108 protein-coding genes and 6 pseudogenes (2 of these 114 only partly in view) are annotated in these 113134 nt (G+C 62.6%); 53 read left to right on the top strand and 61 right to left on the bottom strand.

Features of this window, described 5'->3' with window-relative positions; genetic code table 11:
• Positions 1-696, bottom strand: the beginning of a protein-coding gene (locus tag U0023_RS30385) for an FdhF/YdeP family oxidoreductase (protein WP_009762825.1). The gene continues 1602 nt to the left of window position 1, outside the view; 696 of the gene's 2298 nt are visible here — the first part of the coding sequence; it begins with the start codon at positions 694-696; the stop codon falls past the left edge of the window.
• 234 nt (positions 697-930) lie between these two features.
• Between U0023_RS30385 and U0023_RS30380 the strand changes: the two genes are divergently transcribed.
• The 5 genes and pseudogenes from U0023_RS30380 to U0023_RS30360 form a co-directional block, all read left to right on the top strand.
• A complete protein-coding gene (locus tag U0023_RS30380) occupies positions 931-1362 on the top strand; it encodes a DUF2231 domain-containing protein (RefSeq protein WP_009762824.1) in 432 nt (143 codons plus the stop codon).
• The gene (locus U0023_RS30375) at positions 1359-2642 is read left to right on the top strand and encodes a PQQ-dependent sugar dehydrogenase (protein WP_009762823.1); all 1284 of its coding nucleotides are present in this window, start codon (positions 1359-1361) and stop codon (positions 2640-2642) included. The genes U0023_RS30380 and U0023_RS30375 overlap by 4 nt, the downstream gene beginning before the upstream one ends.
• 57 nt (positions 2643-2699) lie before the next feature.
• Positions 2700-3512: a phosphate ABC transporter substrate-binding protein PstS gene (gene pstS / locus U0023_RS30370; protein ID WP_009762822.1), complete on the top strand. Its 813-nt coding sequence runs from the start codon at positions 2700-2702 to the stop codon at positions 3510-3512.
• A gap of 99 nt (positions 3513-3611) precedes the next feature.
• Entirely contained in the window at positions 3612-4790 is a 1179-nt protein-coding gene (locus U0023_RS30365) for an AI-2E family transporter (RefSeq protein ID WP_009762821.1), read from the top strand.
• A 135-nt stretch (positions 4791-4925) separates the two neighbouring features.
• Positions 4926-4994, top strand: a pseudogene (locus U0023_RS30360) (ACP phosphodiesterase); the annotation flags it as partial.
• Positions 4995-5040: 46 nt separating this feature from the next.
• Here the strand turns inward: U0023_RS30360 and U0023_RS30355 are convergent.
• Entirely contained in the window at positions 5041-5598 is a 558-nt protein-coding gene (locus U0023_RS30355; RefSeq protein WP_009762820.1) for a transposase, read from the bottom strand.
• A gap of 14 nt (positions 5599-5612) precedes the next feature.
• On the bottom strand, positions 5613-6155 hold the full coding sequence (locus tag U0023_RS30350; RefSeq protein ID WP_009762819.1) for a helix-turn-helix domain-containing protein: 543 nt from the start codon (positions 6153-6155) through the stop codon (positions 5613-5615).
• Positions 6156-6228: 73 nt separating this feature from the next.
• Between U0023_RS30350 and U0023_RS30345 the strand changes: the two are divergent.
• From U0023_RS30345 to U0023_RS30335, 3 genes and pseudogenes are all read left to right on the top strand, one after another.
• A pseudogene (locus U0023_RS30345) lies at positions 6229-6702 on the top strand (NADPH-dependent FMN reductase); the annotation flags it as partial.
• A 295-nt stretch (positions 6703-6997) separates the two neighbouring features.
• A pseudogene (locus U0023_RS30340) lies at positions 6998-7620 on the top strand (tyrosine-type recombinase/integrase).
• Between the two features lie 1168 nt (positions 7621-8788).
• A complete protein-coding gene (locus tag U0023_RS30335) occupies positions 8789-9004 on the top strand; it encodes a hypothetical protein (RefSeq protein ID WP_009762814.1) in 216 nt (71 codons plus the stop codon).
• A gap of 208 nt (positions 9005-9212) precedes the next feature.
• Here U0023_RS30335 and U0023_RS30330 read toward each other — a convergent pair whose 3' ends face one another.
• The 8 genes from U0023_RS30330 to U0023_RS30295 form a co-directional block, all read right to left on the bottom strand.
• Positions 9213-9593 (bottom strand): response regulator, encoded by a 381-nt coding sequence (locus U0023_RS30330; protein ID WP_009762813.1) that lies wholly within the window; start codon positions 9591-9593, stop codon positions 9213-9215.
• A gap of 159 nt (positions 9594-9752) precedes the next feature.
• Complete coding sequence (locus U0023_RS30325) at positions 9753-10136, bottom strand: hypothetical protein (protein WP_009762812.1); 384 nt, start codon at positions 10134-10136, stop codon at positions 9753-9755.
• Positions 10137-10377: 241 nt separating this feature from the next.
• A complete protein-coding gene (locus tag U0023_RS30320) occupies positions 10378-11340 on the bottom strand; it encodes an IS481 family transposase (protein ID WP_009762811.1) in 963 nt (320 codons plus the stop codon).
• Positions 11341-11602: 262 nt separating this feature from the next.
• Positions 11603-13462, bottom strand: coding sequence for a PAS domain S-box protein (locus U0023_RS30315; RefSeq protein ID WP_009762810.1), 1860 nt, complete (start codon positions 13460-13462; stop codon positions 11603-11605).
• A 307-nt stretch (positions 13463-13769) separates the two neighbouring features.
• A complete protein-coding gene (locus tag U0023_RS30310; protein WP_009762809.1) occupies positions 13770-15572 on the bottom strand; it encodes a hybrid sensor histidine kinase/response regulator in 1803 nt (600 codons plus the stop codon).
• A gap of 99 nt (positions 15573-15671) precedes the next feature.
• Positions 15672-15902, bottom strand: a complete 231-nt coding sequence (locus U0023_RS30305) for a hypothetical protein (RefSeq protein WP_009762808.1) — start codon at positions 15900-15902, stop codon at positions 15672-15674.
• Between the two features lie 217 nt (positions 15903-16119).
• The gene (locus tag U0023_RS30300; RefSeq protein WP_322883899.1) at positions 16120-16539 is read right to left on the bottom strand and encodes a response regulator; all 420 of its coding nucleotides are present in this window, start codon (positions 16537-16539) and stop codon (positions 16120-16122) included.
• Between the two features lie 229 nt (positions 16540-16768).
• A complete protein-coding gene (locus tag U0023_RS30295) occupies positions 16769-17005 on the bottom strand; it encodes a hypothetical protein (protein ID WP_009762806.1) in 237 nt (78 codons plus the stop codon).
• Between U0023_RS30295 and U0023_RS30290 the strand changes: the two genes are divergently transcribed.
• Positions 17004-17507 carry a hypothetical protein gene (locus tag U0023_RS30290; protein WP_154661094.1) on the top strand — a complete coding sequence of 168 codons (504 nt, stop codon included), beginning with the start codon at positions 17004-17006 and terminating at the stop codon, positions 17505-17507. The two genes, U0023_RS30295 and U0023_RS30290, sit on opposite strands and share 2 nt — an antisense overlap.
• Positions 17508-18475: 968 nt before the next feature.
• Here U0023_RS30290 and U0023_RS30285 read toward each other — a convergent pair.
• Positions 18476-20131, bottom strand: coding sequence for an MFS transporter (locus tag U0023_RS30285; RefSeq protein ID WP_009762803.1), 1656 nt, complete (start codon positions 20129-20131; stop codon positions 18476-18478).
• Positions 20132-20232: 101 nt separating this feature from the next.
• Positions 20233-21243, bottom strand: coding sequence for a Gfo/Idh/MocA family protein (locus U0023_RS30280; RefSeq protein WP_009762802.1), 1011 nt, complete (start codon positions 21241-21243; stop codon positions 20233-20235).
• A 622-nt stretch (positions 21244-21865) separates the two neighbouring features.
• On the opposite strand from U0023_RS30280, the gene U0023_RS30275 reads away from it, so the two are divergent.
• From U0023_RS30275 to U0023_RS30260, 4 genes are all read left to right on the top strand, one after another.
• The gene (locus U0023_RS30275; protein ID WP_040638619.1) at positions 21866-22624 is read left to right on the top strand and encodes a vWA domain-containing protein; all 759 of its coding nucleotides are present in this window, start codon (positions 21866-21868) and stop codon (positions 22622-22624) included.
• A 32-nt stretch (positions 22625-22656) separates the two neighbouring features.
• Complete coding sequence (locus U0023_RS30270; protein WP_009762800.1) at positions 22657-23958, top strand: protein kinase domain-containing protein; 1302 nt, start codon at positions 22657-22659, stop codon at positions 23956-23958.
• A gap of 77 nt (positions 23959-24035) precedes the next feature.
• Positions 24036-25331, top strand: a complete 1296-nt coding sequence (locus tag U0023_RS30265; RefSeq protein WP_154661093.1) for a metallophosphoesterase — start codon at positions 24036-24038, stop codon at positions 25329-25331.
• Positions 25332-25714: 383 nt separating this feature from the next.
• A complete protein-coding gene (locus U0023_RS30260; RefSeq protein ID WP_040638617.1) occupies positions 25715-25918 on the top strand; it encodes a hypothetical protein in 204 nt (67 codons plus the stop codon).
• A gap of 400 nt (positions 25919-26318) precedes the next feature.
• Here the strand turns inward: U0023_RS30260 and U0023_RS30255 are convergent, their stop codons facing one another.
• Complete coding sequence (locus U0023_RS30255) at positions 26319-26834, bottom strand: YsnF/AvaK domain-containing protein (protein WP_009762797.1); 516 nt, start codon at positions 26832-26834, stop codon at positions 26319-26321.
• Between the two features lie 155 nt (positions 26835-26989).
• On the opposite strand from U0023_RS30255, the gene U0023_RS30250 reads away from it, so the two are divergent.
• On the top strand, positions 26990-27328 hold the full coding sequence (locus U0023_RS30250) for a PepSY domain-containing protein (protein WP_009762796.1): 339 nt from the start codon (positions 26990-26992) through the stop codon (positions 27326-27328).
• Positions 27329-27409: 81 nt separating this feature from the next.
• Positions 27410-28465, top strand: a complete 1056-nt coding sequence (locus U0023_RS30245) for a YsnF/AvaK domain-containing protein (RefSeq protein ID WP_322883898.1) — start codon at positions 27410-27412, stop codon at positions 28463-28465.
• Between the two features lie 559 nt (positions 28466-29024).
• Here U0023_RS30245 and U0023_RS30240 read toward each other — a convergent pair.
• The gene (locus U0023_RS30240) at positions 29025-29252 is read right to left on the bottom strand and encodes a DUF6894 family protein (protein WP_009762793.1); all 228 of its coding nucleotides are present in this window, start codon (positions 29250-29252) and stop codon (positions 29025-29027) included.
• Between the two features lie 959 nt (positions 29253-30211).
• On the opposite strand from U0023_RS30240, the gene U0023_RS30235 reads away from it, so the two are divergent.
• Together U0023_RS30235 and U0023_RS30230 are read left to right on the top strand one after the other, a co-directional pair.
• Positions 30212-30622 (top strand): response regulator, encoded by a 411-nt coding sequence (locus tag U0023_RS30235; RefSeq protein ID WP_052600568.1) that lies wholly within the window; start codon positions 30212-30214, stop codon positions 30620-30622.
• 689 nt (positions 30623-31311) lie between these two features.
• Entirely contained in the window at positions 31312-34116 is a 2805-nt protein-coding gene (locus U0023_RS30230; RefSeq protein ID WP_009762789.1) for a bifunctional diguanylate cyclase/phosphodiesterase, read from the top strand.
• 82 nt (positions 34117-34198) lie between these two features.
• Here the strand turns inward: U0023_RS30230 and U0023_RS30225 are convergent, their stop codons facing one another.
• Complete coding sequence (locus U0023_RS30225) at positions 34199-34429, bottom strand: hypothetical protein (protein WP_009762788.1); 231 nt, start codon at positions 34427-34429, stop codon at positions 34199-34201.
• 705 nt (positions 34430-35134) lie between these two features.
• On the opposite strand from U0023_RS30225, the gene U0023_RS30220 reads away from it, so the two are divergent.
• From U0023_RS30220 to U0023_RS30210, 3 genes are all read left to right on the top strand, one after another.
• Positions 35135-35695, top strand: coding sequence for a transglutaminase-like cysteine peptidase (locus tag U0023_RS30220; RefSeq protein WP_052600566.1), 561 nt, complete (start codon positions 35135-35137; stop codon positions 35693-35695).
• Positions 35696-36041: 346 nt separating this feature from the next.
• Positions 36042-36893, top strand: coding sequence for a hypothetical protein (locus tag U0023_RS30215; RefSeq protein WP_009762786.1), 852 nt, complete (start codon positions 36042-36044; stop codon positions 36891-36893).
• Between the two features lie 909 nt (positions 36894-37802).
• A complete protein-coding gene (locus U0023_RS30210) occupies positions 37803-38618 on the top strand; it encodes a glucose 1-dehydrogenase (RefSeq protein WP_009762785.1) in 816 nt (271 codons plus the stop codon).
• A 461-nt stretch (positions 38619-39079) separates the two neighbouring features.
• On the opposite strand, the gene U0023_RS30205 is transcribed toward U0023_RS30210, so the two are convergent.
• Positions 39080-39973 (bottom strand): LysR family transcriptional regulator, encoded by an 894-nt coding sequence (locus tag U0023_RS30205; protein WP_009762784.1) that lies wholly within the window; start codon positions 39971-39973, stop codon positions 39080-39082.
• Between the two features lie 99 nt (positions 39974-40072).
• Here U0023_RS30205 and U0023_RS30200 point away from each other — a divergent pair, with 99 nt between their 5' ends.
• The 4 genes from U0023_RS30200 (at position 40073) to U0023_RS30185 (ending at position 43823) form a co-directional block, all read left to right on the top strand.
• On the top strand, positions 40073-41272 hold the full coding sequence (locus U0023_RS30200; RefSeq protein ID WP_009762783.1) for an MFS transporter: 1200 nt from the start codon (positions 40073-40075) through the stop codon (positions 41270-41272).
• 73 nt (positions 41273-41345) lie between these two features.
• The gene (locus U0023_RS30195; protein ID WP_009762782.1) at positions 41346-42134 is read left to right on the top strand and encodes a carboxymuconolactone decarboxylase family protein; all 789 of its coding nucleotides are present in this window, start codon (positions 41346-41348) and stop codon (positions 42132-42134) included.
• A 68-nt stretch (positions 42135-42202) separates the two neighbouring features.
• Positions 42203-42646 carry a (R)-mandelonitrile lyase gene (locus U0023_RS30190; RefSeq protein WP_040638888.1) on the top strand — a complete coding sequence of 148 codons (444 nt, stop codon included), beginning with the start codon at positions 42203-42205 and terminating at the stop codon, positions 42644-42646.
• A gap of 127 nt (positions 42647-42773) precedes the next feature.
• On the top strand, positions 42774-43823 hold the full coding sequence (locus tag U0023_RS30185) for an NAD(P)-dependent alcohol dehydrogenase (RefSeq protein ID WP_009762780.1): 1050 nt from the start codon (positions 42774-42776) through the stop codon (positions 43821-43823).
• Positions 43824-43937: 114 nt separating this feature from the next.
• Here the strand turns inward: U0023_RS30185 and U0023_RS30180 are convergent.
• Positions 43938-45043, bottom strand: a protein-coding gene (locus tag U0023_RS30180; protein ID WP_085985159.1) for an IS630 family transposase whose coding sequence is annotated in 2 segments (ribosomal slippage) — positions 43938-44623 and positions 44623-45043 — 1107 coding nt in all. Because the reading frame shifts where the segments join, the coding sequence is not laid out codon by codon here.
• 240 nt (positions 45044-45283) lie between these two features.
• On the opposite strand from U0023_RS30180, the gene U0023_RS30175 reads away from it, so the two are divergent.
• The gene (locus U0023_RS30175) at positions 45284-45754 is read left to right on the top strand and encodes a cyclophilin-like fold protein (protein WP_009762777.1); all 471 of its coding nucleotides are present in this window, start codon (positions 45284-45286) and stop codon (positions 45752-45754) included.
• Between the two features lie 160 nt (positions 45755-45914).
• Positions 45915-47366 carry an adenylate/guanylate cyclase domain-containing protein gene (locus tag U0023_RS30170; RefSeq protein WP_009762776.1) on the top strand — a complete coding sequence of 484 codons (1452 nt, stop codon included), beginning with the start codon at positions 45915-45917 and terminating at the stop codon, positions 47364-47366.
• A gap of 95 nt (positions 47367-47461) precedes the next feature.
• Here the strand turns inward: U0023_RS30170 and U0023_RS30165 are convergent, their stop codons facing one another.
• From U0023_RS30165 to U0023_RS30155, 3 genes are all read right to left on the bottom strand, one after another.
• Positions 47462-48226: an SDR family NAD(P)-dependent oxidoreductase gene (locus U0023_RS30165; protein WP_009762775.1), complete on the bottom strand. Its 765-nt coding sequence runs from the start codon at positions 48224-48226 to the stop codon at positions 47462-47464.
• A gap of 130 nt (positions 48227-48356) precedes the next feature.
• A complete protein-coding gene (locus U0023_RS30160) occupies positions 48357-49430 on the bottom strand; it encodes a PQQ-dependent sugar dehydrogenase (protein WP_009762774.1) in 1074 nt (357 codons plus the stop codon).
• Positions 49431-49456: 26 nt separating this feature from the next.
• Positions 49457-50479 (bottom strand): alpha/beta hydrolase, encoded by a 1023-nt coding sequence (locus U0023_RS30155; RefSeq protein ID WP_009762773.1) that lies wholly within the window; start codon positions 50477-50479, stop codon positions 49457-49459.
• A gap of 237 nt (positions 50480-50716) precedes the next feature.
• On the opposite strand from U0023_RS30155, the gene U0023_RS30150 reads away from it, so the two are divergent.
• Both U0023_RS30150 and U0023_RS30145 read left to right on the top strand, forming a co-directional pair.
• Positions 50717-51610, top strand: coding sequence for a LysR family transcriptional regulator (locus U0023_RS30150; RefSeq protein WP_009762772.1), 894 nt, complete (start codon positions 50717-50719; stop codon positions 51608-51610).
• Positions 51611-51626: 16 nt separating this feature from the next.
• Positions 51627-52520, top strand: a complete 894-nt coding sequence (locus U0023_RS30145) for a LysR family transcriptional regulator (RefSeq protein WP_009762771.1) — start codon at positions 51627-51629, stop codon at positions 52518-52520.
• Between the two features lie 209 nt (positions 52521-52729).
• On the opposite strand, the gene U0023_RS30140 is transcribed toward U0023_RS30145, so the two are convergent.
• Positions 52730-53623 carry a LysR family transcriptional regulator gene (locus U0023_RS30140; RefSeq protein ID WP_009762770.1) on the bottom strand — a complete coding sequence of 298 codons (894 nt, stop codon included), beginning with the start codon at positions 53621-53623 and terminating at the stop codon, positions 52730-52732.
• A gap of 95 nt (positions 53624-53718) precedes the next feature.
• Between U0023_RS30140 and U0023_RS30135 the strand changes: the two genes are divergently transcribed.
• Complete coding sequence (locus U0023_RS30135) at positions 53719-54918, top strand: arabinose transporter (protein WP_009762769.1); 1200 nt, start codon at positions 53719-53721, stop codon at positions 54916-54918.
• A gap of 246 nt (positions 54919-55164) precedes the next feature.
• The gene (locus U0023_RS30130; RefSeq protein WP_040638616.1) at positions 55165-56337 is read left to right on the top strand and encodes a sensor histidine kinase; all 1173 of its coding nucleotides are present in this window, start codon (positions 55165-55167) and stop codon (positions 56335-56337) included.
• Positions 56338-56791: 454 nt separating this feature from the next.
• Here U0023_RS30130 and U0023_RS30125 read toward each other — a convergent pair whose 3' ends face one another.
• The 3 genes from U0023_RS30125 to U0023_RS30115 are packed head-to-tail and all read right to left on the bottom strand — an operon-like array spanning position 56792 to position 59719.
• Positions 56792-57880 (bottom strand): sensor histidine kinase, encoded by a 1089-nt coding sequence (locus U0023_RS30125; protein ID WP_009762767.1) that lies wholly within the window; start codon positions 57878-57880, stop codon positions 56792-56794.
• A gap of 2 nt (positions 57881-57882) precedes the next feature.
• The gene (locus U0023_RS30120) at positions 57883-59379 is read right to left on the bottom strand and encodes an ATPase domain-containing protein (RefSeq protein WP_009762766.1); all 1497 of its coding nucleotides are present in this window, start codon (positions 59377-59379) and stop codon (positions 57883-57885) included.
• Positions 59369-59719, bottom strand: coding sequence for a HigA family addiction module antitoxin (locus U0023_RS30115; RefSeq protein WP_009762765.1), 351 nt, complete (start codon positions 59717-59719; stop codon positions 59369-59371). Before U0023_RS30115 ends, U0023_RS30120 begins: the two co-directional genes overlap by 11 nt.
• Positions 59720-60951: 1232 nt before the next feature.
• Here U0023_RS30115 and U0023_RS30110 point away from each other — a divergent pair.
• Positions 60952-61089, top strand: coding sequence for a hypothetical protein (locus tag U0023_RS30110; protein ID WP_154661092.1), 138 nt, complete (start codon positions 60952-60954; stop codon positions 61087-61089).
• Positions 61090-61253: 164 nt separating this feature from the next.
• Positions 61254-62138, top strand: coding sequence for an SDR family oxidoreductase (locus U0023_RS30105; RefSeq protein ID WP_009762762.1), 885 nt, complete (start codon positions 61254-61256; stop codon positions 62136-62138).
• Positions 62139-62148: 10 nt separating this feature from the next.
• On the opposite strand, the gene U0023_RS30100 is transcribed toward U0023_RS30105, so the two are convergent.
• The 12 genes from U0023_RS30100 to U0023_RS35790 all read right to left on the bottom strand — a co-directional run bounded on the left by U0023_RS30100 (position 62149) and on the right by U0023_RS35790 (position 76736).
• A complete protein-coding gene (locus tag U0023_RS30100) occupies positions 62149-62949 on the bottom strand; it encodes a uroporphyrinogen-III synthase (RefSeq protein ID WP_009762761.1) in 801 nt (266 codons plus the stop codon).
• 2 nt (positions 62950-62951) lie between these two features.
• Positions 62952-64427: a siroheme synthase CysG gene (gene cysG, locus U0023_RS30095; protein WP_009762760.1), complete on the bottom strand. Its 1476-nt coding sequence runs from the start codon at positions 64425-64427 to the stop codon at positions 62952-62954.
• Entirely contained in the window at positions 64399-67059 is a 2661-nt protein-coding gene (locus tag U0023_RS30090) for a nitrate reductase (protein WP_009762759.1), read from the bottom strand. The genes cysG and U0023_RS30090 overlap by 29 nt, the downstream gene beginning before the upstream one ends.
• A gap of 9 nt (positions 67060-67068) precedes the next feature.
• Positions 67069-67401: a nitrite reductase small subunit NirD gene (gene nirD, locus U0023_RS30085; protein ID WP_009762758.1), complete on the bottom strand. Its 333-nt coding sequence runs from the start codon at positions 67399-67401 to the stop codon at positions 67069-67071.
• Positions 67398-69848, bottom strand: coding sequence for a nitrite reductase large subunit NirB (gene nirB, locus U0023_RS30080; RefSeq protein WP_009762757.1), 2451 nt, complete (start codon positions 69846-69848; stop codon positions 67398-67400). Before nirB ends, nirD begins: the two co-directional genes overlap by 4 nt.
• A gap of 11 nt (positions 69849-69859) precedes the next feature.
• Positions 69860-70654: an ABC transporter ATP-binding protein gene (locus U0023_RS30075; protein WP_009762756.1), complete on the bottom strand. Its 795-nt coding sequence runs from the start codon at positions 70652-70654 to the stop codon at positions 69860-69862.
• Between the two features lie 13 nt (positions 70655-70667).
• Positions 70668-71570 (bottom strand): nitrate ABC transporter permease, encoded by a 903-nt coding sequence (ntrB, locus tag U0023_RS30070; protein WP_009762755.1) that lies wholly within the window; start codon positions 71568-71570, stop codon positions 70668-70670.
• Positions 71571-71588: 18 nt separating this feature from the next.
• Positions 71589-72881, bottom strand: coding sequence for a CmpA/NrtA family ABC transporter substrate-binding protein (locus U0023_RS30065; protein WP_009762754.1), 1293 nt, complete (start codon positions 72879-72881; stop codon positions 71589-71591).
• Between the two features lie 383 nt (positions 72882-73264).
• Positions 73265-74557 carry a CmpA/NrtA family ABC transporter substrate-binding protein gene (locus U0023_RS30060; RefSeq protein WP_009762753.1) on the bottom strand — a complete coding sequence of 431 codons (1293 nt, stop codon included), beginning with the start codon at positions 74555-74557 and terminating at the stop codon, positions 73265-73267.
• A 4-nt stretch (positions 74558-74561) separates the two neighbouring features.
• Positions 74562-75170, bottom strand: a complete 609-nt coding sequence (locus tag U0023_RS30055; RefSeq protein WP_009762752.1) for an ANTAR domain-containing response regulator — start codon at positions 75168-75170, stop codon at positions 74562-74564.
• A gap of 524 nt (positions 75171-75694) precedes the next feature.
• Positions 75695-75850, bottom strand: a complete 156-nt coding sequence (locus U0023_RS30050; RefSeq protein ID WP_154661091.1) for a hypothetical protein — start codon at positions 75848-75850, stop codon at positions 75695-75697.
• A 511-nt stretch (positions 75851-76361) separates the two neighbouring features.
• Positions 76362-76736, bottom strand: coding sequence for a response regulator (locus U0023_RS35790; protein WP_052600562.1), 375 nt, complete (start codon positions 76734-76736; stop codon positions 76362-76364).
• A gap of 721 nt (positions 76737-77457) precedes the next feature.
• Here U0023_RS35790 and U0023_RS30045 point away from each other — a divergent pair.
• Both U0023_RS30045 and U0023_RS30040 read left to right on the top strand, forming a co-directional pair.
• Positions 77458-77829, top strand: coding sequence for a response regulator (locus U0023_RS30045; protein ID WP_009762749.1), 372 nt, complete (start codon positions 77458-77460; stop codon positions 77827-77829).
• A gap of 112 nt (positions 77830-77941) precedes the next feature.
• Positions 77942-78166: a hypothetical protein gene (locus U0023_RS30040; protein ID WP_009762748.1), complete on the top strand. Its 225-nt coding sequence runs from the start codon at positions 77942-77944 to the stop codon at positions 78164-78166.
• Positions 78167-78204: 38 nt separating this feature from the next.
• Here U0023_RS30040 and U0023_RS30035 read toward each other — a convergent pair whose 3' ends face one another.
• From U0023_RS30035 to U0023_RS30005, 7 genes are all read right to left on the bottom strand, one after another.
• A complete protein-coding gene (locus tag U0023_RS30035) occupies positions 78205-78363 on the bottom strand; it encodes a hypothetical protein (RefSeq protein WP_009762747.1) in 159 nt (52 codons plus the stop codon).
• Between the two features lie 354 nt (positions 78364-78717).
• On the bottom strand, positions 78718-78855 hold the full coding sequence (locus U0023_RS30030; RefSeq protein ID WP_009762745.1) for a hypothetical protein: 138 nt from the start codon (positions 78853-78855) through the stop codon (positions 78718-78720).
• Positions 78856-79578: 723 nt separating this feature from the next.
• Positions 79579-79965, bottom strand: coding sequence for a hypothetical protein (locus U0023_RS30025; protein ID WP_009762743.1), 387 nt, complete (start codon positions 79963-79965; stop codon positions 79579-79581).
• Positions 79966-79969: 4 nt separating this feature from the next.
• Complete coding sequence (locus U0023_RS30020) at positions 79970-80266, bottom strand: helix-turn-helix domain-containing protein (RefSeq protein ID WP_009762742.1); 297 nt, start codon at positions 80264-80266, stop codon at positions 79970-79972.
• A gap of 44 nt (positions 80267-80310) precedes the next feature.
• Entirely contained in the window at positions 80311-80454 is a 144-nt protein-coding gene (locus U0023_RS30015; protein WP_245272969.1) for a hypothetical protein, read from the bottom strand.
• A gap of 372 nt (positions 80455-80826) precedes the next feature.
• Complete coding sequence (locus U0023_RS30010) at positions 80827-81105, bottom strand: hypothetical protein (protein ID WP_195904234.1); 279 nt, start codon at positions 81103-81105, stop codon at positions 80827-80829.
• A gap of 253 nt (positions 81106-81358) precedes the next feature.
• Entirely contained in the window at positions 81359-81637 is a 279-nt protein-coding gene (locus U0023_RS30005; protein ID WP_040638611.1) for a helix-turn-helix domain-containing protein, read from the bottom strand.
• Between the two features lie 140 nt (positions 81638-81777).
• On the opposite strand from U0023_RS30005, the gene U0023_RS30000 reads away from it, so the two are divergent.
• The 4 genes from U0023_RS30000 to U0023_RS29985 all read left to right on the top strand — a co-directional run bounded on the left by U0023_RS30000 (position 81778) and on the right by U0023_RS29985 (position 83167).
• A complete protein-coding gene (locus U0023_RS30000; protein ID WP_052600564.1) occupies positions 81778-82062 on the top strand; it encodes a hypothetical protein in 285 nt (94 codons plus the stop codon).
• Positions 82063-82266: 204 nt separating this feature from the next.
• On the top strand, positions 82267-82782 hold the full coding sequence (locus tag U0023_RS29995; RefSeq protein ID WP_322883897.1) for a hypothetical protein: 516 nt from the start codon (positions 82267-82269) through the stop codon (positions 82780-82782).
• Positions 82783-82793: 11 nt separating this feature from the next.
• Entirely contained in the window at positions 82794-82997 is a 204-nt protein-coding gene (locus U0023_RS29990) for a hypothetical protein (RefSeq protein WP_154661084.1), read from the top strand.
• A complete protein-coding gene (locus U0023_RS29985; RefSeq protein ID WP_009762677.1) occupies positions 82994-83167 on the top strand; it encodes a hypothetical protein in 174 nt (57 codons plus the stop codon). The genes U0023_RS29990 and U0023_RS29985 overlap by 4 nt, the downstream gene beginning before the upstream one ends.
• A 240-nt stretch (positions 83168-83407) precedes the next feature.
• On the opposite strand, the pseudogene U0023_RS29980 reads toward U0023_RS29985, so the two are convergent.
• Positions 83408-84112 (bottom strand): annotated as a pseudogene (locus tag U0023_RS29980) (IS6 family transposase).
• A gap of 123 nt (positions 84113-84235) precedes the next feature.
• Here U0023_RS29980 and U0023_RS29975 point away from each other — a divergent pair.
• The 4 genes from U0023_RS29975 (at position 84236) to U0023_RS29960 (ending at position 87744) form a co-directional block, all read left to right on the top strand.
• Positions 84236-85318, top strand: coding sequence for an IS110 family RNA-guided transposase (locus tag U0023_RS29975; RefSeq protein WP_322883896.1), 1083 nt, complete (start codon positions 84236-84238; stop codon positions 85316-85318).
• Positions 85319-85662: 344 nt separating this feature from the next.
• Positions 85663-86043, top strand: a complete 381-nt coding sequence (locus tag U0023_RS29970) for a hypothetical protein (protein ID WP_040638056.1) — start codon at positions 85663-85665, stop codon at positions 86041-86043.
• A gap of 508 nt (positions 86044-86551) precedes the next feature.
• The gene (locus U0023_RS29965) at positions 86552-87286 is read left to right on the top strand and encodes a Crp/Fnr family transcriptional regulator (protein WP_009489614.1); all 735 of its coding nucleotides are present in this window, start codon (positions 86552-86554) and stop codon (positions 87284-87286) included.
• 197 nt (positions 87287-87483) lie between these two features.
• Positions 87484-87744, top strand: coding sequence for a DUF6894 family protein (locus U0023_RS29960; protein WP_009489615.1), 261 nt, complete (start codon positions 87484-87486; stop codon positions 87742-87744).
• 215 nt (positions 87745-87959) lie between these two features.
• Here U0023_RS29960 and U0023_RS29955 read toward each other — a convergent pair whose 3' ends face one another.
• Entirely contained in the window at positions 87960-88262 is a 303-nt protein-coding gene (locus U0023_RS29955; protein ID WP_009489616.1) for a helix-turn-helix domain-containing protein, read from the bottom strand.
• Between the two features lie 282 nt (positions 88263-88544).
• Between U0023_RS29955 and U0023_RS29950 the strand changes: the two genes are divergently transcribed.
• Both U0023_RS29950 and U0023_RS29945 read left to right on the top strand, forming a co-directional pair.
• Positions 88545-88736 carry a hypothetical protein gene (locus tag U0023_RS29950; protein WP_009489617.1) on the top strand — a complete coding sequence of 64 codons (192 nt, stop codon included), beginning with the start codon at positions 88545-88547 and terminating at the stop codon, positions 88734-88736.
• 134 nt (positions 88737-88870) lie between these two features.
• Complete coding sequence (locus tag U0023_RS29945; RefSeq protein ID WP_322883916.1) at positions 88871-89593, top strand: Crp/Fnr family transcriptional regulator; 723 nt, start codon at positions 88871-88873, stop codon at positions 89591-89593.
• A 466-nt stretch (positions 89594-90059) separates the two neighbouring features.
• Here U0023_RS29945 and U0023_RS29940 read toward each other — a convergent pair whose 3' ends face one another.
• The 3 genes from U0023_RS29940 to U0023_RS29930 are packed head-to-tail and all read right to left on the bottom strand — an operon-like array spanning position 90060 to position 93666.
• Entirely contained in the window at positions 90060-90872 is an 813-nt protein-coding gene (locus tag U0023_RS29940; RefSeq protein WP_009489619.1) for an ABC transporter ATP-binding protein, read from the bottom strand.
• Entirely contained in the window at positions 90869-92878 is a 2010-nt protein-coding gene (fhuB, locus tag U0023_RS29935) for a Fe(3+)-hydroxamate ABC transporter permease FhuB (RefSeq protein ID WP_009489620.1), read from the bottom strand. Before fhuB ends, U0023_RS29940 begins: the two co-directional genes overlap by 4 nt.
• Positions 92875-93666: an ABC transporter substrate-binding protein gene (locus U0023_RS29930; RefSeq protein ID WP_195904162.1), complete on the bottom strand. Its 792-nt coding sequence runs from the start codon at positions 93664-93666 to the stop codon at positions 92875-92877. The genes fhuB and U0023_RS29930 overlap by 4 nt, the downstream gene beginning before the upstream one ends.
• A 596-nt stretch (positions 93667-94262) precedes the next feature.
• Here U0023_RS29930 and U0023_RS29925 point away from each other — a divergent pair.
• Together U0023_RS29925 and U0023_RS29920 are read left to right on the top strand one after the other, a co-directional pair.
• Positions 94263-96407 carry a TonB-dependent siderophore receptor gene (locus tag U0023_RS29925; RefSeq protein WP_009489622.1) on the top strand — a complete coding sequence of 715 codons (2145 nt, stop codon included), beginning with the start codon at positions 94263-94265 and terminating at the stop codon, positions 96405-96407.
• A 59-nt stretch (positions 96408-96466) separates the two neighbouring features.
• Entirely contained in the window at positions 96467-97357 is an 891-nt protein-coding gene (locus tag U0023_RS29920; RefSeq protein ID WP_009489623.1) for an alpha/beta hydrolase, read from the top strand.
• Between the two features lie 269 nt (positions 97358-97626).
• Here U0023_RS29920 and U0023_RS29915 read toward each other — a convergent pair whose 3' ends face one another.
• Positions 97627-97866, bottom strand: a complete 240-nt coding sequence (locus U0023_RS29915; protein WP_009489624.1) for a hypothetical protein — start codon at positions 97864-97866, stop codon at positions 97627-97629.
• A 39-nt stretch (positions 97867-97905) separates the two neighbouring features.
• Positions 97906-99621 carry a recombinase family protein gene (locus U0023_RS29910; RefSeq protein ID WP_009489626.1) on the bottom strand — a complete coding sequence of 572 codons (1716 nt, stop codon included), beginning with the start codon at positions 99619-99621 and terminating at the stop codon, positions 97906-97908.
• 369 nt (positions 99622-99990) lie between these two features.
• On the opposite strand from U0023_RS29910, the pseudogene U0023_RS29905 reads away from it, so the two are divergent.
• Positions 99991-100092, top strand: a pseudogene (locus tag U0023_RS29905) (IS110 family transposase); the annotation flags it as partial.
• 26 nt (positions 100093-100118) lie between these two features.
• Here U0023_RS29905 and U0023_RS29900 read toward each other — a convergent pair.
• The 4 genes from U0023_RS29900 to U0023_RS29885 all read right to left on the bottom strand — a co-directional run bounded on the left by U0023_RS29900 (position 100119) and on the right by U0023_RS29885 (position 105260).
• Positions 100119-101099: an ABC transporter substrate-binding protein gene (locus U0023_RS29900; protein WP_040638074.1), complete on the bottom strand. Its 981-nt coding sequence runs from the start codon at positions 101097-101099 to the stop codon at positions 100119-100121.
• 169 nt (positions 101100-101268) lie between these two features.
• Positions 101269-103020: an adenylate/guanylate cyclase domain-containing protein gene (locus U0023_RS29895; protein ID WP_009489632.1), complete on the bottom strand. Its 1752-nt coding sequence runs from the start codon at positions 103018-103020 to the stop codon at positions 101269-101271.
• A gap of 211 nt (positions 103021-103231) precedes the next feature.
• Positions 103232-104215, bottom strand: coding sequence for an ABC transporter substrate-binding protein (locus tag U0023_RS29890; RefSeq protein ID WP_009489634.1), 984 nt, complete (start codon positions 104213-104215; stop codon positions 103232-103234).
• 673 nt (positions 104216-104888) lie between these two features.
• Positions 104889-105260, bottom strand: a complete 372-nt coding sequence (locus U0023_RS29885; RefSeq protein WP_009489636.1) for a GatB/YqeY domain-containing protein — start codon at positions 105258-105260, stop codon at positions 104889-104891.
• A gap of 75 nt (positions 105261-105335) precedes the next feature.
• Between U0023_RS29885 and U0023_RS29880 the strand changes: the two genes are divergently transcribed.
• Together U0023_RS29880 and U0023_RS29875 are read left to right on the top strand one after the other, a co-directional pair.
• Positions 105336-105749 carry a helix-turn-helix domain-containing protein gene (locus tag U0023_RS29880; RefSeq protein WP_040638077.1) on the top strand — a complete coding sequence of 138 codons (414 nt, stop codon included), beginning with the start codon at positions 105336-105338 and terminating at the stop codon, positions 105747-105749.
• Positions 105746-106660: an alpha/beta fold hydrolase gene (locus tag U0023_RS29875; RefSeq protein WP_009489640.1), complete on the top strand. Its 915-nt coding sequence runs from the start codon at positions 105746-105748 to the stop codon at positions 106658-106660. Before U0023_RS29880 ends, U0023_RS29875 begins: the two co-directional genes overlap by 4 nt.
• Before the next feature lie 305 nt (positions 106661-106965).
• On the opposite strand, the gene U0023_RS29870 is transcribed toward U0023_RS29875, so the two are convergent.
• On the bottom strand, positions 106966-107343 hold the full coding sequence (locus U0023_RS29870; RefSeq protein WP_009489642.1) for a MerR family transcriptional regulator: 378 nt from the start codon (positions 107341-107343) through the stop codon (positions 106966-106968).
• A gap of 130 nt (positions 107344-107473) precedes the next feature.
• Between U0023_RS29870 and U0023_RS29865 the strand changes: the two are divergent.
• Together U0023_RS29865 and U0023_RS29860 are read left to right on the top strand one after the other, a co-directional pair.
• Positions 107474-108237, top strand: a pseudogene (locus tag U0023_RS29865) (oxidoreductase).
• 120 nt (positions 108238-108357) lie between these two features.
• Positions 108358-108597 (top strand): hypothetical protein, encoded by a 240-nt coding sequence (locus tag U0023_RS29860; protein ID WP_009489646.1) that lies wholly within the window; start codon positions 108358-108360, stop codon positions 108595-108597.
• 1 nt (position 108598) lies between these two features.
• On the opposite strand, the gene U0023_RS29855 is transcribed toward U0023_RS29860, so the two are convergent.
• Positions 108599-108991 (bottom strand): GNAT family N-acetyltransferase, encoded by a 393-nt coding sequence (locus tag U0023_RS29855; RefSeq protein WP_009489648.1) that lies wholly within the window; start codon positions 108989-108991, stop codon positions 108599-108601.
• A 289-nt stretch (positions 108992-109280) separates the two neighbouring features.
• Positions 109281-109892 carry a TetR-like C-terminal domain-containing protein gene (locus tag U0023_RS29850; RefSeq protein WP_009489652.1) on the bottom strand — a complete coding sequence of 204 codons (612 nt, stop codon included), beginning with the start codon at positions 109890-109892 and terminating at the stop codon, positions 109281-109283.
• A gap of 59 nt (positions 109893-109951) precedes the next feature.
• On the opposite strand from U0023_RS29850, the gene U0023_RS29845 reads away from it, so the two are divergent.
• A complete protein-coding gene (locus U0023_RS29845) occupies positions 109952-110419 on the top strand; it encodes a nuclear transport factor 2 family protein (RefSeq protein WP_009489653.1) in 468 nt (155 codons plus the stop codon).
• Complete coding sequence (locus U0023_RS29840; RefSeq protein WP_009489654.1) at positions 110409-111248, top strand: ergot alkaloid biosynthesis protein; 840 nt, start codon at positions 110409-110411, stop codon at positions 111246-111248. Before U0023_RS29845 ends, U0023_RS29840 begins: the two co-directional genes overlap by 11 nt.
• A gap of 173 nt (positions 111249-111421) precedes the next feature.
• On the opposite strand, the gene U0023_RS29835 is transcribed toward U0023_RS29840, so the two are convergent.
• The 3 genes from U0023_RS29835 to U0023_RS29820 all read right to left on the bottom strand — a co-directional run.
• On the bottom strand, positions 111422-111874 hold the full coding sequence (locus U0023_RS29835; protein WP_009489655.1) for a PPC domain-containing DNA-binding protein: 453 nt from the start codon (positions 111872-111874) through the stop codon (positions 111422-111424).
• A 233-nt stretch (positions 111875-112107) separates the two neighbouring features.
• Positions 112108-112440, bottom strand: a complete 333-nt coding sequence (locus U0023_RS29825) for a MoaF-related domain-containing protein (RefSeq protein ID WP_009489656.1) — start codon at positions 112438-112440, stop codon at positions 112108-112110.
• An 88-nt stretch (positions 112441-112528) separates the two neighbouring features.
• A protein-coding gene (locus tag U0023_RS29820; RefSeq protein ID WP_009489657.1) for an aldo/keto reductase crosses the window boundary here: on the bottom strand, positions 112529-113134 show its 3' portion. It continues 228 nt past the right edge of the window; only the last 606 of its 834 coding nucleotides appear in the window; its start codon lies beyond the right edge, outside the window; its stop codon occupies positions 112529-112531.

Raw genomic sequence — 113134 nt, 5'->3', positions numbered from 1 at the left:
GCGGGGCGAGTTGGTCCCGGTGTTCTGCCCGAAGAAGAGGATCAGGTCGCAATGATCGAAGTCCGACAGGATGCAGGTGCCCACCCCGACCCCGATCACCTTCTCGAGCCCCACGCTCGTGGTCTCGTGGCACATGTTGGAGCTGTCGGGCAGGTTGTTGTGCCCATAGAGCCGCGCGAAGAGCGCATAGAGGTAGGCGGTCTCGAGACTGGCCTTGCCGGACATGTAGAAGACGGTCGACTTCGGGTCGAGCTGCCTGAGCTTGGCCCCGATTCCGGCGAAGGCCTCGTCCCAGGTCGTCTCGACGTAGCGGTCTGAGGCGGCGTCGTAGCGCATGGGATGGGTGAGCCGCCCCATCTCCTCCAGCTCGTGGTCCGACAGGCTGCGCAGCTCGGTCACGCTGTGCGCGGCGAGGACGTCGGGGGTGCAGCGGTCACGTGTGAGATCCCAGATGGTTGCCTTGGCACCATTCTCGCAGAACTCGAAGAGGTGCGGCTGCGCCGGCTTGGTCCAGGCGCAGGAGGTGCACATGTGCCCGCCCGGCTTGTTCTGGCGCATCAGCGTGCGGAAGGCGCCGAAGGTCGGCCTCTGGTCGGCCAGGACGCGGGCGACGCCCTTGAGCGATCCCCAGCCGCCGGTGGCGCTCTCGTAATGAGGGGTGTCGGGACGCTGTCCGGCTTCGTCGGGCTTGCTCATCTGGTCCTCCCTGGGCGGGAACGGTCATGCCAACGGACTGACGTGGCTGTGCTCGGAACAAGCCCGGGGGCCGGAAGTTCCATCTGCTTGGCTTCGGCGCAGGGCAACGGGTCACATGAACGTCATCGGGCGGCCCGGCCTGTGTTCGAACCGACTTTCCCCTGCTGCATTGACCCAGCGACGCCCGCGCCGGACGCGGGTCGCGCACCGGATCCAGGAACGAGAGGAGGCGATGTGGTTGCCGTATCCAGCCCAGGTTCCCTGAGGTCGCTCCACCCCCTTCACGCGATCCTGCTGGCCTTTCCGCTTCCCCTGTTCCTCGGCGCGCTGGCGAGCGATCTCGCCTACCGATCGAGCCTCCACGTGCAGTGGGCGAACTTCTCGTCCTGGCTCATCGCGGGCGGGCTGGTCGGCGGCGGCTTCGCCCTGCTTTGGGCGCTGGTCAATCTCTTCCGCCGGGGAACAGCTCGCAAGGGGCGGCTGGTCGCCTACTTCCTCGTGCTGCTCGTCATGTGGGTGCTCGGCCTCGCCAACGCCTTTGTCCACGCGAAGGATGCCTGGGCGACCATGCCGGAGGGACTCTACCTGTCGGCGGTCACGACGCTCCTGGCCCTCGTCGCGGCCTGGATCGGCTATTCCGGGTTCCGAACCGGAGAGCTGCCATGATCCGCCCATTCCTCCTGATCGGTGCCTTGGGCATCGCCCTCGCTGCCTGCAACGACGAACCCGGTCCGGTGCAATACGGCCCCAACCCGAACCTGCCCGAACCGCAGCGCGGGCTGTTGCCCTCCATGAAGATTCCGAGGCCGGCCAACTGGGGCAACGATCTCCCGAAGGTGCCGCAGGGCTACAAGATCCAAGCCATCGCCACCGACCTCAAGATCCCGCGCCAGACCCTGGTCCTCCCCAACAGCGACATCCTGGTGGCCGAGGGATCGGGGGGCTACGCGCCGACGCTGCGCCCGAAGGACGTGATCGCGGGCTTCATCAAGAGCCTCGGCAAGAGTTCCGTGAAGGGCGGTGATCGCCTGACGCTGTTGCGCGACGCCAATGGCGACGGCACCTACGAGATGCAGGGCGTCTTCGCCGACAATCTCAACGCGCCTTACGGCCTCGCACTGGTCAACGGCGCGATCTACGTCGCCAACCAGGATGCGGTGGTGCGCTTCGATTACCGTGACGGGCAGACCCAGGCGAGCGGTCCGCCGACGAAGGTCACGGACCTGCCCGCGGTGATCAACCACCACTGGACCAAGGCGATGACCGCCAGCGCCGACGGGCGCTTCCTCTACGTCGGCATCGGCTCCAACAGCAACATCACCGAGCGCGGGATGGACGCCGAGGAGGACCGGGCGATGATCTGGCAGATCGACGTCCAGACGGGAATGCACAGACCCTACGCCGCCGGCCTCCGCAACCCCACGGCCCTCACCATCCAGCCAGGAACGGGCCAGCTCTGGGCCGTCGTCAACGAACGGGACGAGATCGGCCCCAACCTCGTACCGGACTACCTAACCTCCGTGCGTGAGGGTGCCTTCTACGGCTGGCCCTACAGCTATTGGGGCCAGAACGTCGATCCGCGCGCGCAGCCGCAGGATCCGGAGATGGTGGCCGCAGCGATCCGCCCGGATTACAGCCTGGGGTCGCACGTGGCGGCGCTCGGCGTGGCGTTCTCGAACCCGGTCATGGGGGCGGAGTTCGCCAACGGGGTGTTCGTGGGCATGCACGGCAGTTGGAACCGCAGCGTTCCGGTCGGCTACAAGGTGATCTTCGTGCCATTCCGCGACGGGAAGCCCGCCGGCGACCCGGTCGACTTCGTATCCGGTTTCCTGGTCGACGACGGCAACACGCGGGGGCGGCCGGTCGGGGTGACGGTGGATCCGCGCGGCGCCCTGATCGTCGCCGACGACCTGTCGAACACGGTCTGGAGGGTCACGAGGAACTGAGCGTCGGCCGGGGGCTGGGTCGTCGCGACTGGCGACGGATTCTTCCAAGGGAGCGGCATGTTCAAGCGCTTCATCATCAACCCGCCGGTCTTTTACGGCGCCATCGCCGTCATCGGCGGGATCGTTCCGGTCTATAACATCGAGGGCGTTCCGGAGAGGCAACTGAAGCTGACGGGCGAGATCCTCGCCGACATCTTCAATGCCAGGATCACGCGGTGGAACGATGCAGCGCTCGTCCAGGTCAACCAAGGGACGACGCTGCCCGACGCGGCGATCACCCCGGTCTATCGCGCCGATGGCTCCGGCACGACCGACGTGTTCACCACCTACCTGTCGCAGGTGTCCGAGGCGTGGAAGGGCGGCCCCGGTGCCGGCGCTTCGGTGCGATGGCCGATCGGCCAGGGCGGCAAGGGCAACGAGGGCGTCGCCGCGCTGGTCAAGCAGGTGCCGAACTCCATCGGCTACGTGGAATACGCCTACGCCAAGCAGACCCGGATCCCGGTCGCCCAGCTTCAGAACCGGAACGGCAAGTTCATCGTGCCCAGCGCACAGACGTTCCAGGCCGCGGCGGCCGGAGCCGACTGGAAGCCGGCCTCCGGCTTCGGCATCTCGCTGACCAACCAGCCCGGCGACGAGGCCTGGCCGATCACGTCGCCGACCTTCATCCGGGTCCACCGGACCCCGGAGAAGCCGGAGCAGGTGCTCGAGGTGCTGAGGTTCTTTGACTGGGCCTTCAGCAAAGGCGATCCGATGGCGGTCGAGCTTGATTACGTCCCCCTGCCTGACCAGGTGAAGGACCTTGTCCGCGCCACCTGGCAAAGCGAGGTCAAGGACAAGTCGGGCCAGCCGTTGCTCAAGAAGCCATCCTGACGCGTCTACCGGAAGCGGCCGGAGAGGGATCATCCGCTGGCGCAATGAAACCGCAGTTTCGGACCACGCTGGCGGGACGTACCCGTCGGCGAGGCCGAGATGGAATTCGAAAACCCGCCTCCTGAACCCATCCGCCTGCACCCGCACCGGGCCGTGCGGAGACACCGGCCCCGCAAGCCGACCCCGATTCGGATCTCCACCACCACGTGGCGCCTCATCCTGTTCGGATTGACGGCCCTGCTGCTGCTGATCCTGTGGGCGGTACCCATCGTGCCCGCGGTGGCCCTTGCCGGATTCGCGGTGGCGCTGGTGCTGTCGTTCCCGGTCCACCTGTTCGCGCAGGTCGTCCCGCGTGGCTTGGCCATCCTGTTCTCGTTCATGATCCTGTTGGCCGTGCTCCTGCTGCTGGCCTACATCCTGCTGCCGCTGATCGTGTCCCAGGCCGGGGCCCTCGTCACCGCCCTACCCGACCTGGTGCAGAACCTGGAGCAGTACCTGGTGCGGGCGCTCAGGGCGCTGCATGCCCGTGACCTGCTGCCCGACACGCCGGAGGCGGTCGCGGGGCGCCTGATCACGGACATCAAGGACAGCCTCGGCGTGCTCGCGAACAACGTCCTCGGCCACACGCTCGGCATTCTCTTCGGCACGTTCAGTTGGGCGCTGACGCTGTTTGCGGTGATCTTCATCGCCGCGTCGCTGCTCGCCAACGTGCGCTCGTTCAAGGCGGCGTATCTCACCAGCGTGCCGAGTCATTATCGCCATGATGCGCTGGAGTTCTGGGATGCGCTCGGCCATGCCCTCTCGCGCTATCTCGGCGGCCTCGCGCTGGTGCTGGCCATCCAGGGCGGGCTGTCCGCGGCGGCGCTATTCCTGATCGGGGTGCCCTATTCCCTGGCGCTCGGCGCGTGGGTGTCGATCACGGCCGTCATTCCCTACCTTGGCGCCTGGATCGGGGCGATCCCGGCGCTGCTGGTGGCCTTCTCCATCTCGCCGACCGCAGCGGTCCTGACGGGCATTCTCTTCTTGGCCATTCAGCAGTTGGAGGGCAATGTCCTGACGCCCCGCATCCAGGCGCAGACGATCAAGGTGCCGTCGGTGCTCGTTTTCCTCGGCGTCCTGGCGGGCGGCTCCCTGGCCGGGATCACGGGCATCCTCCTTGCCGTGCCGATGCTGGCAACGATCCGCGTGGTCTTCGACTTCTTCCGCGTGAGGCTCAGGGTGGCCGAAGCACCCGGAGGCGAAGGCTCTGCGACGCGGGCTCCCTCCGGCCATCGATGAGGTGACCCATGACGATGGATCCCATCGAAGGATGCGACGGGACGTGCCGGGTGGAACGATCGGCCGGGAGCACGCGATGTCCTGCATCCAAGGGATGGCCTCCGCAGGTCGCCACCCCATGCGAAGGAGAGCGCCATGACCACGTTCAAGGTCGGCTACCTCATCGGCAGCCTCGCCAAGGAATCGATCAACCGCACGCTCGCCTAGGCGTTGATCCGCTTGACCCCCCCTAAGTGGTGCATCCGGGAAGTCATGCCGCCCTCGGCAGGAGAGCAATACCTGGGGAGCGACGCGGTCGGTGTCGGCGGCGCTTGCCCCAGACAAAGGGATGGCGATGCGCATTCCAATAGATCGTGGCGCGGTCGATCGCATCGATGATCTCGTCCCAGCTCTCGAAGCGCCGGCCTGCTAACGCGAGCGAGCGCAGGATCTTCCACCAGGGCTCGATCAGGTTGAGATAAGCCGCGTACTTGGGCTGGAACACCATCTCCCAGCGCGGATGGGCGAGCAGAAACAGCAACACGTCGGTCGTGCGATGCGAACTCAGATTATCCATGATCGCATAGATCCGCTGGGTCGTGCGCGGGATCCAGGCCTCAACGTGCTCCAGGAAGTCGACCCAGTGCGCGCCACCCCGTCCGGGATAGGGATGCGTGAACACTGCGCCGGTCGCGGGACAGAAGGCCCCGAAGATGTAGCCCTTGGCGCGCCGGCCGTAGTCGATCTCCCGCTTCGCGCGCTCGGCTGGTCGCGTCTTTGTTTGCACCAGCGCACGACCCGCGTCGCTCTTCGCGCTCACCGGTCCCATTTCGTCGAGACAGACTACCCAACTGCCTGCAGGCGGTGCGGTGTAGAGCGTTTCGATCGCCCCCTTTTTGTGGCGAAGGCCGGATCGACCCGCTCGCCGAACCAGGTCTCATGCTTGTGCCAGCGCAAGCCCTCCTGGAGCAGGATCTCGTCGATGCGGCTGCGCTGCATCGCAATGCCTTTGACCTCGTGCAGGTAGGCGGCCAGTCGGTCGAGCGTCCAGGCGGCAAACGGCAGCCCGAGCGTCTCTGGCTTGATCAGCGCCGTGGCGATCACGGTGGCGGCTTGCTCAGGCGGATAGGTGGGCGGGCGTCCGGAGCGATGCCGATCCTTCAGGGCCTCCACTCCTTCTGCATTGAAGCGGTGGATGCGCTTGCGCACCGTCTCGACATCCAGGCCCAGGCGAGAGGCAATGGCGGATGGGCTCTCGCCGTGACGCGCGCGCCAGATGATTTGAGCCCGTTGCACCATCTGAGCCGGAGCGGTGCGCGCGTGAGCCAACGTCTGGACCCGTGCACACTCCTCAACGGTCAAATCCCGTAAGCAGATCGGTGTCATGGGTCACCTCCCGCCCGCAGGCCAGCAAGCCGCGATTATACCCCCTGAACATACCGGATGCACCACTTAGCACCTCACATTCACCGAGATCCCGATCAGGGACTTGCCGCTCTACAGCTCCGACTACGCCGCCGCCTACCCTCAGGTTGCGAAAGAGTCCAAGGACGCCATCGCTGCGGCGGATGCAGTGTTGTTCGTGACGCCGGAATACAACCGGTCGATCGCCGGCGCGCTCAAGAACGCCCTTGACTGGGCCAGTCGGCCGTACGGGAAGAACTCGTTCACGCGCAAGCCCTCGGCCGTGATCGGCACCTCGCCGGGCGCCATCGGCACCGCAGTGGGGCAGCAGCACCTGCGCAGCGTGCTCGGCTTCTGCAACTCACCGCAGATGAACGCACCGGAGGTCTACATCCGGTTCACGCCCGGCCTGATCACCGATGAGGGCGAGGTCAACAACGAGTCCACCGCCGAGTTCCTGAGGAACTACATGGCCGAGTTCCACCAGTTCATCGTGCGGGTGTACACCGCCCTCCCGCGTGATGCCTAAGAGCCACTCCCTAGGCATCAGTACTCGGCCCAGCTCGCGGCAAAGTCCAATGACGTAGCCCGCGATGCCTACCTGGTAATACCCTGGAGACAGGCAGGAGGAACCTGCGCCGCAGGAAGCAGGAAGGACTGCTCAGGGTCACGAGGAGGAGATCGACGCCAAGTAACGAACGTCCGGGTTACCTTGGTGAGCTGACGAAGGCTTTGAACGGAATGCTCAGCCTGGGTTTCCTGTCGGCATAAACGGCCAAGGTTCATTGCGGGGGCTTCACTTCGGGAGCACTGCAATGCAAGACATGATCGCTAACCATCCCTGCCGAACCACCGCACCTTGGAACCGGGGCAAGCTGATCGGTCCCAAACCGCCTCTTAAGGCGAAGAGATCTGGTCCATTCGGGTCAGGCTCCAAGTGGCGCATCGCATCCGGGATTTGGCTCTGTTCAATCTCGCCCTCGACAGCAAGCTGCGAGCTTGTGACCTCGTCGCGCTCCGCGTCGACGATGTGGCCCTTAATGGGCGGGTGCGCTCCCGAGCTACGGTCATGCAGCGGAAGACGGGCCGGCCTGTTCAGTTCGAGATCACAGAGCAAACCCGGGAGGCTGTGGGCCGCTGGCTGGAGAAGAAGGATCTGCACAAGGGGGAGCCGCTGTTCCCGAGCAGGGTCAATCGGCGAAAGGCAATGACGACGCGCCAGTACGCCCGCCTGCTGGCATCCTGGCTTCGCGCGATTGGGCTGGATCCCCTCGCCTACGGTACCCATTCCTTGCGGCGTACCAAAGCGTCGATGATCTATCGGAGAACCGGCAATCTCCGAGCCGTCCAACTTCTGCTCGGCCACACCAAGATCGAGAGCACTGTTCGGTATCTTGGGATCGACGTCGGCGATGCCCTTCTGATTGCGGAGCAGATTGAAATCTGAACTCTAAGGCGGCTCCCCGACGAGCCACCTTAGAGTTCACCAAGCATCACGAATGCAACGCCCGGACTTGAGGCTTAAGCAGCCACGGAACAAACGACCGGCATGTGCCATTTTGAGATCTTCCGAGTGTGCAGGCCGCTACGTGCAGTACCCGCCAGTGGCTTACTTCAAGGATTTTGGGTAAGGTCGTTTGCGGAATGAAGTCTCACCGGAGAACCATCAGCTCCGCAAGCCCCAAGAGATGCGCCAGGAGCAGGGCGAGCATCACGGCAATTACGACCACCAGAATGGATATGGTCATGCGATCCTTTCTCGCGTGGCGGGCGAGTTCGGCATCCAGTGCAGCAATCTTTTGCTCTCTCTCCTGCCTTGGCTCGTAGTGCATAGGTCCTTTCCTGACAGCGGCGATCTAAGGTTCAGTTGACCGAATGGGACGAGAACCTCCCTCAGGAGGAGTTGAAGCCTTTCTGTGACGCAGATTAGGTCTCCGATCAATCCGTGGAGTAGATTGATCCTACGGGACAATGATCCGGAGGGTTCAATGCCTCAGACAGAGAATCAAAGATCCAGATGGGCGCAATCAGAGGCGAGACAGTCGCGACCTGTGAGGCCCTCGTCCTGAACATCCCGTGTTGGCAAAAAGAAAGCGCCCTCTCTTCCCAAGGGGGCGCTTTGAAGGTTCGGCCCGTAGGGGCAAAAGTAACGGTGCCGATGCCGCCTCAGTATCCAATCCGATCCCATATGTCAGCTCGGGAAATCCCTACGTACATCCCCGCTTCTTTCACTCTCATGTTCCATCATATCTAACTTGTACGGAGTAAAGGCTAAGGTAAAACATAAGACGTTGTGCCGGATAGGTGAAAATATGCTTTGTCGTCAAGGAAAAAAGATGACCAGCAGGTGGCGGGCAAACCGGATGACTGACCGAAGGCCATCTGATCGCCTGGTTGTCGCCGAAACCTTGATTGCGGAGGCGCAGGCCGCACGGGTCAAGGCTCATGTTCAAGCCATGCTCTTCCAGTTGAAAGCTCGCCGCCAAATCCAAACCAAGCAGGCGGCTTAATCTCGCATAACGCGCAGTAAGGAATGCTGAATTCAGACTAAGAGGCTGTTGTCGTCCCGCCCGCGCGCGTCATAAAAGGCTCCGCTTCATAAGACGGGTTGAGACATGAAAACCGCAGCAGAGTACAGAAAGCACGCTGACGAATGCCGGGTGCTTGCCAAGCAGGTGCCTGAGGGCGAGCAGCGCACTCAGCTTCTGGAGATGGCTCGAACCTGGGACAACCTGGCCGTGGATCGGGAGAAGCTGGTCCGCAACCATCCCGAACTCGACACGGCGAAAAAGCCGAACAAGGCTCAAGGCCCCTCAAGCAGCCAGTCATAGAACGGGCCCATGCTGTTTCCGAGCTAAGCCTTTAGGAATATCTGCTTGACCCGTTTGCTCCGTTGTCGAGCAGCCGGAACCGTTTAGCCTCCGGACTGTGGCGAGGTCCCTACCAGCCACAGATGCCCTGGCCAGAGGTATAGGACACCCTCTGGCTGGGGCGTTTTCGTGCCCAGCGATGTCGCAAAGGTGCATTTCGGCAAGCGGCTCAGGATCGATGGATGAGAGCCGGAAGGGACTGCACGAGCGCTTCGAATTGATAGGGCTTTTCCCACCGCGGCACGTGCCGGTAGCGGTCTGGGAGCATGGCGGCAGAATAGCCCGTCGCGAACACGAACGGCACACCGCGCCCCTCCAGGGCGTCGGCCACGGGGTAAGCCGCTTGGCCGCGCAGATTGATGTCGATCACGGCGCCGTCGATCCGCTCTGAAGCCTCCACCAGCGCGAGTGCCTTCTCGAGGGTCGGCACGGCTCCGAGCAGGATGGCTCCGTGGGCGCTCAGGTGCTTCCCAAGCTCGTCGGCGATGAGATACTCATCTTCGACGAGGAGAACGCGGCAGCCGGCCAAGTTCTGCAAAGGCGTGTCCATAGGCTCTGCTCCGTTTCTCCCACTCAGACTGCGCGGTTTATCGATCAGCAGCAACCTCGCGCGCATGCATCGCAAAAGCGGGCAGCGAAATTCGCATAATCCCCAGTGTTGAACGGCTGGCGCTTGCCGTGCCCTCAGGATAGCCGAGGGAGTAGGTCTTCAGACCTTCATCTCGATGCGGATGCCGTGGAGGGTCTGGTCGGAGCCGTTGAGCACACGACCCGCCGGCTGTGGGGCCATGTGGACGACAAGGCACCCCTGACCGTCCCAGGACTGAATGGCCTGGATCACATCACGGTTCGGCGGCAGTTGCGTGCCGTCCGGCGCGAAATCGTGTACAGGCGGCTTTATCGCGTCGAACACGAACACGGAGGGCCAGCGATGGTGATGGACGGGTTCCTCGTCGTTCGGTTCGAGGGTGACCTCAAGAACACGGACACGGTCGTTCTCGAACAAGACCTTGTGGTGGTCCGGAGCGGCGATCACAGCGTCCAGTGCAGGATCCCAGGTTGATGGCTCGAGACTTCCGTGGTCGTTTGCCATGGCGTTCTCCCTCGTGGAGCCCCCAAGCCAAGCAGCCCTAGTGTATCAGCATTCTCAAGCTTTGGGAGTGTTGGTGCTACGCGGCGTGATCCGAGGGAGAGTCTGTATGGATAGGCGCGCAAAGCGGCTGCGAGTTTCGCAATGCGCCATAGGGAATGGAGCAGGCGAATATTCCGGAATGTGTCATCCTCTGCCGATCTCTCGACCTCCAGGAACGCCCGATGTGTAGGGTCTGGGGACATCATTTCAGCTGAGCCAGGGCGGTATCTAGCCGGTAATCGGCAATCCTGATGCGCTCGCGGCTGCCGTCGTAGGCCGCCTCGACAGCTTCGCCGAGCGGCGTCTTGTCGAGGAGTTCACAGACACGGTCGATCGGAGACTGCCCGCCCAGAGCGGTGTGCGGCCGATGCCAATTCCAGTGGTGCTGCCACTCAGACAACTTCGCCTCAATCTCCGGATCCTTCGGATCAACCGTGTCCCAGAATTCCTCCCGATCCGCGCGGTGGGTCCGCTCGACCTTGCCGTTCAGATGGGGCGACCGGGGCGGGATCGGCCGAAACTTGATCGCCCAATCCATCAACCGCTGCTGAACCGCTTCGGCGAAGAACTCGCGCCCGCGATCGGTTTGGAGGCGCTGGATCGGGAACGGCATCTCCTCAATCAGCCGCTCCAGAAAGTCGAGGGTGTTGGCGCCCGTGGCGCGGCCGTAGACGGCGAGCAGCTTGTAGCGGCTGCAATCGTGGATCGCGGTGTACTGATAGACGCCAGGCCTGATCTTGCAGACATCCATCTGAACGCGATCCCCGGGAATCGGGCGGCTGTAGCGGCGTGTTCCCTTGCGCCACCGGCGCGGCCGCTTCAGCACCTGCACGCCATGGCGGATGAGGGTCCGATGGATGGTGTCGAGCGACAGCGTCAGATCGTGCTGCCGGATTAGCTCGTTGCGCAGTTGCTTGACCCCGAGACGCCGCTCCCGGCGCAGAGCCAGGATGAGCGTCTCCTGATCGGCGAAGACCTTCTGGGCGGCCAGACGGTGCGGACGGCGGCTGTGCTCCACCAAGCCGGCCTCGCCATCCGCCTGATAGCGGCGCCACCACTTGCGCAGGGTGGGCCGGGAGATGCCGCAGCGGCGGCACACAAGCCCAGCATCCCCGGTCTTGGCGTAGAGCTCGACCCAGGCAAGACGCGCCTTCGTCAGATCCATGGCTGTTCCCCGCCCTTCGGCTGTGGATCTGATGGACAGCGCTCCTGCGCTGCCCACAGGCCCACAGCAGCAACAGGGTCAGCATCGCATCTCAGAGGCTCATCTGACGATCAGAAAATTGAAACGATGTCGTCGGACCTCACACCCGATGTTCCTGGCGAGAGCAGACCTTGGATCAACTTCCGAGAGGTGCCAGATCCTGACGTTCCCATCGGGCCAGCTCCTGAGACTGTTTTATTGAGCCGCCCTGCTCCGACTTGGATTACAGCGCTGGAAGCCCTGCGCTGATCCGGACTTGAAGACCATCCGGAGCAAAGGTCGTCTCGACCTCACCCCCCAACTGACGCCCGAGGGCGCGGTGCAACAGCACCGAGCCAAAGCCTTGCCGCTTTGGTTCTTCGACAGTAGGTCCGCCCTGCTCCTGCCAAGCCAAATTGAGCCTGCGTCTGCCAGCCTGCGCCTCAAGGCTCCAGGTCACCTCAATGCGGCCGCTGGGCAGGGACAACCCGCCGTACTTGGCCGCATTGGTGGTCAGCTCATGTACGGCCATCCCGAATGCCACCGCCATCTCGGTGGGCAGCCGGACGTCGGGCCCTGTGAGCCTGACCCGCCCGCCGGTGCCGTCGTCGTATGGCGCCAGCTCCGCGTTCAGGATGTCCTGGATCGAGGCCCCGCCATGCTCCTTCTCGATCAGCAGCGTGTGGGTTTTCGCCAGCGAGGTGATCCGCTCCGTCACGGCCTGCTGGAACTCGGCAATGGTCTGAGCGCGCCGCGCCGTCGAGGCGACCACCGCCTGAACCGTCGCCAGCGTGTTCTTGACCCGGTGATGGAGCTCGCGGTTGACCAGCAGGAGTTGCTCCTCCAGCCGCTTGCGCTCAGCGATGTCGCGAGCAATCTTCGAGGCACCAATGATCCGGCCCTGCTGGTTCCGGATGGGGGAGATCGTCAGCGAGATCTCGACCGGACTGCCATCCTTGCGCTGGCGAACCGTCTCGAAGTGATCGACGTGCTCCCCTCGGCGCAGGCGCTCAAGGATCTTCGGCTCCTCGTCCTGCCGGTCCTCGGGGATTAGGATCGTGATCGGCCTGCCGATCACCTCTTCGGCCTGATAGCCGAACAGCCGTTCCGCGCCCCGGTTCCAGCTCGTGATCACGCCGTCGAGGTCCTTGCTGATGATGGCGTCGTCCGACGACTCGATGATCGCGGCAAGCCGCTGCTCGGCCTGCTCGGCTTCCTTGCGGGCGCTGATGTCGACGGCGAACTCGACGATGGTGCCGTCGCCCAGATCCCGCCCGGCAAAGAGCATCCAGGAGCGGCGACCATCCTTGTACAGGTATTCCTTCTCGTACGGGCCGAGATGGCCCGTCTGCCGCAGCACGTCCATTTGCGCCTCGCTGACGGCGACCCACTCGGCCGGGGTCATGCGGCGCCAGTCGAGATGGCCGCTCTCGATGTCCTCGCGCGCCCAGCCGGTCTTTCTCAAAAAGACCTCGTTGGCGTCGATAAGCGTTCCCTCGTGGTTGAACAACAGCACGCCCACGGCATCGGTCTCCAGCACCCGCCGCAGCCGCTCCTCGCTCATTTGCAGCGCTCCTGCCGCCTCATCGCGCTGGCGCTGGGCCACATGCCGGGCCGTGGTCTCGAACAGGGTGACGAGCACGCCGGCGATGACGCCGCTGTCATCCCGCAGCGGGCTGTAGGACAAGGTGAACCAGACATCCTCCAGAACACCGCTGCGGCTCAGCGGATAGAGGGCATCGTCGAAGGTGACGGTCTCGCCAGCCCGGACGCGCTCGTAGATCGGCTCGTTGATATGCCACACCTCGGGCCAGCAGTCGCGGGTGGGCTGGCCCAGCCCGGCCGGATGCTTGAGGCCCATGATCCGGGCATAGCCCTCGTTGTAGATCTGGATGAGCTCCGGTCCCCAGAGGACGATCATGGGGAGGCCGTTCGGGAGGATCAGGTCGACGGCGCTCCTCAGGCTCTGCGGCCACGTCTCCAGCGGCCCGAGCGGCGTTGCCGCCCAGTCATGGGTCCGGATGCGCCCGGCCATCTCGCCCGTGCCGGGGGGCGAATCCGTTCGGTCGATGTCGGCCAGGATCGTGGTGCGGGCTCGGTTCAAAGATGGCTCCATACCCTGGAGTACACAGTCCCTTGCCCCGATAGCAAGGAGCGCGTGCAGCCGTCGTGTCTGTGCCACACGGCTGTTTGGATCCATGAGACGATGGAAGAATGCCGTCTCTGATCAGGGACGGCCTGAGAACGTAACTATATTAAAACTTGTTCATGCCATCGGTAATGACGTTCGGATTCCCCAGGAGATGTCTTGCCGGACATCCTGCAATGGTTTCCTGCTGAATCGTCCGGCCCAGCCAACAATGGCCGGCCACGGAATTGCGGTATCCTCGACTTACCCCAGATGTGGCAGCTCAAGACCTGCGCAAAGGCACCACGTTGATGGGCTCACAGGCGGGCGTGACGACTGTTGCGATGGCATGCTCCAGCTCATCCTGCCGGAATGGCTTCGTCAGCCGTGGAACGGCAAGTCCGCGCCGCTCGGGCAACTCGGCATGGCCGCTGGCGAGCAGGATCGGCAGGGCCGGCCATTCCGTACGAATCCTCTCGGCCAATTCTAGTCCCGTCATGCCTGGCATCGCATGGTCGGTGACCACCAAGTCAATCGATGCATCCTCCCGCAGGATGCGAAGAGCCTGCTCGCCCGACGAGGCCTCCACCACCCTGTGGTCGAGATCCTCCAGCATGGCGGCGGTCCCGGTCATCACCAGGGGATCATCCTCCACCAGCAGGACAGTGCACCTGCGATGCTCGGGACGGTCTGTCTTGTTGCTGACCGGCGCCACCACCACGGCTTGGCCTTGGGGCAGCCAGATCTCGGCAGTTGTGCCCTTCCCTAACTCGCTCCTCAGCTTCAAGGTGCCGCCCGACTGAACCGCCAAGCCGTGGATCATCGACAGACCCAGACCTGTGCCCTTGCCGACTCCCTTGGTCGTGAAGAAGGGCTCGACAGCACGGGCCAGAGTGGCGTCATCCATGCCCATGCCGGTATCGCTCACGGACACGCAGACGTATGCGCCCGGGCTCAGACCATGCCCGTTGCCCTCAGCCATATCTTCCTGATGCGCCGAGATGGTGATCGTGCCGCTGGTCGGCATGGCGTCACGGGCGTTCACCGCCAGGTTCAGCAGCGCCATCTCGAGCTGGTTCGGATCGACCCGGACCGGCGGCAAGTCCACGGGACACCGGGTGACGATCTGGATGCTCGGGCCAAGGGCCCGGGCCAACAGGTCCATCATGCTGGACACGAGCTCCGGTACATCAACGGCTTGTGGCGTGAGGTCCTGACGACGCGAGAAGGCGAGAAGCCGCTGAGTCAGGGCTGCCCCGCGCTGGGCACCCTGGAACGCGCCTTCCAGCAGCCGCCTGGCACGATCATCATCCTTGATGCGCTTGCGCAGCAGTTCGAGGTTACCAACGATCACCGCCAGCAGGTTGTTGAAGTCGTGGGCGATACCGCCGGTGAGCTGACCGATGCTCTCCATCTTCTGCGCCTGGAGAAGGCGCTGCTCGGCCGCAAGGCGCTGCTCGCTTTCATGCTGTAGCTGCACCAGCGCCTTCTGCTCGGCCTCAGCCCGCCGCAGGGCGAGCCAAGAGACCAGAAACAGCGTCAAGGCGGACAAGAGAGCTACGGCCCCGTAAAGTTCAAGGTTGCGGTACCATCGTCCTAAAGCGACATCAGCATCGATACCGAACGCGACATAGACCGGGTAGGAGCCCACGTGCCGGTAGGCATAGTAGCGCTCGCGCTGGTCAGTCGAGGAAACGCCGAAGAGGACGCCCCCATCCGGCTCGTCTGCGATGCTGCGCATGAGGATGTTGTCGGATCCCAGACGGCTGTAGGGGGCCGGCGCAGGGGATCGGGCCAGGATGACACCATCGTCTCGGATTAGGCCGGCAACGCTCGGTCCGGGCGGCGCTGCCTCGAGGAAGAAGCGCCTGAAGTACTCGGGACTGAGCGCCACATGGATGATGCCGTCGAAGTGCCCTTCCGGAGTTGAGCGTCGGCGGCTGACCGCAAAGGAGGCTGCACGGGTGGCCTTGCCCTGGAAGGGAGCGCTGATGTAGGTGCCGGCATCCTGCCCGCGCTGTGCCAGGAACCACTCGCGCTCACCGATGGTGACATTGGTGTCCCAGGGCTGGCTTCCAGCCCGCACATGTCCGGTGGCATCCGTGATCCAGATCGAGACCGCCTGCTCCAGGGGAGCCTTGAGCCGCTGGAGGAAGGCGCTGGTCTCCGGGGCTGCGATCTCCTCCTACGACATTTTGTCCGTGCGGTCCTCGACCCGCCCGATCAGCAGATCGACGGTATCGAACACCTTGTGGGCATGCTCGTGCAGGATCGCAGCCGTGCGGGAGATCGCCTCGTCATTTTCGCGCAGCACCTCTGACCGGTTCCAGGCCGCGGCGGCGATGAACACGAGGGCCGGAACGAGCAACGAGGCCACCAGCAGCAGGCGATGCAGTCGGATCGAGGATATCGACACCAGGGTTCCGCAAACGGGAGTGGAGCAATTGGGCAGGACAATGCCCCGGCAGATAGTGCAAGGGCGTTGCAGTGGAGTACATTAGAACGCGACCGCCGCAGAGCAAGCCCTCGTTGGCGCTATGATCTTGGCCCTGGCCTCAGCAGGAAGAGGGTCGAGACAGCTCTTGACCTGACATGAGGCGCCAACAGCAGATAGTTGGTTCTGCCGCACGCGCTCAACCGGACTGCGCTCCGAGCAGCGTGTGGAGAAGGTGAACAAGGGATCCGGGATGCACCGGCTTCCCGATGAACACGGCACCCTCGGGCAGATCTCCCGGCTGCGGGGCAGCTCGTCCGGATGCGATCAGGACACCGATTTCTTTCCGCTCCTGGCGCACCTTCCGCGCCAGCTCGAAGCCATTGAGGCTGCCCCTTGGCATCTCCACGTCCGTGACGATCGCATTGATGCGCGGAACAGCCTGCAAGTGCTGCAAGGCTTCATCGGCATGGGCCGCTTCAAGAACCTTGAAGCCGGCATCCTCCAGAACATCGACCAGTGTCATGCGAACAAGGGCCTCGTCCTCAACGACAAGAACCAGGGCGGGCGGGGTAGAAGTTGGCTCGGGCATGCCAGCGGAAAGAACGATCAAAGCCATTCGTTCCAAGGGCAAAGGTTCATCCCTGTTGATGATGGAAAGTTCAGGCTGGAGAACTTCCGATAGTCTTGAGGTCTGTCACGGACCCTGGTCGATCAGCCTGTGACCAATCCTGCATTGCTGGACGACCTCCGTCCTGAAGGATGAAGACCTTGAGTTCGGGCTTAAGCCCGGTCGAGCATCTGCCTCACCTTGGCGACGAGATCCGCATAGGTGATTGGCAAGGGTTTCAGCCTCGGGCGAGGGCGTCCAAGATCAATTGTCGATGGATGTAAAACTGCTCCAGGACCGCCTCGAAGTCCCGCAGCATCCTCTTGGCTTCCGCGGTGCCCTGCCCTTTCTCGGCCATTTGCTCGACGAGATGACGCTGTTTGGCAAGCCGCTCCTCGCCCTCGGCAATGTGACGGTTGGCCAAGGCGAGCTGTTCGCATTCGTAGTGTGGGTCGGGCATGGTCGCGAGGAGCATGCGCCTTGGCCCGGGAAAGAGCCACGAATTTCCGATGACCCATTTATGGAACACTGTTAAAAGAGCGTCGTTGCTACATTGTATGCCTATTCCAACAAAGGCCAAGACCATGCCCGGGTATGACAAGGCGGCTGATTACCGTCGACAAGCCCAGGGCACCCGCGCCACCGCCACCGCCAAGTGGATCTCTCTCAAGGATGATCGCCAGAGGCTCCTTGACGACGCAGATCGGCTGGATGCTCTGGCGGTGATTGCGGAGCATCAAGGGCGCCAACATGGAAGCTTTGTCTTGGCCTTTCAACCTCACGAAGATGTTCTGCTCAGGCGCGCTGACGTGGCTATAGCGGAGGCGTCCAAGCTCCAGGAGGCCAGTCGGCAAATCCATATGCAGGCTGAGCGACAGATTGCTCGGATGAAGCAGATCGGGGCGGTACTCGACCCGCTGCTGCCGCACCCGCCTTGGGAGCTTGGGGTAGTGAGGGCAATCCTCGCGGACGCGTAAGACAATCGTTCGCGAATTGCGCATAAGGCTCTGGATGGAATGTAAGTAGAAGACTCATGCAGAAAAGAAAAAACGCCCGTCCGAAGAGGGCGCTTTAAGTTTTCGGACTCGTAGGGGCAAACGAACAAATCCGGTAAAGGTCAACTGCTCACATAAAATCCATTACGTCTTTAACATTGTATAGTTGAAGCATGCGGCATTTTGGTAAGGATTGGCGAAATGGAGTTTGTACTTATTGCACATCCCTTTTGATGTGGATATACCCACCGCACCGTAGGGGCAAATACGGTGCAAAGGGTCGCGAACACGGTCATAAGACCGGGCGCGGCCCTTTCTCATGGGCGCTCCGGCTCGGTCCCATGCACGCGCGAAAGTGGCTGCTCAATTTCACATAACCCACATTACGAAACGCGATTTGACGTGTTCGGAAAATTTTGCTGGCGGCTTATGGAGCGCCACCGAACCTATTCAGTAAAACTGACACCTATGAGCGTTTCGAGGCGCTCGCGAATACTCAAACAACCGACTATTCAGCCGATCAAAATCTCCTGCTCCGTTTAACCCTAGTTAGTGAGAACCTTAGAGAAACACCATAGGCTGTGCGTGTTCCTCCAGATGGATACCCTCCCCTGGATCCCTGCTCCCTCCCGGCTCAACCCTCTCGCCGGCGAGGGAGTTTTTCGTGATATGCTCGCCGCCTCGGACGCAAGACGCCGAGCCGCGTTTGAGCGAAACCAGCGGTCCGCGCGAGCGGAAACCGGATCGGCCTTTTACTGATGCGGCCCTCCATGTCCGCACTGCACTAGCCAGCCGAGCCATCCCCATCTACCGGATTCGAAGGGCTCCTTCGGGTCAAAGGGTAACGAACAGCCGATGAATTGAAGGTCGGCTTATCGCGCATCAGTAGACCAGAGCGCTCCTCCCGCGTCGTGCCAGGATGAGACGTTTTGAACTTTAGGTCGAGCTTGTCACGATGGACCGGCCGTGTCCGCGAGAGGTCCTGCGGTGTCGCGGACCGACGATGCTGCATCTGGGGTGAGCCAACCTGTGGGGCGCTCGATCATGCGATGGACGCGTGGCTCTTCGGGGCCCTGATGCAAGGCCAGCAATCTCTCCCCGATCGCGGCGTCTGCTTGGGTTCTGCGCTGATTGTGGCGCACATACTCCAGCCAGGTGGGGGTGTGATACCGCTCGAGCCACAGCTTGGGGTTTTCAAGATCGCGCAGCAGGGTCCAGTGGCGGGCGCCGTCGCGGCGCCTGACACGCCTGCGCTGGGCCATCACGGCCAAGAAGGCGGCAACGTCCTGCTCGCGGATGAGGTACTCGATCGTCACGACGATCGGGCCGCTTCGGGGACGAATATCGAGCGCAACTGCGGGCTCCTTCCATCGGCTGAGCGGGTCGAGATTGAGCGATTTCAACTCCGGCAAGGCATAACGCAGACCGAAAGCGGCACCGGCAATGAGGACGCCTCCTGCAATCCACAGAGCCTCGCTCACGCCATACCGCTCAGCAAGCATTCCCCAGATCCAACTGCCGCAGGCCATGCCGCCGAAGGTGGCCATCTGGTAAAGCGCGAGCGCCCGGCCAACGACCCAGCGCGGCGCCGAGAGCTGCACGGTCACGTTGAAGCTCGACAGGCTCACTACCCAGCTCGCGCCTCCGAAGACCATGGCAACCATCGTGAGAACGGCGGATGAGCTCAGGCCCGCCCCGATCACGCAAACGGCAAAGCCGATGAAGCCTACGCGCACAATGGCCTCGATCGACAAGGATCGTCGGAGCCGGGCGGCGAGCAGGGCACCGCAGACAGCTCCTGCGCCGAAGGCCCCCAGCAAAAGGCCGAAGGTCAGCGGCCCACCGTGAACCAGGTCCCGCGCGATGAGCGGCATCAGGGCCTGGACGGCGATCGCGGCCAGGCCGAACAGGGCCCCGCGGACCAGGACGAGGCTGATGCTCGGCGACATGGCGACATAGCGCAGACCGGCCGCCATGGCGGTCCCAAGCGACTCCGGCGGCAGCACCCTGGGAGGCGTCTCAGGCCGCCAGCGGGCCAGCACCGCAATGAGACCAACGTAGCTTACGGCATTGACAGCGAAGGCCCCGAAGGCCCCGGCCGCGGCGACAATCGCGCCGCCGATTGCCGGCCCAACGCTGCGGGCGATGTTGTAGCCCATGCTGTTGAGGACGATGGCACCGGGAAGATCAGAGCGTGGCACCATCTCCCCGACCAGGGATTGCCATGCCGGACCATTCAAGGCGGTGCCACAGCCGATCAGAAAGGTGAAGAGGAGCAGGAGCCAAGGTGTCACGAGGCCGAGATAGGCACAGAGGGTGAGGCCGATCGAGACGACCAGCAGGAAAACCTGGGCCGTGAGCATGAGCTCGCGCCGGTCGAAATTGTCGGCAATGGCGCCGGCTGCCAGGGAGAACAGCATAATCGGCAATGTGGTGGATGCCTGCACCAGGGCGATCATGGCCGCCGACGCCCCGAGGGAGGTCATCAACCAGGCAGCGCCGACCGACTCGATCAAACTGCCGAAATTCGACGCAAGACTGGCAAACCACACTGCCCGAAAGATGTGATGCCGGAATGGTGACAGTGCAGACGGCTGGTGTTCCAATGGATTGTTTCCTTCCCCGCACCGTGGTTTGACACGAGCAGCGTGTGCGATGTCAACGCGGCTCCTCTACTTTGGACGAACCATGGAGACTATTGGACGTGTCAATGCTGTACACCTTTCCCGCCAGCGAGCACTGCCGAGACCAGGCGCTGGCTCGCCAAGGCTTCCTCGCCTGACACGCTAGGCTGGCGACGGTCATCAATTGCCTCCACGAAATCAGCGATGAGGGCCCGGTGTGCATCATGAGGAAAGTCCATGATGCCTGCTCCGCTCCCCGTTGAACCTTCGGCCTCAATGATTTCCTCCCGCCCATCCAGGAAGGTCAGGCGCAGCGTCCCGCCTATGAGCGATGCAAAACCCTTCGTGCCAATGACTTCAATGCGCTCAGGATACCCGGGATAGGCTGCCGTCGTCGCCATCAGAGTTCCCGGCGATCCGTTGCCCAGTCGCAGAAGTGCCGCGACGTAGTCCTCGGTCTCCATGCGATGAAGATCGGTCGTCCGCACATCGGCGGCGATGACGCGGGAGACACCAACCAGCGATCGGAACAAGTCGAGAGAGTGGATGGCCTGGGTCAGGAGAACGCCGCCGCCATCCCGGGCCAGGGTGCCACGTCCGGGCTCGTCATAGTAGCTCTGCGGGCGCCACCACGGCACAGACAGGAAACCCGCCTGAACCGTGCCGATCTCTCCCCCGAGCAGCGCCTGCCGCAGTCTGAGGCTGCCGGGCCTGAACCGCTGCTGGAGGACGACCCCGAACGTGACGCCCGCCGCCTGCGCCGCAGCAACGAGACGCTCGGCTCGATCGAGGGTCAGTTCCAGAGGTTTCTCCACCAGAACATGCTTTCCGGCCGCAAAGCAGCGTTCCGACACCTCGAGGTGGCTACTCGGGGGTGTGAGGACCAGGACCCCGTCGACGGCCGGATCCTGGATGGCGGCATCGAGATCGGTCGTCGTACGAAAGGGAAACTGGTGCTGATAGGCCTGAACGCGCTCGGGCGTGCGGCTGGCTGCCCAGTGAACGTCGATCCGGTCCGAGAGATCGAGGAGGCTTTTCGAATGTGGTTGCGATGCGGGGCCAAGGCCGATGATGGCTAAACCGATCTTCTTCACGAATGTGGATCCTTCTGTCTGCGTGTCGTCCGGTCCGGGAAGGCGCTCGGTGTTCGCCTGAACCTAAAGCGCGAGGCTGCCTGCCGAAAAGAGGTGGGCTTGCCTCATGGCGTTGGGCGGCCAATGAGGCACCGTTAACGGGTACCACCGGACTGCGGACAGTCGGACATCCTAGGTGACCCTTATGGGTCACGCACTGAACATCCAGGCTCCTTCGGAACGTCCGGTTACGTGAGGATTGCCGCCATCGGGTTAAGGTCTCCGGAGTGCCAGAAGGCGACATTCGTATCATTGGCTGACCCAACAATTTACCTTCTTCGAGAAAGCCAACGGCTCACCTGGGCAGGCTTCCATCTCTGAGCGCCCTATGTGTAGCCGGGAACTTCGGTCTGGCCGCTCTGTTGTCGGATAGCTCGGCTCATTGAACCGAGACCAAGATTACGCCAACTGGAGCTGACGCATGAGTGATATGGAGCATTCCGACCAACCGCCTCCGGTGACACCTGGGAACCCGCCTTCGACGGAAACCACAACTTCCGCGGAAGCGGCGGTCGGAACGCCCACGGATCCGGCTGGATCCACGCAGGACGTCTCAACGGAGACGGCTCCAAACGAAAGTGCGATGGCCGAGGTCGCCGCTCCGCCGAATGTGCAGGAGCGACCGAAAACGAAGGGTGTGGCCGATATCGTGTTCCTCGTTGACGTCAGTGGCAGCATGTCGCCCTGCATCGATGCGCTCCGCCGAAACATTGAGGCCTTCATCGACTCCTTGAGCCAGGGCGATGCCAACAACGCTGCCCCTGTGAGGGATTGGCGCGGCAAAGTCGTCGGCTATCGTGACATCGAAGCGGCCCAAGGCGAGGGGCTGCCGTGGATCGTCGATCATCCCTTCGTGCGCGATGCCGGAGCACTCAAGACACAGCTCGGCACCTTGCAGGCGAACGGCGGCGGCGATGAGCCGGAATCGCTTCTCGATGCTCTCTACAAGGTTGCTTCTATGGAGGCCGTCCCGAAGGGTTCGCAGACGGAAGATCCGGCTAAATGGCGCTACAGGAGCGATGCGGCTCGCGTAGTCATCGTCTTTACCGATGCATCGTTCAAGGAAACCATGAGTCTCCCCGAGGCGAAGGGCGGCTCGCTCCAGGATGTGGCAAACCTTGTCATGGCCAATCGCATCATCCTCAGCCTCTTCGCCCCTAATTTCGAGGGCTATGATCGTCTGAGCCAGATCGACAAGTCGGAATGGGAGGTCGTGGAGTACGAAGGTTTGAACCCGCAGGAGGCCTTGCAGAAATTCACGTCCGATCCCGTCAATTTCCGCAACACCCTGAAGCAACTGGCCGCCAGTGTCTCGCGCTCGGCCGCGACCGTGGCGCTGTAAACACACCGCCCCTGTCACAGTGAGCGTAAGCCATGGCCAAGAAGCTGAAGGTCGGTGATCGGATCCGGCAGTACCGCGTCACGAAGGTCTTCGGACCTGGTATGATGGCGATCTCTTATGGAGCTGAGGCACCAACAGGAGTGAAGATCTTTCTGAAGCAGTACAAGTCTCCTGCTCCGACAGTCGTCTGGTACAAGGCGTTTGTCGCCTACCAGAACGAACTCGGAGCCCGCGTCCGGAACGGGCGGGCGGCTCAGTTCGCAGTGCGCCAGGTGGACGCGTTCGAAGAGGTCTGGGGCGGCCCCTGCTACTTCCAGGCCTTCGAGTTCGTCGAGAACGGCGCCGACCTCCAGCAAATGCTCGATGAGGAGCGGGAGCAGCATCGCCGGACCAAGGTGCCTGCCACCAACAACCCCGCGGTTTGGGCCCGTCATGTCACCTGGGCCAAGGTCTTCATGACCGGAATGGCGGCGCTGCACGAATCCAAGGTCGTCCACGCCGATCTGAAGCCGGCGAATGCGTATCTCATCGAGGATCCGACGATCAGCTCGGGCTACCAGCTCAAGCTGATCGACATGGACTTTTCGCTCCTGGCTGACCGCCGCGCACCCTGGCATGGCCACCAGGGCTATGTCGGTACCGACAACTATCGCTCTCCGGAGCACATGACCCGAGGGGGCGTGCCGGGGCTTGCCTCGGATGTCTTCACCTGTGGGCTGATGCTTTACGAGCTTCTAGCGGGCTATCATCCCTACTGGGTCGAAGACCAGGCGGAGTATGCACAGCTCATCCAGAACTACGCCGCCAAACCTCCGGCACTGGCCGGGGTGATGCCGGCACCAGCGAGCAATGCCGAAGTCAGCTCCTTCCTGCATCGCTGCCTTGCGCCGGACCCGGTTGCAAGACCGACGGCTGCGGAACTGCGGGCTGTTTTGAGCGGGCGCGGCGCAGGGTCGTCCGCCACCAAAGTAGGTTCGGCAGCGGGCGCCAGCGCTCCGCGAGCTGCCGCCGAGTTGATCCTGTCCGACAGGATCGAGCTGCTGGGCCCGGACGGACGCTCGCTCCAGATTGGGGTCAGGACGGAACTTGGAAAAACCCTGGTGCGGCAGTTCGGGCCGGACAGCGAGTTCTGGGACAACCGCCAATGTGTCCTGGAACGCCATTCAGGACGGCAATGGGTGATCTCGCCTGTGGCCGGTTCAACCAATGAAACCCTCGTGAACGGTGCAGCGCTCACAGCGCCTCGTCCGCTCAGGCAAGGAGATCGGATCGCCGTCGGACGTCAGGCCAAAGGCATTGAGAAGATGCCGCTCACAGCGTGGGCACTCACATGAGCCTGCCTGGCGGACCTGAAGCGCCTGAGCCCGTTTCTCCGGACGAGAAGCCGGAGGAGCGGGAAGCGGCTTCAACGATGGCGGATGTGCCCAGAGACCAACCTGCGGCACAGGATCCTGCACAACCACCGCCAGATACCACTGCGTCGGATGCTCCTGGCACGGGTACTGAACCAGGATCGGACGCTGCGGCACCACCGGTGAGCGGTGTGCCGCCGCAGAACATCGGCAGCCTGCCTTCCGATGCAGCGCCGACTGCTGTCATGGCGCCCCCTCCTCTCCAGATTGTAGAGGTGGAACAACTGGATTGGCAGGCTGTCCGCGATGCAGCCAACCCGTCCTCCATCCGCTCCAACATGCGAGCGACGGTGGAGCGGATGGAGGCGCTGCTCGACAAAGCCGATGGACCTGGCCTGTTGTTCGACAAGGACCGTACCGATCCCGCCGACAAGGTGATCCAGGTCTCCAAACTGGATACCGGAAGTCCGTTGTGGATCGTCGGTGATCTGCACGGCGATCTTCTGGCGCTCGAGGCTGCACTGACGGTAATGCACGATCCGGCGCTGCCATCTGATGGAGCCCTGCCCCGGATTCTGTTTCTCGGTGATCTCTTCGACGATGAAGGTTTTGGGCTTGAAGTTCTTCTTCGCGTGTTCGAGCTGATCGTGGACGCGCCGGATCGCGTGTGCCTGATCGCAGGCAACCACGACGAGGCGCTCTCCTACGATGGCGTACGGTTTGCGTCGAGCGTGACCCCGTCGGACTTCGCGGATTTCCTGAACGCCAATCTCGCACACGAATGGATCGAGCGGGCCGGCAAGGTGGCCGTGCGCCTGTTCGCGCGTGCTCCCCGTGCACTCTTTCTTCCCGACGGTCTCCTGGTAGCCCATGGAGGCTTTCCGCTAGTGGATCTGCACGCGCGGCTCGCCGAAACGGGAGATTGGAACGATCCGATGTGCCTGTCGGATTTCGTGTGGACCAGAGTGCATCCGAAAGCCCGTAAGAAACTCCCGAACCGTTTTTCGCGGGGGAGCCAGTTCGGGTATGAGGACTTCGCAGCTTTCTGTTCCCTGAGCTCCGGTTTGGGGCGCCCCGTAACGCGCATGGTGCGCGGCCACGATCATGTGGAGGAGAGATACGCCGCCTATCCGGCCTATCGGGCACATCCGGTGCTGACGACCGTGGCCCTCTCCCGCCGATTAAGCCGTGAGAGCTTCGGCCCCTACGAGCGCGTTCCTACCATAGCGCAATTTGTCGAGGGAACGCTCCCCCGGGTGTACCGGCTGCACATTCCTGCGGACATGATCCGCGACGTCTACCCGGAGCTCGCCCCCGGCAGCCCTGAGAGTGAAACGATCCAGGAACCTCATTGATGACCGGCGTAATCCTGCGTTGCCCGAACTGCGGTACTTCAAAGACGACACCTGGCGAATGTGAAGCCTGTCACGAGGCGCAGGTCCGCTACTACTGCACGAACCATAAGCCAGGGCGTTGGCTCGATGCCTCCGTATGCCCGGAATGCGGCGCGACATTCGGCGATCCGGTCCGTCCCGTGGCAAGGCCCGTTGCGCCTGCCGCTGCACCTCGTCCACGGACCACGATCTCGCCTGCTGCACCGCCGCGCGCCGCTCCTCCGCCATCGCATCCGAGAACCGGCGCCACACCCTGGGGCCGCAGAGAACGGGAGAGATCTCCGGGACCGGATCGAGGTGCAAGCGACGAGAGCGCCTCCGTGCGCGACCTCCGAGCGGCAAGAATGCTGGAGATCCTCAGGGCCGCTTCACGTGCCGGCCACATGTCCCGGGGAGCAACCTACACCACTCCGGAGGCACCACCTGTTGGCGCGGCGCTGGGCGGCTGCCTAATGCGTTTCGTGATCCTCGCAATGTTCCTGCTCATCAGCTTTTTTCTGATGCTGTCGCTTGTAGGTGGATCTCTGTTTGGAGGTTATTACTTCTGAAGCAGCGACGCACCGGGCAGCGGATTTTCAAGGAGTGCTCAGACTTGGAACTGCGGCATCAGACGACCTCGTGAGTGACACCAATCGAAGGTACGTGTTGGGTCACGAACTGAGATTCCCTGCGTTTTCGAAAGCTCCGTTTCAATGAGAGTTGCTGCTTTCGAGCTCGGCTCACGAGCGTGCCAGAATCCGACCTTCCCGAGCCACCGCGGGTCAGATAGTCCGGGAAGCCGCTAGTTGGCAGCTCATGCGTGCGGAGCTCCTTGGCGTTTGTCTTCCACCCGTTGGAGCCTAGTCGATAAGGAGACCAGGAAGTGGGAGAACAGGGTGAGGACAGCACATTGCCTCGCGGGAACCAATGCATTCTCCTGACCTCACGGTCGTGAACTGCAACGGTTTGTCAACGCGGAGGCGGATCGTCGTTTTCAGGCTCTGCCTCGTCGTCGACGGTCGCGCCCTCCGAATCCTCGCGCTCTATGATCGCCCGCTGCTTACGCAGGGTCACCGGCACCTCGACGGCTTCGGTCTTGGTGTGGCGCCGGATGTGCAGTTCCTCCTTGAGGACGAGGCGCTTCTCGACCACGAGCACCTCCTCCAGCACCGGCACGATCGTGACATCTCCGTCGGTCCTGATCTCGGGCCCGGTCTCGACCACCCGGTCGATGGGAACGCGGGTGACCGCTACCTCCTCCCGCTGCACAGACGCGTGGGCCAACTCCTCGACGGTATCGGTAACCGTTCGCACCCGCACATGCCCGGTCACAACCTGCCGCTTGTCGATAATGGCTCTCTCCGCGACGACAGGGATGGCCTCCTCCGCCACGGTTTGAGGATCGCTCCTCAGCGCGTCATCAAGGACAGGTACCTGCTCCTGGCCATCCAGGGGCGCGTTCGGGTTTGGGACGGGGTCGGCCATCGATCCTCTCAAGGCAAGCGACAATCAACGGGTGCTGGAAACGGGAGTTCCCCGCTCCTCCGCAGGAATGCCCTCATGCCGCAAACTTGGCAGTCGGAACAGCCACCGTGGTCGCACATTGAGCCCCTACGTGTTTAAAAAAGAGGAGATGCACCTTGAGACGCCTCGGCATTGCAACTCTGGCCGTCCTGTCGACCCTGACCACGGCGGCGATGGCCCAAACCTCAACGACCCAGCCGACGAACAACAGTGGCTCGTCAAATCCTGCCGTCACCCACAAGCCCACCGGCAGTCCGCAGACCACCGGCGCGGTCGAGCCGGGCGCCAACAGCTTCACCGAGGCGCAGGCGCGCTCCCGCCTGGAGGCGCAGGGCTTCAGCAACGTCACTGAACTGCGCAAGGACGATCAGGGCATCTGGCGCGGCAAGGCCCAGCGCGACGGCAAGTCCATCAGTGTGGGGATCGACTACAAGGGCACCGTGCAGACCCAGTAGGACTACGGCCCCGCACGCATTTGAGTAAAAACCTGGGTTGCCGCTGCGCGGACGAACCCTTTCCGAGAAAGTGGAACAGACATGACCAACAAGACCCTCACATCGTTCTTTGACAGCTACGAGGACGCCTCGGAGGCCGTCCGCCGCCTGGAGGCCGCCGGCGTTCCCCGCAGCGACATCAGCCTGATCGCCAACAACGAGGGCGACCGCTACTCATCGCAGGCCAGCCGCACCTTCGACGGCACGAACCATCATGATGGCGATGTCAGTGATGGCGCCGGCACGGGCGCGACTGTCGGGACGCTCGCTGGCGGCGGCGCCGGCCTGCTTGCCGGCCTCGGCATGCTCGCCATCCCGGGACTCGGTCCTGTGGTGGCGGCGGGATGGTTGGTGTCCACTCTGGTCGGCGCCGGGGCCGGTGCGGCCATCGGCGGACTGACGGGTGCGCTCGTTGACGCCGGCGTGGACGAGAATGACGCCCATGCCTATGCCGAAGGCGTCCGCCGCGGTGGTGCCCTGGTGACGGTGCGTGCCTCCGACGCCGAGGTCGACCGGATTGTCGACATCCTTGACGACGAAGGCACGGTCGACTTCGACGAGCGCGAGACCACCTGGCGCTCCGAGGGCTGGGCGGGAGCCAACGCCGCAACGGCGGGCACAACCTCCCCTTCGGCCACCACTGGGCTGACGAACCGTGCCTCATCCGCCTCTCGTGGTACGGACGAGGTGATCCCGGTCGCCGAGGAGGAACTGCATGTTGGCAAGCGCGAGGTCAACCGCGGGCGCGTGCGCCTGCACTCGCGCGTGATCGAGCAGCCCGTCCAGGAGCAGGTCACCCTGCGCGAGGAGCGCGTCGACGTGGAGCGCCGTCCAGTCTCGGGGGCGACACAGGCTGGTGCCATCGCCGGCGATCCCTTCCAGGAGCGCACCATCGAGGTCGAGGAGCGCGGCGAGGAGGCGGTGGTCTCCAAGGAAGCGCGCGTGGTCGAGGAAGTGGTCGTGCGCAAGCAAGCCGACCAGCGCACCGAGACGATCTCGGATACCGTGCGCAAGACCGAGGTCGACGTCGAGGACGAGCGTGGCGACACCGTCCCGCGGACGGGCACCATGGGTAACCCAAGCGGCCGCACCCGCTGACGACATTGGGAAGCCCGGCTCAGCCGGGCTTCCGATCTGGACTATGACATTGAGTCGTAACACGGCGCGTACCAATGTGTACGATACCGACAGCCGTAAGTAGATGGCGCCCCGGCGTCATCTCGTGTGCTCAACTGCTACGGTTGACGACCATGGAATCGGGACGTTGGTTTCTGGAAGGCTATGTCCCCTGGTGGACTACCCGACCCAAGTCTAGGAATAGCAACCCTGACTTTCCGATGAGCCTTGTGTGGACGGTGTCTGTCCGGAGCGGGTGATGCCTCCGCTGCTGGGATCGTGCTGTATCGAATTCGTAGGATCTCGAATCGTCGACAGTCAGCTCCGGGTTCAAGCAGCGAAATTCCTGAAGCTTGAGATGAGGTGTGGCTATGAGGGAATTGCTGCCCTCAGGAGTGCTATGATCGGACGGCAACGAGAACCGAGGACATAGCGGAAGGATGCCTGCCCAAAATCCGAAATCCCGGAGCGATAACGGGTTGCACGTACGTCGCCTTCGCACTCGAGCGGACTGGCTGGGGCTACCGGTACACTTGCAGCATCAATGCAACGTCTTCGCCAGAGGGAAGGAATAGAGAAGAGTCCCCTCCGGGCAGACGATGTGGAGATGCCATCCATTCCAATCCTCAATAATTCCACCGTACTCCCGCTGTAACTCGCTAACGGCTGCCAGAGCCTGAACCTTGGCGCTCTCAAGGTCCGTGACCTCGATGCCCTCATCGTCGATCAACTCCTCATGGCTGCTCACGAGGTGGAAATAGCAACGCATCCGTGTCTCCAGCTTGAAGGAACTGGCAGGAGACGGTTAGCCCACCTGTAATGAATTGAGAATGAATTGATCAGACTAGGGATTTATGCCTCTGGGGGTGTTCTTCCGGGGGCATCGACTGGAGAGTGTCCAGCACAACCCATCCAATATCGGGCTTTGCGCAGGGGACTAGATGGGCACGCCCCTCCTCCAGCTTCTCAATGCGGCACGGCATTGCCCGCCGATCCCGAGGGGGACGATACACAACGATAGACCCGATCTGGAAGGTAGCGGGAGCGGGTAGCGCTTGAGCCGTGTTGGCTTGGCCCGCTTCTGAGGCATGAGGTTGTGGGGCACTAGAGTCCTGTGCTCCTTGCCTCAGCCGCTCCAAGGCGGCAATCGCCGCTCTCGCCTGATCCCTGTAGCGGTCACTGACAGCCCGCAGAAGCTCCCCCTTGGTACGCCCAGGATACCACGACAAGCCTCCCACGTTGGCGAGTTCTTCAGCCACAACCTCGACTTCCTCGTCGGTCACTGGGCGTCTCCTAGCCTTTGGTTCCTAACCACGGGGATGGTCCCATGACGCAACACAGCAGCAAATGGCAATTAGGTGGCAATGTTATTCCAATGAGATAATTGCCTCCTCAACGCAGGTGGTTCAACAGGATCCAAACAGAGAACCCCAGGCGTGGGATGCCTGGGGTTCCTAGTTCCGATACACAGAGGTTACTCAGAGACAGGAAGAGTACCCTCACGGGCCTCAGTTCAACGCCGCCTTAGAGCCATAGGTCCGTTAAACTTTGGACGGTATGTACGTTCTATTGCGTTCCGAAGCTTTCCCTGTCCCAGCGCTAAACGATCAGGCTCGGCTCCAGATGAAGCCGCTCCAGATGAAGCCTCCGAGCTCTACCTGAGTGGTAGGAACGCCCCATATCCGCTGCCGTTGCCACCAGACCAATCCTTGATGATGAACCTCATCCATGTCCCTTTCCGAACCCCGCATGGTCGTCCTTATCGTTGAAGATGAACCTCTGGTCCGGATGTTCATGGCTGATTTCCTCGACGAGGCGGGGTTCAAGGTCCTTGAGGCCGTGGACGCGGACGAGGCCCTGACCGTCCTCAAGGCCCGCCCCGATATTCAGGCCATTGTCAGCGATGTCGAGATGCCGCGAGGCTCGATGAATGGCTTTGAACTCGCCCGAGCCGTCCACGAGCAATGGCCAGGAATTGGAATGGTCATCACCTCCGGACGGAAGCGGCCTGGCCCTGATGAACTACCTGAGGCCGTGGCGTTCCTTTCCAAGCCGTATCTGCCCGATACGGTCATCGAGGTGATCCGTCAGATGGCGCTGCCGCAGGTGGTTGAACCACAGATGGCCAACAGAGCCTGACCGTCGGAACACACGGACGCGCGCCGATCCACAGCAATCGTGAGGTGGGCTGCGGTGCTTGTTGTAACTGTTAAAGCTTCGTTTTCGGTTTGCCCTTAGAACGGTCGGACGCCCGTGACGAGCGGTTCATCCGTTCGACGTGCGATGCGCAACAAAATACAAGAACAGCGTCCAGCATTCGGGACTTCGATGTCAGATCTCTCACGAGTACAGGAGCTTGTGGCCCTTCGAACGGCTCTGGGCTTCTCGCAAAGCACGATGGCTTTCCATCTTGAACTTGGCGTTCGAGAATATCAGTCCTTCGAGTGGGGGGAGGCGGAGATCCCGAACCTCTACATGCTGGCCGCAGAGCGGATTGCGATAATCCAAGCCGTCCGGCAACGGGCTCCACTAATGGTACCTCCGGCCATCAGGGAGGAAGCACTCACCCTCGCAACCCTGATGAACGCCTCCTAGGCCCCGCAGGGGGTGCCTCTAATCGGGAGAAAGAGCGTACTGGAGAATGGATATCCCGCTCGCCTTGCATGATACACCAGTGCATAGGAGTTCTTTCGCAACTTGTGCCGCGGCGCCACGTTGCAACTACAAGGCGCCATTGCGTAGAAGCATGGCGGCGGGTCGCTGGCCACCAGGGGTTACCCTTTGTCCCCAGTGCTTGCTGACTTTGGTGAGATGAAGAAGGCGTGCGGGTGATCGCCGAAGATTTGCTCAGCAGCATTCTTGAAAGCAGCATCGACTGGATCGAAGTGCTCGATCCGGATGCCCGTCTGCTCCTGATGAACAGGGCTGGTCTTCGGGCGATGGACATTACAAGTCCTCGGGTCCTTGTCGGCCAATCCTGGGTCCACTGCTGGGCTCAACCGGGCCAGGAGGCAGCGCGTCGAGCTGTCCAGGATGCCCTGGCAGGGCGAGCCGGACGGTTCCAGGGATCCCGCGCCACGGTCAACGGAACACCTAGACGGTGGGATGTCGTCCTCACCCTGGTACGAGCGTTCGGCGGTCGCCCGGACCGCCTGCTGTCAATCGCACGCGACGTGACAGGACAGGTCGACCTCGCGCAGGAACTCAGCAGGACCGGGCGGCGGCACAGAGCCCTGGCGGAGGCGAGCGCGGCCATCATCTGGCGGGTCACCCCGGACGGTTGCTCCCTCGAAGGCGAAGGCTGGGACGCCTTCTGCGGCGTGGCCGTGGAAAAGGGCCAACGCGGCTGGTGGCTGCAATTGGTCCATCCGGCCGACCGCGAGCGTGTGTCGGCCGCCTGGCATGCGGCCCTGCGCGACGGGGAGCCTTATGCCTGCGAGTTCCGCGTTCGCCATGTCGGCGGCGCGTACCGGTGGGTCGCTGATCGCGGTGTGCCTCTCAGGGACGAGGACGGGATCATCGAGGAATGGGTCGGCACGATCTCCGACATTCACGAGCGCAAGCAAGCCGAGGAGGCGCTTCGGGACAGCGAGGAGCGCCTGCGACTTGCCCTTGAGACGACGTCAACCGGAATTTGGGACGCCGATCTCGTCACCGGCGGCCGACAATGGACGCCCGAGACACGGCGCATCCTCGGCATCTCGGCCGAGGCGCCGGTGACACGCGACAGTTTCCTCGACTGCGTTCACCCGGATCATCGAGCCGAGGTGGAGAGCACGTTCTTTGTCGACTGGCCGGCCGAAGGCCCAGGCTACAGCGGCACCTACCGCATCATCCGCGCGGACAACGGCGAGGAGCGGTGGGTGGCCGCCACTGGTCGAACGCTGCTCGACGAGAACGAGCGGCCGGTGCGCAAGATCGGTACGCTCCAGGACATCACCCCACACAAGCGGGCGGAGGAGGCTCTCAAGGCCAGCGAGGAGCGTCTGCGCCTCGCCCTGCATGCCGGGCGCATGGTGGCCTGGGAGCGTGATCTTGCAACCGAGCATGTCACTCGGTCCCCCAATGCACTTGGGTTGCTCGGCCTCGGGTCGGGCCCGTTCCCGGACTTCCTCGAGCGGGTTCACCCTGAAGATCGACCACAGGCCGAAGCACTCATCCGCCAAGCGGACGATGAAGCACCTGAGACCGTCGAGTTCCGCTACAAGCTGCCGGGGGGAGGAACGCTGTGCCTGGGTGCCCGCGCCGAAAGGGTCGGACCCAATCGTCTGATCGGCATCACGTTCGACATTACGGATCGTAAGATCGCCGAGGAACAGGCGTGGCGGTCCTCGAACCACGATCCTCTCACGGGTCTTCCCAACCGCGCCCTGTTCCAGCAGCGGCTGGAGCAGGCTCTCGGATGCGCCGGCCATAGCGGTACAAATGCGAGTCTTCTGCTGATCGACCTGGACCACTTTCAGGCGATCAACGACACCCTGGGCCATGATGCAGGCGATGCCCTGCTGAAGGAAACCGCAGCCCGCTTGTCGGCGATGATCCGCGCCTGCGATACCGTCGCGCGATTTGCCGGGGACCAGTTCATGGTGCTGATCGTGGAACCGCTGACGCTGGAGCATGCGGTTCGTTTTGCTCAATGCGTTACGGAGACCTTGCGCCAGCCCTTCTCCTACGCCGGGCGGCGGCTGACGGGCCGCGCGAGCATTGGGATTGCGGCCTTTCCCGATCATGCGTCCCGGTCAACGGAATTGATGCAGGATGCCGAGTTTGCCCTGCGCCATGCCAAGGAGCAGGGTCGGGATCGTGCTGTAACCTATTCACCCGCGCTGCGCCTCGCCAGCGAGCAGCGGGTTGGTCTCGGGCGAGATGTACACGCGGCCCTCGCCAGGGATGAGTTCATTCCGCATTACCAGCCGAAAGTGTGTCTCGCGACAGGGAGCATTGTCGGGTTCGAGGCCTTGGCCCGGTGGCACCATCCAACACAAGGGCTTCTAACGCCGGGGTACTTCGGAACTGCTTTTGCCGATCCCGAACTGGCGACCGCGATCGGGCGACAGATTAACGCCAAGGTCGCGTCAGATATGCGGGGCTGGCTCGATGCGGGTCTCCCCTTCGGTCGTGTGGCGGTCAACCTGTCGCCATCGGCCTTCAATGAACCGGGGCTTGCCGATGAGCTCCTCATGATTTTGGAGCACACGGGTGTTCCGGCACGACACTTCGAGGTCGAGGTGACCGAGACCGTTTTTCTCGGTAGAAGCTCGGACCATGCCTCATCCATCCTGATGCAGCTTCATCAGCAGGGTGTCCGGATCGCGCTGGATGATTTTGGAACCGGCTATGCCTCCCTGACGCATCTCAAGCAGTTTCCCGTCGATCATGTGAAGATCGATCAGAGCTTTGTCCGGGAACTGGAGCGGGACGAGGGTGACGAGGCCATCGTTTCGGCCATTATCGGACTATGCCGGAAGCTCAGCATCGAAGTGACAGCCGAGGGGGTGGAGACCCCGGGCCAAGCCCAGCGCCTCCGCGGGTTGGGCTGCCACCGTGCACAGGGCTATCTCTATGCAAAGCCCGTCGCCTGCACACAGGTGCCGTCGCTCCTGACAAGCTGGAAGGCAAAGGAAGCCATTTAGGTTTGAGCGAGCGATGCTGTCTGCGACTCAGGCGCGGGCAGCTTGTGATAAGCAGCAAGGTACCCTGCTCGGTTCTGTTTGATCAGACCAGTGCTCCCGTAGTGCCGACCCGCCGTTCGGCGATGGCCTCCTTCAACGCGACAAGAAGGACGCCAATGTCTTCATCCAGCAGCGTGATTGCATTGCGGGCACATTGCCGGAAGTGCTCTCTGCGAATCGAAGGCTCGGTTTCCCATGAACATACCTGGTGCTCAGCCTCATGAATGGCCTGCGCAACCAGCTCGACCGTATGTTCAGATATTTTCCCATCCATGATTTCACCTCGCGCAGCCGCTCCAAGGGAACGTCAATGCGCCCCACGTGTCAGAGGCTGGCCAGCAGAAGGCTAGCTCCGATGAAGGAGCCAAGAGAGGCAACGAAAAGGATCGACGCACGCTGAAACGAGGGGCTGGCATCAGTGCCATTCTCTGGTTCAGGTGAGATGTCGTGTGAGGATCGATCGTGAGGCATGAGCTTATCCTGACTTCAGATGATATGGCATGGTCGCCAAACGGGGGCAGGTGGCGCTCTATTCCCTCACGAATTCTATCAAAGTGTTTCAAGTACGTCGCAACGCAGCGCCTGTCTCACACGGCAGGTACAAGTGAACGTGAGAGTTCATGCCGAAACTGATATTGAATCTGACTGTCACGCTTTGGATGAGCCCCTCGAAATGGAGAACGGCGATGACAAACTTCTCGTGGCCGGGAGAACGGCACCCGCCACGGACAAGTTGTCTCGCGTGCTCCACCGGATTGTCCCTCGCGGCGAGTTGGGAACACTCATCGTTACGAAGTGCAGTGCGGCAATCGTGTATCCCGATCAACCTTCATGTTGACTGCGGGGCAGGCAAACCACGATGTCGCTGCCGAGCCGCCTCATTCTAGGCTTAGAGTCATAGTTAATGCGCTCCTAACAAAACAAACAGGTCGGCCGCCGCAAGTATCGGCCAGAACCAATGCAGTTTGGGGGCAATCCTATGATGTCGATCTCTCGCGGCTTGGCCGGTGGCCTTGCACTCACTCTGGCGATGGCTGTTCATGCCGTTCCGGTCGCGGCCAAGCCTACGGCTCATTTCATTCTTACGCCCGAGCGGATGGCCGAGCTGCGGCAGATCAACAGCCATGTGAACAACACCATCGTCGAAGTGTCCGACATGGAGCAGTACGGGCGCGAGGACGTCTGGACATTGCCGACGAGTGGCAAGGGGGATTGTGAAGATTTCGCGCTACTGAAGCGCAAGCTGCTCGTGCAGCGTGGCTGGCCAGCCTCGGCGCTGTCGATCTCGGTCGGCACGACCTCATCCGGTGAGCCGCATGCGGTGCTGGTCGTGACAACGGGCAGCGGCGAGTACGTCCTCGACAACCTGACCTCGTCCATCCTGCCGCCAGCCCAGACAGGCCACACGTTCCTTTCACGCCAATCAGGGCGTGGGTGGGTTTCGGCGTCGGGCGCAAGAACCAGCGAGCCGACGGTGGACCTGCCTGTCGCCCGCAGCCTGCCCGTGGCGCAGACCGGGTTCCGCCAGCCGCGCGGCTGACCCGCTCCCTTCCCAGGTAAGCGGTGGAACTGAGCCGGCAATAACATCGTTGCCCGATTGTGGCCCCTTGGCCAGAGAAGCACCATCCATCGAGTATTGCTTGCCCCTGATAGTTCAAGACTATCAGGGGCTTTCGTTTGGGCCGCCGTCAACGGCCAGGCTAAAACCCAGGTGCAGCCAGGTATAAAGGTTGCCTATCTGTTAACAGGCGCAGATATATTCACGTATCTTCTGAAAAATATTTCTAAGAATGCGCCGGAACCATGGTCCCAGCTGGGCGTCATCTAGCAACCTGAGCCGCTCTTCTGCGATCAGCCCTCATCAGTACTCTCTTGTAAGGTGAACCATGAAGCGTTCGCACGCTCTCGCTTTGTCTGCGATGACCCTGTTTCTTGCCGCGTCGGCTTCCGCCCAGGCCCAGATGCCCAGGTCAGGCCAGCAGTGCCAGCCCGCCGTTGCCAATGCATCCCTATACGGCAACTGCCGCCTGCGCATCGTCCAGGGCCAGGAAGTCTGCCGCTGCGCGATCCTTCCGCAGGCGCGACGTGCGGTCAACCAAGGGGCTAGAGCCGAGACGACTGGATCCATCGGGGTTCCCGGAGCATCGTTCCTGGATCGTCTCTTCGGCGCCGGCACGAACTCGGTCGCAGTCGGTACGTCAGCGCGATCCGCGGTAGGTTCTTCTGCGATTGCTGGTTCCACGAGGGGCAGCAGCGCGACTTCCTCCGGCAGCACCATGGCAGGCGCAGCCGCAACCTCGGGTTCCGGTAGCGCGGGCGGACGATCCGCAGGCGGAGGCCTCGCCGGAGCCGCTTCAGGCGATGCATCGGCTGGCGCTTCCCTTGGCGGGAACTCTGCGAGTGGCGGTGGCCCGGCCGGCAGCACCGGCGGCCTTGGAGGCTCGAGCGGTGGTGGCAGCCGCGGGTCGGCAGGGTCGGGCGGCAATGGCAATAGTGCCGGGACGGGCCATGGCAACGGACCGGGGAATGGAAACGGTCAGGGACCCGGCAACAACAACGGCCTAGGCAACGGATCGGAGCCGGCCGACAACTCCAGCACCGATGTGAAGGGCACCGATCCCTCCAACCCAGGCGGCGGCAACGGCAACGCCGGAGGTGGCGGTCGCGGAGGCAACGGTGGCGCTAGCGGCAACGGCCATGGTGGCGGGAACGGCGGTGGTAATGGTGGGAGGCGGTGATCTTCGGCTCCTGCCGTCGGCTTGATGCTCCAGCCTAACCGTCCTTCTGGGCTACAGGTCAACATAGGATCTAGCCGAGGCCCTTGGCTTCTTGAACAGCCAAGGGCCAACCGGGCGCTTCTACCCGCCAGCCGGGCATTGCCTGTACCCTGATGCAAGCTCGACACGCCGTCTGAGACAATTGTTGCGGTTTGTGTGAAAAGTCTGCTTGGAGTCATCTTCTGCCGATCTCTCGACCTCCAGGAACATCCGATGTTCCTGACAAGAGCAGACCTTGGATCAACTTCCGAGAGGTGCCAGAAAGCGACGTTTGGTGCTCTGCCTATACGTCCCCTCTGGCATTCGCGCGTCCATGCGGGCCACCGGGGATGCGTTCCAAGGCCGAGAGTGATGGCCAACAGGGCTGGTGTTATGCTGCCTGGCTGCCTGTGGTAAGTCAGTAGATCCAGGTCCGGGACATGCCGGGCCCTGTCCGTGCGCCCGCACCGGATCCCTGCCCTCGAGGTAGTCATCCTGTGCCGCATGCTGCTCGGCGACATGCGGCAGGCACAATCAGCAGCATCACAGGCCCGATTCGCCGATGCCAGGGAAGGCGATCTGGCCTGATTGATCCCTGATCAAATCCAGCCTGGATCGATGAGATTGAGCACGCCGTTCGGGATGCCTTGAGAAACGGCCAGCACGGATAAGCCGAGGCACCGGTGCGCGCTCGACGACCTCGCGTGGGTTCCGCCCCAGTCGCGCTCTCTGGGCTTTTGTCGGCGGGTGCGAGCGGCCGAGATCTGCGGGGTTGATCCAATCGGCAGCCTGGCACACCCTCACGTGGAGGGATGGTCCATACAAGTAAGCCAAACTGGGGAATCCGGTGCCCTTTCCAATGCCACCCGAGCATTCCAGAGGAACGACATCATGACAACGACTGGCCGGCTTGCAGGGCGCTATGCCCTGATCACAGGAGCGTCACGTGGGATTGGTCGGGCGATTGCCATCCGCTTCGCCCAGGAAGGCGCCACGGTCGCCATCAACTTCAGCGGCTCGCGAGGCGCCGCCGAAGAGACGCTCCGTCAGGCTCAGGAGGCCTCCCGCGGCGCCGGCGGCTCCGACAAGCCTCACATGATCGTCAAGGCCGACGTCGGCGATGAGCATGCCATATCACGCATGTTCGATGAGGTGCTCGGGATTTGGGGGCATCTCGATATCCTGGTGAACAACGCGGGCATCCAGTCTCAAGCGGAAAGCCACATCTACCCCCTCGAGGAGTATCGGCGCATCCTGGACGTCAATCTGACCGGGGCCCTGGTCTGCTCGCAGGCCGCGATCAGGCATTATCTCTCGCGGCCCGGTGGAGGAACGATCCTGAACTGCTCGAGCGTTCATGAGATGGTTCCCAAACCCGGCTTCATCGCCTACTCGATCAGCAAGGGCGGCCTAAGGAACATGACGCGAACACTGGCCCTGGAATACGCAGATCGCGGCATCCGGGTGAATGCGGTTGCTCCCGGAGCCATTGTGACCGACATCAACGCGGCCTGGAAGGATGATCCGGAGGCGCGCTCGAACGTCGAGAGCCATATCCCGATGGGCCGAGCAGGCACGCCGGAGGAGATGGCAGCCGTGTTCGCGTTCCTGGCCTCCGATGATGCCTCGTACGTGACAGGCCAGACGCTCTATGCCTGCGGCGGACTGACATTATTCGGCGAGTTCAAAGAGAACTGGTCGTCCTAAGCGGGAGTATAGGCGCTTCCTGTATTGGGTCGAGTGTCGGCTTTGGGTCTTGGTTGTGTAGAAACGCTGACGTGTCGCTCGCTAAAGCAATTCTATGTCTCGCGAGGCCGATTGGACCAGAGAATCCACGGCATACAAGGCCAATGTTGTCCAAATAGTTCGTCGAGAACGGACCCGTTCGTGTTTTGATACAACCTGGGTCAAAGAGTAACGTTGGGCGGACCAATTGAAGGTCGGCTCGTCGTGCCTGTGCAGAAGTTCGGCTTCCGTCTGCCTCGTGCCAGGAGCAGCCGTTGGCGGTCATTGCGATATGGAGCCTGAACCGAACGCCCCGGGCTCCAAATCACTGCTCACGTGGAGAGGTGCTGACCGAAGAACGACTGGAGCTTGTCGAATGGAATCGCGTCGCTGAGCTCAGCTCATCACTCTCACGGGATTTTTGAGGATCAGCCCTCCTTGTTTCAGCCCTGTTGGCGCAGAGCCTCGACAACGAGGTTGAAGGCCGGGGAGGACTGCCGTCGGCTCGGATAGTACAGGTGGTACCCTGTCCACGACGGGCACCAATCCTCGAGGACTCGCTGGAGGCGGCCGGAGGCGATGTGCGGCAGCGCGATGTCCTCCGGGACGTGGGCGAGCCCGAAGCCGTCCACCGCGGCATTGAGGACCTGAAAGATACCGTTGAACACGAGTTGGCCGTCGACCCGGACGGCCAGTTCCTGTCCATCCCGTTCGAACTCCCAGGCGTAAAGCCCGCCATAGGTGGGCAGGCGCAGGTTGATGCAGGTATGGCCGAGGAGGTTCTGAGGGGTGATGGGCCGTGATCTGCCCGCGAAGTAGGATGGTGCCCCGATCACCGCAAAACGAACATCGGGGCTGATGCGCATCGCGATCATGTCCTTGGCAACCTGCTCGCCAAGGCGCACGCCCGCATCGAACCGCTGCTCGACGATGTTGGTCAGGCCCTCTTCAAGGGCAATTTCCACCTTGATGTCGGGGTAGTCGGGAAGAAACGTCCTGAGCTTCGGCCAGAGGATCGTCTCAGTGACATGGTAGCCCGCCGTGATCCTGATCGTGCCGGCAGGCTTCTCTCTGAACTCGCTCAATCCATCCAACTCGGCCTCGATCTCGGCCAGCCTGGGGCCCGCGGTCCGGAGGAGGCGCTCCCCGGCCTGAGTGGGCGCCACAGAGCGCGTGGTCCGGGTCAGGAGCCGCACGCCCAATCGTTCCTCAAGGCCGCGCACCGTGTGGCTCAGGGCCGATTGCGAGACGCCGAGCTGTGCGGCGGCCTTCGTGAAGCTCCGCTCCCGCGCAACCGCCAGGAAGGCGATCAGGTCGTTGATGTTCTCGCGGGCCATTCATGAGCTCCACTCATAGGTTCATGCAGGTCTTAGCACCTAATCGATCCAATGAGGACGCCCTAACTTCCGGCTTCCATTCGGTATCGTGAGACATTGATGACAGTCGGAACCGCCTCCACCTACGACGTAATTCCTGATCGCTCTCCGGCATGGGGTGCGGTCCTTGCCATGTCGCTGTGCTGCATGGTGCTCGTCGCCTCGGAGTTCATGCCGGTCAGCCTGCTGACCCCGATTGCCGCCGATCTCCACATGACCGAGGGCCAAGCCGGCCAGGCGATCTCCGTCTCGGGCATCTTCGCGGTGCTCACGAGCCTGTCCATCTCGGGCCTGACGTCCCGATGGGATCGGCGCACCGTCCTGCTCGTGTTGGCCCTCTCGCTGATCGTCTCCGGAACGGTCGTGGCCCTTGCACCGAACTACACGATCCTCATGGCCGGTCGGGCGGTGCTCGGCATCGCCATCGGGGGATTCTGGTCGATGTCGGCCGCGGCGGTGATGCGCCTGGTGCCGGAGGACCGCGTGCCTCGCGCCCTGGCGCTCCTGCAAGGCGGGACGGCGTTGTCCTCCATCGTCGCGGCGCCACTGGGCAGCTTCCTCGGCGGCTACATCGGATGGCGCGGAGCCTTCTTCTGCGTGGTGCCCCTGGCGGCCATCGCGCTGGTCTGGCTGCTGGCAAAGCTGCCCTCCATGCACGCGGGGCAGTCGACCGGCTCGGGCAACGTGTTCAAGCTGCTCCGCCGGCCCGTGGTGGCCTCCGGCATGGTGGCGATCACTCTCTTCTTCATGGGTCAGTTCGCGCTGTTCACCTACCTGCGGCCGTTCCTCGAGATCGTGACCCATGTCGATGTTCCGACCCTGTCGCTGATCCTGCTGCTCTTGGGCATCACCGGCCTCGCCGGAACCACCCTCATCGAAACGTTCCTGAAGAATGGGATGTATGGCGTGATGATCGCCATCCCGCTTGCGATGGCGGCAATTGCCATCGCCCTGATCGCCTTCGGAAGCTGGCTCGCTGGAACGGCATTCCTGCTCGGCGCATGGGGCTTGCTCGGCGCTCCGGCCCCCGTGGCCTGGAACACCTGGCTGACCCGGACCTTGCCCGAGGACGCCGAAGCCGGCGGCGGGCTGATGGTGGCCGCCATCCAACTGGCGATCACACTAGGCGCGACCGTGGGTGGCCTGCTGTTCGACATGAGCGGCTATCAGAGCACCTTCGGTGCGAGCGCAGCCATGCTGGCGGCTGCGGGGCTCATGGCGTTCGTGACGAAGCGTGCGGGATCATCGGCACGCACGTGAGCACCGCACCGGCTGCCGCGATCATCGCGCCACCCCCCTCGCCCGTCGATCACCATGCAAAGGATCATCGTCCATGAAGTTTCTGGCCGCCACTCTCGCATCCCTCGTATTGGCAACCCCCGTCGTTGCACAAGGAAGCGCTCCCATGTCCACACCTCTCGAAAACACCTCGACGCTCTCGATCTCTGACATCCAGTCGGTCTCCCCGGCCCTCGGCCGATACGCCAAGGAAGACGTCGCCGGCCTGTGGCAGCGTCCGCAGCTTTCCCGTCGCGACCGCAGCCTCGTCACGGTGGCGATCCTGATCGCACGCAACCAGACATTGGACCTGCCGCACTACATCAACCTTGCCCTCGACAGCGGGGTAACGCCGCGCGAGCTCTCCGAGGCGATCACCAATCTCGCCTTCTACGCGGGCTGGCCGAACGCCATGGCGGCGGTTGCCGTCACCAAGGATATCTTTGCCCAGCGGCGGATCGGGCCGGATCAGTTGCCGGCCGCATCGCCGCAGCTCCTGCCGCAGAACGAGCAGGCGGAGGCAATCCGGGTCGCGAGCGTGCAGCGCCTTCTCGGAACCGCGGCTCCCGGCCTTGGCCAGTACACCACCGATCCGCTCTTCAAGGACGTGTGGCTGCGTCCCGACCTGTCGCCGCGCGACCGCAGCCTCGTGACCATCACGTCGCTGATGGCGAACGGGCAGGTGGCCCAGCTCGGGGGCCATCTGAACAGGGCCCTGGACAACGGCCTGACGCAGGAACAGGCCGGTGAGGTGGTCACGCAGATCGCCTTCTATGCCGGCTGGCCCAATGCCTTCTCCGCCGGCCCGGTCGTCGCAGAAGTCTTCAAGGGTCGGTCCAACTGACCAAAGCCGTCGCGCCATCTCCTCCCCTGAAAGGATTCAACGTGAAGAACACCTTCATCGCCGCCACCATGACCGCTGCCGCCCTCGTCGGTGAGCCGGCCAATGCACAGGAGATCCAGGTTTTTCCGAGCGGCTCCTCGCCCTCCGTGATCGCCGATCCGAAGAACTTCTCGGGTCAGGTGGTGGTCGATCTGCTCACACCGCCATCCGTCGAGACCCCGGCCTCCTCGGGCTTGGTGACCTTCGCTCCACGCGCCCGCACCGCCTGGCACAGCCATCCGGCCGGTCAGACGCTTATCGTCACGGCCGGCAAGGGCTGGGTCCAGCGGGAAGGCCAGGCTCGTCAGGAGATCAAGCCCGGCGACGCCGTGTGGATTCCGGCCGGGATCAAGCACTGGCATGGCGCGACCGACACCAACGGCATGAGCCACATTGCAATCACCTACATCCAAAACGGCAAGAACGCAGATTGGATGGAGTTGGTCACCGACCAGGAATACGCCATCCGATAGCGGCGCATTCAAGCGAGATGGGAGCCATGAACACGGCTCGTCATGGCAGGTTCGGCTGAACTCTGCTCGCCTGACCACCCTTCAACAGACGTTCACCTAATTATCTAATCAACGAAAGTACGCTTCCATGACTGTAAAGGCCTTTGGCGCCTACGCCGGAGACAAGCCGCTCGAACCGATGGATATCAACCGCCGGTCGGTCGGGCCTCATGATGTCGGTATCGAGATTGCCTTCTGTGGCGTGTGCCACTCGGACATCCATCAGGTGCGCTCAGAATGGGCAGGCACCCTGTATCCTTGCGTGCCGGGGCACGAGATCGTCGGACGCGTGTCGGCGGTCGGTGCGCATGTGTCGAGCCACAAGGTCGGCGATCTGGTCGGCGTCGGGTGCATCGTTGACAGTTGCAAGCGCTGCGACGATTGCAGCGACGGATTGGAAAACTACTGCGACCACATGGTGGGCACCTACAATGGTCCCACGCCCGATGCACCGGGTCACACGCTGGGAGGCTACTCGCAGCAGATCGTGGTGCATGAGCGTTATGTGCTGCGCATCAGCCACCCCGAGGAGCAACTGGCTGCCGTTGCGCCGCTGCTATGCGCCGGCATCACCACGTATTCGCCGCTGCGCCATTGGGACGTCGGCCCCGGCCACAAGGTGGGCGTGGTCGGCATCGGCGGCCTGGGCCACATGGGCATCAAGCTCGCAAACGCGATGGGTGCGCACGTGGTGGCGTTCACCACCTCCGAGTCGAAGCGCGAGGCCGCAACGGCATTGGGCGCGCATGAGGTCGTCGTCTCCCGCAACGCCGACGAGATGGCAGCGCACGCCGGGAGCCTCGACTTCATCCTCAACACGGTGGCAGCGGCGCATGACCTCGACGCCTTCTTCGCACTGCTCAAGCGCGACGGAACCATGACGCTCGTCGGCGCACCGGCAACGCCGCATCCGTCGCCGGAGGTGTTCAGCCTGATCATGAAGCGCCGCAGCCTGGCCGGCTCGATGATCGGCGGCATCCCCGAGACGCAGGAGATGCTGGACTTCTGTGCCAAGCACGGGATCGTTGCCGACATCGAGCTGATCCGGGCGGACGGGATCAACGAGGCCTACGAGCGGATGCTCAAGGGCGACGTGAAGTATCGCTTCGTGATCGACACCGCATCCCTGGCATCCTGACCTCTATCGAGGGTGCCATTGGCCATCCGACGGCCAGGATCATGAAGCTGTCGTCGGCCCGGGGAGCATTCGGTTCTCCGGGCCGGTACCCGTACTAGTCCTTTTCCACAGGGATCATGCAGGATAGAGCCGCCGTAGTTTGGAGCGGGCCTGCATGGTCGTGAAATGCCAATGTGCCTTGGCTCTGATGCAATTGCGCTCGGCCTCCCAGGCGTCGATCTCGCGCTGGAGCACTGTTGGGTTCGGCAGACGCCGGCGCAAGCATTGGCGGCTGAGGATCGCGACCTCCAACTCCGCCATGTTGAGCCAGCTCCCGTGTTTGGGCGTGTAGTGAAACTCCAGCCGTTTCACGAGGCGGCGCGCCTCCGCAGGCGGGAAGGTCTGGTACAGAGCCGAAGGGCTGTGGGTGCTGAGATTGTCCAGCACCACTGCAATGACCGAGGCATCAGGATAATGATCATCCGCGAGCGCCCGCATCTGCTCGGCAAAATCCTTGTTCGTGCGATGGGCGGTCACCGCCACGTGGCGCCAGCCGGCCAGCGGCTCAAAGCACAGGAACAGGTTGGCCGTACCCTGCCGTCGATACTCATAGTCCACCCGGGTTGGGCGACCGGGAGCCACCGGTTGGGGAGAGCGCTTGTCGGCGAGCAGCTGGAACGGCAACTCGTCAAAGCAGACCACCGGCCGGTCAGCGCTGTAGGGCTTGGCATACAGATCGAGCACGTCCTCCATGCGCCAGACAAAGTCCGCTCCCACAGAGGCAATGCACCACTGCTTGCGCTGCCAGGGCTTCAGTGTGTTTTTTTGAGTGCCCGCCGCACCGTCTCGTCGCTGATGGTTTCCACCACCCCGAGCTCCACCAGGCGGTCGGCCAGCAGCTGCATGGTCCAGTGCCCTCGACCTGAGGGCGCGTTGCTGCAGGCCAGCGCCACCAGAAAGGCCTCCTGCTTGCGATCGAGCTTGGGCCGGCCGCCGGGCCTCGGCTTCTCATGGAGCGCACGGACGGCACGGCCCTCGACGAAGCGCCGCCGGGTGCGCTCGACCGTGGCAGGATGGACATGCAGGCTGGCCGCGATCTGGGCATCGGTCTTGTGCTCGTCAGCAGCCAGCAGAATCCGGGCGCGGGTGAGCGTACGGGCCGGGGCGATGCCCTTGTTGAGCAGGCTCAGGAGGTCAGTGCGCTCGCGGCGGGTGAGATCGACAAGGTAGCGCTTGAGCATGGGAGAGCCCTCCCTCAGATCAGCCCAGTCTACACCCGCTCTAACCATCCCGCAGCTCCCCTGTGGCAAGGGACTAGCCGGCCGAAGCCTGCTGTCCATGTTTCCTGTCCCATGAGGAGAGCCCGAATAGCCTGACACCATGACGGGTCTACCCAAATCCATTGCCGGCAGCTACGGGTTAGCCCAGATAGGAAAGCCGGCAGTCGAGAAGCCTCGTCCCGCACAATCCGGAGCATGTCCATGGCGATGGGGCCACCGACGATCAGCCGCCGCGCGATGCTGGGCGCCACGCTCGCAGCCGCCGTTCCGCATCTGGCACACGGTCAGAGCGGTAGGGATCCGGCAAGCCAGAAGCCGACCGACGTGAGGATCAGGCTGACCTTCGATGGTCGAACCATGACGGCCACGCTCTACGACAACCCGTCGGCCCGCGATTTGGCCATGCTACTCCCCCTGGATCTCACGATCGAGGATTACGGCGGCAACGAGAAGATCGCCTACCTCCCGCGCAAGCTCACGGAGGATGGCAGCGGCCCGTTCGGCGACGAGCGGCCGGGTGATCTCTGCTACTTCAAGCCCTGGGGCAACCTGGCCATGTTCTACGCCGATTACCGTTGGGACGGCCTGATCCGGCTCGGCCGCTTCGACGGCAGTTTCGAGCCGCTCCGCGTGCGCGGCAAGTTCCCGTTGCACATCGAGCGCATCCGATAGGAACCAAGACCCCTGCGTTTTCGGAACGTCCGGTCCGAAAAGTGTTCGAGGGTCCGGATTGAAGGCTTGCCGGTGCCATGTCCGCTCGCACCGTGCAAGGCCCTCGTCGGAATGCTACAAGGTTCAGAATCAAAGCTTCTGGGATTGGCAGAGCGAGCATATGTCTGACTTGGCAACCCGGAGCGTCGGCTTGGTATCCAGGACCTTGGAGGGGCTGCGATCGTTCCGATCCCTCAAGATCTCGCAGGTTCGTCTTCAGGCGAGCATTCGACAGGCAGAGCTCGAAGGCCTCCGGTTCGCCTTCTACGCCCGGCTGACCGCGATCATCGTTGTTTCGGTCTGGCTGATCTGGCTCGTCCCGTGGCCACGCGATCTCTATTACGGAGCCTACGCCCTCGGGTTCTTCCTCCTGGGCTACATCCCATACCGCCTGCGTCACCATCGTTATGGCGAGGCGATCAAGCTTGGCTTCATCGTCCTCGACGTGGCCTTGGTGACGGCCGCGATCCTGGTCCCGCCGCCGGCCAGTCTCGGCGGCGAGTGGCCGATCCAGACCCGTCTGCGCGGGCAGGAATTCCTCTACGTTCTCCTTCTCCTCGGTGAGGCCGCGCTCACCTACTCCCCGAGGAGGGTGCTATGGACGGGTGTATCGATCCTCGGCATTTGGTCGATCGGCGTCTTCACGATCTACTCCCAGCCGGACACGCTGCGCTTCAACGATGCAGCCGCGGAGGGCGCGCTTACGTCAGCCGCCGTCCTGGATCTCTCCTTCAAGCCCGCCTTTGTCAGTCTGACCGCATGGTACACCCAGCTTGTGGCAACCTCGCTGTTCACCCTGCTCCTGACGCTGACCGTCTGGCGCGGCCGCCGGACCTTGTTGAACCAGGTCGAGGCCGAGGTCGTGCGCGCGGATCTCGCGCGCTACGTCTCTCCGGACGTGGCTGAGGCCCTCTCCAGCCGCGGCGCGACCGCGTTCGGAGAGCCGGCGACACGAACGGTAGCCATCCTGTTCGCAGACATCGTCGGCTTCACCAAACTCACCGAAACCCTCTCACCCGAGCGCACGTTTGCCTTGCTGCGGAGTTTCCAGGAGCGGAGCAGTGCCATCGTGTTCAAGCATGGCGGCACCCTCGACAAGTACCTGGGCGACGGCTTCATGGCGACCTTCGGCTCCATCGGTCCGCAACCGGATGCGCCGGCCCGCGCGCTCGCGTGCGCCTTCGAACTTCAGGAGGAGATCGAGCGCTGGAGCCGAAAACGGTCCGGCCGCGGCGCCGATCCGCTGCATGTCTCGGTCGGAGTCCATTGCGGTCCGGTGACCGTCGGCAATCTCGGTGGCAGGGAGCGCGTCGAGTTTACCGTCGTGGGCGACGTGGTGAACGTGGCGAGCAGGCTCGAGGAGGTGACGCGCGAGATCGGGGGCTCGATCATCGCCTCCGAGGATTGCGTCCGCGCCGCGGGAGATCAGGAGTGGCTCACGAGGTTCCAGTCCTCTCGCCAGGTTCAGCTCCGTGGCAGGCAGCAGGGCCTCCTGGTTCACATCGCCACGTGGCAGATGCGCCCTGCCGACGAGCCCCCACATCGCAAGCAGGGGCTCACGAACCTTGAATGATCGCGCAGGGTCAGGGTAGACCGCCGCGCCATCGGCTTGAACACCCGCGGACGAACGCTTGCCAGTGTGGCAAACGTTCGTCCGCGGAGGCACGATCAGCGCATGATGAGCCCGCCGTCCACCGAGATGGATTGCCCGGTCACGTAGCTGGAAGCCGAACTGCACAGCCACAGCACGGCGTCGGCGATCTCGTCGGCCCGGCCGTGCCGACGCATGGGGATGCCCTCGACCATGGCATCCAGTGCCTCCTTCTGGCCAGAGGCAACCATCTGTTCCACCATCGGGGTCCAGATCAGGCCGGGGCACACGGCGTTGACGCGGATGTTCCGCGTGGCGTATTCCAGCGCCGCGCTCTTGGTCAGGCCGAGAACGCCATGCTTGGCCGCGTGATAGGTGCCGCGCTGGGCCCCGCCCACCAGCCCGCCGAGTGACGAGCAGTTGACGATGGCTCCGCGTCCCTGCTGCCGCATGTGCTGCAACTCGTACTTCATGCAGGCCCAAATGCCACGCAGGTTGACCGAGGTCACGCGATCGAAGTCCTCGGGCGTGGCGTCGGCGGTCTCCGCGAGGACGTTCTGAATCCCGGCGTTGTTGAAGGCCACATCCAGGCGACCGAACGTGGCGACGGTCTCCTTGACCATGGCCTCGACTTCGCCCAGATCGGCCACGTCGCAGCGGATGCCGATGGCCGTGTGCCCGGCCGCGACCAGGTCATCGGCGGCGGCGCGGGCGCCGTCGCCGTTCACGTCCGCCAGCGCAACGGCCGCGCCCGCCTGCGCGAATGCCTTTGCGGTTGCCAGACCCAGGCCCGACGCGGCGCCGGTCACCAGCGCAACTTGGTTCTCGAAGGAGATATTCATGATGTCATTTCCTGTGTTGACTCAGATTTCCGGATGACGATGTCGTGGCTCCTGGACGTCATCCCTTCCTGGGAGCCATGCCCGTAGGCCTCTGGGGCCGTTGCCTCAAAAGCCTCCAAGGCAGGTCGTGTCATTGCCTCGGGGACAGTCGCAGCAGTCGGTCCTTCGAGGGACCTTCCCCCCTCGGCGACCGGTTCGTCGTGATCACGTAGAGGTCGCGCGCCACCGGCAGCACGTCCCGGATGCGGTCACCGGAACTGAACACGCGCTTGAGCGCTCTGGCGCCTTCGTCCATGGCCAGCAGTTCGCGTGAGCCGAGCGCCGCGATCACCAGTTCATCTCCGGCGAACGCGGCGCCTGCGGGCGCCCACGTGCTGCGGCCGGATTCGATCCAGGCCGGCTCCATGCCATCGCGCCGCTCGGCGCCTTGGGCCAGCGGCCATCCGTAATTCACGCCTGGCCTGATCCGGTTGATCTCGTCGTGGCCGGACTCGCCATGCTCGACCACGAACAGCTCGCCGGCCGGATTCCAGGCCATCCCCTGCGGATTGCGATGGCCGTAAGAGTAGATCAGGGAGCCCGGGAATGGGTTGTCCGGCGGTGCCTGACCACTCAGTGTCATGCGCAGCACCTTCCCGGCCAGGCTGGCCCGATCCTGCGGACGCTCGCGGTTGCCGGTCCAGCCGGTGGTCACGTAAAGGTGCCCGTCCGGCGCGATGGCGATGGCCCCGCCGTTGTAGAGCCGATGACCGGGGATCCCGACCAGCAGCACGCGGGTTTCTCGCCAGGCATCGCCGTCGAACCGCGCCTCGATGATCTTGTTGGCGAGGTCCGCATCGGAGCGGTACGAGTGGTAGAAGTAGGCGACGCCGCTTTGCGCGAAGTCCCGGGACAGCGCCATGCCGAGCAGGCCGGCGCCGCCTTCGTCCACGATCGGATCGGAGGTCTGGAGCGCATGGCGCCGCTGCCGGCCGTTCTCGATCACGACGATGTTGCCGGCCTTCTCGGTGAGCAGAAACCGATCCCCGGCACGCGCGATGTCCCAGGGATAGTCGAGGCCGTCGCTGACCACCTGCATCGACCAGTCGCTGGGCGCGGTGGCCTGGATGCGGGCGTTGCCAGCCGCATCCTGTGCCAAGGCCGCCGGGACGGCGCAGACCGTCGCTAGCGCGTAGATGGAGAGGGCGATGAGCGATGGCTTCATGTCCGTGCCTCCCTGCCGTCACGGCCTCACAGGTGCTTGCCGAAGAATTCGGCCATCTTGTCCACGGCGGGCGTCACGTACTGCGGCTTGTCGTAGAGGTCGAAGTGCGAGGCGCCGGGGATGACCAGCAGTTCCTTGGGCTGCTGGGCCTTGGCGTACGCCGCTTCGCTGAACTTGCGCGTCTCTGCGCGCTCGCCAGCGATCAGCAGCACAGGCCGGGGCGAGACCCGCTCCATGTGTTCCAGCGGGTAGTACGCCATGTGCAGGCCGGGGCTGGTCACGGTGAAGCGGTTGCGAGCGTTCGGATGAGCGCCGCGCGGGGTCAGGTAGTAATCCACCGCCTCACGGATGAAGTTGTCGCTATCGGCACTGACCTGGTCACGTGATGGAAGCAGTTGCTGCACCAACACGGGTGCGCCAGCCGCTTCCTTGTTCAGTTGCTCGGCGACGCCCTGGAGCAGCTTCTGCTGGTCCTCGGCCGTGACCGAGGCGCCCTGGATGCCGGTGCGAGTCGCATCCCCGATGTCGTAGGCGACCACGCCGGCCACCGCTTTCACGCGCAGGTCGGTCTGGGCCTCGTGCAGCGTATAGCCGCCACCGGCACAGACACCGACCGCGCCGATGCGGTTAGCATCCACCTGCGGCAGGCTGGCCAAGTAGCCCACCGCGCTCCGGATGTCCTGCACGCGGTCGGCCGGATCTTCCAGGTCGCGCGGCTCGCCGCCGCTTTCGCCGTAGTGGGAGGCGTCGTAGGCCAGCGTGATGAAGCCCTTGCGCGCCAGTTCCCGGGCGTACAGGCCAGAGGTCTGTTCCTTCACGCCGCCCCAGGGATGGGCCACGACGATTGCCGGATACTTCCTGCTACTGTCGTAGTTGGCGGGAAGGTAGAGATTGCCGGCCATGCGCACGCCGCCGTTGTCAAACGTGACCTTCTGCGAACCGACGACATTGGTACCCTGTGCCACGGTGAAGGGGTTCGTGGATTGCGCGAACGCCGGGATTGCGAACAGGATCGCGGCAGACATCAAAGAGTTTCTCAGGATGGACATTTCAGTTCCTCACTCACACGGTCGTGCGCCTCTGCGGCGCCTTAAGGCTCACTTCCAGGGCTTAGCCTTCCCTGGCTGAGACGGAAGTTAGATGGCGCATCCGACATCGGATAGACGGCATAATTCGCATAGTGCCATAAATGCTGTTCATGAATGGCCGCATCCGATAGGGTCGGTTCCTGGCCAGATTTCGGACGAGGGCCATGGAATGGATAGGTCCCATGAAGGGGTTCATCGATGTCGCGTGACAGCTTCGGCGACCTTCTCGCATTCGTCACGGTTGCCCGCGCGCGCAGCTTCACCCGCGCAGCGGCCCAGCTTCGGGTGACGCAACCAGCCTTGAGCACCACCATCCGAGCGTTGGAGGCAAAGCTGGGCGTTCGTCTTCTCGTGCGCAGCCCGCGCGGCGTGGCGCCCACCGAGGCCGGTCAGCGGCTGCTGGATCGTCTCGCTCCCGAATTCGATGGGATCCAGGCCGAGATCGCGTCGCTCGGCGAACTTCGGGACGAGCCCATGGGAACGATCCGGATCACCGCCATCGACTACGCCATCCGGAGCACGCTTTGGCCCAAGCTGGCGACGTTCCTCCCGCAATACCCCAAGATCAAGGTCGAGCTGAACAACGAGTATGAGAGCGTCGATATCGTCGCGCGCGGGTACGACGCCGGCGTGCGGTTCGGCCAGGAACTGGCACAGGACATGATCTCGGTGCGGATCGGCCCCGACGTCCGCAACATGGTTGTGGGCTCGAAGTCCTACTTCGCAGGGCGGGCGCCGCCACAAACGCCCCGCGACCTCACCGAGCACGTTTGCATCAACCTGCGCGCCTCCACCTACGGCGGCCTCTACGAATGGGAGTTCGCCAAGGGCAAGCGCAGCGTGAATGCCCGGGTCGATGGAACGGTCACCTTCAACAACGCCTACGACATCTTCGAGGCGGCCAAGGCCGGCTTCGGGCTGGCCTACCTGCCCGAGGATATGGTTCGCCCCTGCGTCTCAGCGGGACAGCTCATCTCGGTGCTGGAGGACTGGTGCCCGGTGTGGCCCGGATTCCATCTCTATTACCCGAACCGGCGCCAACCGTCGCGCGCGATGACCTTGCTGGTCGAAGCCTTGCGCCACAGGCCGTAGCAGCGGAGAACCGTGCATGTCCGGTGAGAACTTCCGCGACCTCCAGGCCTTTCTCGCGGTTGCCCGGGAGCGAAGCTTCACCCGCGCGGCAGCGCAGTTGGGAGTATCTCAATCGGCGCTCAGCCACACCATTCGAGGCTTGGAGGCGCGGCTGGGGCTGCGTTTGCTGACGCGCACGACCCGTAGCGTATCGCCAACGGAGGCGGGTGAGCGCCTGATCCAGAGAGTAGCCCCTCGCTTCGAGGCGATCGCCGAAGAACTGGCCGCCTTCGAGGAGCTTCGCGACAAGCCTGTCGGGACCGTGCGCATCACGGCTTCCGATTTTGCGGCGAACACGATCCTCTGGCCCAAGCTGTCCAAGCTCCAGCCAAAGCATCCCCACCTCAAGATCGAGGTCGCCATCGAGCCGGGACTGACCGACATCGTCGCGGAGCGCTTCGATGCGGGTGTACGTTTCGGCGACCAGATTTCCAAGGACATGACGGCCGTTCGGATCTCGCGGGACATCCGCATGGTGATCGTCGGTGCGCCCTCCTACCTGGAAGGGCATCCGCTGCCCAAGTCTCCGTCGGACCTGACCGGGCACGAGTGCATCAACATGCGCTTCTCGATGCGTGGCGGCGTGTACGCATGGGAACTCAGGAAGGGCAAGCGGAACATGCAGGTGCGGGTTGAAGGATCCTGGACATTCAACTCCATCTACCCGGTTGTGGAGGCCGCACTCGCGGGGTTTGGCTTGGCCTACATGCCGGAGGAATTGGCGCGTCCTCATATCGACAGCGGCCGACTTCAATCCGTGCTCACGGACTGGTGCCCGACCTTCCCCGGGCTCCACATCTTCTTCGCCAGTCGACGCCAGTCGTCGCGGGCCCTGTCGCTGATCGTTGAGACACTCCGCTACCGGCGCTAGGCCGGACTCGGGCGGCTCATGAGCGGCATCTATAGCTGCCCACAGGAAGGGCCGCTTCGGGTCAGGCAGTGAAGTCCATTCACTTTTCGGAATGTCTGGTTACGTGAGGATTACGGCCCTCGGGCTAGCGTCCCAGATGTGCCATCGCGTACATTACCCTTTGCGGACCAAAGAGGGCTTTCAGCCCTCAGGCCGCCGCTGCCGACGTTTCACCCTCGATGACGCAAGGCGTCGACCAGCAGCGCGAAAGCTGGGGACGCCTGGCGCCGGCTCGGGTAGTACAAGTGGTATCCCGGCCAAGCCGGACACCAGTCGGCAAGCACCCGGGTCAGGCGCCCCTTTGCGATATAGGGCTGCGCCAAGCCTTCCGGCACGTAGGCGAGACCGAACCCGGCCACCGCCGCATTGAGGATCTGCTGGATGCCATTGAAGATGAGCTGACCGTCCACCCGCACCCTCAGCTCCTGGCCATCCTTCTCGAACTCCCAGGCATACAGCCCGCCATGGGTGGGCAGGCGCAGGTTGATGCAGGTATGGTCGATCAGGTCCTGCGGTGCCTCCGGTGGGGCATGCTTGGCAAAGTACGATTTCGAGCCGACCACCGCAAAGCGGAGGTCTGGCCCGATGCGCACGGAGATCATGTCCTTCGCGACCTGCTCTCCGAGACGAACGCCGGCGTCGTAAGCCTGCGCGGCGATGTCTGTCAGGCCGTAATCGATGCCCAGTTCGACCTTGATGTCCGGATACTTCGGCAGGAATCTTTCCAGCTTCGGCCAGAGGATCTGATCGATGGCATAGTCGGTGGCCGTGATCCGGATGGTCCCAGCGGGTTTCTCCCGGAGTTCGCTCAAGGATTCGAGCTCGGCCTCGATCTCATCCAGCCGCGGACCGATGCTTCGGATCAGGCGCTCACCTGCTTCCGTCGGCGAGACGCTGCGCGTGGTGCGGGTGAGCAAGCGAAGCCCGAGCCGCGCCTCGAGCTGACGGATGGTCTGGCTCAGCGCCGACTGCGAGACCCCGAGCTTCGCCGCAGCTCGGGTAAAGCTCCGCTCCCGCGCAACGGCCAGAAACGCGGAGAGGTCGTTGAGGCTCTCTCCCGGCATTCATAATGCCTCCCTTATAGGCCCATGCGGACAATGCCATCTAATCGCATGCCGCGGCATCGGCTAGATGTCCTGCTTCATTTCCGCGAGAGCCCATGATTGTTGCTCCCTCCCCATCGCGAGCCGCGGCCGCTCCATCCGTCCTCATGACCCTGCTGCCGATCATGGCCGTGGTCCTGTTCGGCTTCCTGATCATCGGCCTCGCGCTGCCGGTGCTCCCGCTCCATGTGCATCAGGGACTGGGCCTCAGTACCTTTGTGGTCGGGCTCATCACCGGCAGCCAGTTCGCCGCCTCGCTCATCTCACGCCTGTGGTCGGGCCATTATTCCGACAGCCGCGGCGCCAAGCGCGCGGTCGTCGCCGGCCTGCTCGGGGCCGCAGCGGCCGGGTTGCTCTATCTCGCCTCGCTCTCCTTCGTCGCTACCCCTGAGATCTCGGCTGCCATCCTGCTGCTGGGCCGGGCCCTGCTCGGCGGGGCAGAGAGCTTCATCATCACGGGAGCCTTCGGCTGGGCTCTGGCGCAGGTCGACGCTCGGCACGCCGGCAAGGTCATCGCCTGGGTGGGCACCGCGATGTGGGCCGCCTTCGCTTTCGGCGCTCCGCTCGGCAGCGCCCTGTACGCGAGCTACGGCTTTGTGGCGATCGCGCTGGCGACGACCCTGATCCCGCTCGCCACCCTGCTGCTCGTGCTGCCGTTGCGCTCCGTCGTGCCGCCGACGGAGATCCGTCCCGCCTTCACCCGGGTGCTCGGTGCCGTCTGGGTGCCCGGGATCGGTATGGCCCTGAGCAGCGTCGGCTTCGGGGCGATCACCGCGTTCATCGCGCTGCGCTTCGTCGACCAGGGTTGGTCCCCGGTCTGGCTCGCCTTCAGCGCCTTTGCGGGCGCCTTCATCGTGGCGCGCGTGGTCGGCGGCCATTTGCCGGACAAGTTCGGCGGCGCCAGGGTCGCATTGGCCAGCGTGCTGATCGAGGCGGCCGGCCAGGCGCTGATCTGGCTGGCCCCTGGGCCTGCGCTGGCCCTGGTTGGGGCGGCGCTCACCGGGATTGGCTGGTCGCTCGTCTATCCCAGCTTCGGCATCGAGGCGGTGCACCGCGCGCCGCCGGAAAGCCGCGGCCTCGCGATGGGTGCTTACACCGCCTTCCTCGACCTGGCGATCGGCTTAGCCAGCCCCGTCCTGGGGGCGATCGCGGGCGGGACGGGCTTGGGCACGGTGTTCCTCGTCAGCACGCTGGTGGTACTCGGCGGCGCCTTCGTCGCGGTGCGACTCCTGAATAATTCGGCAACTGCTCAATGACGCGGGAGCTCAACGGATCCAGCTCTGCTGGGTGCGAGCCCCAGCGGGTCCGAGAGACCCGGATACGGCTATCGGCTGTGGTCGACCCTTGAGGGTTCCGCTGAGACAACTTAGCCACCGCTTCCTCTTGGAACCAGGAGGCGACAGTTGTCACGTCAGCTATCGCATTTCTTGGAACCAGACCCAGCCGCCAGGCTTTTCCAGCCTTGCAGTAAGACAGCCCCGACGGGCATCTGAGCAGGAGGCATGATGCCCAAGAGGAGCGAAGGGCCCGGCCCGGAACTGAAGCGCATGCACGAGTACCAGCGTGCGCTGGCCGCCTTCGGCCGGGTGGCGTCTGAGATGCTGCCACATGACAGGCTGTTGCACTACGTCACCGCCCAGGTCTCCCGTGTCACCCACATCAGGCACGTGAAGGTGCTGTGTTACCGCCCGGACCACGGCGACCTGCTGGTGGTGGCGGGCGTGGGCTGGAAGCCCGGCGTGGTGGGCCAGACGACCTTTGCCCTCGACAACGCGTCGGTGGCAGGACGAGCCATGCAGACGGCCTCGCCCGTGATTGTCGAGGATCTGCCGAACGACCCTGAGTTCCGGATGCACCCGAGCCTGCGCGACCATGGCATCGTCTCGCTCGTGAACGTGCCGGTGCGGATCGACGGGCGCACCTGGGGCGTGCTGGAGGTCGATGCGGAGGAGCCACGCACCTTCGACGAAGGCGACGTGACCTTCCTGTCCACCATGGCCAACATCCTGGGCATCGCCCTGCTGCGGCTGGAGACCGAGGCCAAGGCAGCCGAGGCGGCCGCAGGATATGCGCGGGAGAGGTCCTTTGCCGAGGTGGTTCTGCGCGAGTTCCAGCACCGGGTGAAGAACAACCTCCAGACCATCATCTCCTTCCTGGCCCTGCAACGGCGGCACGCCTCGACGCAGGAGGACCGCGACCGCTTCGTGAGCGTCATGGATCGGGTGCATGCCATTGCCCTGGCCCAGGATCAGCTCTCGTTCGAGAGCGGCGTCAGCAACGTGGAGTTCGGCGACTACCTGCGCGCCCTGTGCGCCAACATCGATCCGCAGCGTGAGACGGTGAACATCGAGGTCGAAACCGAGAAAGGAGCCCTGCTTCCTCTGGATCGGGCGGTGGCGGCCGGGCTGATCGTCAACGAGCTTGTCACCAACTCGCTCAAGTATGCCTTCGATGACGACGGCGGCACAATCCGGGTCGGCTTCACGACACGGTCCGAGCTCGGTGAGGCTCGCCTTGTGGTCGAGGACAACGGGCGCGGCATGGGGCCTCCCCGCAAGGGCGGGCTTGGCCTTCAGCTCATCGACGCCTTCGCCAACCAGCTCGATGGCCAGGTGGAGCGAGAGTCGGTCGAGAAGGGCACGCGTACCTGCGTCAGATTCCCCCTGCCGCTGTGACGGCGTTCAGCCTTTGGGGCGCCCCCGACTTTGAGAACCCGGCGCTTCCTGGCCTGAACCTGCCGACGGAGGGCTGTCATCCAGCAGGTCCAAGCCATCCCGATCCAGACTGAGACCGTCAGGGCCACCTCTGAGATGAAAGAAAAACAGGGGCATGGCGCCTTCATCTCCTTCGGTGGACCAGACGCTCCTCCAGCCGCTGCCGGGCAGCCTCCAGATCGGGGAAGTCGGGGTAGCTTGGTCCCTCCACATCCTCCGAAGCCTGCTTCCAGATACAAACGCCCGGGGGCGAGCTCGTTCCCAGGCGACAGATGAACCAGCACGGCCAGGAGCCGCCGCTCCTGATCGAGGACTCGCACGCTGTCCCTCGTTGCAATTTCTTCAGAGGGGCCTTTGTCGACAACCTGCGCGCGGAACCGAATCCTTGCACACGGTCCAGATCGTCGCCTGAGATCTACGCCACAGGGGCTTCGACAGTGCACACGATGCCTGTGGGAGGAAAGGCAATCGCCACCTGACCATCCAGATCCTGCGCCAGGGTGCGCTCGATGAGACGCGAGCCGAAGCCCCGCCGGCTCGGAGCGGCCACGGGCGGCCCCCCGGCCTCCATCCAGCGTAGGGTCAGCCGCGGTGGCGCGGTTCCGTTTTGCAGCTCCCACGATACTTGGATGGTGCCGGTCTTGTTGGACAAAGCGCCGTACTTCACCGCGTTGGTCGCCAGCTCATGCAGCGCCATTGCCAGCGCCAGCGACATGCGCGGCGTGACCCGCACATGCGGCCCCTTGATGCGAAAGCGGCTCTCCCCTGAGCTCTCGTAGGGCTTGAGGGCGTTTGAAACCACTTCGACCAGATCGGCGCCCTCCCAGCTCTCACGGGTGAGCACGTCGTGAGCGCGCGAGAGAGCCAGCAGGCGCATCTCCAACGCCTCACGCGCGTCTGCCTGCGTCTCTGCCGTGCGCAAGGTCTGGGCCGAGATCGACTGCACGGTGGCGAGCGTGTTCTTCACGCGATGGTTCAGCTCGTTGATGAGCACCCTCTGATGCTCGGCCGCACGCCTTTCCTTGTCGAGCGCCGCTTTCAGCCGCTCCTCACCTTCGTGCAGATCCTCCAGGCGGGCTCGCGCCTCGTATTGCCGAAGTCGTCCCCGCAAGGCGGAACGGGCGACGCTCACCAGCGTGCCGGCATGAAAAGGGCGTTCGAGAAAGATAACGTTGCCGAGAAGCTCGGACAGACGCGCCAGAGCCGGATTGCGCTCAACCCCGCCACCGCGGCGCGTGAGGAGCACGAAGGCGAAGTCCGACCACGGCGGTTGGTCCGAGAGCCAGCGGGAAACCTCCTTCAGATCAGCGGTGCGGAAGGCCTCGTCCGTGACCAGGGCAAAGCCGGCACCATGCTCGATCTCCCGCACCAGTGCCGGCAGGTCGGGGCAGATCTCGGTCGCGATCCGCGCCGCGTGCAGGATGTCTGCTGCAACAGCCGCATCCCGCCCATGCGGCGCAAGGACGAGCACCCGCTCCGAGTACGAGTGGAGTGTGTGGCTCATGCTCAACGGTCTTCGAGCAGCCGGTCACGGTCGCCTTCAGCAAACGCTGGCGTGCCGCGCAGAACGCCTTGGAAGCCTGCTATGGGCTTTCCGATGGCGATGCCCCGGCTATCGATCCGGATCTCGCGGATGGTGTTCTCGTGCGTGCCGAACCGCTTCTTGATGATCGAAATTGCCCGGCGAACCTGGCCGAAGGCCTCGAAATAGCGCAGCAGGATCACGGTGTCGGCCAAGTAGGTGATGTCGACAGGAGACTTCATGTCGCCGACAAGCCCGTGCTGAGCCACGGTGAGGAAGGTCGAAGCGCCCTGCCGGTTGAGGTATTGCAGCAGCTCATGGATATGCAGGATCAGGAACTGCTCCTCCGGCATGGCGGCTTGATAGCCGTTGAGGCCGTCAATCACAACCGTCTTCACTCCAAAGCGGTCAACCCTGGAGCGTACCCGATCAGTGAACTCACCGGGCGAGAGCTCGGCGGCATCGACCTGCTCGATGAACAGGTTGCCGCTGGCGCACAACGCGTTCAGATCCATCCCCATCAGCCTGGTCCGGTCGATCAGGAGACTGAGCTCTTCGTCGAAGATGAACAGCGCTGCCTTCTCCCCACGTGAGGCAGCGGAGACCGCGAACTGCACGGCGAGGAGGGATTTGCCTGCTCCGGCAGGTCCCATGAGCAGCGTGCTGGAGCCCTGCTCGATGCCGCCGCCGAGGAGGGAATCAAGCTCGCCGATGCCGCTGGCGAGTACGGTGCGGGCAAAGCCGGTCTTGTGCTCGCCGGAAACCAGGCGAGGAAAGACCTGGATGCCTCCTTCCGCAATGATGAAGTCGTGGAAGCCGCCTCGGAACGACTGACCGCGGTACTTGATCACCCGCAGGCGGCGACGCTCGGCTCCGTAGCCCGGCGTGAGCTCCTCCAGACGAATGACGCCATGGGCCAGGCTGTGAACGGTCTTGTCGTTGGTGTCGGTGGTCAGGTCGTCCAGCATCAGCACGGTGGCGCCCTGCTTGGCGAAGTAGTGCTTCATGGCCAGGATCTGGCGGCGGTAGCGCAGGGAGCTTTGCGCCAGAAGGCGGATCTCGGACAGGCTGTCGATCACGATCCGAACTGGACGGGCTCGCTCGATAGCCTCGAACACCGCCTTGGTGGTCTCGCCGAGTTCGAGATCGGACGAGTAGAGCAGGCTCTGCTGGTGCGCGTCATCGAGCAGGTTCTCCGGCGGCACGAGTTCGAACACCTGAACGCCATCGCCGAGGACCCAGCCATGCGACGCCGCACCATCCCGCAGCTCCTGCTCGGTCTCCGACATGGTGATGTAGAGCCCGGTCTCTCCGGCCCTGGCGCCCTCCAGCAGGAACTGGAGCGCGATGGTGGTTTTGCCGGTGCCGGGGCTGCCCTCCAGCAGATAGACGTGTCCGGGGGACAAACCTCCGACGAGGATGTCGTCCAGGCCAGCAACCCCGGTCCGCGCTTTTGGGGAGGGTTGAGGCTTAGTGGTCATGATGAAGTCCAATCTCGTTCTGAAGAGCGGCCGGAAGGGTGTGGGTTGGGATCAGCCCGAGAACGCCCGCCAGCGCCTGCTCGGCGTGCCAGAGGTCGTACTGTTGCTGGCGGTCAAGCCAGAAGTGCGGTGTCGTGCCCGAGAGACGGGCCAGACGCGTGGCCATTTCGGGACTGACCGCGGCCGTGCCGGCGAGAACCCGGTGGAGCGTCTGGCGTGCGATGCGAAGCTCGCGGGCGGCTTGGCTGACGGAGAGGCCGAGGCCGGGCAGGACCTGATCCCGTAGGATCCCGCCTGGATGAGCCGGAACCGCCGGGAGGTCGCCTCGGGAGGCTTTCATGATCGATCCTTGATGCTACACCTGTAGCGTTATGGGCGACAGGCCACAGAAAACAAGAGCTGCCGCTGATTTGAATATGATTGCTTCATCAAATCCTTCAGGAACGTCCGCTCTTCCCTCATCATGCGCGCCTCATCATGCGCGGTGGAAAGGTCGGCTTGGGGTCAACCTGAGCCCTCAAGCTAGCTCGCGTGAAGGTCGCTTCGCAGCCCCATTGCGGAAATACGGCTAAGGTCAGCCCCGTGTCATGAGACGATATGCCGGGTTCCAAGTGGATGTCGCTGAAGGCTCCGTTTGGAACTCCTTAGTCAGCCTGAAGGGGCTTCTTACTTGGACCTCGAACAGCGGGCCAGTGCCGCTCTTGTTCGGCGGCGGCCTTGGTTTCTTCCAGCAGCTCGCGTGAGCGCTTCACCGCCTCCTTTGAGGTTCGGATCAACAACGAGTCAGATGGATCGCTGACGGATTTGGGTGGAGCGTGCGTCTCAGGCATGGCGGCCATCCTTGTGGGCGTTAAGGCTCAGACCCTTCCTGGCGCGCGATCTCGTTCAAGATGAGCTGTCGATGAACGTAAAACTGCTCCAGTGTTTCCTCGAAGCTCCGAGCCAGTTTCTCGGCTTCCGCTGAATCCTGACCATTCTCGGTCATCTGCCCGATCAGACGCCGCTGCTCTGCAAGGCGCGCCTCACCCTCAGCGATATGTTGGTCAGCTTGGGCAAGGTCCTCGCGCTCTTTCGAAGCCTGGGGCATGGTGTCGATTATGCATCAGACTGCCTCGATTAACATAGATTAAAAAGGGCAGGCCGCTCTGGGCGCGCAGGAAAGAGGCTCCGTAAGCCACCGAACGGGCGCCCTGAAAGTCAACGCTAACCGCATCCCGATTTCCGGCCAGGCACATGCCCGACCACGCGATGGTCCGGACTGGGTCAACCTGAGCCGTTGGACTTGGCCTTATGAAGGTCAGCTCACCCTATGAATACGGAAGTTCGGCCATCGTCTGCCTCGTGCCAGTTCCAGACATTCCCGTAATCATTCTGCAATCGTTCTGTCGGTGTACGGCCGTTGGCGGAACCTGAGTGCCTGCGCTTCGGCATTGCGGCCGAAGCCTAGGACTGGGCGCCTCCTTAATTGGGTGGTAGCGTTGGCCAATGCTCTTGGCCTCGGACACTATTGCCCAATCGGTCGGAAGAATCGCTGCCGGCAACGTAGGCGCTGTCTGTGTTCTGGGACGGATCGTGGACGATCCGTTCACCGGCGCTACGATCCTCTTAGACATCGAGAGCATCGGGCTACGAGGTGAAGAGATCTGGCTGCTTTATAGCGATGGGCACGCCATGGACCTGGACAGGTTCATCGAGGAGGTGAAGGTTTAGGCCAGTCAAGCCCGTCGCTTCGGAGCTTGGCCGTGAGCGTCACGGCGCACTCTCCGAATGTTCGATAAGACTCTCTCCGGAAATAAATCGCTTAGCGGCTCCCCTTTTCCGCGCGATGCGCTAGGGTCCCCGGCGCACCTGCACAAATCAGCGACTGACATTTCATGAACCTGTTCGTCTTCGGTCTCGGCTATTCCGCCCGGCAATTAATCGGTCTCCATCGCGAGCGATTCACGGCGGTTAGCGGCACGGTGCGCTCGCCCGAGAAGGCCCGGGCGATGGAAGCAGAAGGCCTGCAGGCCTGTGTGTTCGATGATGTCACATATGATCCCGGTATCCTCAACCGGATTGCCCGTGCGGACGCAATTCTCGTCTCCGTCCCTCCCATGCGCGAAGCCGACCCGGTGCTCGCGCATTTTTCTCAAGCCATCAGGTCAGCGCCCAACCTGCGCTGGGTCGGCTACCTGTCGACCGTGGGCGTCTATGGCAATGCGGGAGGAAAGTGGGTCGACGAGACGACGCCGCCCAATCCGGCGACGCTCCGTTCGCGCCAGCGCATCGCGGCAGAGCAGGAATGGCTCGCCCTCGGCGAGAGCGCTCCCCTCGCCGTGCAGATCTTCAGGCTGGCCGGAATCTACGGCCCCGGTCGCAATGCCCTGGTGAAGGTCGCGGACGGAACCGCCAAGCGCATCGTCAAGCCGGGCCAAGTGTTCAACCGGATCCACACGGCCGATATCGCGCAGGTTCTGATGAGGTCGATCGAGCGTCCGAGCCGGAATGCCGTCTACAACGTCGCGGACGACCAGCCTGGCCCGCCGCAGGATGTGATCGCCTATGCGGCCGAGCTGCTGGGCCGAGAGCCTCCCCCGGAGGTCCCTTTCGACGAGGCCGACCAGACGCCGATGGCGCGTTCCTTCTACTCCGACGACAAGCGGGTGCGGAACACGCGCATCAAGACGGAACTCGGCGTGGCGCTTCGTTACCCGACCTATCGCGAGGGATTGCGGGCGCTTCTCGAATCCGATGAGAGTCTCAAAGGGGAGCGCTGACGACCGGCTCTCAGGACAAGATCCTTCCGAAGGCCGTCACGAGCGGCTTGAGATGATAACTGTCGTGCGGCATCGCGCCGACGGGCCACCCCGCTTTCGCGACGGCCTCGGCCGTGACGGGTCCGACGGCGGCAATCGGGGTCCGCCCCATGGCGGCATTCAAATCCGCATCCATGCCGAACCGCCGCGCGACATCCTGCAGCCGCCGGACTTGGGCCGTGCTGGTGAAGGCTATGATGTCGATGCTCCCGGATGCGAGCTCCCGGATGAGCCCGAGGACCCGTTCATCCTCCTCATCCGACGCATAGCGATAACTCAGCACGGGATCGACCTGCGCGCCTGCCGCTTGGAGAAATTGCGGCAAGGCCTCCTCGCCGCCCGGATAGAGCAGCACACCGACTCGTTTATCCGCGACGGAAAGACCGGACAGGGTCCGCATCAACCCGGCTGTGGTCGGTTCCTCGGCCATCACGTCCGCCGCAAGACCGATGCCGCGCAGGACCTTGGCCGGTTTGGGACCGCGCGCGACCTTGAGGATTCTGCCCAGCGTGGCGATCGCATCCGCCTCGACTCCGTTTCGCCGCGCGAAGCCCAGAAGGCGGGATAGTCCTTCCCCCGTATAAAGAACAACGATGTCGTGCCGGCCCTCGATGAAACGTTCGAGCCAGGCATCGACGAGCCCCGGATCGTCCGCATCGTGGATCGATACGAGCGGGCAACGCACCGCAATGGCGCCATGCCGTTCGAGCATCCGCGTGAACAGATCGAGCTCCCGGCTTTCGGGTACGGCGATGCGGCGTCCTTCCAGCATGTTCAAGCCGTCGCGTCGAGTAGGACAGGCTGTTCGGGCATCCGGCCTTTCGCATGGGAGACCCGGCCGAAAACGCGCCCTACACCGATGATGACGGGCTTTGCCGGATCCCGGCATTCGCTGGCCCGGCCGAGATCCACGAGAGAGCCGGTCCAACGCTCGTCGTCCCGCGAGACGTTCGACACCATGACGGCCGAGAGGTCCGGAGAGCATCCCGCCGCGATCAGGCGCCCGGCGATGGCGCCCGCCGTGCCACCGGCCATGTAGAAGATCGTCGTGGTGTTCGGATCGGCCAAACCCTGCCAGTCGAGCCCCTCCGGGAGCTGCCCGGTCTTCGCGCACCCGGTCACGAAACGGACCGACTGTGCCACGTCGCGGTGGGTGAGAGACGTCCCGAGAACGGATGCCATGGCGATGCCGGCGGTGATGCCCGGCACCACGTCGACAGGAACACCCGCCCGCTCCAGGTGCTCGATCTCCTCCCCGGCGCGGCCGAAGATCATCGGATCGCCGGATTTCAGTCGCACCACCTGCTTTCCCTGGAGCGCGAGGCGGGTCATCAGGTCGTTGATGTCTCCTTGAGCACAGGAGGCGCGCCCTCCCCGTTTGCCGACCATCAGGCGCTGGGCCTCGCGGCGGGCAAGTTCAAGCACGTCCTCGGACACGAGATCGTCGAAGAGAATGACATCCGCCGATTGAAGCGCCCGCATGGCCTTGAGCGTCAGCAGCTCCGCGTCTCCAGGGCCCGCCCCGACGAGGGTCACGCGTCCAGCCCGTTGAGTGGGCTCGGACGCTATCTGCTCCAGCACCGTTTCCACATCGTCGCCGTAGCTCTCCGGCCCTCGGCCCTGGAAGGCGAGATCGGCGAACCGCTCCCAGAACGCACGCCTCGCCATGCCGGGCTGTAATCGCTGCATGACACGCTCGCGCAGGTGCTTGGCGTAGGCCGCCCAGAAGGCGACCGAAGGATGCAGAAGGGTCTCGATCTTGCGCCGGATCGCCTGCCCTAGGATCGGCGCGGCACCATCCGTGGAAATGCCGATCACCACCGGAGAACGGTTGACCACGGAGCCGAACTGGAAGTCGCAGTAAGCAGGATTGTCGACCACGTTGACCGGTGCACCCGCCTCGCGCGCGGCGGAAGCGAAAGCCTGCGCCTCATCCTCGTCTTCGAGATCGGCGACCGCGAGAGCGGCATCCTTCAGGACGGCGTCGGACCATCGTGATCGATGCAGCACGAGCGATCCGTCCGCCGCGTCACGCGACAGCAGAGCCTCCATCTCGGCGGACAGGTCCAAAGCGTAAATGTCGACACGAGCACCGGCAGCCGCGAGGAGCTCGGCCTTCCAGGCCGCACCAGGCGTCCCGCCGACAAGGATCGCACGGCGATCCTTCAGGTCGAAGAAAACCGGCAGCTTGGACAGGCGACCAAGCCGGCCCGGCTCCGCCTCAGACGGCTTTCTTAAGGGCTGCAGCATCGATCAACCTCCTGATTTCAACGCGGCAGGAGCCGCAATTCGTGCCGGCGCGCAGGGCGTCGCCGACCGCGTCCACACTGGCAGCTCCGTTCTCGACGGCTGCCGCGATCTGGTTCGCGCCCACCGAGAAGCAGGCGCAGACGATGGGACCGGGATCGGCCTGATCGGCTCCGGGCCGTCCGCTCAACAAACGCAGGCGCTCGATACCGCGAATGTCCGATGCCGTCAGATGCTCCACCGCCCATGTCCGCGACACGGCTACCGGCTGCGGCGAGACGAACAGCGCCCCCAGCAAGGCGTCGCCCGAGAAGGTCGCGAGCCGGAAGCTCGCCTGATCCTGGTCGCTGTAGGACAGCGTCTCCAGCCCCTCGCCGCTCCCGATCAGATCGGCCGCATAGGCAGCCCAATCCTCCACCGGTTCGGCACCGGCAAGCTCGATGCGCCAGCCTCCCTCGGCGCGGGCGAGCGCCCAGTAATCCGCCGGGATCGTCGCCGGCCTGTTGCGCAGAACCGCAAAGCCGTACCAGGCGGCGTCGAACGGCTCGATGCGAGCACCGGACGATTTCAGGCCGGGCTGACCGGAGACCGGGTCGACCGCAGGAAGAACCGCTGCACCGATGCGTCCCTGTGCGGTCTGCTGATCCGTCCAGTGCATGGGGACGAAGATGCTGCCCTTCCGCTGCCGCTCCGTGACGAGGGCTCGAACGACCGCCGTGCCTTGCGGGCTGACGATGCGTGCAAGGGTGGCAGGCTCAATTCCGGAATCCTCGGCGTCCTCCGGATGGATCTCGCAGAAGCTCTCCGCATAATGGCTCATCAGGCGCGGCGTCTTGGCCGTGCGCGTCATCGTATGCCACTGATCGCGGATGCGGCCGGTGTTGAGGATCAGTGGGAAGTCCGGAGAAACTGCCTGCTCCGTGACCGGCGTCGGGACAAAGCGCCCTCGCTGGTCGGGCGTGTAGAACCCACCTTCTGCGAAGAAGCGCGTCGTGGTGTTGTCGAGCGGCGCGCCCTGCCGACGCGGCCACTGGAACGGCGCGAGCGTGTCGTAGGCACTGCCAGTCAGCTCCGCGCAGGCCGCGATGTCGAAATCGCGGGATCCGCCATTGGCGACGCCCGACAGGGCAGCATGCTCGCGGAAGATCTCGGCGGGCGATTGGAAATCGAACGCCTCGGCAAAGCCCATGCGGGCCGCCACGTCGCAGATGATGCGCCAGTCGGGTCGTGCTTCGCCGGGAGCCTTGAGAAAGGAGCGCTGGCGCGAGATGCGGCGCTCGGAATTTGTGACCGTGCCGCTCTTCTCCGCCCAGGCCGCCGCCGGCAGGAGCACATGGGCGTGGCGTGTCGTATCGGTGCGGGTAACGTCGCTCACGACCACGAAGGGGCACGCTCGAAGCGCCTTCTGAATGGCATCCGCATCCGGCAGGGAATCGGCCGGATTGGTGCCCATGATCCAGATCGCCTTGATCCGCCCCTCGCCGACTGCGCGGAAAAGGTCGACGGCCTTCAGGCCTGGACGGGTCGCAAGGCCAGGACTGTTCCAGAAGGACCGGACCAGCTCCCGATGGCTCGCGCTGTTGATGTCAAGATGCGCGGTCAGCATGTTCGCGAGCCCGCCCACTTCGCGTCCGCCCATGGCATTCGGTTGGCCCGTGAGCGAGAACGGACCCATGCCGGGACGTCCGATGCGTCCGGTGAAAAGGTGGCAATTGATGATGGCGTTCACCTTGTCGGTGCCGACAACCGATTGGTTCACGCCCTGCGAATAGGCCGTCACGACGCGTTCCGAGCGGCTCCAGAGCGTGTAAAACTCGCGAAGCTTCTCGGCGGGCAGCCGTGTCGCTTCCAGGGCGCGCGGAAAGCCGCAGTCCTGCGCGGCCGCCAGCGCATCGTCCAGCCCGGAGGTATGACGCTCCACGTATTCGGCGTCACGAAACCCCATCCGGTCGAGATGATCGAGCAGGCCGGCGAAGAGCGCCACATCGGAGTTGGGGGCAATGGCCAGATGGAGATCGGCGGCTTCCGCCGTCACCGTGCGACGCGGGTCGATCACCACGATCCTGGTGCCACGTCGTTCACGGGCCGCCAGAAGCCGCTGAAACAGCACGGGATGGCACCACGTCATGTTCGAGCCGACGAGGACGACGAGATCGGCCTCTTCAAGATCCTCGTAGGTGCCTGGAACGGTATCCGAGCCGAATGCCCTGATGTGACCGGCCACGGAGGACGCCATGCAGAGGCGGGAATTCGTGTCGATATTCGCCGCGCCGATGAATCCTTTCATCAGCTTGTTGGCGACGTAGTAATCCTCCGTGAGCAGTTGGCCCGAGCCGTAGATCGCCACGGCTTCCGGGCCGTATTCGGCCATTGTCTCCATGAAGCGCCGCGCCACCAGATCGAGCGCCTTGTCCCACCCCGTGCGATGTCCCTCGATTTCGGGATAGAGCAGCCGGTCGTCGAGGCTCAACGTCTCACCCAGGGCGGCCCCCTTGGAGCAGAGCCGCCCAAGATTGGCCGGGTGGTTCTCGTCTCCCCTGATAGCAACGGAGCCGTCCTCCTGCGGCGTCGCCACCACGCCGCAGCCGACACCGCAATAGGGGCATGTGGTCCGGGTCGGGGCGCCGCTCGCCATCCTGCCTCCTCAGGCCGCCAGGGCCAGGAGAGCTGAGGCCGCAAGCAGGATCCGCGAGCCCTCGATCCGCAGCGGGATCCTGTGGGTGCAGCCCTGGTCGGCTCCCTGCGCCTCTCCGGTCTTGAGGCTGATCACCCAGTTGTGCAGCGGGCATGTCACGGAGTGTCCGTGCACGATGCCTTGCGAAAGAGGCCCGCCCTTGTGCGGGCAGCGGTCGCGCAGGGCGAAGAGCGTTCCGTCCGCTGCCTTGAACACGGCGATGTCGCCGCCTGGCGTCTGCACGACGCGCGATCCGAGAAGCGGCACGTCCTCGACAGGGCCCACATCGATCCACTCGCTCATTCCGCCGCCTCCGCAAGGGTGAAGTTCGCCATGGGCCGGAACTCGTGCGCATCGCGCCCGGCCACGCGCTCGGCCCAGGGGTCGACCTGCGCATTGCGCTGCGAGATGACGAAGCGCTCATAGAGGGCGCGACGCTTCTCAAGATCCTCGACGACCGTTGCCTTGATGGAATCGACACCAACACGGTCCGCCCATTTGTACATGCGTTCGAGATAGTGCCCCTGCTCGCGATAGAGCTGGGTCAGGGCCGCGATGACCTCGATGCATTCGTCCTCGTCCGGAACCTTGCACAAGATCTGGGTTCCCTTGATATGCAGGCCTGCTGCGCCCGCGAAGTGAATCTCGAAGCCCGAGTCCACACAGATCACGCCCACGTCCTTGCAGGTGGATTCGGCGCAATTTCGCGGACATCCCGAGACGCCCATCTTCACTTTCGCGGGCGTCCAAGAGCCCCACATGAACTTCTCGATCTTCACGCCGAGCCCGGTGGAATCCTGGGTGCCGAACCGGCACCATTCCGTGCCGACGCAGGTCTTCACCGTGCGCAGGCCCTTGGCATAGGCATGACCGGAGACCATGCCCGCATCGTTGAGATCGGCCCAGACCGCCGGCAGATCCTCCTTGCGCACGCCCAGCAGGTCGATGCGCTGACCGCCTGTGACCTTCACGGTCGGGATATTGTACTTTTCCGCCACGTCCGCGATGGCGCGCAGCTCGCGCGGATTGGTCAGCCCACCCCACATGCGCGGGACGACCGAATAGGTGCCGTCCTTCTGGATGTTGGCGTGAATGCGCTCATTGATAAAACGAGAGCGACCGTCGTCCTCGTATTCCTCGGGCCAGTCGCACAGGAGATAATAGTTCAGGGCTGGGCGGCACTTGGCGCAGCCGCAGGATGTTTTCCATCCGAGTTCCTGCATGACGGCCGGAATTGATTTCAGCCCCGCCGCCCGGATGAGCCGGCGCACGTCGTCATGGCCGAGATCGGTGCAACCGCACATGGGCTCGACCGCCGATTTCGCGAACTTGTCGCCGAGCGTCAGGGTCATCACCTGCTCGACGAGGCCTGTGCAGGTTCCGCAGGATGCGGACGCCTTCGTGTGCGCCCTCACCTCCGCTAGCGTGCTCAAACCCTTGTCGGTGATGGTCTGGACGATCTTGCCCTTGCAGACGCCGTTGCAGCCGCAGATTTCCGCATCATCGGGCAAGGCTGCAACGGCCGCCATAGGGTCCAGAGGAGCGCCCCCGACATAGGACTGGCCGAAAATGAGAGTATCCCGCAGGTCCGTGACATCCGTCTCCTTGCGCAGGAGATCGAAGAACCACGATCCGTCACCCGTCTCGCCATAGAGAACCGCGCCGACGATGCGGTTCTCCTTGAGCACGAGGCGCTTGTAGATGCCGCGCGCGGCGTCGCGCAGGACGATGTCCTGGCGGTCCTTGGCCTCGCCGAAATCGCCCGCGGAGAACAGGTCGATGCCCGTCACCTTCAGCTTGGTGGCCGTGACAGAGCCGGTGTAGGCGGCCGTCCGGTCTCCTGCGAGCTGCGCGGCGACGACCTTCGCCATCTCGTAGAGAGGCGCCACAAGTCCATAGCAGAGCCCGCGATGCTCGACGCATTCGCCGACCGAGAAAATGTCGGGGTCGCTCGTGCGCATGTCGTCGCCGACGAGAACGCCGCGGTTGGTCTCGAGCCCAGCGTCCTTCGCCAGAACCGCATTCGGCCGGATGCCGACGGCCATGACCACGATATCGGCCGGCAACTCCGTACCGTCGTCGAGCCGCACGCCCGTGACCTGGGTGTCGCCGAGGATGGCATGGGTGTTCGCCTTGCAGCGCACCGCAATGCCGCGGTCCTCAAAAGCCTTCTGCAGCAGGTAGCCGGCGGAAGGGTCGAGCTGGCGCTCCATGAGCGTCGGCATGAGGTGGAGGACGGTCACCTCCATGCCCTGCGCCCTCAGGCCGGCCGCCGCCTCGAGACCGAGCAGGCCGCCGCCGATCACGATGGCATGGCCGCCGCCTTGGGCCGCTTCCAGCATCCTGTGGACGTCGTCGAGGTCGCGGTAGGTGACCACGCCCGGCAAGGTGGCGCCGGGGATCGGCACCACGAACGGCATCGATCCGGTTGCGACGAGGAGCTGGTCGTATTCCGCCGCCGTGCCATCCGCCGCGATCACGCGCCTGGCCATGCGGTCGATCTCCACCACCTGCTTGCCGCGATGAAGCGTGATGCCATGCGTCTCGTACCAGGCATCGTCATGGATCAGGATGTCTTCGTACGCCTTCTCGCCCGACAGAACGGGCGAGAGCATGATGCGGTTGTAGTTCACGCGCGGCTCGGCACCGAAGATCGTGACCTCATAGTCCCCCGGAGCGCGCTCGAACAGTTCCTCCAAGGCATGGCCGGCAGCCATGCCATTGCCGATGACGACCAGCTTCTTGGGCATCGTCACTCTCCTTACGCTGCGAGTGTCGGAGCCCGGTGCCGGGCGTAGAGGAACTCCAGCACGGCCGCACGGGCATCGTTGTAGGTGGGATTTCCAACGAGTTCGAGGCGCTTGCGCGGGCGCTCCAGATCGACCCGCAGATCCTCGCCGATGGTGGCGGCGGGCCCGTTCGTCATCATGACGATCCGGTCGGAGAGCAGCACGGCCTCGTCAACGTCATGGGTGATCATGATGATCGTGTTGCCGAGCCGGCCGTGGATCTCCATGACCTGATCCTGAAGATGGGCGCGGGTCAGCGCATCCAGGGCCCCGAAGGGCTCGTCGAGCAGCAGGATCTTCGGCTCCATGGCGAGCGCCCGGGCGATGCCGACGCGCTGCTTCATGCCGCCCGAGATTTCGTGCGGCCGCTTGTTCTCCGCGTGAGCCATGTGCACCAGCTCGAGATTGTGCCGGGTCCAGTCACGGCGTTCGGCCTTCGACTTCTTGCCCCGGAACACCTTGTTGACCGCGAGCTCCACGTTCTCGCGAACCGTCAGCCAGGGCAGGAGCGAATGGTTCTGGAACACCACCGCGCGGTCGGGTCCCGGTCCGCTCACGGCCCTGCCCTCCAGGAGCACGCCGCCCTGCGACGGTTCCAGGAGGCCTGCTACGATGTTGAGCACCGTCGACTTGCCGCAGCCTGAATGGCCGATGATCGAGACGTACTCGCCTTTCTCGATGGAGAGATTTACGTCCCGCAGCACTTCGGTGGACGCGCCGGCGCGCTGGAAGGAGATGCCGACATGATCGATCTTGAGATATGCCATGGTGCTTTCCCCGTTACTGCGCGGCGGTGCCGCGGGTGAGCAGATGGCCGATGGCCGCGATGGAGCGATCGAGCAGGAAGCCGACCACGCCCACATAGACCAGAGCCACGATGATGTCGGAGATGAGCGAGGAGTTCCACGCATCCCAGATGAAGAAGCCGATACCGACTCCGCCGATCAGCATCTCGGCCGCCACGATGGCGAGCCAGGACAGACCGATGCCGATGCGAAGGCCCGTGAACATGTGCGGCACGGTGGCCGGCACCATGATGCGGGTGAAGAACTCGATGGGGGACAGGCGCAGAACCTTGGCGACGTTGCGATAATCCCGCGGGATGTTCCGGATGCCCACCGACGTGTTGATCAGGATCGGCCAGACGCTCGTGATGAAGATCACGAAGATGGCGGAAGGCTGCCCGTCGCGGAACGCCGCGAGCGAGAGGGGCAGCCATGCCAGCGGCGGAATGGTGCGCAGCACCTGGAAGACCGGGTCGAGGCCGCGCATAGCGAGCGTCGACTGGCCCAGCAGCACGCCCATTCCGATGCCGACGATGGCCGCGAGCGTATAGCCGTAACCCACACGGACCAGGGAGGCCGTGACATGCCAGAACAGGCCTTGGTCGAGGCCGTTTCCGACTTTGAACGGATTGACGATGATCTCCCAGCTGTCGTCGATCACCTTTAGCGGGCTCGGCAGCGCCGAGGTCGAGCTCGACGCAAGGATCTGCCAGAGGATCAGCAGGAACGCGATGGTGAGGACCGGCGCGGCCAATTGTGTGACGATGCTCATGCCGATGCGAGCGGCCCGGGAGAGGACTCCGACCGGCTTCGGCGCCAGCGGATGCAGAGCCGCCTTCTGGGCCGGTGGAGCCGCCTTCGGGTTGGGGAGTGCGACGACGCGGGCGGAATGAACCATGGGTCTGCTCTCCGGCAATTACGCGATGCGCTTGATGGGGAGGCTGGCGAGATAGGCCTGCGGGTTGTCCGGATCGAAGACCTTACCGTCGAAGAAGGTCTCCTTGCCGCGACTGTCGCTTGTCGGAATATCGCTCGCGGCAACGCCGAGGGTCTTTGCCGCCTCGCGCCACAGATCGGCCCGGTTGACCTTGTCGACGAGCGCCTTGGTGTCGGTGTTCGTCTCGAACTTGCCCCAGCGGATGTTCTCGGCGATGAACCACAGGTCATGCGACTTGAAGGGGAAGGACGCGTGATCGCGCCAGAATTTCATGATCCCGGGCGAGACCTTCACGACCTTACCGTCGATGCCGTAATCGTATTCGCCCCTCTGGCGCGGCAGGATGTCGGCGACGGGAACGTTGAACCAGGCGCGGGTACCGACGATCTTGCACATTTCCTCGCGGTTCTCGAGCTTGTCGCACCAGGCCTGCGCTTCCATCACGGCCATGAGCAGAGCCTTCGCGGCCCTCGGGTGCCTGTCGACCCAGGCGGCGCGCAGGCCGAGCGCCTTTTCCGGATGCTTGTTCCAGATCTCGTAGGTGTTCGCTGCCGTGTATCCGAGCTTCTGATTGATGAGCTGCGCATTCCAGGGCTCGCCGACACAGAAGGCGTCCATCGTCCCGACCTTCATGTTGGCGACCATCTGGGGCGGCGGCACCACGATGGTGGAGACATCCTTGTCGGGATCGATGCCGCCGGCGGCAAGCCAGTAGCGAATCCAGAGATCGTGCGTACCGCCGGGAAACGTCATAGCGACTTTCGGATCACCGCCGGCCGCGCGCTTCTTGGCGAAGATTTCTTTCAGCGGCGATGAATCGAGCCCGAGCTTCAGGCCGTTGTACTCGGCCGCGACCGAGATCGCCTGCGCGTCGAGATTGAGGCGGGCGAGGATATACATCGGCGTCGGCGCGCCGCCCTGGGTGACCTTTCCGGTGGAGATCAGGTACGGCATCGGCGTCAGGATATGGGCTCCGTCGATGCCGTTGGCTTCCGAGCCCAGCACGAGGTTGTCGCGTGTCGCGCCCCAGGAAGCCTGTTTCAACACTTCCGCGTCCGGCAGGCCGTGCTTTGCAAAGAAACCCTTCTCCTTGGCGACGATCAAAGCAGCCGCATCCGTCAGCGCGATGTAGCCGAGTTTGACCGTCTTCGTCTCAGGCTCGGCGCTCTGTGCGAAAGCACCACCGGGAAAAGCGACCTTCGCGGCAGCCAACGTCAGAGCGGCACTGGCACCGCGAAGCGCGTCTCGACGGGTGATCTTCGGTGTCTGCATCGTGCTTCCCCTGTTTCTATCGCCGGCCTTCGCAGACGAGTACCAATGAAACTTCGTCGTAGTCGGTCTGCCGGAAGCCGTGCGGCTCGGCCGGGCGCAGATCGCCTGTTGCCGGATCATCGAGAACCGGCCGAAACGCAAAAAACGCCGCAAGATGAACTGAATTCCGCAAGTGGGCGGGTACAGCCGATCCAGCGACGTCATTGTCGGGAAACGCCTCTTTAGAGGCATCAACGGCCCGTCATCGTTGACCGGCCTATCGTCGAGAGCGGCCCGGACGTCGTTGTCCCGCCTGTCTCTCACTTAGAAAAGTTACAGACTGCCTACATCTTGCTCAAGATCATAATTTGTGCAGTGCGCCTTTGTTGTGTGCGGTGCAATGCCTATTCTGCGACCGACGCGGAGGCGTCGTTTATGATTGTGAAACCGGCAACGTAGCCGGGAATGTCGTCGGGCATAAAGCTGCGGCCGTCCATGAATCGCTCAGGCCCCGCACCCTCGACGCGGACATCGGCCGAAGGCACAGCGGCAGAGGGTCCCAGGACCTCCCGGTAGAGATTGGGACGATAAGCCGAACGGACCTGGGACAGCCCGACCTGGTCATAGGCGACCTGTCCCCAGCGGACCATCTGGCTGTAGATCCAGAGAGCCTGGCTGATCCAGGGGAAGTTCGCCGCCCCGTCGTGGAACGTCATGTAGCTCTGCACCTGACGCGTCCTGCCGTCGGGATCGACCGTCAGTTCTCCTGCAAGCAGGCGCTGGATCATCTCGGACGAAACGCCCAGATAAGCGGGATCCGCCATCATGTCGGCCAAGGCACCATGGTTTTGCCGGTCGTCGCACCAGCGGGCGGCGGCGTCGAGCGCAACGATGAGGCGCGGCAGGGTGTCGGGGTTTTCCTCCGCCCATTCCGGGCTGACGCCCAGGACCTTTTCGGGAGCAGACGGCCAGATGTCCGCCTTCGTCGCCACCATGCGGCCCACGCCCTTCTCTACGGCGATCATGTTCCACGGGGCATTGACGCAGAACCCGTCGATGGCTCGCGCCGCCATGGCATCGACCGTGAGCGGAGGCGGCACGACCGTCATCGTCACGTCGGCATCGGGATTGATCCCGGCAGCCGCGAGCCAGAAGCGGAACTCGTAATTGTGCGACGAGAATGGATAGGTCATGGCGAAAACCAGCGGCTTCCTGCCGGCCTGCTGTCTCCGTTCGATCACCTGCTTCAAGGCCCTGCCATTGCCGAGCGCGTCTTCCGTTCCATCAAGATCCGCGACGGCCTGCATCTCGCGGTAAAGTTCGACCGACAGCGTGATCGCATTGCCGCCGCGTCCGAGGGCGAAGGGCGTGAAGCAGGGGTAGGGATTAGATCCGAGATGGAGCTGCGACGCGATCGGCATCGGGCTCAGCATATGGGCCACGTCGAACTGACGAAACGCCAGCCGGTCGCGGATGTTGGACCAGGACACGTCCCTGATCAGCTGCAGCCGGATGCCTTCGCGACGGGCAAACCCCTGTTCGGCGGCGGCGACCAGCACGGCCATGTCCACGAGCGGAATGAACCCGACCCGGACGAGGCGCTCTGGCGTGGACCGCCGCTCCGTTCTCGCGGGCGTGTCATCCGCCGATCCGGCCTGCTGAATGGGGCGGCTCCCCGCTTCTTCCAAATCCCACACGCGCTTATTTCTCCAAAAGGGAAGCGGCCGTGACGACGCTCTGCGCGATGTCGACGAGCTTCCGCTTCTCGTTCATGGCGGTCTGGCGAAGAAGGCCGTAGGCCTCCTCCTCCGAGAGTTGCCGGGTTCTCATAAGAATGCCCTTGGCCCGCTCGACGACCTTGCGAGACGCCAGCTCGTTGCGTGCCTCCAGGAGTTCACGCTGCAGGCGGTCGAAGGCGTTGAAGCGGCTCACCGCCATGTCCACGATGGGCTTCACCCGCTCCTTGCGCAGCCCGTCGACCACATAAGCCGAAACGCCCGCCTCGACGGCAGCCTGGATCATGGAGCCGTCGGAGCGGTCAACGAACATGGCCACGGGACGCGACACCAGCTTTGACACCTGGAACATCTGCTCCAGCACGTCGCGGCTCGGGTTCTCGATGCCGATGATGATCACATCCGGGTCGATGGTGCTCAGGCGCCGGAGCATGTGGGTCATCGTCTCGATGACCTCCACGTCGAGGATCCCGGCCTCGCGCAGGCCGTCGACGAGAATGGCCGCCCGGATGCTGTTTTCCTCGATGATCGCAACGCGAAGAGCCCGCTGACCTGTTGGTGTATCGTTGGTCAAGTTATCAAAGCTCTCAATGCACAACCCTGTTCTAGCACCTTATGCAAATCTCGTGCCAAACCCGTCCCTCATTTGATTGCTTCCCGCCGGTCCATCTGCCTATGCCTGCTGCATAGGCAGATGGACCGGGAGAGCATGAGGACTCGTGGGGCAGCGATGGAGCACTTGAGGATAGCCCTCATTCGCGGCCAGTAAACATGTCGGAGTGGTGGCCGCCTGACCTTGACCCGCGGCTGGGTGCCCCACAGATCCTCATGCTCCCGTTGACTTCCATAACTCTCGGCTCTTCTCCCCCCATTACTACGGGTTTTAGAAACGGGTGTGCGTTACTTTGTATCGTTTGCTCAGAGTGTCGGGTGGCCTTGAGCTTGTTCTGGAAATCTGATTCAAACATCCACGCACTCGTTGCGAAGCCAAGTGCAAACGATTCATCGTCTTGGAAGGCGCTGCGGGAACTCGTGGCAGGCATCTGGCGTCTCGGGCCTAGATTGGCCCCTGATCGCAGTAAGGGCGTCAGCAGCCTTCTAATGAGATTCAAGTCGCCAGCCCCAAGGCGCAGGCGACGGAACCTGCCAATCATTGTCATTTCCAGCGACCACTTCAGGCACGCTGATGGCAACCATTGGCAGCAAGCCCATCGAGAACATTCTCGCCGTGCAGTAAGTCAGGGTAAGTTTCATGACTCGATCCCTCTGAAATCAAGGCCGAGACTATCCACCTATCTAACAGGAATTCTGTGACCAAGCGCACATAGGCCTTAAGCGCCTTGAAATGCTTGTCGGGCTCGCTCGCGGATCTCGTCCAACTCGTCTTGCAGGGAATTGAGCAGTCCCTCCACTTTCTCGAACGATGTGTAATCTCGCGGGATAAAGCCGCTTTGAGAACGCGCCGGGCCCAGCGCGTCATCCACCGAAGCGGCCCCCCTCATCCCTGGGGCCAAAGTGACCGGACCGACCGCGATTAGATGCCCAGCCTTAGCTGTCCTCCATCTCACGCCCGAGGCGGCTCGGCCGGAACCTATCTCCTCCTAGCTGCTGGATTCGGCCATGAACAGTCAGCCTCAGTAATCTTGAAAGCGTAACCTCATCCCTGCCCGTGGTAACGTGGGCAGCGTGTGGTGTAGCGGCACGGATCACCTAAAGTTCCTGCCTAGGCCGACCATAGGCGGGAATAAGTGATGTGGCACAGTCACTAATGATAGGTCACAAGAGGTGACGCCATGAGCTGGACCGCAACGAGAAAGGCTCGTGCGCCAAAGGGCTTGGGAAGCACGAAACTACGCTTCCCCTGCTTTGATCGGCTCTTGTCGTGAGAAGGTATGAATACAACGGGCAATCCTGGACACAAGCGACGGGCGTCTCTCGCTAGCTGCCACCCATCGAGGTTCGGAAGGCGAACCTCGGTCACAAGGAGGTTCGCGGCGCAGGTATCCTTCAGGTCGGCCAGTGCCGCCTCACCGTTTTCGTATCCGATGACTTTGTAGCCAACCTCTTCCAAGACAGCACGAAGCGTGTCTCGTACAGCACCATCGGGATCAACAAGTAGAACGGTAGGTGCAGAACTCATGCTAGGATAAGAGGCGACAGGCTAAGTTGGATCCTTCGCCTCTCAGCCCCGCCGTATCAGCGGCAGATGGGGTGTGGGGAAGCGGGCTGGCTGATTGCTGAGGCGACCAAGGACAGTCGACTAGCTGGATGGCCCATGCGCCTTGTTGGAACCACTCTTGGTATCGAGCAGGGATTGATTACGAACCACTCTGTCCCGATCCTCGGCCAGACTGTCCCAAGTCCTTGCCATTTCCACAAGCTGATTGCGCTGGTCGCCAGCGGGCATTTGTTGGGCTAGCGCTCTGCACTCTTGAGCGTGTTTTCGATATTCCGCAGCCGTTTTCATGGTTCTCTATGGTGCTCATTCATGCGCGGCCATTTAGCCACTCCAGAGGGCCTAAGCAACCTGGAAAGCTCGGCGGGCTCTCTCCCGGATCTCGTCAAGTTCGTCTTGGAGGGAATTGAGCTGCCCTTCCACCTCCTCAAAGGAGGTGCACTCTGGCGTGATGAAGAGGCGCCCATCCTCGCCCCGGACGTATCGGAGAAGGGCAACCCTGATGGATGCCGGGTTGTTGGGAGTGCCAGGTTGGACGTCCAGCTCGAAGGCTCCAAAAACATGCATGAACGGGTTTCCTTTCCGTCGGCTCGCCTAATTATCGGGTCTCGTCAAAAAGCTCTACATTAGGAACTTAATTCCAGTGATCCCTCTTTCAACGGGCAGGCCAGGATCGGGGCCTGCAATGCCCCCGCTTATCCTTGTTGTTGAAGACGAAGTTCTTGTGCGAATGACCCTGGTCGATGTGCTGGAAGATGCGGGCTTCAGAGTGATCGAGGCCGCTCATGCCGATCAAGCCCTGACGGCTCTAAAGGCTGTGTCTGACATTCAAGGCGTCGTTACCGATGTCGAGATGCCGCGAGGCAGCATCAATGGCTTCGAATTGGCTCGGAAGGTGCGAGCGGATTGGCAGGAAATTGGCGTCTTGATTGCCTCTGGGCGGGCGGCTCCAAAGGCCGGCGATTTGCCCGACGGCGCTCTCTTTATTGGGAAGCCTGTTCATCCAGAAACCTTGGTTCATCTCGTCAAGACACTGCTCAACTCGAGCCAACTTTGAGCCGGCAAGAATGTGCCCGCAGTACTGCCAGTCTCACTGGCAATCGACCGGGAGGCATCACCATCCCGTCACACTTGCTTGGCATCTTTCCATTCGCGATAGGGAGGTCCTCATGAGCACGTCTCGGTTCACGGAGGAGGAAATCACGGCCCGTGCCTGTGAGCTCGCGAACGAGCAAGGGCCTGGGTGGGAAGCAATCATTGCAGAGGAGCGTGTCGGCAAAGATACGGCCGAGCTTCGCTACTGGAGGGATCTGGCCCTAAAAGAGCTTGAGGCGGAGGAACCGACAGTCCTGGAGGTCGAGGACAGCACGCCCAAGACGGTGGGGCTCGATTAAGGGTGAATTGCCCTGGGCAGCTTCCAGGTTGATCATCACTATTCGCTGTTCTCGAAAGCCTCGATAGCAGCGCTTCCGACTGCTTCCAGGATTTGGCTCTGCGTCTCCGGATCAATGCTGGCCCACCACTCATGGAAGCCTTGCCGCGTCCCCAACTCGCCGAGGACAGCTTCGGCAACCTTTCGAGTCTTATCCATCGCTTGCCTCCATGTGGCTTCGTTCAGTTCTAGGCGGTGATCAAGCGCAACCGCAACCCCGCCTGCCGCTGACGCGGGCGGGGTGTGGTGAAGCGGGATCCAGGATGCTCTGGTCAGCCATACTCAGGGAAGCCACGATGGCGCGGCTCTTGATGCTAGACGCTCTGTGGCGGTGGCATGCTTGTTGAAGCAGGTCAGCGGTCTCGGGCTGGCCATATCGCTCCAACTCATCCGCTAGCGAGGCCAAATGGGAGGCGAGACCCTCCTGCACTTGCGCCATTTTCTTTAAGGCTGCCTTGTAGTCTGAGGCCGCCTGTCTCAGCTCAGCCGCGGGGTCTTTCATTCATGGCCTCCTTACCGCTGAGCCACTGCTAGCCCCGGGGACCACAGCGGTCGGAGAAGAGGCGCGGCAACAACCCCGCCGATGATGGCGAAGGAAGCCAAAACGAGCCCGATCCGGCCATAGAGCGCAACACGATCCTTACGGGTCATCAAACCCTCCAATCGTCACACATAGCAAATAACGTAAGGGGCACAATTCTGGTTGCCAATACGGCCACGTCCCACCCTCGGCTGACTGGATTTGAGATAGTCGGATGCATTTATGGCGGAAGGGAACCTGTGGCCGTATGAACGTCTTCTTTGGAAGAACTTCCATGGAGCGCGAGATGGTTGGCAGTCCGGATCCACGGGATCCAAAACCAGACGATCCGATATTGCCGGACTCAGTGCCCCTACCTGAGCTTCCGGAGCTGGATCCCGTTCCTGAGGACGGCACTCCATCCGAGCGTGGGGATCCTGAGCCCGACGACGTGCCCTATGTTCCGCCGCCTGGCACACAATAGCTGGGAGAGCCGCGATGTCTGACATCCCCTACCCAGATACACCGCAGCCGGACATTCCGGCGCCTCCGCTGCCTGACATACCGACGCCAGTTCCAGAGGTAGAGCCCGATCCAGGTGAGGGGCCGGACCTGCCGGAGCCAACTGAACCGCCAGACGATGTCCCGACAGCCGGGTTTAGCGTAACCTCATCCCCGCCCGCGTCAGCGGATGGCGGGGTGTGGTGAAGCGGGTTCTACGATCAGCTCTCTTTGAGCATGAGGAGCAGATCGAACGCAGCGAGCCTTGCTTCGTCTGAAGTCGGATAGGTTCGAGGAAGGAAGCGCTTGGTGTCAGTCCCCTGGTGGACGGCCATGCCGCTCCAGTCGGCACCTTACCTGAAGACTGTGACCTGGTACCCATCCGTCCGAATTGTAGGGTTTCCCTTTACCGAGCGCTTCCATCCGCTTCGGGTGAGCCAATTGGCCCGACGTCTCGCAGCATTGATCATGCGGTGGTCGCGTTCCTCGGCTCTGGCCAAATCCCCTTCCATGTGGCCGGCACAGATGCCGCCGCACAGCAGGGTCTCGGGATAGTCGGGATGGCACATATAGTGAGCGTCCCGGACCTCCCTGGCCTCGCACATCTCGCATGAGACCTTGTTGTCCTCGAGGTCTTCGATGCCGATGCAGGTCCAGCCCTTGTGGGGAACTCCGGCTTGACTCCACTTGCCACGTCCGGCCGACGGGCCTTCGAACTCGGTCCCGACAGACCCGTGCATGCGCTTAGGCAGCCTTCAGGGCACGTTCAACGGCCTGCGGCTCCTTCGCAATGACAAGGAGCAACACCCGAGCGGAGGTGTCAGGCTTGCCCTTGCCCTGCTCCCAATCGCGGAGGGTGCCGAGCGGGAAGCCATAACGGGCCGAAAATTCAGCCTGTGTCATCTTCTGGCGCTGGCGGATCGCCTTCACGTCGATTTCAGCGGGAACGTGAACCTTGTAGGTGGACGGATCGGCCTCGCCCCGAGCGATGGTGCGGGCTTCCTCCGCTGCCTGGATCAGTCGCTTTCCTAGTGTGCTCATGTCTGTTCTTCTCCGTGGTGCGCTACGCACCCGTTTAGAAGTGGTCAGCCTCGGGTCTTCCGGAGCCTGTCACGAACACCCTTGCGGTATTCGTCCGCGAGGGTGCCAAGGATTTCACGCAGGGCGTTCCTATCGGCTTGGCTGATGTCGGCCCGTTGGCCTTTGTCGACCAGCGCCAGAAGGAACACGGGCACGTCCTCGGCAGCGTAGTAGGTGATGACCCGATACCCGCCTGACTGCCCTTGCCTCCGAACCGGACCTTTCGGGCGCCACCCGTGCCGGGAATGATGTCCCCGATGAGAGGGTTGGCGGCGATGGTCGCGGTTATCTCGGTCAGTTCGGCATCATCCAGCGCCGCCGCCTTGGCGTCTGCTAGGAAGGTGGGTGTCTGAATGACCTCTGCATGTTCACAACGGTAATGGCTACCAGTAGTTTCGTCAAGGGTAATGTAATGGCTGCCAGTAGTCTCCGGTACCCTTAAAACCGGACGGCTAGCGATGTCTCGTCCCGACCTGTGCCGACAAGGAGGCAGGGTGTGTGCCGCCGGTGTATGTGTGGAACTACTCTGACCAGTTGTCGTGAGCGACAGCCAAAGCGCGTAGTGTGATATCGCCGGCGATTTTGGCTGACTCGAGGCCCTCTGGGGTTGGCTCGAAAGACTCCAGTAGGAAGAACCCGCTAGCGCCTCCAAGCAGCACAAGGGCAAAAGGTGCGTCCTCATTGCCCTGCTCCTGCACGAGGGAGAGCATCAGACCTCCGATTTCGCCAAAGGCGTGCTTTTCGTCGAAGTGTAAGGTTTGCGTCTCAGTGCGCTGTGGGAACTGAATAATGTCGGCCATGCCTAGCGATTTCCACCCACATCGCCGATCTCAGTGCGCCAAAGCCACCTCTGAGCTTCATCCAAGCTCCCGAACGTGTGCTCTGTCTCCGTAAAGGGAGCCGGCCTTTCCTCTGGAGGGAAGTCGATCAGGAGTTCTACAGTCCACATAGCGTCATTCGATTTGCCACTCCGGACGAGACTGGCGATAACTGCTCCATCCAGCACGACGTCATAGTTGCCAGGGGCAAGTCGAGAGAGCGTGTAGGCCATTTCTAAGCCTCGCCTCTCTTCTTGCGGGTACGGATTGCAGGCGGCGGGTCGCGTCTGAGCTTCAGGCCAGGGAGATTGCCGTTTTCGGGGATGAAGATAACGCCCTCGCCTTCAAGCACTTTTTGCAAGCTGTACAGCGTCGCGGCTTGGGCATTTAGAACCCCGTCCATTCGCTCCAAGCGCTTGACGGTTTCGATTGAGACCCCCGAGAGCTCTGCAAGCTCACCCTGCTCCATCTTGAGCATGGCTCGGGCTGCTCTCAACTGCTCCCCTGTTATCACAATTTCCCCCTAACGTGTAAAAACCTACTTGATAAGTGTTGACAGCTTATCCGGCTAGTGATTACACCATAAGTGCAATCAACAGCACGTCAACAGGTAACGCGATGGCTGCTCACCGGAAAATAGATTGGTCCTCCGCAATGCGGGACATCCGCAATGACCGTAGCGCTCCGGCCGCCCCGGGGTTTCTCGCCGCACGCTCCCTGGAGATAGCCCACCTGGATCGCCTCGCCAGGGAGGTCGCTGCCGTCCCCTTCGCGGTTCTGGGCTCCTATGACCGCTCGGCCATCATGAAGGCAGCCGTCGCCTCCGCCCGTGCCCAAAAGGCCAAGGGATCCAAGACGTCCTGGTCCCAGCTCGTCGGGTTCGCCCTCAAGACCATCTGGCGCCACGCCAAGGCCCAGCGCGCTCTCGCGATGAACTGAGGAGGGCGTCATGCCCAACCAAGCACAGGCTCCGCCGTAGCTCTTCAACCTTAGCAAACCATAACAGCCTACCCGTCAGCCTCCGGAGCACCTGGAATGGCAACGAGCCTTCGCGCCCCCGCTCTGCCCGCCAAGATCCTGGCCGGCACTGCCCTTCTCTACCTCGCCTGCTTCCTCGTCAGCATCTCGTAAGGAGACACTCACATGCCCGCTCTCAACCTCTTCAAGCGCAACAGCGACAAGCCCCGCCTGTCTATCCGCGAACGCTTCCACAATGCGGCTGCACGGATGATGCTCCGCTCTCGGGGATCTCGTGCGGGGGGCGGAATTGATACCTCCCGCCGCGCCATGGTGGCGGGTTCTCTTGCTTCTGTCGTGGTCGCTCCGATCGGAGCTATGGCCGCACCTGAAGCCGATACTGAGTTGTTGCGCCTCGCTCGGGAGCACGATGTTGCCTATGGGCTCGCGGTAAGTGGCAATTTGGAAGGCGAGGCCTTTGACGAGTGCATGGATCTCTACACGGACCTGGAGTTCGCCATTCAGGACATCCCGGCGCAGACCTGGGCCGGCCTCGTGGAGAAGGCGCGCGTTGCCTCGGAATATGCCTACGATCAAGCTGATGTCCGGGTACTGGACAACATTATCCCGTCTCTGATCGATGACATCTTGCGCTTGGCTGGAGCCTCCACCAAGCGTCCGACGCCTCCCTCCCAACACTAGAGGGGGAAGCCATGACTCCCGCTCAGTATCGGAAATGGCGCTTCTACGCTGAAAGCCTGATCCAACGGGCCATAGACATGCTCGATGCGCTCGACGGTTGCCCGGATCTGGAAGACGGCGGCGACCTTGAACCAGATGGACATGAAGAACCCTCGACCAACCCCGTGGAGCCGTGGTTTCGCCCGGCTCCCGCAGCCTCCAGGGCCGCAGCATGACACGCAACCTCATACGCACCCGCGAAGCCTGGATAACCGCTCTTGCCCTGTTTCTGGCGATCCGCACACTTGAGGCACACGACAACCCGCCCATGAGCGAGTTAGAGGACATGCGGACATTGCTGCGGGAGAGCTACCCGACCTATGCCGCGCAACTGGAGGCGCCCTAGAATGAGGACAATGGATACCCATGCCGCTCTCATCCTCTCCCTGTCCCTATGCCTCCCCTTGGTCCCTCTAGCACGGACACACGCTGAAACCATCGACGGCCGCCGCGTCGTCATCATAGACGGAGACACGATAGCCCTGGGCCGGGAGCGGGTGCGGCTCCTGAACGTGGACACGCCTGAAGGTGCTGTCACATAAACTTGCATCAGGCGCACGGGGGCAAAATCGGTCGGCGGACCTGCTCACGCGGCAACTCCGGCTGCAGACTTCCACGCCGCCACGGCCTGGAGGCGGTGGAGGTGGGTAGCGAGAGCAGAGCGGCGGGAGCGGGGCGGAACGAACAGGTTTCTGATGGCTGAGAAGACCGAGGTGAACCGTTGCAGGTCTCCCGGTGATCGGAACCCCTACATCGCCCGCTCACGTTTCTGCAATGGGAGATGGGAGTTCTCCGCCCGGTTATTCAGACCCTTATGCGAGCGATGCTCGACCCTTGGCATGATCTGGCGCCGGGCGGCAGCATAGGAGCCCAGCTTGTCGGTGATCAGCCGCTTGGGAGCGCAGCCCTGCTTCTTCAAGAGGCGCTTCAGCAAGCGCTTGGCCGCCTTGGTGTCGCGCCGCGTCTGGACGATCTCGTCGAGGACGTATCCGTCCTGATCGACAGCACGCCACAGCCAATGCTGCTGACCGGCAATGCTGATTACGACTTCGTCCAAGTGCCAGATGTCGCGAGGGCTTGGCGTCTTGCGCCTGAGACGGCCGGCGTAAGATGGCCCGAACTTCATCGCTCAGCGCCGCACAGTCTCATAGGATACAACGATACCACGCTCGAGCAGCATTTCCTCGACCAGGCGCAAGCTCAGTGGGAAGCGGAAGTACAACCAAACAGCATGAGCGATGATCTGAGGTGGAAAGCGGTGGCGCTTATAGCTGATAGCCGGCAGGTTCATGCAGCTGGGCCTACCGTGGGATATCCTGACGCCAAGTTACCGTGATGTCGTGGATGGCGCCCTCCACCAGCGTCAGACGTGCCAGAATAGGCATGTTGAAGAACCGGAGAGGAACTATCCATCATGTCTGAGATTGCCACCGTCGGCCTTGATATCGCGAAGAACGTCTTCCAGCTGCACGGCGTCGACAGAAGTGGAAAGATCGTCCTGCGCAAGGCGCTGCGGCGCAGCCAGGTGCCAGGCTTCTTCAGCACCCTTTCGCCTTGCCTGATCGGGTTGGAGGCATGCGCGACGGCTCACCACTGGGCCCGCACGCTCATGGCCTTCGGGCATGACGTCCGCCTGATCCCGCCCGCCTATGTCAAACCCTATCTGCGCCGGCAGAAGAACGATGCCGCCGACGCCGCTGCCATCTGCGAGGCGGTCACTCGGCCGTCGATGCGCTTCGTCCCGGTCAAGAGCCCGCAGCAGCAGAGCACCCTCATGCTGCACGGCGCCCGCGATCTCCTGATCGGGCAGCGGACAGCCCTGATCAATGCTCTGCGCGGTCACTTCGCAGAGTTAGGCATCGTGGCAGCGCAAGGCGCTCGCAACACGCGGCAACTGATTGCCCTTATCCATGATGCCACCAGTCCCGGCCTCCCCGTCACAGCCCGGGTCGCACTCCAGCCTTTGGCGGCAATGCTGGTTGAGATCGAAGCGCAGATCGCCAAGCTCGACAAAGCCATTCTGGCCGCCCACCGCAGCGATCCGGTCAGCATGAGGCTCGCCGGCATTCCGGGCGTCGGCCCGATTGTGGCCTCCTGTCTCTCGGCCAGTGTTCCAGACGCCAGCCTGCTTCAGGGCAGCCGGGAGTTTGCCGCCTATCTCGGCCTCGTGCCGCGGCAGCCCTCAACCGGTGGCAAGGCGCGGCTGGGCTCCATCTCCAAGATGGGCAACCGGCATCTGCGCAAGCTGCTGGTCGTCGGCGCGCATGCGGCGCTCTACAGCATGAAGTCCGGCAAGACCCGGACGGCGCTGGCGGATTGGGCCCGGAGCCTCCTGGCCAAGAAACCGTTCAAGGTGGTCGCCGTCGCCTTGGCCAACAAGATCGCCCGGATCGCCTGGGCGGTGATGGCCAGGAGCACGGCTTATGAGCCGGGGAGCACGGGAGTTGCCGCCCCGTTCACACTATTCGCCCCTCGGGGCATCCAATTGGCACGGTGATGATGAGATGATGTGAAGCCACAGCGGATATGGACCGCCAGATCTGGGAAACCCGTGGTGTTGTCTTGCGTCAGTCAAGCGCGATAACGTGAGAGGGACCAGGTTCAGCGGAAAACATCAGGGCCAGCGGTCATGCAGCACCGCGCTTACAGGCCGGAGACATGACTGCACCCGCCCCGCGAGGCCCAACCGTCATCAACAAGCACATTGCCAAACGGGCGCCATCCAGACATGACATCACCCGAACCTGCAAGGTCAATTCACAGACTAAACTCCGTCGGCGCTTCCAATGCCGAAATACAATCGGTAGCGGTACATGGCGCGCAGGGCGCAGGGGTATAGAGATGCAGTTGAAGAGTTCGATTGTTGTGCTGGCTTTGGGCTTGCTCGCCGGCACAGGGGCGAAGGCCGAAATCATAGCCTCATCGAAGACAGACATTGATAATGCTCATACGGCCTATTTTATGCTGTCAGACCAGTTATCGGCAAAGACATCAGAGCGATGCCCGGACATTCGTGGAGCCAGAAATCTGGTTATCAATGTTGTCAGCAGGTTCTCGGGCAGATCAACCGCTCAATACAGCGGCTGCTACTACTTCGTATCGCAAGATACTGTGAAATTGATCTTTTGGGATCATGACCCCCGTGACCGGAAATCAGTTGAGAAAAGCCTGTCGTCGTTTCAGAAAGCCACTCAATTCAAGGGCTGGGGATTCGAGGACTGAAACGGTACCTCGGCCACGTATATGGCCCGTGTGGGCGGCGGCTGCGGTTAAGGGATGGTCAAAAGACCTCTATTCCTCGAGCGTCGCTAACTGGATCCAAATACCCGGAGGCTGTGTTGCGTGTGGGCGCCCTGAATGGCGTGTCGCCGCTCTGGGGCAGCAATTTCGTTCCGACTCTTAATGGGAGTGGGCCTTAGTGAAAGCATGGATTCGGCTCTGGCGGCTCATACCGAGTTGCTCCGAGTCCTGTCAAAACGCCCGCGGCCAACCTGAAATAAGCGTCTGCGCATTAAGCGTGGTGCCCTTCCGTAATGCCCTTCACGGCCCCGGCGCCAAGCTGATGGGGCTTGGCCTGTCCAGCGCCGGAAGGCGCGGCTGAAGGCGCTTGGCTTGGAGTAATTCAGGATCGCGGCGGTGGGGCATAATCCTGGCGATATTATTTTGGAGACGGCTGCGCTGAGACAATCAGCGCTCATCCACGTTGTATGAATGGGGCGATGAGGTCGCCATGGCCGAGAACCGAGCCGACCATCGCATGAACCGGCTGTTGGCTGCTTTGGTGCCGGAGGACCTTGCGGCGCTCAAGGCCCACTTGGAGGTTGTGAACCTGACCCGGGGCCAAGTGCTCTACGAACCCGGCGACACTTTACGCTTCTCCTACTTCCCGCATGACGCCGTCATTTCACTCGTGAACGTCATGGAAGACGGTGGCACAGTGGAGATGGCGGTGTTCGGGCGGGAAGGGGTCTGTGGCCTTCTGGCCGAACTCGCAACACGGGAGGCGTTCGGGCGCTATGTTGTGCAGTTGAGCGGGAGTGCCTCACGTATTGCCTTCGAGCGGCTGAACGAGGTGCGCAATGCCCGCCCGGCCATCCGCTGGCTTATCATGAACTACAGCCAAGCCATGTTGATGCACACGTTCCAGAACGTGTCGTGCAACGCAGTCCACCCCGTGGAGGCCCGCTGCTGCCGCTGGATCCTGACCATGCATGATCGGGCGGGGCAGGATACCCTTCTGCTCACACATGAGTTCCTGGCCGAAATGCTAGGGGTGCAGCGCTCTTCGGTGAGTATTGTCACCCGTACGCTTCAGACTGCCGGTCTGATCCAGCAGGCCAGAGGCAGCATCACCGTAACCGACCGGGCAGGCCTCGAGGAGGTGGCGTGTGAATGCTATGGCAAGATCCGGCGCATGTATGAACGCCTGCTGCCTGGCACATACACGCAAACCCAATCCATATAAACCGCTGCCGTGTGTGAAATTCTGAGGAGGTCGTTTAAGGAATGGGGCTGGCGAGGCGGCGGAAGGATGCTAGTCCTTCAGTAATACCTACGTATCGTCGCTACGAGCTAATAGGCATTCTGCTCTTCTCTCGCCATATTGCTGACCTCGTCGTGGCCTCTTGTCCTGTGCTTGATGGCTCTGTTCGGTGATCGGCAATGCCTGTATCAGCCAGATACTTCTTCCATCTTGTCTCAGATTATGAGGTCATTCCGGACGAGGAGGGGATCGACCTCTTCCAAGAGGAGGGCGCCCTAATCCCCCTTATCAGGGCGTTGGATGAACTCATCAAAGAGGGCCTTGCACTAGACCCGTGGCAGGACTGGTGGCTTGAGGTTATGGATGGGCTTGGCAGAACAGTGGCGCGCATCCCGCTCTCTGCTTCCAATCAGGGGCAGGGTATCTTTTCGCTGCACTGAGCCCGCGAAATGTCGAACCGCCTGCCTAGGTGAGCTTGCTATGGATCTTGAGGACCTGGTGTCGCTTCCGATCCCCGACGCCACCTTTGGGATGGCGGTCGGAGTTCTTGTGCTGTTCGATGAGTAGCGCTACGTCCGCGCGAATTTCGCATAAGGCGCAGTACGGAACAGAGACCAAGGCGCTGGCGAAGTCACGCCTACGACCAACGTGGTGATTAGCCCGTACGCCCTTGATGGGTCCGGCGCCAAGCTGATGGGCTCTGGCCTGTCCATCTGTGAAAGGCGCGGGTGAACGCGCTGGTTTCGGCATAGTTCAGGATCCCGGCGATTTGGCTGACTGGGAAGTCCGAGTTGGCGAGCAGCATACAGGCAATCTCGCAGCGGACCTCGTTGCTCAACTGTCGGAACGAAGTGCCTTCGGCTGTTAGGTGCCGGGACAGCGTCCGGCGTGACACCGCATAGCGGCTGGCGACTTTGGCCGCCGAACAGGTGACCCGGATCAGATCAAGCTGGAGCATGCGCCGCAACTCTTCGGCCAGCGGTTGTTGGCCACAGTGAGGTTGGGGCAAGCCAGCTCTCGGAGCAGAGGGGATTGCCATAGCCTCAGTCTGGCGCACCCAGAGAGTCGTGCTTGTTCGCTTGGGACAGGATTTTGACAATTTGAGGCGCGACGACCGCGACTTTCGCAAATGCCTTTGATTGAAAGGCTCCGGTTAACCTATCTTAAGGTCACTCCGACTGGATCAGCTAATATTCCTCCGAAATCTTGGATTGGATGATCTGAACCAATTCGAAATACTATGGCGAAGCGACCGGAAACCAAAGTGACCGAGTACCGCAAGCGCGCCCAGCAGGCCCGAGATGTTGCCCTATGGATCAGCATCCGTGAGAGCCGCGAGCAGTTGCTTGAGACCGCCCGGCAGCTCGACACGCTGGCTGACGATGAGGAGCGTCGAGAGACGGCTCCCAAGTTTAGTACACCTGAGGATTGAATGTCGCCAACGGTGCGTTAGGCCGTTTGTCTCGAACTCAAAGGCTAACGGGGCATGGCTGGTCCCTGGTCGCCATTGCGAGGCTCTTCGGCTAAGCTGCTAGGCATTGGCAACCGTCGTATAGCAAGAGCCCTATCCTGACTTCTTCCTTCATCCGCAAACTGGAGCAGTACGACCGCCTCTCAGAGGCCGAACGACAGGTTCTGGAGAGCGCTGTTGTCCGGCAGAGAACCGTGGGCAGGGGCGAGGACATGATCCGGGAGGGCGACCGTCCAACCGAGAGTACGGTGCTCATCGAGGGCTTTGCTGGGCGCTACAATGTCCTCAGAAATGGAAAGCGCCAGATCACCGCCCTGCACGTCCCCGGCGATTTCACCGACCTTCATAGCTTTCTGCTGAAGACCATGGACCATTCTGTCCTGGCGATCACCCCGTGTACGATCGGCATGGTGCCTCACGAGACGCTGCACGACATCTTCGAGAACCACCCTCATCTCGCCCGTCTGCTTGCCGTGAGCCTTGCCGTGGATGCCGCCATTCACCGCCATTGGATGGTGGCCGTAGGGCGGCGCTCGGCGCTTGAGCATGCCGCTCACCTGCTCTGCGCGCTGTTTGTCCGCCTTCAGGTCGTGGGGCTTACCGAAGGCTACAGGTTCCGGCTTCCCCTCACCCAGGCAGAGCTGGGGGACACGCTGGGGCTCTCCGCCGTTCACGTGAACCGGGTTGTCCAGGACCTGCGGAAGGAAAACCTGATCACCTGGCGAGGTGAGATGGTCACTATCGAGGACTGGCCACGCCTCCAGCAACTCGCCGATTTCGATCCGACCTTCCTAAGTCTGCAAAACGAGCCGCGATAACAAGAAAGGGATTGCCGAGGGGGGAATGTCACATTAACGGCGAATACTACCCTGTACTCGTCAAGGGAAAAACCTCGCACTGAGGAAAATCAACGACTTGGGCGGTGCAACAACTGTCCGTGTCGGTCGGCCAACGGCTGTACTGAGCTAATGTGACATCCCCTCCGGTGCATAGACCTGGATTCAGCGGAACATGTGGTGTGGCCGACCTGCACACCACCATCCAAGAGCATGCGCTCGAAATCGCGGTAGCTGCTTGAGAACATAAGATACCACCGGACCGTCCACCGAATGATCTCCGCCGTGAATTTTCGACCCTTGAATGGGTTCTTGCTTCCTTGCTTCACCACCAGCGCCCTTATACCCTCACTTCATAGCTGGGGTAGGCGAAGCCTTAAAGCTGCATCAGACCCAGCAAAGCCGCCTCCTCTCTTGCACCTCTCCAGCTTCGAGGCGCGCTCGAAAATCAGTTCGCCACCGCAATGCCTGCCGGGTGCAGGCGATGGGGCAGGATCTCCATGTCAACGCCGTAGACTTCCCGCAGCGTCTCCGGTGTCATGAACCCATTGACACCCGCACTGACGACAAGACGGCCGCCCCGCAGTGCAAGGATGCGGTCACAGAACCGCGATGCCATGTTCACATCGTGCAGGACGACAACGACACTGCGACCGCCCTCGTGCGCCAGGCTGCGGATCAGCGACAGGACCTCGATCTGATGGCTGATGTCCAGCGCGGATATGGGCTCGTCGAGCAACAGACAATGTGCATCCTGCGCCACCAGCATGGCCAGCCAGACACGCTGGCGCTCCCCTCCCGAAAGCATCTCCAGATGGCGGTTGGCCAGAGCGCCGGTCCCGGTCACTTCCATCGCTTCCATTGTGCGCACGCGATCTGTTTCCGTGAAGCGGCCGAAGGGGCCATGCCACGGGTATCGGCCGAGCGCCACCACCTTACGGACAACGAGCTCGCTGCCGGTCTGCGGATACTGAGGCAAATAGGCGATCCGTCGTGCCAGATCACGCGATTCCCAATCGGCCAGCGCACGGCCCTCGAAGCTGATGCGCCCGCCGCTCGGCGCACTCTGGCGCGCGAGGAGCTTCAGAAGCGTGGACTTGCCTGAGCCATTGGGTCCGACAAGACCGACCACTTCCCCGCCGCCGATCCTGGTCGAGATGGGATGCAGGATTGGCACGTCTCCTACATGGAAGCGCACGCTCTCCAATGTGAACCCACCGGCACCGGTTGGGCTGTGTGTGTGCGACGCCGTCGAATTCATGCTGTCCGCTTTTGAAGGAGCCAGAGAAGGATAGGAGCACCGATCAGGCACGCGACGAGGCCTGTGGGCAACTGGAACGGAAACGCGATCATGCGAGCTGCCCAATCGGCAGCAATGAGAATTGCCGCTCCGGCTAACGCGCTGGAGGTCAGGCCAGCCGCGACATCCGTCACACCGAGGTATCGAACCAAATGCGGAGCAATCAGTCCGGTAAACGTCAAAGGGCCTGCGAGGGGCGTCGCGCCGGCGGTTGCCAGCACCGCAAGGGCAATGAGCAGGATGCGTACCCCGGCAATCGGAACCCCGAGCCCGATCGCGGCCGTTGCCCCCAACGGCAGGATGGAGAGCCAGCGGGTGAGGCACAGCGCACCGCCGATGGCGAGCCCAGCCAAGACGAAGGCAATCGCCACCGATTGCGGCTCGAAGGACGATCCTGCTCCGGTCAGCCATGCCAGGAGTTGAAACGCCCGCGGATCGCCAGCCGACGACAGGAAGCCGATGACCGCGTCGAGAAGCGCCGAGAGTGCGACACCGGCAAGAAGCATGCGTTCGGGCTGGAAGCCGCTCCGGCGCGCCAGCAGGAGGATGAACCCCAAGATAACTGCCGCACCGATCGCAGCCGCTGTCGTCAGGATTGCCGGTGTGGGCGCAAGTCCGATGACCAGAGCGATTGCCATTGCGAACGTAGCGCCAGCACTCACACCCAGGATCTCTGGGCTCGCCATCTCGTTTCCCGTGAGCCGTTGCAGCAGGAAACCCGCTGTGCCAAGGAGCAGGCCCGCGACTGCCGTCGCAAGCACCCGAGGCCAGCGGTAAGGCAGAACATCTGTAACTTGCGTGGACGCGAGCACTTGCCAGGCTCCGTCAGGAGCCCGTTGCAGAAACAGAGCCATGATCACAAGCAGCACCACGAGGCCAACAAGGGAAAGCGGTAGCAGCAGTGAAAGCTTTCTGTCAGACATTCGCCTTCGTGCCATCAACGCCGAAGGCTGCACCGGTCTGGAGGCCGCGGTGACGCGGGGGAGAAGCCAGAGGAGAATCGGCGAGCCGAGGAGCGCGGTCACCGCGCCCGTGGGCAGAAGATCCGCATAGAATCCTGTCAGCGTCTGCAAGAGAAGGTCCGTGACCAGGAGCAGCAACCCGCCGATGACGGTGGCCCCCGCAAGCCTGCCGGCGAAACTGCTCACCCCGGACAACCGCACGATTAATGGAGCGACGAGGCCGATGAATGCGATCACCCCGACGGCACTTGAAGTGAAGGCAGCCAACAGGGCAGCGAGAGCGACGGCAAGCAGGCGCAACTGAGACACATGCAGGCCAAGCCCCCGTGCCGCATCCTCGCCAACATCAAGCAGCGCGAGCGGACGCACGAGGAGGAGCGCCAACGGAGCAACGACAACGAGGCGAATAGCCAGATCGATTGAAGGCGTCCAGCTTTGCTGACTCAGGGAGCCAGACCCCCAAACGAACAGGCTTGCGAGATAGCGGCTCTCGATGAGAGTCAGCGCGGCCGTCAGCGCACCGCAATAGAGGCTGACCAGCAAGCCCGACAGGACGAGGGACAAGGGAGAGAAGTCCTGCCTGCGGCTCAGCGCGAACACCAGCATGGTGGCAAGTCCGGCGCCCACAAGCGCGACGACATCTCTTCCCCAGCCGAAGAGAGCGGGAACAACCAGCGTCGTGATCCCCAATGCCAGCCTGGCGCCGGCATCGATGCCAAGAGTACTGGGAGAAGCAAGAGGATTGCGCAAAGCCTGCTGCAATAGTGCGCCGGAGGCTCCGAGCGCCATCCCGCACAACACCGCCATCACGAGCCGTGGCAGCGTGGCATAGACTAACACCATGCGCTCAGGGTCGTAGTCTGACGATGGCACACGAAACAGCAGCGGCAGCTTGGACCCAAGCACGAGCGCCATGAGCACGATGGCAAGAGCTGTCAGGCCAAGGATGAGAAGCCCGACACCACCGCGTAGGCTTGTTCTCAATGGTTGGAAGACATCGCTCATGGGTTGCGCTCCTCCAGCGCATCGAGCAGTAGCGTTGCCCAACGCCGGGCCGCGGGGACCCCTCCGAAGGCGAGCACCGGCGGCAGGATTGGGATCGGCCCCCCGGCCCGCCTGATCGGCAGCGACCGCCACAGCGGGCTTGTTTCGAGCACAGCCCGAACATCGGGCGGCATATAGTCGGTGACGGCCACCGCCTCGCCAGCCTCTACGAGGCGTTCGATTCCTACGGTCCCAAAGCCCCAGTAGCTCCCTTCATTCGGCCAAGCGTTGCGCAGTCCGATGCGGTCGAGGACATCCTGCTGCAATCCGGGCCGCGCGTAGACGCGCGCGTGTCGCGGGTCGAGAAAGGAAAGCATGAGGATGGGTTTGTCGCAGAAGGGGCGCGCCCGCTCGGCGCACGCGTCGAAGAACGCCTCGGTTTCCTGCAGATACGCCTCGACACGGTTTTGAAGACCCAGAATGGCACCGAGATGCCGCATGGATGCGACCGCCTTCGGCAGCGGCGAGCCGCCGGGCGAATAGATACTAATGCGCTCGACCGGAGCGATGCCACTCACCCTTGGCTCCACCATAGCGACGAAATCCGTGGTGAGGATGAGATCGGGCCCCAGCGCGGCCAGCAGCTCGATGTTGGGAGCAAAACTCGTACCCAGATCGATGGTGCCAGTGGGCAATGGGGGCTCCTTAACCCATTTGTTCCAGTCACGTGCCTCGGCCACAGCGATCGGCGGCGCGCCGAGCACGATAAGTTGCTCCACCAGGGCAAAGTCGAGAGACGCAATGCGCACAGGGCGCGCTGCAACCGACGATGACGGAAGGAAGGGCGCCGCAAGAAGGCTACCGAGTACGGCACGCCTGCTGAGTGCCCTCACAACCCGGCGACCGGAAGGCGTGTGTTGTGTCGTATTGGAATGCACCGGGAATCCAACCTTTTTGCAATTACCAACGATGGGGCGCTGTGACCAAGATGAGCTGCCCCTCGGCGGACAGGCATGCCCGAATACCCCATCCAGGAAGCTCGAGCGTCTTCTGCAGGTCCAACATTGAGCGCTCCGTGGTGCAATAAATGGGACGGCCATATCGTTGAAGATCTGGCTCAAAGTCAATACTCATGTCCATAACACAAGCTCGCGGCGAGCCATCGCTCAATTTCCGCGCCACAATCCCAAGTCATGAGTCCCTTAAATATAGAGTTCCTTGTTTAGAACCGCTCAAGACTGATAACTTAATGCCCACTATGTTGGCATAATATTTTGTAATAGATCTAAACTGGCTTGTTGTCGCCCTACAACACTGTTGAAAACTTGTCTTTTGGCACTTGCTGAAACACGCCACACAATGAACAGGTGATCGCCATATTGCGGAAGCGAGCTTGGAGTCGTTCATGGTATCGGATTATTTCACCGGCGGGAGTTACAAGGGGCTGCGCGGGGTCAGGCTGCTTTCGCTCTCCGGCTCATTGTTGTTCCTGGCAAGTGCGGCACTCGCCCAGGACGCAATCCAGCTCGAAACGATTACCGTCGAGGGTGAGAGCACCAGCGAGGGCGGTGTGACCGCTGACGGCTATGTCGCGACCCGCGCGGACGTTGGCACCAAAACAGACACGCCGCTCGTCAAGGTGCCGCAGACGATCAATGTGGTCACCCAAGAGCAGCTCGAAGATCGCAATGTGCAAACGCTCAAGGAAGCGCTGGCCTACACACCGGGCGTGCGCACCAACGCATTCGGCTTCGACAACCGCTTCGACAGCTTTTCGATTCGCGGCTTCGACGTAACCTATACGGGTGTCTATCGCGACGGCTTACGCGAACTGAATGGCAACTTCTCGATCTTCAAGACTGAACCATATGGGCTTGATGCGATTAGTATTCTGAAAGGGCCAAGTTCCGTCCTTTATGGAGGTGGCTCCCCAGGCGGTATCGTCAACCTCGTCACGAAGCGCCCGACCGAGCAGGTGATCCGCGAGATTGAGGGGCAAGTCGGCAACCATGATCGCTATCAGGGCCAGTTCGATCTCTCGGGTCCGGTCGTCAACAACGACAACATCCTCTACCGCCTGACGGGGCTGTTCCGCAGCTCCAACACGGAGTTGCTCAGCGTTCCTGACGACCGCATCTACATCGCCCCGGCGCTCACCTTCCGCTCGGACGATCGCAACACGAGCCTGACCCTTCTTGGCGAATACTCGCACTTCCAACTCGGCGGCAACTCGTCCTTTTTCAACGAGAACGGACGGATTACGAGCCTCGAGTCTGGCGATCCTGCCTTCGGCACCTTCGTGCAGGACCAGGCCCGCATCGGCTACGAGTTCAAGCACAGGTTCAACGACACGTGGAGCGTGCGCCAGAACCTGCGCTACGCCCATATCTTCGCAGATCTGCCGTATACCCAGATCGACTCGATCACGCCCGATCGCCTGTTCGCGACACGTTCGACGGGTCTTGTGACCGACAGGCTCAACTCGTTTGCGGTCGACAATCAGGCCCAGGCCAATTTCCAGACCGGCACGGTCGACCACACGCTCCTGATGGGGCTCGACTACACCTATGTCAACGTGAACGACAGGATCGGCTTCGGTGCGGCGCCCAACCTCGACCTGAACACTCTAAACTATGGTCAGCAGCCGATCTTCCGGCCGACCTACAATTTCCGCAATCTGACCACCGAGCAGAGCCAGACGGGCATCTATGTCCAGGACCAGCTCGAATGGAACCGGTTCATCCTGACGCTCGGCGGTCGCCATGATTGGCTGATCAGCAAGAACAGGGCCTTCAACGGTCTAGGCGAGGATTCCGAACAGAGCGACAAGCAGTTCTCGGGCCGCGTTGGTCTGGGCTACCTCTTCGACAGCGGCATTGCGCCCTACGTGAGCTATTCAACCTCCTTCGCGCCGACAGTAGGCGCCAGCGTGAATGGAACTCCCTTCAAGCCCACCGAGGGCGAGCAGGTAGAAGCGGGCGTCAAGTACAAGCCCTCCGACCTCAACCTTTCGGCAAGTGCAGCGGTCTTCCGCATCATCCAGTCCAACGTGCTGACGACCGATCCCAACAACATCAACTTCCAGGTCCAGGAGGGCGAGGTGCGCTCACAAGGACTGGAGTTGGAAGCGACGACCGGCCTGCCCAACGGCCTTAACCTGACTGTCGCCTATACCTATCTCGACCTCGAGATCACCCAAGGCGACAATGCTGGAAATGTGCCGTCGAGCATCCCTGCTCACCAGTTTGCGATCTGGGGTGACTATACGTTCCAGGACGGCGCAGCGGAAGGATTGGAGCTGGGCTTGGGCCTTCGCTATTCAGGAACGAGCTATGGAGACAGCCAGAACACATTCGAGAATGACGCGCGTTTGTTCGTCGATGCCCTGGTGTCGTACGATTTGAGCAAGCTGAACCCGAGCCTGAAGGGCGCCGAGGCAAGGCTCAACGTCAAGAACCTCTTCGACAAGCGGGAGCCTGTGTGCGAGTCAGGCTACTGCTACCTTGATGAAGGACGGCAGATCATCGGCAGCCTGCGCTACCGCTTCTGAGGCACCTGTCTTGTCGGTAAACCCCTGATATTGCCGTTATCGCTGGAAGGTTCCGTGGCATGACGCAAGCCTACACGCTCGCCGGTGCGAGCGTTCATGACCTCGAAGCGCCAAGCGGCGCGGTCTATCGCCTTCTCCTTTATGTGCCGGTCGGGCTACCCCCAGCGCTGGGCTGGCCGCTGTTGATGATGACGGACGGCAATAGCTGCTTCGGCACGGCGGTCGATGCACTGCGGGCCCAGGCAGACTACCCAAAAAGTAGCAATGTGGGGTGGGGCGTGGTCGCGGCGCTCGGCTATCCGACCGAGAACGCCTACGATCCCTTGCGCCGCTCCTGGGATCTCAGCCCGCCGCCCGGGCGGAGGTATCCGCCCTTCACATCAGGCGGACCGGAAGTACGCACCGGCGGGGCCGACGAGTTTCTCGATTTCATCGAGAGCCGGGTCATACCATTCATCACCTCCCGCGTGAAAATAGACCTTACGCAGCGAACCCTCTTTGGACATTCCTTCGGCGGACTTTTTGGCCTTTATACACTGTTCAGGCGGCCTGCCCTGTTCCAGCGGATCGTTGCCGTCAGCCCCACGATCCATTGGGAGGACTGCACGCTTCTCAGGAGCGAGGCACAGGCCGAATTCAATGTTCCCATACGCCCGACAGTCTATCTGTCGGCCGGCGAGCATGAAGGCGACCAGCTAGCTCCCTTTCAGGAGAAGCAGGACGACGCATCCGATCGCCTCGCGAAAAAGAAGCTCGAGCGCACGATCGATTTCGCACGTGAGATGGCTGAACGACTGAGAGACCCTAACGGCGCTAACCTAAGCGCCAATTTCGAGATCTTTGCCGACCATACGCATATGTCCGTGCCGACACCGGCAACGGCACGTGCAGTTCAGGTCGCGTTCGCTCTAGATCAACATCCAACCAACGGAACTGCTCTGGTCTTCTAGTCGCGAGCCATTTTGAAGTCGTTTTTCAAAAACTCACCGGCTCAAAACGCGGATCAGGGCCGAGAGGGACTAGGGGAGCTCGGCCTAAGCGGATCAAAGGCGTGCCGGGTCGACGTATGCCGGGGACAGGGTCGTCTTCGCGGTCGACAGCCGTCGCCGCATGATGAGCTTCGCGGGAGAAGCCTTCCTATGTGGATGCCGCACTCGGCTGGATCAGCGGTGCATCCCAACAGGCGGAATGGCTCGGCCCAGATCCCGGCAGGGACGTCTCAGCGCGGGACAGGTCGGTTGACCCGCTTTACGGCTCTGGCCTGCAACTGCGCGAGAAGTGCGAGCAGCGCCGGCCCGTCTCCACCTTTGAGCGTGTGCTTGGATATCTTGTCACTGCCCAGCACCAGCGAGGTCACCAGCCACTTCGATTGGCTCAACTCAAGTGAGAGCACGAGCGCGACCTGGTCCGAGTGAGCGGCGGTGTCAGTTGTAAGAGGGTGATCAGCCATGACAGACATGAGGTGTCTCCAGCACTGGTTTGCGACAGCCTCACACTATCAAGGGAGGCCGCCATCACTCTCATAGGATCTTGGTGTGCCGCAGTGGCGGTGTTGATCGTCCGTACAATGGTGCCAAGTTCCTTTGTCTGAGGGAGTTTCCAACGGTTCTGAGGTCTCAGGCGCCGGAAGTGGCACGCGGACGACGACTTCAACGTGGTTGCGGTCGATCTCGACCCGTCGCACTACGGTTCGGATCAGGGCTTGCTTGCCCGCCCAATCCAGATCGTCCAGCCCATCCCTCACCCGGGCGGCAAACTCTTCGACGCGACCGATCATCAGCGTCAATTCACGTTCAGCGTCAGCTTGCTCTACCGCCGCCCGACGCTGCTCTTCGAGCCGGGCCCGGCGCGCTTTCAGGCCTGTGATGCGCGGCTGGAACTCGTCAGGCTCGATCACACCCTCGGCGTAGCTGTCGATCAACCGCCCGATTCCGCGCTCAAGACGCGCGATCTGACGCTCCAGTTGCAGCCCATCTTCGGATCTGTTTGCATGGGGTTGAGTTTGCGCCAGGCGTCGGTGATATTCCCCGGCCACGCGACCAGGGTTTTCCAGGAGCGCGCAGACCCGATCCCAGACGGCCTGCTCCAGAGCGTCGCCCCGGATCTGAGGATTGTCGCACACCGCATGGCCGTCAAACCGAGATCCATCGGTGCCGATGCAGCGATAGTAGCGATACACGCCCTTGGCCGGATCCCGCTTCGACTGCGTGGCCGTCTTGCCATAATAGGCATAGCCGCAGCGGCGGCACACCGTCAGACCCTGCAGCAGCCAGCGCGGCCCCGCCCAAGACGCCCGCTTGCGCTGGCGGTTCTCCTGCAATTGCGTCTGCGCGGCCTCAAATAACGCCGGGTCCACCAGGGCCGGCACCGGAACCTCGATCCAGTCCTCTCGCGGCACCTTCACCCGCACACTGGGCTGGCGGTAGTGACGCCCCCGCAGGGGCCGCAGCCGCTTGGGCGAGCCTGAGACATAGCGGACATGGCCGTAGATGGCGCGCCCCACGTAGGCTGGATTCGCGAGCATCCCACACAGCGTTGAGGCATACCAGTGAGGTGATCCGCGGCGGGTCATGATCCCCGCCTGCTGCCACCGGCGGCAGACCTCCCGCAGGCTGACCCGCTCCAGCCCGATCCAGCCGAAGATCAGCCGGACCACGCGGGCTTCCTCCGGCACTACTTCAAAGCGAGCCCCACCCCCGCCGAGAGCCTTGGGCACATAGCGGTAGCCATAAGGGCTGGTGGTGAAGGCGCTGACCAAACCTGACTGGGCCGCATGGCGGCGTCCGCGGCGGCTGCGCTCGAGGATTTTGGAGCGCTCGTATTCGGCGATCACGCCTTGGATCTGCAGCAGCAGGTCGTCCTCGGCGGTGCCCCCAATCGCGTGGTTGAGGAAGATCACCTCCGCCCCGGCCCGGCGAAACTCCTCCATCAGGAGCACCTGATGGGCATAGCGGCGCGCCAGCCGATCCGGCGCAAGAACATAAACCCGCTCGATCTCTCCGGTGGCGACGGCATCCCGCAAGCGCTCCAGGCCCGGACGCACCAGAACGGAGCCGCTATAGCCCTCATCCCCATAGGCATCGTCCGGCACAAGAGATTGCTGGTCAGCGGCAATCCGCTCGTGCAGGGCGGCGACTTGGCTGGCGATGGTATGGTCCCGCGCCTGGTGTTCGGTGGAGACCCGCGCGTAAAGGGCAATACGACGATCAGGCATGCTTACCTCCCTGACTGCGGGTGGTGTGAACGGGAGTTTGCGATCGGGGATGTTCGGCGGCTCTCCGGGTCGCTTTGGTTTGGGCTGGCACAACACGCCGATAGGCCTCGATCAGGCATTCGGGGCTGAACCGCGTGATCTCGAAGGACTCCCGCACCTGTAGGAGCGGACGACGCGTCTGCCGGGTCATGGGCGCCTCCCTGAGCGGCGCTCCCGACGCATGCCGCCTGACGCGGCTTTAGCCTGCCACAACCCTCACCCAGGCGTCTCGCCGGACGCAGGTCACAGCGGTCGAGCAGTACCGTCCAGTCAAGGCGGCTGTTGGCACCATTGTACGGGCGAGATTGGACACCGCTTACGGGAGGCGCCCTGGGAGAGGTTAGCACCATCGGCTTGGACTTGGCGAAGAACGTGTTTCAGGTCCATGGAGCGGATGCATCTGGCACGGTGCTGTTCGGTAAGAAGCTTCAGAGCCCGTCCCGGAGCTGGAAAGGACATCATTCGATTACTGTGTCGGCAGTGCTGATTATCGAAGGCGGGATGATGATGCTGAGAGCTTTCGCCGTTTTCAGATTAATGACCAACTCGACTTTCGTGACCAGTTGTACCGGCAGATCCGAAGGCTTCTCGCCTTTCAGGACTCGTCCCGCATAACTGCCGGCGCGACGATGCGATTGCATGAAATCACCACCATAGCTGATCAGGCCGCCCGCCGCTGGAAAGTCGCGAGACTGCGTGACCGCAGGCATGGAATAGCGAAAACACAAGTCGGCAAGCCGCGTACTACGGAAGGCGAAATAAGGATCCGAAGTGAAGACAAGGCCTCCTGCCTGATGCTGCGTGGCAGACAAGAACATCGCTTCAAACTCTTCTTCGGTGCTGGCATTTATGACCTGGAGCCTAACGCCGAGAGCCTCGGCCGCAATCTGGAGGTTCTGCACCTGCAGGCCCGAAGTCGGGCTGGTCGGGTTGACGGCCACGGCGAAGGATGACGCAGTCGGACGTAGCTCGTGCATGAACTCCAGCCGCTTGCGTGAGACTTCCACGCTCAAACTCGACACGCCGGTGAGATTGCCTCCCGGCCGCGACAGGCTGTCGACCACACCAAGCGCGACGGGATCGCCCCCCATCTCGAAGACGATGGTGATCGTCTTCGTCGCCGCTTTTGCAGCGAGCGCAGCTGGTGCGCCGCCGGACGCGACCAAGACGGAGACGTTCCGCCTGGCGAGATCGGCTGCAAGCGCGGGTAACCGATCGTACCGGCCTTCCGCCCATCGGTATTCGATCGTGACATTGCGGCCCTCGACATAGCCGATGTCTGCAAGGCCTTCCCAGAAAGCCTGGAGGCGACTGTTGAATGGCCCGGGCGTCTCAGGCGCGAGATACCCTATGACGGGCATTGCCAATGGTTGCGCGCGCACCGGAAGCGGCCATGCCGCTGCACTGCCGAGCCATTTGAGAACATCTCGGCGCTTCATCGCGTTGGCGGCCGGACGTGAATGCGCGGGCAATACCCGAGATAAGGTTTTATTCCAACCGCCACCATCTGGTCACCTTGCAGCTTTCAAGGGCAGCCGACGAGTTGGTGCCATCATAGCTGCAATGTCTGTTTCACGAAACTGATCCGAGTGATCTTGGAGGAGGAAATCAGGCAGCATTGGGCTGCTTCGCGAAGGAGATGCGGTACACGAGGAATTCCTCATCGTATCCCTTGATCAGACGCATGCCCAACGGGTGCACGGCGCGCTTGTCTTTGACTGCGTCTGCAACCGTCGCATCTGCGAGGATCTCGCGATCCGCCGCTGAGGCGCACAGTCGGGCAGCAAGGTTCACGACGCTGCCGATGGCGGTGTAATCGAAGTGGCTCTCATACCCGATCCGCCCGACTGTCGCCGGTCCCATCGCAAGCCCCACCCCGAAGCCGATCCGATGCCCGCGGTCCCGCCAGCCGACGGTGAGTTCCTGCACGCTCACCTGCATCTCGACCGCGAGATCCACGGCTCGCAGGGCAGGCTGCTCGACTGCAACGGGAGCATTGACGAGCACCATCAGGCCATCGCCCGAGAAGCTGGTGAGCGTTGCTCCGTACTTGGTGATGATGGCACCGAGCGCCTCGTAGTACTCGGAGAGTACGCTCATGATCTCCTCGGGCGCGGCTCGTGCTGAGAAGGCGGTGAAGCCTCGCAAGTCGCAGAATACCGCCACTACCTCGGCGCGGCGACCCTCAAGCACGCCGTCGTCTCCTGTCCGGTCGACAAGTTCGGCGACTTGCGGCGCGAGAAACCGCCTGAGTTTGGCGATGCGCTCCTGGCGCTCTTGGGAGACGGCCAGTTCCGTGGCCATGGCGTTGAAGCTGTCGGCGAGCCGCTGAAGCTCATCGCCGGTCCTGATCTCGATGTGGTGGTCGAAGTGCCCGGCACCGATGCGTTCGGTTCCTCTCTCGAGCAGGCGGATCGGTTCGGTCATGCGGCGGGCCAGGACGACGGCGAGCAGGGCCGCGAAGGCAGCGCCGGCAAGAAGAAGCCCCGCGGTCCGCCAAAGAGCAGCATAGATAGGCCCGAAGGCCTCCGAGAGCGGCTGCTCGACCACAACGGTCCAATCCGGCCCGGTGACTGGGGCGGCCGCAACTGCAATCGGGGCGCCAGTGATGTCGCGGCTCGTCGCGAAGCCAGCATTGGCAGGTCCGATGGCCTGCTGGGCTGCCCGAAATGGAGCCAAGGTGGCCTCGTCCGCCCCGCGTAGGACGAGGCTGATGTCCGGATGCGCCACGAGCCGGCCTCGCTCATCGAGCACGAAGGCGTAGCCTGTCCGGCCAACCTTGATGGCCGAGATCACGTCATAGATCAGCTTCAGGTTGATCTCAGCAACGACGATGCCTACGGAGGGGCGGTTGCCGGATATCGCCACCGTCAGGTAAGGCTCAGAGCCGCGGTGGTAGCTGACCTCGCCGTACCGGATCCGGGTCAAGCGGGCACCGAGGACTGCCGGATCCCTGGAGCGATCGGTGCGGCTCTCGGTCCGATTCAGTCCGATCCGCGACACGTACAGCCGCTCCCGTCCCGAGCCGTCGACAAGGGTGAGATCGACGATGGCGGGGACTTGGCGTAACAGACGAAGCGCATCGATCCGCCGCCGCTCGTCCGGTTCCTCGGTCCAGGGGAGCTGGACCAGCCAGCCGAGCTGATCGGTAATACCGTCGAGGAACCCCTGGATGCGCAACGCGGCGGACCTTGCCTCGACACGCAGCAGTTGGTCGAGCCTGGACTGCTGGTCACGATAGCCTAACCAAGCCTCGCTGATACCATTGGTTGCCAATGGAATGATCACGGCGAGGAACAGCACGATGAAGTACTTTTGGAAGAGGCGACCAAGCGGGCGGCGGTGTGTGGTCATCGCCATGGGTGCTTCGGCCGTTCCCGCCGGACCCCATCTGAAGCGAAAAGGATGGGGATCGCTCGGCGGATCAGGACGGGAGGCACGGCAACCATCGAGAACCCTCGATCATGGATGATGCAGGCCTCGACTATGAGATTGAACCTGATGGGTCGCCAGTGGCTTGCCCCCGGAACCCGTGACTATTCCGTACACAGGACCCGTGCAGCCAGGCTGCTTACTCGATCACCTCGTCTGCAATGGCTAGCACGGTTGGCGGCATGGCGATATTCAGCGTCCGCGCCACCTTGAGATTGATGATCAGCTTGAACTTGGTTGCAAGTTGAATCGGCAGGTCGCCCGCGCTCTCGCCCTTGATGATCCGTGCGACATATGCCGCCGCCTCTCGGAAGAGTTCGGGGATGTCCGCACCGTAGAACATCAACGCGCCTGCCTCGACGAACGCTGGCCATTCCGCAATTACCGCGATCCTCGCCTCGGTAGCCGTGCGAATGATCTCGTCCTTTAAACTGACGGTCAGGAAGTCGGTGATCACGATCACCGCATCACCACCTTGACCTTCTAACGACCTGATGAGCTCGCGAACCTCGCTGGGCGAACTGGATCGAAGTCCGAGGCGCACCGGCTCGAAGCCCTGGGTGCGAGCCGTCGCGTCGGTTTGCGCTCCCCACTCCCGGAATACCGGATCGGCGACGTTGTGCAGGACGCCGAGCACAGTGGAGTTTGGCAGCATCTCGCGAAGCGCCTCGATCCGCTTGGCCGACAAGGCTTCCCCGAAGTACGAGAAACCGGTGACGGTGCCACCGGGCCTGGCGAGGCTCGAGTATAGGTCCTGATCGCCAGGAACGGGGGGCAGGCCGAGAGCCACGATCGGGATACGGGTGGCGCGATGGATGGCCCGGGTCGCCGCCGGGCCGGGCGCGACAAACACATCGACCCGTCGCCGCGCCATGTCGTCAATGAATTGAGCCGCCAGGTTCAGGTCACCGCCAGCATGGCGGGATTCCAGCAGGATGGTCCGGCCTTCAACGTGGCCGTGGTCTCGCAGGCCTTGCCGGAAGGCTTCAAGGACAGGATGATCGGCCTGCTTCGATGCAAGACCAATGAAGGCGACGACAGGCATCCTGTCTCGCGTCTGCGCCAGGCTGCGGGAAGCCATCGGCAACCCGGCAAGCAAGGCAATGACATGCCGGCGCCTCATGCGATCACCTCATCAGGTCGGGCGGCCCAGCAAGGATCTTACGCTTACTGCCCAACCGACTCCATAGAGGGCCTCGCGTGACCTGCTGCCTATGTGCCATGGAGGCTTCGGTGTCGTAACTGGCTAAGCCTCGAACGTGGGGTCGGAACAAGATCTGCGCCTATTGATACGCTAAGGTTGAGCGGATCGGGAATCTCTCACGGGGGTGAGGACTGCCCCATTTGATGTAGGCAGGATGATCCTCACGTCGATCACGTACCCACTTGAAGCCATTTTGTCGAACCGATCGCAGTAACTCTACTCTCATGCGGACGCCTCTTTGAATCTCACCCTCCTCCATCAGTCATCTATCTGAGACAGCAGCTTCGGTACCCAGAATCACGCCATCTTTGGTCTTCGAAACGGTCTGCTGACTTGGTTTTCGATCCGTGTTCCTGCTACGGACGACCATAGCGTATTATCGCGCACAAATCTTGCGCTGACCCCAGCTCCGCAGCGTGCCTGAAGCTGCCCACTTGGGCGGCGACCGCGAGGTAGTGAGTTGCCCAAGCGCATGCCTCATGCAGGCGCTCGGGTGCCGATGTTGCTTCGGAGCGCCTTCCAAAGGCGAGCCGAGGCAAACGTGTCCGTTGCCGGCTTGGGCATTTGTTCCTCGTTCACATAACCATCGACGCTATTGTTGGACATAGAGGCGCAGAATTCTGATCTCGGCGTTGAGCGCGATGGAACGCGCTTCTGCGCCCAATCGTGCCAACTCGGCAGCGGACTCCACCCGCACTTTGATCTCGCCCATCAACACGGCGTGTACGTCTTCCTGCGTGAGCACCCGGCGCACGACTTCAGCCGATCCGGCACTGAAGGAATGTCGATCGAGGGATGGATGCTCCTTACGAAGCGGCGCTGCTTCCGCGTTGTCGAGTGCCGCAACCAGCTCTCGAAGCACAGCAGTCTCGTCTTTGTCGCCCCGCTTCATAGCGGCGCGTAGGTCGCGGCGAAGCAGGGCTTTCATCGCCTCGCCCGGATTCTCAATCGCAGCGTCATTCATATCGCCTATTGCTCCTAATCGCTCCTTATTGTAGGAAGTTATGGGTCCATTGTGGAGTCTCTTTTCATGTCAAACATGCTTTTGACGGTCGAACAGGCCGCCGAAGAGCTGAAAGTCCATCCCAAAACCGTTCTCCGGTACATCCGCGAAGGCCGCCTCCAAGCCACGCGGATTGGCAAGGCTTATCGTATCGACCGCGCCAAGCTTGACGCTTTCGCCGGCGTGGCAAGTGGGAGGACCCGGCCTCCTCACGGTGTCCGCGCGACCGTTATTGTCGAGATTCCGGCCCTAACCACCGAAGCGGCCGAGCGCATGGCGACCTTCCTCGGCGCCGCGGCCCTGGGAGGCGACGCCGAAACCAGACCGCTGCATTTCAACACGGCCTTTGACCCGACCAGCGGTGATCTAAAGATCGTGCTCGTCGCCGCTCCGTCCGATGCCGCAAGACTGCTCGAGCTTATCGAGCTGCAACTGGGACTTTCGCGATGAGTGATCCTGTCTTTCGCAGCGACGCCGATGCGGTGGAGATCATGCGGGAATACCGCGCCGTGCTCGACCACTGGCCTGTGCCGAAACAGGAGATTGAACTGTCGACTTCGCAAGGCCCGACGTTCGTGCTCGGCTGCGGTCCAGAGACGGCGCCTCCCGTGGTCCTGCTCCATGGCGCCCAGGCGAACAGCGCCGCATGGCGGCCCGACATCGCACTTTGGTCGCGCTGCTTCCGGCTTTATGCGGTCGATATGATTGGCGAGGCGGGACTGAGCGCCCGGGTGAGGCCGCCGCTCATCGGTGACACCTACGCGATCTGGCTCGACGATGTCTTCACTGGGCTTGGACTTGCCCGTGCAGCGTTGGTCGGCACATCGCTCGGCGGCTGGCTGGCGCTCGACTATGCCATGCGGCGGCCGTCACGGGCTTCCGCGCTCGTGCTGATGTGCCCCGCAGGCATCGGACGGCAGAAGAGCTTTCTCGTCGCTGTCGCACCCTATTTGCTGCTCGGGGCCTGGGGAAAGCGGAAGATTGTTGAAAAGGTGTTCGGGCCAGCACCGAAGCGTCTACCGGCCGATCTTGAGGCGATCTCCCCTCTCATGGACAGTATCAGCCGAGCTATCAAACCACGCGTGATCAAGATTCCGCAGCTTAGCAATGCCGCATTGGAGGCGCTCACAATGCCGCTCCTTGCCATAATGGGCGGACGTGACGTGCTTATCGACTCCTATGACACTCGCCTTCGGCTCGAGCGGCATGTTCCTAACGCCGAAGTCTGTTTCATTGAGGAGGGTTATCACTTCCTGCCAGACCAAGCGCCGCGAGTCTTCGATTTCCTCGTCCGCAACCTACAAGGGCACGATGCCCAAACCTGTCGCGATTCCAAGTCATGCGCCGCTGCTGATGAATGACGGCGAGCTGACGCGACCTGCCGTCGATGATCGTGATGGATCCGATAAGGTGGACGCCCCCAACGGCCTCACATGAGAGTGTTCGGTCGATGGTTCATGCCTGATCCCTCCCGATGATCGCTTCTGCAGTTTCGGTAGAAACCTGACCGTGTCCCTGGATCCGTAGATCAAGCCCATTTGCATCGTGCGGCCCCGTGGCCGCATCGCCTCACATCCGGTTGGTCTAACCGAAAACTCTCACGTTCATTGGTCCAGCTTCGTAGGAGGGGACCAAACTCGCCCGAAGCTTGATCGGCTATGTCGCCTCAGGCGATAGCTGATTCGACAGCTTCTGCGCTTCGGTATCGTTGGAGCTTTTCGCAAATGAAATCCTCGATGTCGCGCAGCGCGGCCTGCTTTTCACAAATTACTACAAGCCGAGCCTCGAGGAACTCGATAGTCTCGCTCCTGCTGGGACGCGCCGAGGCATAGGCCTTCAGCAACGGCGCGATCTCCGTGAGCGAAAAGCCGAGCCGTTGGGCTTGGCGGACATGTTCGATCGTCTCCAACACAGCGGGATCGTAATCGCGGTAAACCCGACTGCCCGCCTGGCGGGGACTGGAGGCGATCAATCCCATCTCCTCATAGTGCCGGATGCCGTCTTTCGACATGCCCGCCATTTTGGCCACCTCTTTGATGAGCATGCCAGCACCTCTTGACTGTGGGGTTCCCCCACAGTCTATCTGCTGCGTCACTCGTTGAAAACAGCAGGAGTGACAAGCGTTGGATAAAAGTTCGAAACCCGTTGCCCTCGTCACGGGGGCTTCGTCCGGTATGGGCAAGGATATCGCTCGTCGCCTCATTACCGAGGGCTACACGGTCTATGGCGCCGCCCGCCGGGTCGAGCGGATGGCGGATCTTCAAGCCGCAGGCGCAATGGCCGTCGCGCTCGATGTGACCGACGATGCGTCGGCGGTAGCAGCGATTGATCGGATCCTGCGGGAGCAGTCGCGGATCGACGTGCTGATCAACGCGGCCGGATATGGCCAATATGGCGCTCTCGAAGACGTGCCGATTGCCGAGGGACGGCGCCAGATCGAGACCAACCTGATCGGGCTCGCGCGGATCGTGCAACTCTGCCTGCCGCACATGCGATCACGCGGCTCCGGCAAGATCGTCAACATCTCCTCGATCGGGGGGAAGTTCGCGCTGCCGCTTGGAGGCTGGTATCACGCATCCAAGTTCGCGCTTGAGGGCTATTCCGACGCGCTTCGCCACGAGGTCCGACAGTTCGGCATCGACGTCATTGTGATAGAGCCGGGCGGAATCGCCTCTGAGTGGGAGGGGATTGCCCGGGAAGAGGCGGAGCGGCATTCAGGCCATGGCGCCTACGCAGACATGGTCGCCAAGCTCCGCAAGATGCAGGGCCGGAAGGCTCCACCCCCAAGCCTTGTCTCCGACCTGGTCGTGCGTGCACTCAAGGCGAGGCGGCCAGCGGTCCGATACAGCAGAGGTTTGATGAGCGCCCCTTACTCTTCTTGCGGCGCCATCTATCGGACCGGATATTTGACCGCTTGGTGATGATAGCGTTCCGATGACGGCAAGGTGACGCCCGATGACGAGTCAGCGGGGTCCAGCCACTTACCGATTGATCCGAATTGATGCATGAGGTTTATCCGTGTCGAAGAACGTGCCTCAACCACCACCGGGACACGTTGATGGACATCGAGCGCACGTTTGCCGTGCTGGATGGCAAGACCGTAGACGCGTCCTATGCAACCACCATCGGAGCGATTGATCTTGCCCGGCATGCTTCGCGAAACAGGTTCTCGGCCAGAAGATCCACGAACACGTGGATCTTCGGCGCGAGCTGTCGGCTAAGCGGTCAGAGCCAAGCGATAGTATTCAAGATCTTCGATCTTGCTTCTGGGGTCGGGCGCATCAGGCAGGAAGCCTAAGCTAAGATACAGGCAGCCGAGCTGCGCTCATGTCGGGGAAGGTCGCCAGTTTCATCGAGCGATAACCGAGGTCGCCGGCAGAAGCGATTGCTGTCAAGACGAGCTCGCGCCCGAGACCCAAGCCTCGCGCTTGCGGTGAGACAGAGAGACGCTTCATTTCACAACTGGCCGGATCGGCGGTCGATTTTATTGCCACCATTCCTGCAGGTAGCCGATTCAGATATCCTACGAATAGTGCCCCCTCGGGCGGAACAAAGGGTTGTGGAAGATCGGCGATTTGCTGCACGATCGCTTCCCTGGCTCTCGCGGAATCCAGTGTTGATGCATACTCCTGCATCAGCCCGGCGAGGTCGAAAGCACTTTCCCGATCAGAGAAGCTACGGATACTAATCATTGACGTCCTCATGGCCCCTCAGGTTCCAGAAGCGCTCGTATGGGGATAGTTATTTTGGAAGTCCGGAGACACAAAGAGCCGTCCATCCAGTGCCGTCAACGAAGAGCGGACACGCCTATCGGGACGTTTGTCGGCGCGGGCGACCGTAGAGCTATCTTTTTCTGCCAGGGTAGGACGAAGCGGCCTTCGTTCAGCCGGAGTTGCTCGAGAGTGACCTCCAAGCAGTTGGCCTCAGTTGGGCGCTCGATGCCGTAGTGAACCGGATGGCTTCCGCACGTCTTCTCAGGTTTCATATCGCCTTCAAACCGGCGACAAGAGCCACCACCTGTCTTCCGATCTGCTCTCTGGTGATCCGTCGTCGCACAATAATCATTCCCCAGTAGAGGGCCGACGGCACTAGATCCAAGGCCAGTTCGCGGTCGATCTCCTTGCGAAGCTCCCCACGCGCGATGGCACGCTCGATCATTTCGACGCCGGCACCGCGGCGTCCACTGGCAAGCTTGTCCAGCAGGGGGACAAGTTCGCTCGAGCGCGCTCCTTCGGCATAGATGTCGGGCAGGATTTTCCTGACAAGCCGATGTCTGAGCGCGCGCCGCATCATCAGGAGATAGGCCTCCAGTTCTTCCGCCAGTCCGCCCCGGTCGGAAACATCGGTCAGGGTAAGGCCCAGCCTTTCAATGGCCTCTGAGGCAATAGCCAGTTTCGAAGGCCAACGACGATAGATGGCGGCTTTCCCCGCGCCGGCCCGCGCCGCAACGCGCTCCAAACTCAGGCCCGTATACCCATGCTCGGCCCATTCTTCGAAGAAGGCCCGATAGAGCGCATCCGTCAGATCAGAACGCATAACAGCGGCTCCGGTTGGCTTCCGCCGAAATTTTTCGTCGATACTCTTGCGTTCCATCCAGATATCTCCCTATATGGACGGAACGATATCGTTCCGTCCAAAAGGAGTAAAGACCGATGACGACCAACACCGACCTCTTCCCCAGTCTTTCCGCCCTGTTGCGGCAGGCATTGGGAGACCTTCTCGCCCCTGAGGCCCAATCCTTCCTCGACATGTGCGCCGACGATATTCTCTTCGAATTCCCTTTCACGCCGCCCGGCGGGACCGGCAGGCTCGACGGCAAGGCGGCGCTCGAAGCGTATCTTCCGAACGTCGCGACATTGGTCACGATTGAGTCCATGACCCTCGGCCGGGTTCTTGTTTCGACCCAGCGCGATGCAGCAGTGATCGAATTCAGCTGTAAGGGGCACGCCAATCGGACCGGCGCTCGCTACGACCAGGACTATGTCTCCGTCATCGACCTGAAGGACGGCCGGATCGCCCGATACCGAGACTACTGGAACCCGCTCATCGCGCTGGCGGCCTTGGATGGTTCGCGTGCGGAAGGTGAAGCCCAGGCTGAGGGTGCGTACCATGTCGGCTAAGGTTCTCGTGATCGGCGGCACGGGGAAGACCGGGCGCCTCGTTGCCAAAGGGCTCATGGAACGGGGCATCGCTCACAGGATCGGCACGCGCAGTCCTGCAACTGAGAGCGATGTTGCCTTTGACTGGCAGCAGCCGGAGCTTGCCCGACGCGCGTTCGACGGCATTGACGCGGTTTACGTCGTCGCGCCGACGAACAGCAGCGATCATGGGGCAATCGTTCCGCCCGTTCTCGACCTTGCGCTTTCCAGTGGCGTTCAGCGTTTCGTGCTTTTGAGCGCGTCGTCGCTGGAAGCCGGCGGCCCGATGATGGGACAGGTTCACGCCTATCTGCAAGAGAAGGCTCCGGAGTGGACGGTCTTGCGCCCCACCTGGTTCATGCAGAACTTCTCGGAACAACAGCACCTTGCGACGATCCGGGACGAGAATGCGATCTATTCTGCGACGGGGGGCGGAAGGGTCGGCTTCATCGACGCAGGCGATATCGCCAATGCGGCGGTCGCGGCGCTCGTCGCCGACGAATCACGGAATACGGACTTCATTCTGACCGGGCCGGAGGCACTCTCCTATGCCGACATGGCGGCTAAGCTGACTGAGGTGCTCGGACGCCGGATCGAGCATGTGAACCTGACCGTCGAGCAGCTCGCGGGCCGATACCGGCACAGCGGCATGGACGAGCGTTACGCGCAGATGCTGGCCGCGATGGACGCAAGGATCGAACAGGGAAGCGAGGACTGCGTAACTGATGGCGTCGTCGGGATGACGGGCCATCCGCCAACGACGGTCGACGAGTTCATCCTACGGAACAAGGCCCGCTGGGAAAGGACGTAACAAGCACTGATATGCCGCGCTTTCTGGTCGGCATATCCTGGAACGATCCGCCGTCCCGGCCAGGCGATGGTGGGCGGCCCGAGGCCGTTATCGACCGCCGCGCGGCCTCGCCCATGCGCTGACGGCGGCGTCCCCGGCCCCTTGATCGAAGGCGAAGCCGAGCCTCTCCATGGTCAGAGGCTCAGGATATTCGCGCCGATGCGAGGATCGACGTGACGCTCCAGTCTTTTGTCATGCACTGCGATGGTGATTTCCAACGATCCGGTGCCGACTTCGAGGGCGAGCAGATGGCCGCCCACGGCCGTGAAGTCCTTCGCGGCGGCGACACCATGGGCATGCACGGACGGCCTGCCCTGCTTCCAGGCAAGCGTTCCGGTTATACTCGCCATTTCCATGTCCTCGAACGTACCCGGATCGTACTCTTTCTTGGCAAAGTCGAAGAATCCGAATGTAACCGTCCCGGCGAAGCCGAAGCCGGCCAGAGTTGCCGACGGTATGTCTTCCGCCGCCATGAAGGCCTCGAGTTCAGCGAACATGGCGTCGCCCTGGCGCAGCACCATCAAATAGCCGGTCGGGATCTTGACGTAGCGAGTGATCGGGCGCCGGGTGATCGGCTGATCTTTCATATTCCAACCTCCAACAATATCAGGGTCTATGGGACTATATTAAACCGGGATGGGCGCCACCATCGATCGGAAGGCTCTGTCCCGTGATGTAGCTAACCTGTGCGGAGAAGAGAAAGGCGCAGGCTTCCCGAATTCCGAGAGGTCGCCAAACCGTCTGGCTGGACGGGCCGCAATGGGCTCGATCAAAATCCTGCCTTGGAAAGGCAGCCACCACGGCGCGCTCGGCTGTACATTCATTTCCGGACGGCAAGCGCGCGCAACGTACCGGAAAGCCGGTAAAAATCCGATTTTGGGGTCGTAAAGAAGCTTAGCGAAAGGCCCTTCTCGAAATTGTCGACATGAACCACGGTCGAGCCATCGGCCTCCTGCCATGAGATGACAAAGTTGCCGCCATCGAGCTCCTTCCATTCGAAGGCGACTGTCGCGGTGGCGCCCTTCGGGGGACCGCCGGTGATTTCGTAGGTCAGGCTGTTCTTGTCGGCGGCATAGGCGTTGGTTGCGACGAGATCGCCGTAATCGACTTCGAAGGTTCGTCCGGCAAACGGAAAACTGGTTTCTGTGCTCATTGCGAAGTCCAATCTGGGATGTGAAACGAGTGCGTAACGGTGAAAATGAAAGCGGGAGGAGCGCAGCGCCCCTCCTCTTCTTCGTTTCTCAGGCAGCCTCGTCCCAGACGGGTGCGAGACCATCTGGGGAGACGATGCGACCGTTGGCCTTGGCAAGGCCGTGGATTGCGGCCATGTCATCGGCGGACAGGGCGAAGTCGAAGATCGCGAAGTTTTCGGCCGCACGGGCCTTGCCGACCGTCTTCGACAGCGCGATGACGTCGTCCTGCTGCACCAGCCAGCGCAAGACGATCTGCGCCACCGACTTGCCATGCCTGGCAGCGATGTCCTTCAGGACGGGGTCGGTAAAGACCTTGCCGTCGGCCATGCCGTAATAACCGGTGACCGCTATGCCGGCCTTCCTGGCCGCCGCGATGACGATGTCCTGGTTCAGATAGGGATGGTACTCGATCTGGTTGGTGACGATCGGCGCCTTGGAGAGCTTGACTGACTCGGCCATAAGGTGGGTGTTGAAGTTGGAAACACCGATATGGCGGACCTTGCCAGCTTCCTTGACCGCATTCAGCGCGCCGATCTGTTCCGCGAGCGACACCGCCTCGTTCGGCCAGTGCAGAAGAAGCAGGTCGACATAGTCGGTCTTCAGCTTCTTCAGGCTTTCGTCGACAGACGCGTGAAAGGCGTCGTGCTTGTAGTT

The organism is Microvirga lotononidis, from assembly GCF_034627025.1.
Classification (GTDB): domain Bacteria; phylum Pseudomonadota; class Alphaproteobacteria; order Rhizobiales; family Beijerinckiaceae; genus Microvirga; species Microvirga lotononidis.
Note: the sequence above shows the minus strand (reverse complement) of the source record. Positions and strands in the feature narration are given on the sequence as shown.

Coding starts and splice junctions, on each gene's coding strand:
- U0023_RS30375 (WP_009762823.1), top strand. CDS start 1,359: ATGATCCGCCCATTCCTCCTGATCGGTGCCTTGGGCATCGCCCTCGCT.
- pstS (WP_009762822.1), top strand. CDS start 2,700: ATGTTCAAGCGCTTCATCATCAACCCGCCGGTCTTTTACGGCGCCATC.
- U0023_RS30365 (WP_009762821.1), top strand. CDS start 3,612: ATGGAATTCGAAAACCCGCCTCCTGAACCCATCCGCCTGCACCCGCAC.
- U0023_RS30355 (WP_009762820.1), bottom strand. CDS start 5,598: ATGGGACCGGTGAGCGCGAAGAGCGACGCGGGTCGTGCGCTGGTGCAA.
- U0023_RS30350 (WP_009762819.1), bottom strand. CDS start 6,155: ATGACACCGATCTGCTTACGGGATTTGACCGTTGAGGAGTGTGCACGG.
- U0023_RS30335 (WP_009762814.1), top strand. CDS start 8,789: ATGAAAACCGCAGCAGAGTACAGAAAGCACGCTGACGAATGCCGGGTG.
- U0023_RS30330 (WP_009762813.1), bottom strand. CDS start 9,593: ATGGACACGCCTTTGCAGAACTTGGCCGGCTGCCGCGTTCTCCTCGTC.
- U0023_RS30325 (WP_009762812.1), bottom strand. CDS start 10,136: ATGGCAAACGACCACGGAAGTCTCGAGCCATCAACCTGGGATCCTGCA.
- U0023_RS30320 (WP_009762811.1), bottom strand. CDS start 11,340: ATGGATCTGACGAAGGCGCGTCTTGCCTGGGTCGAGCTCTACGCCAAG.
- U0023_RS30300 (WP_322883899.1), bottom strand. CDS start 16,539: ATGGCTTTGATCGTTCTTTCCGCTGGCATGCCCGAGCCAACTTCTACC.
- U0023_RS30290 (WP_154661094.1), top strand. CDS start 17,004: ATGCGCCTTGGCCCGGGAAAGAGCCACGAATTTCCGATGACCCATTTA.
- U0023_RS30295 (WP_009762806.1), bottom strand. CDS start 17,005: ATGCTCCTCGCGACCATGCCCGACCCACACTACGAATGCGAACAGCTC.
- U0023_RS30275 (WP_040638619.1), top strand. CDS start 21,866: ATGGCCGAGGTCGCCGCTCCGCCGAATGTGCAGGAGCGACCGAAAACG.
- U0023_RS30270 (WP_009762800.1), top strand. CDS start 22,657: ATGGCCAAGAAGCTGAAGGTCGGTGATCGGATCCGGCAGTACCGCGTC.
- U0023_RS30265 (WP_154661093.1), top strand. CDS start 24,036: ATGGCGGATGTGCCCAGAGACCAACCTGCGGCACAGGATCCTGCACAA.
- U0023_RS30260 (WP_040638617.1), top strand. CDS start 25,715: ATGCTGGAGATCCTCAGGGCCGCTTCACGTGCCGGCCACATGTCCCGG.
- U0023_RS30255 (WP_009762797.1), bottom strand. CDS start 26,834: ATGGCCGACCCCGTCCCAAACCCGAACGCGCCCCTGGATGGCCAGGAG.
- U0023_RS30245 (WP_322883898.1), top strand. CDS start 27,410: ATGACCAACAAGACCCTCACATCGTTCTTTGACAGCTACGAGGACGCC.
- U0023_RS30240 (WP_009762793.1), bottom strand. CDS start 29,252: ATGCGTTGCTATTTCCACCTCGTGAGCAGCCATGAGGAGTTGATCGAC.
- U0023_RS30235 (WP_052600568.1), top strand. CDS start 30,212: ATGTCCCTTTCCGAACCCCGCATGGTCGTCCTTATCGTTGAAGATGAA.
- U0023_RS30225 (WP_009762788.1), bottom strand. CDS start 34,429: ATGGATGGGAAAATATCTGAACATACGGTCGAGCTGGTTGCGCAGGCC.
- U0023_RS30220 (WP_052600566.1), top strand. CDS start 35,135: ATGATGTCGATCTCTCGCGGCTTGGCCGGTGGCCTTGCACTCACTCTG.
- U0023_RS30215 (WP_009762786.1), top strand. CDS start 36,042: ATGAAGCGTTCGCACGCTCTCGCTTTGTCTGCGATGACCCTGTTTCTT.
- U0023_RS30210 (WP_009762785.1), top strand. CDS start 37,803: ATGACAACGACTGGCCGGCTTGCAGGGCGCTATGCCCTGATCACAGGA.
- U0023_RS30205 (WP_009762784.1), bottom strand. CDS start 39,973: ATGGCCCGCGAGAACATCAACGACCTGATCGCCTTCCTGGCGGTTGCG.
- U0023_RS30200 (WP_009762783.1), top strand. CDS start 40,073: ATGACAGTCGGAACCGCCTCCACCTACGACGTAATTCCTGATCGCTCT.
- U0023_RS30195 (WP_009762782.1), top strand. CDS start 41,346: ATGAAGTTTCTGGCCGCCACTCTCGCATCCCTCGTATTGGCAACCCCC.
- U0023_RS30190 (WP_040638888.1), top strand. CDS start 42,203: ATGACCGCTGCCGCCCTCGTCGGTGAGCCGGCCAATGCACAGGAGATC.
- U0023_RS30185 (WP_009762780.1), top strand. CDS start 42,774: ATGACTGTAAAGGCCTTTGGCGCCTACGCCGGAGACAAGCCGCTCGAA.
- U0023_RS30175 (WP_009762777.1), top strand. CDS start 45,284: ATGGCGATGGGGCCACCGACGATCAGCCGCCGCGCGATGCTGGGCGCC.
- U0023_RS30170 (WP_009762776.1), top strand. CDS start 45,915: ATGTCTGACTTGGCAACCCGGAGCGTCGGCTTGGTATCCAGGACCTTG.
- U0023_RS30165 (WP_009762775.1), bottom strand. CDS start 48,226: ATGAATATCTCCTTCGAGAACCAAGTTGCGCTGGTGACCGGCGCCGCG.
- U0023_RS30160 (WP_009762774.1), bottom strand. CDS start 49,430: ATGAAGCCATCGCTCATCGCCCTCTCCATCTACGCGCTAGCGACGGTC.
- U0023_RS30155 (WP_009762773.1), bottom strand. CDS start 50,479: ATGTCCATCCTGAGAAACTCTTTGATGTCTGCCGCGATCCTGTTCGCA.
- U0023_RS30150 (WP_009762772.1), top strand. CDS start 50,717: ATGTCGCGTGACAGCTTCGGCGACCTTCTCGCATTCGTCACGGTTGCC.
- U0023_RS30145 (WP_009762771.1), top strand. CDS start 51,627: ATGTCCGGTGAGAACTTCCGCGACCTCCAGGCCTTTCTCGCGGTTGCC.
- U0023_RS30140 (WP_009762770.1), bottom strand. CDS start 53,623: ATGCCGGGAGAGAGCCTCAACGACCTCTCCGCGTTTCTGGCCGTTGCG.
- U0023_RS30135 (WP_009762769.1), top strand. CDS start 53,719: ATGATTGTTGCTCCCTCCCCATCGCGAGCCGCGGCCGCTCCATCCGTC.
- U0023_RS30130 (WP_040638616.1), top strand. CDS start 55,165: ATGATGCCCAAGAGGAGCGAAGGGCCCGGCCCGGAACTGAAGCGCATG.
- U0023_RS30125 (WP_009762767.1), bottom strand. CDS start 57,880: ATGAGCCACACACTCCACTCGTACTCGGAGCGGGTGCTCGTCCTTGCG.
- U0023_RS30120 (WP_009762766.1), bottom strand. CDS start 59,379: ATGACCACTAAGCCTCAACCCTCCCCAAAAGCGCGGACCGGGGTTGCT.
- U0023_RS30115 (WP_009762765.1), bottom strand. CDS start 59,719: ATGAAAGCCTCCCGAGGCGACCTCCCGGCGGTTCCGGCTCATCCAGGC.
- U0023_RS30105 (WP_009762762.1), top strand. CDS start 61,254: ATGAACCTGTTCGTCTTCGGTCTCGGCTATTCCGCCCGGCAATTAATC.
- U0023_RS30100 (WP_009762761.1), bottom strand. CDS start 62,949: ATGCTGGAAGGACGCCGCATCGCCGTACCCGAAAGCCGGGAGCTCGAT.
- cysG (WP_009762760.1), bottom strand. CDS start 64,427: ATGCTGCAGCCCTTAAGAAAGCCGTCTGAGGCGGAGCCGGGCCGGCTT.
- U0023_RS30090 (WP_009762759.1), bottom strand. CDS start 67,059: ATGGCGAGCGGCGCCCCGACCCGGACCACATGCCCCTATTGCGGTGTC.
- nirD (WP_009762758.1), bottom strand. CDS start 67,401: ATGAGCGAGTGGATCGATGTGGGCCCTGTCGAGGACGTGCCGCTTCTC.
- nirB (WP_009762757.1), bottom strand. CDS start 69,848: ATGCCCAAGAAGCTGGTCGTCATCGGCAATGGCATGGCTGCCGGCCAT.
- U0023_RS30075 (WP_009762756.1), bottom strand. CDS start 70,654: ATGGCATATCTCAAGATCGATCATGTCGGCATCTCCTTCCAGCGCGCC.
- ntrB (WP_009762755.1), bottom strand. CDS start 71,570: ATGGTTCATTCCGCCCGCGTCGTCGCACTCCCCAACCCGAAGGCGGCT.
- U0023_RS30065 (WP_009762754.1), bottom strand. CDS start 72,881: ATGCAGACACCGAAGATCACCCGTCGAGACGCGCTTCGCGGTGCCAGT.
- U0023_RS30050 (WP_154661091.1), bottom strand. CDS start 75,850: ATGAAACTTACCCTGACTTACTGCACGGCGAGAATGTTCTCGATGGGC.
- U0023_RS35790 (WP_052600562.1), bottom strand. CDS start 76,736: ATGAGTTCTGCACCTACCGTTCTACTTGTTGATCCCGATGGTGCTGTA.
- U0023_RS30045 (WP_009762749.1), top strand. CDS start 77,458: ATGCCCCCGCTTATCCTTGTTGTTGAAGACGAAGTTCTTGTGCGAATG.
- U0023_RS30040 (WP_009762748.1), top strand. CDS start 77,942: ATGAGCACGTCTCGGTTCACGGAGGAGGAAATCACGGCCCGTGCCTGT.
- U0023_RS30035 (WP_009762747.1), bottom strand. CDS start 78,363: ATGGATAAGACTCGAAAGGTTGCCGAAGCTGTCCTCGGCGAGTTGGGG.
- U0023_RS30030 (WP_009762745.1), bottom strand. CDS start 78,855: ATGACCCGTAAGGATCGTGTTGCGCTCTATGGCCGGATCGGGCTCGTT.
- U0023_RS30025 (WP_009762743.1), bottom strand. CDS start 79,965: ATGCACGGGTCTGTCGGGACCGAGTTCGAAGGCCCGTCGGCCGGACGT.
- U0023_RS30020 (WP_009762742.1), bottom strand. CDS start 80,266: ATGAGCACACTAGGAAAGCGACTGATCCAGGCAGCGGAGGAAGCCCGC.
- U0023_RS30010 (WP_195904234.1), bottom strand. CDS start 81,105: ATGGCCGACATTATTCAGTTCCCACAGCGCACTGAGACGCAAACCTTA.
- U0023_RS30000 (WP_052600564.1), top strand. CDS start 81,778: ATGCGGGACATCCGCAATGACCGTAGCGCTCCGGCCGCCCCGGGGTTT.
- U0023_RS29995 (WP_322883897.1), top strand. CDS start 82,267: ATGCCCGCTCTCAACCTCTTCAAGCGCAACAGCGACAAGCCCCGCCTG.
- U0023_RS29990 (WP_154661084.1), top strand. CDS start 82,794: ATGACTCCCGCTCAGTATCGGAAATGGCGCTTCTACGCTGAAAGCCTG.
- U0023_RS29985 (WP_009762677.1), top strand. CDS start 82,994: ATGACACGCAACCTCATACGCACCCGCGAAGCCTGGATAACCGCTCTT.
- U0023_RS29975 (WP_322883896.1), top strand. CDS start 84,236: ATGTCTGAGATTGCCACCGTCGGCCTTGATATCGCGAAGAACGTCTTC.
- U0023_RS29970 (WP_040638056.1), top strand. CDS start 85,663: ATGCAGTTGAAGAGTTCGATTGTTGTGCTGGCTTTGGGCTTGCTCGCC.
- U0023_RS29965 (WP_009489614.1), top strand. CDS start 86,552: ATGGCCGAGAACCGAGCCGACCATCGCATGAACCGGCTGTTGGCTGCT.
- U0023_RS29960 (WP_009489615.1), top strand. CDS start 87,484: ATGCCTGTATCAGCCAGATACTTCTTCCATCTTGTCTCAGATTATGAG.
- U0023_RS29955 (WP_009489616.1), bottom strand. CDS start 88,262: ATGCTCCAGCTTGATCTGATCCGGGTCACCTGTTCGGCGGCCAAAGTC.
- U0023_RS29950 (WP_009489617.1), top strand. CDS start 88,545: ATGGCGAAGCGACCGGAAACCAAAGTGACCGAGTACCGCAAGCGCGCC.
- U0023_RS29940 (WP_009489619.1), bottom strand. CDS start 90,872: ATGAATTCGACGGCGTCGCACACACACAGCCCAACCGGTGCCGGTGGG.
- fhuB (WP_009489620.1), bottom strand. CDS start 92,878: ATGAGCGATGTCTTCCAACCATTGAGAACAAGCCTACGCGGTGGTGTC.
- U0023_RS29925 (WP_009489622.1), top strand. CDS start 94,263: ATGGTATCGGATTATTTCACCGGCGGGAGTTACAAGGGGCTGCGCGGG.
- U0023_RS29920 (WP_009489623.1), top strand. CDS start 96,467: ATGACGCAAGCCTACACGCTCGCCGGTGCGAGCGTTCATGACCTCGAA.
- U0023_RS29915 (WP_009489624.1), bottom strand. CDS start 97,866: ATGTCTGTCATGGCTGATCACCCTCTTACAACTGACACCGCCGCTCAC.
- U0023_RS29910 (WP_009489626.1), bottom strand. CDS start 99,621: ATGCCTGATCGTCGTATTGCCCTTTACGCGCGGGTCTCCACCGAACAC.
- U0023_RS29900 (WP_040638074.1), bottom strand. CDS start 101,099: ATGAAGCGCCGAGATGTTCTCAAATGGCTCGGCAGTGCAGCGGCATGG.
- U0023_RS29895 (WP_009489632.1), bottom strand. CDS start 103,020: ATGGCGATGACCACACACCGCCGCCCGCTTGGTCGCCTCTTCCAAAAG.
- U0023_RS29890 (WP_009489634.1), bottom strand. CDS start 104,215: ATGAGGCGCCGGCATGTCATTGCCTTGCTTGCCGGGTTGCCGATGGCT.
- U0023_RS29885 (WP_009489636.1), bottom strand. CDS start 105,260: ATGAATGACGCTGCGATTGAGAATCCGGGCGAGGCGATGAAAGCCCTG.
- U0023_RS29880 (WP_040638077.1), top strand. CDS start 105,336: ATGCTTTTGACGGTCGAACAGGCCGCCGAAGAGCTGAAAGTCCATCCC.
- U0023_RS29875 (WP_009489640.1), top strand. CDS start 105,746: ATGAGTGATCCTGTCTTTCGCAGCGACGCCGATGCGGTGGAGATCATG.
- U0023_RS29870 (WP_009489642.1), bottom strand. CDS start 107,343: ATGCTCATCAAAGAGGTGGCCAAAATGGCGGGCATGTCGAAAGACGGC.
- U0023_RS29860 (WP_009489646.1), top strand. CDS start 108,358: ATGGACATCGAGCGCACGTTTGCCGTGCTGGATGGCAAGACCGTAGAC.
- U0023_RS29855 (WP_009489648.1), bottom strand. CDS start 108,991: ATGATTAGTATCCGTAGCTTCTCTGATCGGGAAAGTGCTTTCGACCTC.
- U0023_RS29850 (WP_009489652.1), bottom strand. CDS start 109,892: ATGGAACGCAAGAGTATCGACGAAAAATTTCGGCGGAAGCCAACCGGA.
- U0023_RS29845 (WP_009489653.1), top strand. CDS start 109,952: ATGACGACCAACACCGACCTCTTCCCCAGTCTTTCCGCCCTGTTGCGG.
- U0023_RS29840 (WP_009489654.1), top strand. CDS start 110,409: ATGTCGGCTAAGGTTCTCGTGATCGGCGGCACGGGGAAGACCGGGCGC.
- U0023_RS29835 (WP_009489655.1), bottom strand. CDS start 111,874: ATGAAAGATCAGCCGATCACCCGGCGCCCGATCACTCGCTACGTCAAG.
- U0023_RS29825 (WP_009489656.1), bottom strand. CDS start 112,440: ATGAGCACAGAAACCAGTTTTCCGTTTGCCGGACGAACCTTCGAAGTC.